Genomic DNA, 110,458 nt, shown 5'->3' with positions numbered 1-110,458 from the left:
CCAAAGCAGGTATGGAACAAGCAGGGGAAGACTTAGCCAGTTGGATTGTCGATGGCTTTATGGGGACCATCACAAAATTGATGGATTTTTTTAAATCTTTGCCTGGTCGCATAAAGGGCTGGATTGGGTCGATTGATTTATCCGTCCTGTTTCATTTGCCAAGTTGGTTTGGGGGCAAAACAACCATTCAACCCATAGCACAATTTGCAGGTCATTCTCATGCCAATCACTTGGGCTTAGAGCAAACAGAGAAAGACCGTTCTCCCATCACACACAATCAAAATGTCACGGTGCATGTCAATGGTGCGCGTGATCCGATTGTCACAGGTCGTGCGGTTGCCCATGCTCTGCAACGGACGCGGGCAAACGCTTTGCATGGCGGGACAGAATAATGCGAGCAATAGAACAAGGGGAGGGAACATGCAAGATCCTTTGATGATGTTAGGTCCACATCAATTTTATGTGGACTGGCTTAATTTCCAATCTTTTGAAGAGGAATTCTCTGCCTCATGGGTTTCTATGGAGCGTTTTGGCAGGTCGCCTAGTTTGCAATTTACCGGCTATGGCAATGACCCCAAAACCATCCATGGCGTTTGGTTTCCAGAAGAGTTTGGGGATCGGGTTGCTATTGATGCCATCACCACAACGATCAAAAGAGCAAAACCGGTCCAGATGCTTCGTTGGATCAATGATACTACCTATAGTGTTCTTCTCCATGGTCCCGTGGTGATCACCAGTATCACGAAAGACCACGACTTTATTAGTCGCTCCGGTCAATCCCAGCGTATTCGCTATTCCATCAGTCTCTTACCCTTTTTTAATGGCGGAAAACCGCAAGGACAAATCCAAGTGGGGCAAACTCTATGAAGATACCAGAAAAGCGTGTTGTTGCAGAGCTGGAGGATATGAGTCTCGATCTTCTCTGCTTTGAACATGCCATGGCTGTGTTAGGGGACCGTTCTCAAGTTGGGTTATTAAACGGCTATTGTGAAGCCACATTGGAAGCCAATCCAGAGATTGCCAAATATGGTCCAATTTTACCGCGAGGCTTAACGGTCATTCTGCCTGAATTCGCACTTCACAATCCCCAAAGTATGGTGAAACGGTTATGGGATTAATGCGCACACACCCTTTTATTGTGGTTAAGGTGGGAGACAAACCTGTGCATGAAGTTTTTTACCAGCGTCTTTTAACGGCAACCATCACCGATCATGCCGGTAATGAAGCCGATACATTTGAAGCAGAGTTTGATGAGTGCGGCAATGATTTAGAGATTCCCTCCAGTAACAGTGCGCTCCATGTCACCTTTGGTTATGAGGACAGCATCCGTGCCTTTATGGGGCGTTTTATTGTCGAATCGGTTGTAAGTTGTGGGGGCAGTGATGGAGAGATTTTGCGCCTTTGTGGCAAAAGCGCCTCTATGCGTGGGGAACTCAAAGAACAGGTGAGCGAACATTTTGACCACAAAACCATTGCTGAGATTGTTGAGACCCTTGCCAAACGTCATGGTTATCAAGCAAAGGTCAGTCCACAATTTACCAAACAAACCTTGCCTTATGTGGTGCGCACCGATCAATCGGCGATTGATTTTTTAACTCGCCTTGCTGATCGGATGCAGGCACGTTTTTTGATAAAAGACAATAAGTTTTTATTTTTAAGCGGCGATAACTTACCAACACTCGACATCTATAAACACGATTGTTCCAACTGGGAATTTACCCTCGAGCCACGCACCCAATATGGCACCATTGAAGCTGCTTATTTTGATCGCACAAAAGGGCAACAATTGTCTGTCAAGCATCAAACAGGTTTTAATGGTCCAGTACGCCGTTTGCGCAGTTGTTATACTTGCAAGGAAGAGGCACTGGCAGCAGCGGCATCAGAATCAGACAGGCTTTGCCGAGCCATGGGCAGTGGTTCTTTGATCCTAGAAGGGCGCCCCGAAATCATGGCGGATCAACCCCTTCTCCTGCAAGGGTTTCGTATGCAAATCAATGGACCATGGAAAGCCGCAACCGTGACACACCGCTATGAAAAGCAAAGCGACTATACCACAGAAATCACCTTTGAGGCACCAAATCAAGGAAAGGAAAACAACAAAGAATAGAAGCTGGGCTGGTCACCCAGCCAACGGGAGAAGTTTTGCGAACACACCCCTCCGATGTCAGAGAACTCAACATCGCAGCCACTTCTTATCACTTAAAGCAATGAGAAGAGGGCTAATATAGATGAAAGAGTGTTAAAAAATGGTGGATATACTTTACAAGGAAGAATTAAAATCTGTTACTCCTATAGAACCAGCTGCTGCTTATGTTGGTGGTAAAATCAAGTTGGCAAAAACCATTATCAAAATCATAGAAGACATTCCCCATCGCACTTATGCTGAACCTTTTGTTGGCTTGGGAGGAATATTCTTCAGGCGGAAATTGATTCCCTTATATGAAGTCATCAATGATCGTTCAGGTGATGTGGTGAATTTTTTTCGGGTGTTGCAACGCCATTATCACCCTTTTATGGATCTGTTGCAGTTCCAGATAAGCAGCCGTGAGGCGTTTCAACGTTTCACTTTACAAGACCCAAATACCTTAACCGATTTAGAGCGGGCTTTGCGGTTTTTATATCTCCAGCGGTTGAGTTTTGCTGGGAAGGTGGCTAAACGAACATTTGGAGTTGATCCTAAGCGTGGAGCACAATTTAACAGTTTCAAACTTGAGGGCTTATTAAAGCTTATATACCGCCGTTTATCGGGTGTGACCATTGAACATTTAGACTGGTCTGAGTTTATCAGGCGCTATGACCGGCCTACCACTTTGTTTTATCTAGATCCCCCTTATTTTGGTGTTGAGGATTACTATGGGAAGGATTTGTTTAAGCGTGAGGATTATCAGACGATGTCTGCGCTGCTTACGCAATTAAAGGGGAAGTTTCTTCTCTCTCTCAATGATGTGCCTGAGATCCGGAAAATCTTTATCCAATTTAAGATAAAAGAGGTGAATACATCTTATACATGTGGTTCAAATAATCCGACTCCGGCAAAGGAACTGATCATTACCAATTGCGATATTTAGAAGAAAGAAAGATTCATTAAAGGGGCTTTAAATGATCTTTGAAAGATCTTTTAAGACCCTTTGAGACCCCCTTAAAAATCATGTGAAACAAAATAAATTGGTACAAAACCTGCTGGCAAGCTACAACAAGCTACAGCTACACTAGTGGCAAGCTACAAGCACGATAAAAGTGCTATGGCGGAGGGGGTGGGATTCGAACCCACGGTACAGTCTCCTGCACGCCGGTTTTCAAGACCGGTGCCTTAAACCGCTCGGCCACCCCTCCAAATTAACTACGTCTTTTTACAAAGTTCTTGCAAAAGGTCAATTATTTTAATGAGTTTCTAAACGTTTTTAATAAAATTATTTGAATGTCAACCATAATAATTTTTAAAGATATAACCCTTTTTTTGGAATTACACTAAATTAGTAATTTCACCCGATTATGTGAATCAATTTACAGAGATGTAAGACAAAATTATAACACTTTTTGATTCCTTAAATCGTGAGATTGTTTGTATGTTTGTTAGAACTTTAGAAAATTTTTAGAAGAAGTTGGCAGAAAAGGATGTGTCCTATAAATGCACATTGGAAAATCCTATTCCCTTAACTTTTATTCGAGGATCCCTCACTTAAAAAACATTAATAAAAGCAATAAGTTACATAAGATACAAAAGTATATGGTGGGCGATGAGAGACTCGAACTCCCGACATCCTCGGTGTAAACGAGGCGCTCTACCAGCTGAGCTAATCGCCCAATGCTAATGATCAGCAACGGAATAGGCACTCTATTAAGGAAAAAATTTTACAAAGGCAAGAATAAAGATTGTGTTTGATGATTTTTTTAAAAAAATGCATAAGCCTGCTTGACATAAACGTATGAACCCCTTACACGACCTTTTATACCAATTCAATTGGTTCGAAAAAAGTGCGCGAGTGTAGCTCAGTTGGTTAGAGTGCTGGCCTGTCACGCCGGAGGTCGCGGGTTCGAGCCCCGTCACTCGCGCCATATTGGATTTACCGTCATATTAGATTTTATTTTGTAATTTTTGCTTTTTTAAATATCTTTATATGCAGAGCATGTGTTCCATAAAGTTATTGGCTTTATGGAATATATGGGTGGTTATTTTTTCCTTTTTATGTGGTTTATAAGAATAAGGCTTGCGTCTTTCTCTGCTCTGCGTTACCTATGCCCATAAGAAAAGCATCGCTTGGTATGTCCTTGAATCGGTCCAGGCGGAATGAACAGGGCAATATTTATCTGTTTGATGGAACAATGTGGAGTGATTGTATTAGTTTCAATCATTTCATGGAAGGTGGAAGAAATTATGACTCAGTTATTGAGCTCTTATTTACCAGTTTTGATCTTTATTATTGTTTCGGCGGTTATTGCAGGGGTTCTTTTGATTATGCCTTATATTGTGGCTTACCGTTCTCCTGATCCCGAAAAATTATCAGCTTATGAATGCGGATTTAATTCGTTTGATGATGCACGAATGAAATTTGATATTCGTTTTTATTTGGTATCAATTTTATTTATTATTTTTGATCTTGAAGTCGCTTTTCTTTTTCCTTGGGCAGTTTCATTTAATTCGATAGGCATGTTCGGTTTTTGGTCGATGATTGTATTTTTAGCACTTTTGACTATCGGATTTATATATGAATGGAAAAAAGGAGCTCTTGAATGGGATTAATATCTAACAATTCTACGATGATTGCTCCAAAACCAAAAGGGGCTATTGATCCAAATACCGGTAAGTTGATAGGTACTGATGACAGCTTCTTTCGTGATATGAATGCTGAATTATCAGATAAAGGTTTTTTAGTTACTTCAGCAGACGCTTTAATCACTTGGGCGCGTACTGGTTCTTTAATGTGGATGAGTTTTGGTTTAGCTTGTTGTGCTATAGAAATGATGCAGTGTTCAATGCCTCACTATGATAATGAGCGTTTTGGATATGCACCGCGTGCATCACCTCGTCAATCAGATGTGATGGTAGTGGCAGGCACCTTAACAAATAAGATGGCACCAGCTTTAAGGAAAGTGTATGATCAAATGCCAGAGCCACGTTATGTGATCTCTATGGGGTCATGTGCAAATGGTGGTGGTTATTATCATTATTCTTATTCAGTTGTACGTGGGTGCGATCGTATTGTCCCTGTAGATATTTATGTTCCAGGATGTCCTCCTACGGCGGAGGCATTATTGTACGGTATATTATTGTTGCAGAAAAAAATCCGTCGTACAGGTTCTATAGAGCGATAGGGGTTCCATTATTATGATGAATGAAGCATTGGTCGAACTTGCATCTTATTTAAAAAGTAAATTAGGAGATAAGCTTGAAGAAACCATTCTTGCATTTGGTGAATTAACGATTATCTCGCGTCTTGATGCAATTACGGATGTGTTAATGTTCGTTCGTGATGATTCTCGCTGTCAATTTATTAATATTACAGATATTAGTGGTGTTGATTATCCCTCTCGTGATAAGCGTTTTGATATATCTTATCAACTTTTATCTCCTCGTGAGAATTTACGTCTGCGTATTAAGGTATGTACTGATGAAAATACTCCCGTTGCTTCTGCTTGCTCGATTTATCCAGGAGCCGAGTGGTATGAGCGTGAGGTGTACGATATGTATGGAATTTTATTTTCAGGACATCCTGATTTAAGGCGGATTTTAACAGATTATGGTTTTGAAGGGCATCCTTTGCGCAAAGATTTTCCAGTAACGGGTTTTGTTGAATGTCGTTATGATAATGAAGCAAAGAGAGTCATTTATGAACCTGTCATTTTACGGCAAGAAATGCGCAATTTTGATTTTCTTTCTCCTTGGGAAGGGGGACAATATATTTTGCCATGCGATAAAAAAACAGAGGTCAATAAATGATATTGGAACTGATGAATTTTTGAAATTAAAATGATAAGAGTTTTTATTAACATTTGATATAGGTTTTTTAAAAAAAGTAAGGGGTTGATTGTGGCTGAGGTTAGTGTTCGGAATTTTAATATCAATTTTGGACCGCAGCATCCTGCAGCGCATGGGGTTTTGCGCATGGTTTTAGAATTGGATGGTGAAGTCGTTGAGCGTGTAGATCCGCATATTGGATTATTGCATCGCGGTACCGAAAAATTAATGGAAACGAAAACTTATCTTCAAGCTGGTCCTTATCTGGATCGTTTAGATTATGTAGCCCCTATGAATCAGGAGCATGCTTTTGTACTTGCTATTGAGAAGTTGTTGGGCGTTGAGGTTCCCAAAAGAGGACAGTTAATACGTGTTTTGTTTTCTGAAATTGGGCGTATTCTGAACCATTTGCTTAATGTCACAACACAAGCCATGGATGTTGGTGCACTAACCCCACCGCTTTGGGGATTTGAGCAACGTGAAAAATTGATGATTTTTTATGAGCGTGCATGTGGAGCACGTCTTCATGCTAATTATTTTCGTCCTGGTGGTGTACGTCAAGATTTACCGGAATCTTTAATTGAGGATATTGGTAATTTTATTGATCCGTTTCTTATTGCTCTTGGCAAACTTGATGCGCTTATAACACCAAATCGAATTTTTAAGCAGCGTAATGTAGATATTGGTGTCGTGAGTATTGATGAAGCTTGGGCGCGTGGTTTTTCTGGTGTCATGATTCGTGGAGCTGGCGTGCCATGGGATTTACGAAAAAGTCAACCTTATGAATGCTATGATGAAATGGAATTTGATATTCCTGTAGGTAAAAACAGTGATTGTTATGATCGCTACCTAATTCGTATGGAAGAAATGCGCCAATCAGCAAGAATTATGCGCCAATGCGTGGATCGCTTGCTTGGTACTGAAAAAAATGGACCAGTCTCGAGTTTAGATCACAAAATTGTACCCCCAAAGCGAAGCGAAATGAAAAGTTCGATGGAAGCGCTTATTCATCATTTTAAACTTTATACCGAAGGGTTTCATACCCCCCCTGGAGAGGTTTATGTTGCTGTGGAAGCTCCCAAGGGTGAGTTTGGCGTGTATCTTGTTTCTGATGGAAGCAATAAACCTTATCGTGTTAAGTTGCGTGCTCCTGGTTTTGCTCATCTTCAAGCTATGGATTTTTTAACCCGAGGGCATATGTTAGCGGATGCTACAGCTATTTTGGGTTCAATTGATATTGTTTTTGGGGAGGTTGATCGCTAATGTCTGTGCGCCGTCTTGCAGATGATATTTATCAACCCACAAAATTTTCTTTTACAAAAGAAAATCAGATATGGGTAAAAAATACTATAAAAAAGTATCCTGTAGGACGAGAGCAGTCCGCGGTAATTCCACTATTAATGCGTGCTCAAGAGCAAGATGGCTGGGTGACACGTGCTGCGATTGAGCATATTGCGCAGATTCTTTCCATAGCTTATATTCGTGTTCTAGAAGTTGCGACCTTTTATACCCAATTTCAACTTAAACCAGTGGGAACAAAGGCACATATTCAAATTTGTGGTACAACGCCTTGTATGTTACGTGGATCTGAGGACTTGATTAAAGTTTGTCAGAAAAAAATTCATCATGAACCTTTTGTTACCAATCCAGAGGGAACATTATCATGGGAGGAGGTGGAATGTCTTGGTGCTTGTGTCAATGCTCCTATGGTAATGATTTTTAAAGATACCTATGAAGATCTGACAGCAGAACGTCTTGAAGAAATTATTGATGCATTTGAAGCTGGAAAAGGTTCTGAAGTAGCGGTTGGTCCGCAAAATAGTCGTAAATCATCAGAGCCAATTAGTGGTTTAACTTCTCTTATTGATAGTGAAGAAAAGAAATCACCGAAGTCTTCAAAAAAAAAGATAAAGAAGGATTAGGCGTATAGTAACGATTTTTTGAGGGGGTATTTTATAATTTTACTCATTACGACAATATTTAATGAAAAGTTAAGTGTTTTTAAAAAATGTTTTAAAGCTGCGTTTAAGGAAAAGCTAAGAATGCTACGGGCAAGAGAAAAAAAGGTGGGGTATGTTGGCTGATAAAGATCGCATTTTCACCAATATTTATGGTTTAAAAGATAAATCGTTAAAAGCTGCAATGTCACGTGGAAATTGGGACGGGACCAAAGCAATTATCGAAAAAGGTCGTGACTGGATCATTGATGAGATAAAGGCATCAGGTTTACGTGGTCGCGGCGGAGCGGGGTTTCCTACTGGAATGAAATGGTCTTTTATGCCTAAACAAAGTGATGGGCGTCCACATTATTTGGTTGTAAATGCTGATGAATCTGAGCCTGGAACTTGTAAAGACCGTGATATTTTACGTCATGATCCCCATACTCTGATTGAGGGATGTGCAATTGCTACTTTTGCTATGGGAGCAAATGTTGCTTTTATTTATATTCGCGGGGAATATATTCGTGAACGTGAAGCACTACAAGCTGCCGTCGATGAATGTTATCATGCTGGCTTACTTGGCAAAAAAACAAAATATGGGCATGCCTGTGATATTATTATTCATCATGGTGCGGGTGCTTATATTTGTGGTGAAGAAACAGCTCTTCTCGAAAGTCTTGAGGGGAAAAAAGGGCAACCTCGGCTTAAACCACCATTCCCCGCAAATATGGGTATTTATGGCTGTCCAACAACAGTCAATAATGTAGAATCTATAGCCGTTGTCCCAACAATTCTGCGTCGTGGAGCTTCGTGGTTTTCATCTATTGGGCGTACAAATAATGTTGGAACGAAATTGTTTATGGTTTCTGGGCATGTGAATGCACCTTGTACATTTGAAGAAGCTCTTGGTGTTTCTTTTCGTGAATTAATTGAAAAACATACCGGCGGTATTCGTGGTGGATGGAATAATCTTTTAGCAGTTATTCCAGGTGGCGCTTCTTGTCCAGTTGTTCGTGGAGAAGAGATGGTAGATGCCATCATGGATTTTGATGGAATGCGTGATGTCGGGTCTTCTTTTGGCACTGGCGGTGTGATTGTTATGGATAAATCAACCGATATTATCAAGGCAATTTGGCGTATAGCGGCTTTTTTCAAGCACGAAAGTTGTGGTCAATGTACGCCATGTCGTGAAGGTACAGGGTGGATGATGCGTCTTTTAGGGCGTATGGTTGAGGGAAAAGCACAAAAGCGCGAGATTGATCTTTTATTTGAAGTTTCTAAACAAGTTGAAGGGCACACGATTTGCGCTCTTGGTGATGCAGCAGCATGGCCGATACAAGGACTGATCCGTAATTTTCGTTCAGAAATTGAGCGTAGAATTGATGATTATACGCGAAATGTCGTTCAAAGAAAAAATATTGCTTTAGAAATGGTTGGGTAGAGTTTTTTATTTTTTTAAGCAGTCAAATGCAAATTTTAAGTGGGTTATCCGCGGGCTGGATGAGTGATGATAAATATCAAAGTTGATGGTAAAGAGATTGAAGTCCCTGATTACTACACGTTGCTTCAGGCAGCGGAGGCGGCTGGTGCTGAAGTACCTCGTTTTTGTTTTCATGAAACTTTATCAATTGCTGGAAATTGTCGCATGTGCTTGGTTGAGGTCAGGGGAGGACCTCCAAAACCTCAAGCTTCTTGTGCTATGGGAGTTCGCGATTTACGATTGGGTCCTAATGGTGAAGCACCAGAAATTTTTACCAATACAGAAATGGTAAAAAAGGCACGTGAAGGTGTGATGGAGTTTCTTCTCATCAATCATCCTTTGGATTGTCCTGTTTGTGATCAGGGAGGGGAATGTGACCTTCAAGATCAAGCAATGCTTTATGGACGTGATTGTTCTCGGTATACAGAAAATAAACGTGCTGTAGAAGATAAATATATTGGACCACTTATAAAAACAGTTATGACACGTTGCATTCATTGTACACGTTGTGTTCGTTTTACAACGGAAGTAGCAGGTATTTCTGAGCTTGGGTTGATAGGTCGTGGTGAAGATGCTGAAATTACAACATATCTCGAAAAAGCAATGACATCTGAATTACAGGGAAATGTTATTGATCTTTGTCCTGTAGGAGCTTTAACTTCGAAACCTTATGCATTTCATGCGCGTCCTTGGGAATTGGTCAAAACAGAATCGATTGATGTTATGGACGCACTTGGGTGTGCGATCCGTATTGATAGCCGTGGTCGTGAAGTTATGCGGATTATTCCACGTACCAATGAAGATGTAAATGAGGAATGGATTTCTGATAAGACGCGTTTTATTTGGGATGGATTACGCATGCAGCGGCTTGATAAACCATATGTGCGCAAAGATGGAAAACTTCAACCTGTAAGTTGGGTAGAAGCTTTTGAAAAGATTAAAACGGTTGTTTCTAAAATTTTACCAGAAAAAATAGGGGCAATAGCAGGTGATCTTGCTTCTATTGAAGAAATGTATGCACTTAAAACATTACTCATATCATTGGGGTCAAAGATTTTTGATTGTCGCCAAAGAGGAATGGCGTTATCTTCTGAATTAGGACGTTCGAGTTATATTTTTAATCCAACAATTGCCGGTATTGAACAAGCTGACGCATTGCTTATTGTGGGATCTAATCCGCGCTACGAAGCTGCAGTTTTAAATGCACGTATTTTAAAACGACAACGAATGGGGCAATTTCCCATTGGGTTAATTGGTGAAAAAGTCGATTTACGTTATCCTTATTCTTATCTTGGAGATGGTACGGAAACATTGAGTGCACTTATTCGTGGAGAGGATACATTTTTAAATGTCTTAAAAGAAGTAAAAAGACCACTTATTTTGATTGGGGAGGGAGCTGTTTCAGGTAAAGAAGGTTTATCTGTTTTAAAAAATCTTGCCAAATTAGCTGATAATGTTGGAGCACTTAGTGAAGAATGGAACGGGTTTGGAGTGCTTCATAATGCAGCTTCAACTGTTGGGGGATTAGACATAGGCTTTATTTCTAAACTGGGGGTTGCTAATATTATTAAAACCTGTGAAGTTTTATTTTTGCTTGGTGCTGATGAAGTAGAGTTAGCCAATACAAAAGCTTTTACAGTTTATATTGGTAGTCATGGTGATAATGGTGCACATGCTGCAGATGTTATTTTGCCGGCATCTGCTTACACTGAAAAATCAGGACTTTATGTAAATACAGAAGGACGTGTTCAAATGACTAATCGGGCTGGTTTTGCCCCTGGTGAAGCAAAAGAAGATTGGGCTATCTTGCGCGCTTTATCGGATGTTTTAGGAAAAAAGCTTCCTTTTGATTCGCTTTCTCAATTAAGGCAGAAGCTCTTTCATGATTATCCGCATCTTTATGCCATTGATGATATCGCACCTTCTAGTATAAGTGATCTCAAAATGCTCAGCTCACAGATAGTTGCTCTAGAGGCACAAACCTTTACTTCTATGGTTAAAGACTTTTATTTGACAAATCCGATAGCACGTGCTTCAGCAGTTATGGCTGAATGTTCATCACTTGCAAAAAGCCGTGCTACACAAGCTGTAGAGTAGGGCAGGAGAAAAGGAATAATGATGTATGATTTCTTTATAACTTGGTTATTGCCTTTACTCATTATCGTTGGGAAAACACTTCTTCTCTTGGTTGTTCTCTTGATATTGGTTGCTTATCTTCTTTATGCAGATAGAAAGATTTGGGCGGCGGTACAATTGCGGCGTGGACCTAATGTTGTTGGCCCATGGGGATTATTGCAATCTTTTGCAGATTTAATCAAATTTGTTGTGAAAGAACCTATTATTCCAGCTGGTGCGAATAAAGGAGTTTTTCTTTTAGCACCTTTTATTTCTGCTACACTTGCTTTATCAACTTGGGCTGTTATCCCTGTTAATGAAGGGTGGGAAATTGCGCATATTAATGTTGGTTTGCTTTATATTCTAGCCATTTCATCTCTTGAAGTTTATGGTGTTATTATGGGAGGGTGGGCGTCAAACTCAAAATATCCTTTTTTAGGGGCTCTTCGTTCGGCAGCACAGATGGTTTCGTACGAGGTTTCCATTGGATTTGTACTTGTAACTGTCATTTTAATAAGTGGATCTCTGGATCTTACAACAATTGTGCAAAAACAAAGTTATGGGCTTGGAACAACTCTTGGTCTTCCTTTTAATAGTTTTCTTGATTGGAATTGGCTCATTCTTTTTCCAATGTTTATTATTTTTTTTATTTCTGCGCTTGCAGAAACAAATCGTCCCCCTTTTGATTTAGTAGAAGCAGAATCTGAACTTGTTGCTGGACACATGGTTGAATATTCTTCAACACCTTATATGCTCTTTTTTCTTGGGGAATATGTTGCTATTGTTTTAATGTGCGCCTTAACAGCTATTTTATTTTTAGGTGGTTGGCTGCCTCCCTTGGATGTTTGGTGGCTTAATTGGATTCCCGGTATTATTTGGTTTGTATTAAAAGTCTGTTTTGTATTTTTTTGGTTTGCTATGGTCAAAGCATTTGTTCCACGTTATCGCTATGATCAACTCATGCGGCTTGGTTGGAAGGTTTTTCTTCCTCTCTCATTGGCAATGGTCGTGATAACTGCGGCTTTTTTAAAGTATACAGATTTTGTTTAAGAGGAGGTTTTACGGTGTCAGTTTTTTTTCAGGCAGCAAAGTCACTCCTTTTATTGGAGTTTGTGAGTGCTTTTTTCTTAGCTATGCGTCAGTTTTTTGCACCAAAACCTACAATTAATTACCCTTATGAGAAGGGTTTTGTATCTCAGCGTTTCCGTGGAGAACATGCACTTCGTCGTTATCCAAATGGTGAAGAACGTTGTATTGCGTGTAAATTATGTGAAGCAATTTGCCCTGCACAAGCTATTACTATTGAAGCGGGGCCGAGGCGTAATGATGGTACGCGTAGAACTGTTCGTTATGATATAGATATGGTTAAGTGTATTTATTGCGGTTTTTGTCAAGAAGCTTGTCCCGTTGAAGCTATTGTAGAAGGCCCAAATTTTGAATTTGCAACAGAAACGCGAGAAGAACTTTATTATGATAAAGAAAAGCTTTTAATGAATGGTGATCGTTGGGAACGGGAAATTGTTCGTAATATATTGATGGATGCACCTTATCGTTAAGTGTATCGTAAAATGAGGTGTCGGATAATTTTTCCGATAAATTGTAATCTGGTATGAAGTTTTGTACCAATTGTATGATTGATTAAGGAGAAGCCTATGCTAACAGATCTAGCGGCGGCATTTTTCTATTTATTTGCTTTTATTATGCTTGGGAGTGCGGTTATCGTTATTACAGCACGCAATCCTGTACATTCCGTTTTGTTTTTAATATTAGCATTTTTTAATGCTGCTGCTTTATTTTTGCTTGCAGGAGCAGAATTTTTGGGGCTTATTCTCCTTGTTGTTTATGTTGGTGCAGTAGCAGTTTTATTTTTATTTGTCGTTATGATGCTTGATGTTGATTTTGCTGAGTTGAAAAGTGGTGCACTTCGCTATGCTCCTATTGGGGCTCTTGTTGGAGGTATTATCGCTGTAGAATTAATTGTTGTTTTTGTAAGTAGTCATTTTTCTTCAGTTTTTAAAACACAGATTACACAACCAATGCCAGATTTATTACAGCGAACAAATACACAGGCTTTAGGCGATATTCTTTATACAGATTATGTTTTCTATTTTCAAATTGCTGGGATCATTCTCTTAATAGCAATGATTGGTGCAATTGTTTTGACGCTTCGTCATAAGTCGGGTGTAAAGCGACAATCTATTGCAGCACAGGTTTCTCGAACAGTAGAAGATGCAATTGAAATCAAACAAGTTGAATCAGGTAAGGGCATTTAAGGGGGGAGGCATGCATATTGATATTACACATTATCTCATTGTTTCTGCTTTGATGTTTACAATCGGTATTGCTGGAATTTTTCTCAACAGAAAGAATGTGATTATTATCTTGATGTCCATTGAGCTTATCTTGCTTTCCGTTAATCTTAATTTTGTTGCGTTTTCGGCATTTCTCCACGATCTTGTTGGTCAGATATTTGCTTTATTCATCTTAACGGTAGCAGCTGCTGAAGCTGCAATTGGTTTGGCAATTCTTGTCGTTTTCTTCCGTAATCGTGGTTCTATTGCGGTTGAAGATGTTAATGTAATGAAAGGCTAACCAGTTATGTATTATACGATTGTTTTTCTTCCGCTTTTGGGCTTTTTAATTGCTTCTATAGGTGGGAAAACTATAGGAGATCGCGCGAGCGAATTGATAACATGTAGCTTTATGGTGGTTGTTGCTGTACTGTCGTGGGTGGTTTTTTTCAATATTGCACTCGGTCATGCTTTAGTGGTTGATGTATTGGTATTACATTGGCTCACCGTTGGTGTTTTAAGCTTTGATTGGGCTCTCCATATTGATACATTAACAGCTATTATGCTGATTGTGGTGAACAGTGTTTCGGCATTAGTGCATATTTACTCAATTGGCTATATGCATCATGATTCTTCAAGGTCCCGTTTTTTTTCTTATCTTTCTCTCTTTACATTTATGATGTTGATGTTAGTGACATCTAATAATTTGCTGCAGATGTTTTTTGGCTGGGAAGGTGTGGGGCTTGCGTCTTATTTGCTCATTGGTTTTTGGTTTCAGCGAGATTCTGCTAATAAAGCTGCAATGAAGGCTTTTGTGGTTAATCGTGTTGGAGATTTTGGTTTTCTCTTAGGAATTTTTAGTGTTTTCGTTTTATTCCAATCTGTTGATTTTGCTTCTATTTTTGCAAAAGCTGCAGACAATAGTTTTGTACAAAATATGACATTTTTAGGTTGGCAGCTTAATGGACAAGCAGCAATTACTGTTACATGTCTTTTGTTATTTATTGGTGCGATGGGAAAATCAGCACAGTTTCTTTTACATACTTGGCTTCCTGATGCAATGGAAGGACCAACCCCTGTATCAGCGCTTATTCATGCTGCAACAATGGTAACAGCTGGTGTCTTTATGGTTGCACGTATGTCACCAATTTTTGAACTTTCTTCAACTGCTTTGACAGTGATTATTGTTGTTGGAGCAACAACAGCATTTTTTGCAGCAACTGTAGGATTGGTGCAAAATGATATTAAACGTGTAATTGCTTATTCCACATGTTCACAACTTGGTTATATGTTTGTTGCTCTTGGTGTTGGAGCTTACGGAGCAGCTGTTTTTCATCTTTTCACCCATGCTTTTTTTAAAGCCTTATTGTTTCTTGGTGCAGGTTCTGTCATTCATGCTGTATCCGATGAACAAGATATGCGAAAAATGGGAGGATTACGCAAACATATAAAGATAACTTATTGGATGATGATGATAGGAACCATTGCCTTAACAGGAGTTGGAATTCCAGGAACAGTTTTTGGTACAGCTGGTTTTTTCTCTAAAGATGCCATTATAGAGTCTGCTTTTGCATCTCATAATATTGCTTCAGGATATGCTTTCTATCTTCTTGTTTTTGCTGCATTACTAACAAGTTTTTACTCATGGCGGCTTATCTTTATGACATTTCATGGTAAACCACGCGCTACAGTTGATGTTATGCATCATGTTCATGAATCTCCTCCGATTATGTTGGTTCCCTTGTTTATTTTATCTCTTGGGGCAATCTTTGCTGGTATGGTTTTTCAACCTTACTTTTTTGGTGATCTGTATGATGTTTTTTGGAAGGGAGCATTATTTACAAGTAGCCACAATCACATTCTTCATGAAGCCCATCATGTATTTAATTGGGTAAAATGGTCTCCATTTATAGCGATGTGTCTTGGATTTATCTTAGCCTATTTATTTTATATTGCTTTTCCTTCTTTTCCCAAAAAGTTGGCTGGAGTTATGCCAGGAGTGTATAACTTTCTTTATCAAAAATGGTATTTTGATCAATTATATCACTTTTTGTTTGTCCGTTTTGCTTTCAGAATAAGTTTCTTTCTCTGGAAAGTGGGGGATGTTAAAATTATTGATGGTCTAGGTCCCAATGGTATTGCAGCACGTGTTGTTGATATTACAAATAGAGTTGTTCGGATGCAGACAGGCTATCTTTATCACTATGCATTTGCGATGCTTATAGGTATTGCATTATTGATCACATGGATGATGATCGGGGGCGTAAACTGATGAGCGATTGGCCTATTCTTTCTACGGTTACATTTTTGCCACTTGTGGGTGTGCTGCTCATTTTATTTATCAAAGATGATAGTGAGGCTGCGCGACATAATATACGCAATGTAGCATTTTTTACGACTGTGTTTGTTTTTATTATTTCCTTAATTATTTGGGCAAGCTTTGACTGTAAAAACACAGATTTTCAAATGATTGAGAAATTCAATTGGTTAGGAGGTGGCATTAACTATCATATGGGGGTTGATGGTATTTCTATTCTTTTTGTTGTTCTCTCGGCTTTTCTTTTGCCGTTTTGTATTTTGGCAAGTTGGGAGAATGTTAAAGATAGATTAAAAGCTTATATGATTGCTTTTCTTCTCCTTGAAGTTGCGATTATTGGTGTTTTTTGTGCTCTTGATGGAATATTGTTCTACGTTTTTTTCGAAGGTAGCCTTATTCCAATGTTTATCATTATAGGTGTGTGGGGGGGGGCACGGCGTGTTTATGCAAGCATAAAGTTTTTCTTATACACTTTACTGGGTTCAGTGCTTATGCTGGTTGCCCTTATGGCTATGTATTGGGAGGCTGGAACACTTGATATACCAACTTTACTTAATTATCAATTTCCTGCACATATGCAAATGTGGTTATGGCTTGCATTTTTTGCTTCTTTTGCCGTCAAAATGCCGATGTGGCCAGTTCACACATGGCTTCCTGATGCTCACGTGGAAGCTCCAACAGCTGGTTCGGTTATTTTAGCTGGTGTCTTACTCAAATTGGGCGGTTACGGTTTTCTTCGTTTTTCTTTACCAATGTTTCCTCTTGCCTCAGCTGATTTTGCACCTTTGATTTTCACCTTATCGCTTATTGCTATTATTTACACATCATTGGTTGCACTTGTTCAAAATGATATAAAAAAGCTTATTGCTTATTCTTCGATAGCACATATGGGATATGTAACAATGGGTATTTTTGCTGCGAATGAACAGGGTATTCAAGGAGCTATTTATCAGATGCTATCCCATGGCATTGTTTCAGCAGCTTTGTTTCTTTGTGTTGGGGTTATCTATGATCGTTTGCATACACGTGAAATTTCCGCTTTTGGTGGTTTAGTGAACAATATGCCCAAATATGCTGTTGTTTTCTTAATCTTCACCATGGCAAATGTTGGTTTACCTGGGAGTTCAGGATTTTTAGGTGAATTTTTAATTTTAATAGGTGTTTTTCAAGTAAATAAATTGGTTGTTATTTTTGCTACAACTGGTGTTATTTTATCGGCTGCCTATGCACTTTATCTTTATCGGCGTGTGATTTTTGGTTCGCTAGATAAAGAGAATCTAAAAGTTCTTATAGATCTCTCTTCAAGAGAGAAACTCATCCTTTATCCAATGATTCTTTTGACAATATTTTTTGGTGTCTATCCAACGCCTATTCTTAAAGCAACGGCGTTTTCCGTAGAAATCCTCATCAATAAACTGCACTAGATAAGGGAAGAATTATCATGCAAAATGAAATGATAGCGCAATTAGTCTTAATTCTTCCAGAGATTTTAATAGCATTAGGAGGGGTTGTATTACTCTTGATCGGTGTTTATTCCTGTGCACGGTCCTCTTTAACTGTAACGGGGCTGGTTATTGCTCTTTTTGTTGCAACTATTGTTATGATTATTGTTTTTCCGAAAAGTGGTTTATTTCAAACCAATACGCTTATTATTGACTCTTTTGGCCGTTATATGAAAATTTTAACGCTTATTGGTGCACTTTTTGCTCTTATTATGTCTGTTGGTTTTAACAGTTCTCAAAACATCGATATATTTGAATTTCCTGTACTTGTTCTTTTTGCAACTCTTGGCATGATGTTGATGATTTCAGCCGGTAATATGCTATCACTTTATATGGGATTAGAATTACAATCTTTAGCTTTATATGTCCTTGCTGCAATCAATCGTGATAATGTAAAATCTTCTGAAGCTGGTATAAAATATTTTGTTTTAGGGGCCTTATCTTCAGGATTATTGCTTTATGGTATTTCTTTGCTTTATGGTTTTACGGGTCAAATTGGTTTTCACGAAATTGCCATTACTTTAAAAGGTGAAAACTTGCAATTGGGCGTTATTTTTGCAATTGTTTTTATTTTAGCTGGTTTGGCTTTCAAAATCTCTGCTGTTCCATTTCACATGTGGACTCCTGATGTTTATGAAGGAGCCCCCACACCAATTACAGCATTTTTTGCTGGTGCTCCTAAAATTGCTGCAATGGCACTCATTATTCGCCTTATGGTTATGACCTTTATTCCTCTCGGTAGTGCTAATGGCTCTATGCCTGCATGGCAGCAAATTTTGGTGTTCATGGCACTTACATCAATGATACTTGGGGCGTTTGCTGCAATTGGTCAGAGTAATATTAAGCGTTTGATGGCTTATTCATCAATTGGTCATATGGGATATGCGCTTGTTGGTTTAGCTGCTGGAAATATGCTTGGGATAAAAAGTGTTATTATTTATATGACGATTTATCTTGGTATGACGATTGGTTCATTTGCTTTTATTCTTGGAATGCGATCAAAGAGTGGAAATGTTGAAAATATTTACGATCTTTCAGGGCTTATAAAGACAAATCCGTTTATGGCTGTTGTGATGACAATACAGCTTTTCTCGTTAGCAAGTATACCGCCTATGGCCGGTTTTTTTGGAAAATGGTATACATTTTCTGCTGCTGTTCATGCTGGTCTGACGCCACTTGCAGTCGTTGGAATGATCGCATCTGTTGTTGGAGCTTTTTATTATCTACGAGTTATTAAAATTATGTGGTTTGATGATGCAAAGACACCTTTTGTTATGTTATCGAAAGAGCTTCAATTTTGTCTTGGCCTTTCTGCATTGTTTATTTTATTTTATACGCTTTTTGGAATTTGGTTTACTGAATTGGCAGAAAAAGCAGCAGCCGCATTGTTTTAGTGAATATGGTTTATATCTTATCGGATTTTGCGCAAAAACAAAGGTACTCCGTTGAATCGTACGAAAGTGTTGCTTCAACAAATCTTATTGCACAACAAAAAGCGCGAAATGGTCATCAAGGTTATCTTTGGATTGTTGCACAAGAACAATTACAGGGAAGAGCGAGAAGGGGAAGGAGTTGGGCTAGTCCAAAAGGGAATCTTTATTCTAGTCTTTTATTAATTAATGGTATTGTTCATAAAACGGCTGCTCAGCTCGGTTTTGTTGCTGGAATAAGTGTAGTAGAGGCAATACAGCAATTTGTAGAAAATGAACAACGAAGGAATGATATTGTCGGTTTAAAATGGCCAAATGATATTTTGCTCAGAGGAGCTAAAAGTTCTGGAATCTTGCTTGAGATTTTTAAATTATCATCAAGGCAGGATGCTTTGGTTATTGGTATAGGAATAAATGTAAAATATCATTATGAACATGCACCCTATCTCACGTCAAGCTTAGAAGATCTTGGTTTGCATATTGAACCAGCACAGTTATTTACAGTTTTGACGGAGTATTTTGCTAAAAATTATCTGCTTTGGAAGCAGCGTGGAGGAAGTAATATAATCCGTGAAAAATGGCTTTCACATTCAGTTCATCTTGGACAATATGTTAAAGTAGTCAATGATGAAAAAATCATTGAGGGTATTTTTGAAGGGCTTGATCGTGATTTTAACTGCATCATACAACAAACAAATGGTCAAAAAGCCATTATAACAGCTGGAGATGTTCATTTTGGTTTGGCAGCTTGCGTTCATACAGGTCGTTATTAATTCATGGAATTTTTTTACCATCAGATTATCTTAATGATTTAGGAGATGTTTATGGTTGCAGCTCATGGAAGTGAATTTGTCTTTTTACCTTTGGGAGGAGTAGGTGAAATAGGGATGAATCTGGCGGCTTACGGGTTTGGACCACAACATCTTCGTGAATGGCTGCTAGTTGATATGGGTGTTAGTTTTGCTGGTCCTGAATTACCAGGAGCTGATCTTGTTCTCCCTGATATTCGTTTTCTGGAAAGTGAAAAACATAATATATGTGGTCTTATTTTGACACATGCTCACGAAGATCATTATGGGGCCGTTCTTGATTTATGGCCAAAGTTACAAGTTCCAATTTACTGTACGCCTTTTACTGCAGGATTATTGGAAATGAAAAAACAAGCAGATTTTGAGTCTCATAAAATTTCACTCAATATTTTTCAAGCTGGTGATTGTTTTCAGGTAGGCTCTTTTGCGCTAGAGGCTATTGCTGTTGCCCATTCAATACCAGAATCTGTATCTTTGGCCATTACAACATCTTTAGGAACTATTATTCATACAGGTGATTGGAAAATTGATCATATACCTTCGCTAGGAGCTGTAACGAATGAAAAACGATTTCGCGCTTTAGGTAATAAAGGCGTTTTGGCATTGCTTTGTGATTCTACAAATGCATGTCGGGATGGCATGACACCATCAGAACAGCAAGTTCAGACAAGTCTTTGTGAAATTCTTTCAAAAGCTGAAGGACGCGTTGCAATTGCAACTTTTTCCTCTAATGTTGGTCGCATTCGTTCCATTGCTCTTGCTGCCCAATCCGTTGAACGCAAGGTTCTTGTGGTTGGACGCTCTCTTAAACGCAGTATTATAGTTGCACAAGAGCTTGGTTATATGGATGATTTAACACCATTTGTGACAGAAGATGATTATGGTTATATTTCACGTAAAGATCTTGTTTTGATCGTCACAGGAAGTCAAGGTGAACCGTGTGCTGCTTTGGCCAAGCTCTCACGTGGTGAAATGAGAAATATTGCGCTTTCTGCTGGTGATACCATTATTTATTCGTCACGAAGTATTCCAGGAAATGAAAAAGCGATTCTTGAGATACAAAATCGTTTTATTGATATGGGAATTAAAGTTATCACCAATGAGGATGCTCTTATTCATGTTTCAGGTCATCCCCGTCGTTTAGAACTTTTACAAATGTATGATTGGATAAAACCACAAATACTTGTACCTGTGCATGGAGAGGCAATACATCTTACTGCTCAAGCGGATTTAGCTCGTCAAGCAGGTATTAAAATTGTGAGGGATATTAGAAATGGTAATATGCTGCGTCTTGCACCAGCGCCTGTAGAAGTTATTGATCAAATTCCTGTTGGCCGTATCTATAAAGATGGTTGTCTTCTTGGAGATGAGTATACGTTAGGAATTCGTGAACGTCGAAAACTAAGCTATGCTGGTTATGTTGCTGTTTCTCTCCATATGAACAGCAAGCATGAATTATTGGATGATATTGGTCTAAGCACATTTGGATTACCTGAGAGTAATGAAGAGGGGGGAAAATTGAAAGATATTCTTTTAGATATTGTAGAAAATACATTTTATAATATCCCACGCGTTAAACGAAAAAACAGTGAACTTGTTCGGGAAGCAATACGGCGTGCAGTAAGAGCAGCTGTTTATGAAGTTTGGCAAAAAAAACCTATTTGTACAGTTTTTTTACATCGATCAAAGTAAAACATTTTAGTATTATGTTATTTTCTTTTTAAGGAAAAAAAGAGAAAGAAATTGTCAAATCATTTTATCGTTTAAACTCAGCTTAATAAGGATAGAGCACATAAATTTTTCAACAATCTGCTCGTTATGTTTGCAAGCGTTTATAATGTCACTATAGATTAAATATATATTCTATTTAAATTGTTCTAGTATGATGGGTCTGATTAGGAGTTAATTATTTCAATGCGTCTTTCTCAATATTTCCTTCCACTTTTAAAAGAAAATCCTAAGGAAGCAGAGATTGTTTCTCATCGATTAATGTTACGTGCAGGTATGATTCGCCAACAAAGCTCAGGAATCTATTCTTGGCTTCCCTTGGGTAAAAAAGTACTTGATAAAGTTTGTAAGATTATTCGTGAAGAGCAGGAGCGAGCTGGTGCTATAGAAATATTAATGCCTACAATTCAGTCTGCAGATCTTTGGCGTGAGAGTGGTCGTTATGATGACTATGGTTTGGAAATGCTCCGCATTAAAGATCGTCAAAAGCGTGATTTACTTTATGGTCCAACAAACGAAGAAATGGTGACGGATATTTTTCGTTCCTACATTCATTCTTATAAAGATCTTCCGCTTAATTTGTACCATATTCAATGGAAGTTTCGTGATGAAATCCGCCCACGTTTTGGAGTGATGCGCTCACGAGAATTTTTAATGAAAGATGCTTATTCTTTTGACCTTGATTATGAAGGCTCTCAAACATCTTATAATCGTATGTTTATTGCCTATTTACGTACTTTTTCTCGTCTTGGTTTAAAAGCAATTCCTATGCGTGCTGATACAGGTCCAATTGGTGGTGAACTTAGTCATGAATTTATTATTTTGGCTGAAACGGGAGAAAGTGCTATATTTTGTGATAAACAATTTCTTGAACTGGCTGTTCCAAACAGTTCTATTGATTTTGGTGATAAATCTATTTTAACTGATATTGTTAAACAGTGGACATCTTTTTATGCAGCGACAGAAGAAATGCATAATGAAGAAGAGTGGGCGAAAGTTTCTGATCATCATCGTCTTTCTGCGCGCGGCATTGAAGTAGGCCATATTTTCCATTTTGGCACGAAATATTCTGCTCCGATGGGAGCAAAAGTTATGGGACAAGATGGGAAAGAGCATATCGTTTCTATGGGATCTTATGGCATTGGACCTTCACGTCTTGTTGCTGCAGCCATTGAAGCTTCTCATGATGAAAATGGTATTATTTGGCCAAAATCGATGGCTCCGTTTGATATGGGTATCATTAATATGAAGCCTGGTGACGAAAAATGTACATATGCGTGTGAAGCGCTTTATCAGGGATTAAGAAATGCTGGTTTTGATCCATTATTAGATGATAGAAATGAGCGTCCTGGATCAAAATTTGCAACAATGGATTTAATTGGCTTGCCAACACAAATCATTGTTGGACCAAACAGCATTGCACAAAATGAAATTGAAATGAAAGATCGAAAAACGAGTGTTAAAAAATCTCTAAAGGTTGAAGATGTACTCAGCCAATTTTCTATAATTAAACAGGCAATGTTATGAAGAAGTTGAAAAGTAAATGGTTTTCCTCTTATGAGTGGATGATTGCTTTTCGTTATATGATTCCCAATAAAAAACATGTTGTTGCATCTGTTATTTCCATCATTTCTCTCATTGGAATTATGTTAGGGGTTTTTGCTCTGGTTGTTGTTATGGCGGTGATGAATGGTTTTCGTACAGAACTTCTCAATCGTATTCTTGGTATGAATGGGCATCTTGTTATTCAAGCTGTTAATTCTGCTTTTCCCGATTATAGTACCCTTATTTCTTCTTTAGAATCTGTGAACGGTATAAAATTTGCTTTGCCTGTTATTGAGGGACAAGCGCTTGTGCAGGGCGAGCTTCAAGGAGGATCTGGGGCTTTAGTTCGTGGTATGCGCAAACAAGATTTAGAGAAGCTTAAAACCATATCCCAAAATATTAAATTAGGTTCGCTTGCACGATTTGATAAAGAAGAAGGTGTCGCAATTGGCAGTGGTTTGGCAACAAAATTAGGGCTAACCATTGGGAGTAATCTTCGTATTATTACACCTGATGGTGATGCGACTCCCTTTGGAGTTACACCACGTGTTAAAGCTTACAAAGTGACTGCTATTTTTGAAATTGGTATGTCTGAATATGATTCAATATTCGTTTTTATGCCTCTTCATGAAGCACAAATGTTTTTTAATTTGGGAGAGAACGTTCAATCTTTAGAATTATTTCTAAATTATCCTGATGCTGTTGATCAAATAAAGCCAATTGTAGAAAAAACTATTGGTCAACAAGTTTATTTAATTGATTGGCGAGAACGCAATCAAGCTTTTTTTTCAGCTCTGCAGATTGAACGAAATGTTATGTTTTTTATTCTTTCTCTTATTGTTCTTGTTGCGGCTTTAAATATTATTTCAGGACTCATTATGCTCGTAAAAGATAAAAGCCATGATATTGCAATTTTACGTACCATGGGTGCTCAACAAAGCGCAATTCTGCGTATATTTATCGTCACTGGTATGATGATTGGATTTATTGGAACAATATTAGGCTTAATCTTTGGTGTTATAGCGACTGCAAATATTAATCATATTCAGGATTTTATCTCTTGGTTATTTAATGTTGATGTTTTTAATCCTCAACTTTATTTTTTAACAAAATTGCCCGCACAAATTGAGTGGGGACAAACAGTTATCGTTGCTATAATGGCTTTATTTTTGTCATTTTTAGCGGCGCTCATTCCGGCATGGCGCGCTGCTAAACTAGATCCTGTACAAGCTTTGAGGTATGAATAATGGCAGCTATTTTAAAGCTTGTAGAGATTGAACAACGTTTTTTTGAAGGGCATAAACCTCTTATTATTTTAGATAAAGCAAATTTTATTCTTAATCGCGGAGAGCTTGTCGCACTTGTCGCCCCATCTGGTGCAGGAAAATCAACACTTCTTCATATTGCTGGTTTATTGGAAAAACCAACGGCTGGTGATGTAATGTTACGAGGTATTTCTTGTGCAAAACGATCTGTTAGTGAGCGAACAGCTATTAGACGCAATGATATCGGTTTTGTCTATCAATTTCATCACTTGCTTCCAGAATTTACAGCTTTAGAAAATGTCATGATACCGCAAATGATCGCAGGTTTTAAAAAATCTATAGCAGAGGATCGTGCGCTGAAGCTATTGACATATCTTCGTGTTTCTCATCGTGCGAACCATCGTCCATCGGAATTATCTGGTGGAGAACAACAGCGCGTTGCTATTGCGCGTGCAGTAGCAAATGGTCCTTCAGTTCTTTTGGCTGATGAACCTACAGGAAATCTTGATCCTGTAACTTCAGCGTATGTCTTTCAAGCGTTGTCGGCGCTGGTTCGTCAATCTGGTCTTTCTGCTCTTATTGCAACACATAATTACGCTTTGGCTAAACAAATGCATCGTCGAATTACACTAAAAGAAAAAAAGATTATTGAACTTCCTTAGGTTAATGTACAGAATTTATTTTACAAATTGAAAATCTTACTTATAGCTCAAGGAGGCTTTTATGGCAGTTTTTGTCGTTGACAAAAATCAACTCGATGTACGTCGTCGCCGATTGGTTTTTCGAGCATGGCATCGTGGTATTCGTGAAATGGATCTCATTTTGGGACATTATGTAGATGCACATATTACTGGAATGAGCGATAAAACGGTTTCTGCGCTTGAGTATATTATGTCTTTTGATGATCGTGATTTATTAACGTGGGTTACAGGAGAAATCACACCACCTTCTGAAGTTGATAATCTGCTTTTTCGTGACATTATAAATTACCATATTTGCATAAATTTAAATTAACTCCGATGTCTATATTAAAAAAAATTATCATTCCGCAAAATACTTCTACTCATATGATCTTTGATGGAATTACTGATGGATTTGAAGCCTTTGCGCTTGCACAATTGCGTTCAGAAATTGCACAAAATAAACCACTTCTTTATGTTCTACGTGATGGAACAAAAATTGCGCATTTACAGCAAGTCTTAAATTTTATTGAACCAAATTTACCTATACTTCAATTTCCTGCATGGGATTGTTTGCCCTATGATCGTGTATCACCTGGAGTTGCTGTTATGGCACGCCGCTTATCGGCTTTGGCAGATATAGCTAATTTACGTCAAAATCCGCACGCTGCAATTATCTTGACAACAGCAAATGCCATTATGCAAAAATTGCCTCCTCGTGAAATGATCGAGACACAAATTATTCGTGCACAAGTTGGCCAGCATAATAATATGGGGCATTTCATTCAATTTTTGGAAGCCAATGGTTTTGAACGTGTTACGGTTGTCCGTGATGTTGGTGAATTTGCAGTGAGAGGAGGAATTCTTGATATCTTTTCTCCTATAGATGTCCAACCTTTGCGCCTTGATTTTTTTGGAGATACCTTAGAGAGTATCCGTACATTTGATCCAGAAACGCAAAGGACAACAAACCAAAAAACTAAAATTTTATTACACGCGACGAGTGAGATTGTTTTTACAGCTGAACGTATCAGCCGCTTTAAAAACAATTATACCCGCACATTTGGAGTATCACAAAAAAACAATATGCTTTATGAAGCAATTTCTCAAGGGCGGCGTTTTGCTGGCATGGAGCACTGGTTACCATTTTTTTATGAAAATCTTGATAGTTTTTTTGACCATTGTAGCAATATACCAGTTGTTTTTGAACATCTTATAGAAGAAGTGTTCATCGAGCGCTATCGCCTTATTGAAGATTATTATAACGCACGCAAAGAGCACGAAAATGATCATGAAGGTTCTACTTCTTATCATCCAATAGAGCCTAGCCTTCTCTATTTAACACCAGAGGGTATTTTAGAAATAGTACAACAATCTGAACAACATATTGATTTTACTCCTTTTCATGTTCCAGAAACTTTTGGACAAACTGTTGTTCACACGCATGTAAAACTAGGATATGATTTTGTAAAAGAGCGCAATGCGCAAGAAAAAAATGTTTTCTCAACTGTTATTGATCATATTGCTTCATTGCGTGCAGCTGGTAAGAAGGTTCTTTTAGCTTGTTGGAGTGAAGGATCTCTCAATCGTTTAGTACAAGTTCTTGAAGAACACGGATTAAAAAAAGTAGATATTGTAGAATCATTACAAACTGTTAAAGCAACTCCACGTGATCATATATTAGCAGCTGTTATAAGAATAGAACACGGCTTTGAAGTGGAAGATTTTGCTGTTATAGCAGAGCAGGATATCTTTGGTGATCGTTTCATAAGATCATCAAAACGACGTAAACACAATACGAATTTTATTGCTGAAATTACAGCCTTAAATTCTGGCGATATGGTTGTGCATATTGACCATGGTATTGGACAATTTATTGGTCTTAAAACTATCACGACAACTGGAACTTTACGAGATTGTCTTGAAATTAAATATGCTGGAGGTGATAGGCTTTTTTTACCTGTCGAAAATATCGAACTTCTTTCACGCTATGGATCAGAGGGAGCAGTTGTAGCGTTAGACAAATTAGGAGGAGTTGCTTGGCAAGCACGTAAAACACGGCTTAAAAAACATTTATTGGAAATGGCTGGCCAATTGATCCATATAGCTGCAAAGCGTGCAATGCGTTCTGCACCTTCTTTAATTCCGCCAATTGGACCATTTGATGAATTTGTTGCATGTTTTCCTTATGACGAAACAGAAGATCAAATGAATGCCATTGATGCTGTATTGGATGATTTGGCATCAGGCAAACCGATGGATCGCTTAATATGTGGTGATGTTGGCTTTGGAAAAACAGAAGTGGCTATTCGAAGTGCGTTTGTTGCGGCATTAAATGGATACCAGGTCGCTGTTGTTGTGCCTACAACTTTGCTTTCACGACAACATTACAAAACTTTTATTTCGCGTTTTCAAGGATTACCTGTTAAAATTGGTCATGCATCAAGGCTTGTAAAAGCTAAAGAACTCGCACAAGTCAAAAAGGGGATTTCAGATGGTACAATTGATATTGCCATTGGAACGCATGCACTTTTAAGTGACGCAGTTAATTTTTTACGGTTAGGACTTCTTATCATTGATGAGGAGCAGCATTTTGGCGTCAAACATAAAGAGCGTTTAAAAGAGCTTAAAAGCGATATTCATGTTCTCACACTTTCAGCAACTCCCATACCGCGTACTTTAGGATTAGCATTATCAGGAGTACGGGAACTTTCATTGATAACTACTCCTCCCATTGATAGAATGGCTGTACGTACTTTTATTTCTCCATTTGATCCACTTGTTATACGCGAAACATTGCTTCGAGAATACTACCGTGGTGGACAAAGTTTTTATGTCTGTCCTCGTATTTCTGATCTTGATTCTGTAGAAGAATACCTTAAAATACATGTACCAGAGCTCAAGTTTGTTATAGCGCATGGACAAATGCCCGCTGGACAGCTTGATGATATTATGAATGCATTTTATGATGGACAATACGATGTTTTATTGTCGACAACTATTATTGAATCAGGTCTTGATATTCCAACAGCTAATACATTAATTGTGCATCGCGCTGAAATGTTCGGTCTTGCCGCTCTTTATCAATTGCGAGGTAGGGTCGGGCGCTCAAAACAACGTGCTTACGCACTCTTTACATATCCTTCCGGTAAAGTTTTAACGCCTGCTGCTGACCGTCGTCTTAAAGTTTTACAATCTCTTGATACATTGGGGGCAGGTTTCCAATTGGCGAGCCATGATATGGATATTCGTGGTTCAGGAAATTTTTTAGGCGAAGAACAATCGGGACATATCAAAGAAGTTGGATTTGAACTTTATCAAAAAATGCTTGAAGAAGCCATTGCTGAATTAAAAGATGGAGAACAGAATGAGGATAGACAATGGTCACCTCAAATTTCTCTTGCTATAACCGCAATCATACCAGAAAATTTCGTGCCTGACTTACCATTACGCATGGGACTTTATCGTCGTTTAACAGAACTTAATGTTTTAGAACAAATCGATGAATTTGCAGCTGAGTTAATTGATCGTTTTGGTCCTTTACCACTTGAAGTTCAACATCTCCTTAAAGTTTTTTATATCAAAATATTATGTAGAAAAGCACATGTAGAAAAATTGGATGCTGGACCAAAGGGCATTGTTATACAATTTCGCAACAATTATTTTGCAAATAGTGTTGCTCTTGTCCAGTGGGTTGCAAAACAAGGTGCAATGGCAAAAATCAGACCAGACCAAACTATTGCCCTTACTCAAAATTGGTCCACAATTAATGAAAGACTTGTTGGAGCCGCAACGATTATGAAACAGCTTGTAGAAATGGCAGAAAAATCCTCTTTTTAGCTTAAAAATTTTTCTATAGGTTTAAAATTATCATTCATTTTATAGAACAGTTCTACATAATATTTAAAGTTTTCATAAAACTTGATTATAAAAAATTCTTTTCAACTTATTTATTATAATACATATTGATACAAACAAGCAAATATATTAAGCAACACTATTACAAAATAGAGCGTGCTATTTATATGTATTTAAAGTGGAATAATATGGTTTCTTCGGTACAAAGATTACTCACTATGCCCTGTTTATTATTCACTTTAATATTATGTGATGTAAAAAATATTCATGCTGAATTTCTTTTCAATGAGAGTCTTGATGAAAAATATCAACGTTTTAAAGAAAGGAGAATCATTGTTGATAATGAAATTGATTTTATTGAGGAAAAGTTGGATGAATTAAATCTTTTAATAAAACGTATTCCTTATGCAAAACACTATAAAGTTTTTCGTGAACATAATAAGCTTTTGCAGAAACAAAATGATCTTAGTGAAGAACATTTTAGGCTTACTTTGAAATTAAGCAAGTTAGCTGAAGGAAAGCTAAATTTGATATATAGAACGTTCATAGCAAGAGAGTACGAAGAAGGAGAATATGAAGAAAAAATCACTAAAGCAAAAGAGTATCTGAAAAAAACTCAATTATTTAATGAATGGAAAATGAGTGAAGATTTTTGGAACAATGATGAAATAATAAAAAATTATCTGATTTTTGTTATTTCTTGCAGAACTTGGGAAAGTATATTGCATAGTGATATTGCTGCTATTTTACGCAAAGAATTTGATTGGAAAAAGAAAGATTTTATTTGGGCAAAATATGCAGCGAGGACAATAAATCCAAAGTTAGTCAAGGACATTAAAAAACTTTTAATAACAGGACCTGATAATTTAAAAAAAGAATTATATAACAATATAAAGAATGCTGTGGTGCATGGAAATTCTTCTTTGAAAATGATACCTATGGTTTGCAGGACTTTCGAGGGAGTACATAATATAGTTTTTCCAAATAAAAGAAAAAATATTATAAACAGTATGCTTTTTCATATTAGAGAGTGGTTTAATAAAAGATAGCTATATTTGTTTTTATTAAAGATATTATGGAAGAATAAAATTTAATTTTTATAATAGAATATGATAATATAACATGATACCACTATATAATATAGAAAATAATAATGAGAAATTACATTATAAATATCTTCTATATTATATTATTATACAATAAATTCATTTTTATTATAGCTTTCTGTACTTATAATGAATTTTATATAGATGAAATTTAAAAGTATATAAAAGTTTTTATGATCTTTTAAAATTATCCGATAAATTTGTCTTTACAATTTTTTGGATAATAGAACTTCTCATTTTATAAATTGCTCATTATATTTAGAATAATATTATAAATAAGAAAAATTAAAAATCCCTTTTAAATTTCGAGAAGTCGAACTTCAACGATTTATTTGTTCGTTTCCTGGAGAGAAAGAATTTTTTAATTTTGTTATAATTATGTTATAGTCGAACATTTCTAAGTGATTTTGATATTGGCTATCATCAATGGTTCTTATTTTTCAGCATGAATACCAAGACAATGTATTTTGAAAGGCAAGAGAAACCTTTGACTTTCTGCGATTGGTCGATCCATGCCTGAACCATCTGTCTTGGAAACACGCCAACTTCCAACCATAATTTCGAGAAAAATTGCATCAGGAGAGGGAATAAAAGTATTTTTGCTCTTTTGTTTACTGGTTTTCCAACAGATGACAGAATAAAACCATCCCAATATCCTTCCGTTCTGGTATAGATATTATTGAAAAGATGATGATTGGCCTACTCAAAATCGAAAAGTATCGATTAAATCTGTCTTACTATTTTGTCTTTGAAAATTGTGCGACGCGTATTAAAAACAAACCCTATGAGGACAATGGGGCTTCCTTTTGAAAAACTTTCTTTAATAACATGACTTTTATGAACAGCTGGAAAATTATAAGAATGTTGTCAACAATTTGGATTGATTTCAATAAAAATATCAATTAAGCTTTCTAAAAAGTTTCAAAAAGTGCTGTACTATTATGAAATATTCAATTTGAATGGTATCAAAATTATTTAATCCTTTATTAACAGGAAGATCTTGTCCCAATAATGAGGGTTGAGCTTATAAATAATTCGTTCATCAAGATTAACATGCTCAACAATATAAGAGCTACTGCTTAGAATCTTACTCAGTCTATTTTTTCAAAATCATAACATTAATAGCATGTTTGGGTAATATCTGCGTTACATCTGCCAAAAGAAGTAGAAATTTACGATCTTTTGAGAGTGGAAAACGTATTTTAATACCATGATCTCTGATTTTTTGATAGTTTCTATACATTTCACATAACGATCAAAAGGCGGTCTAACTTTCTTTTTAAGGAGCTTTATTGTGAATAAAACATCTTCAACTGTATAGGCTTTCCATTTGAAAAGAGCACCTTTGCATTAAGAAAAAAAAATAAATTCAGTGCGCTTATTATTTAATTCAACTTTTTCTGCCAAGAGGCTATACAGTAAAAAAGCTTTATCACGAGAAGCTTACCATCATTGTTTCGTAAACAAGACCAGAAAAGTGTTCATTAGAAAAAGCACTCTTGCCATTGTTCTAAAACTACGAATAACGAAAAGATTTAAATCATCAAATATTCCAAAGACACCATAAATTAACCTTTTCTTTTTGTTTTGCATTAGGAGATGCATAAGAAAAATATTTAAAATTTTCTAGTAACTTAAAAGCTCCATGCTGCAGTATCTATAGCTAGAATACACTAGTTTAAAAGAAGAGGTATAAATATAAAAAAATTTAAAGTAATAAGATCTATAGAATAACATAGGAGTTTACTTTAATTATATTGCAATATTGATTCGTTTATGTCATCTTAAGTTATTTCATTGCACTAAGGTATTTTATCGATAAATTACGTAAAATATCAATTAAAAGGGGGAAACTGTACAGGAGTGCATAAGAATTTAAATGGCTATTTATAGCTTTTTTTTCTAAATTTGACTTTTCTCTTTATCTTGAAGTAAGAAGCATAGAAGAGGGTGTCATTTCATTGGTTTAATTTAATACACTTGATTGAAATTATATTTAGTATTCCTATTGTTTGGGTTATTATAAAAGCGCGTTGAAAGGATTAACTTAATCATGTCGCATAAAAGTATTTATTCTGTTGTTTCAGGATTAGCTGGAGCTGTTGCTCTTTTTTTCACAATGCATACTTCTGCAGGAGCGCAAACTTTATCTCAAGGCTGGTATAAGGTTTGTAGCAAGCAGCATGATGTTGATGTTTGTAATACAATGAACACTGTTGTATCAAACACTGGGCAGCCTTTAACGGCTTTTAATCTTGTTGAAATTAAAGGGAAACAAAATGAAAAACGTATAGGTATTCAAGTCCCTACAGGTCGTTTTTTGCCAGAAGGTGTTAATATTCAGATAGGAGATAACTTCTCTAAAAAAGTTCCTTATATTATCTGTAATGGGCCAAGTTGTATTGCCAATGATGTCTTAGATGATAAGCTTATTACAGCTATGAAAAGTGGTTCGAAAATGATTGTAACCACAATTAATTTCCGTGGCTCGGCTAATCCTATTGAATTTTCTCTTAATGGATTTACTTCTGCATACACGGGTCCTGGTATGGAAGAAAAAGATTTTCAACAAGAGCAAATAAAGCTGCAACAAGCCATTCAGTCTAAGCAAAAAGAAATTGAAGATCGTATGCGTGCTGAACAAGAAAAAGCTAAGCAAAATTAACCAGCGCACAACATAAAAAAACGTTTTTTGAAGTTTTTTCTATCAAAAACCGCCACAAAGCATTTACGCATTTATGGCGGTTTTTTAATATTTAATTTTTAGAAAGATTTTTGCGCCTCCACCAACCAATACGCTGAGTTTTTGAAGTATCGACAGATGTTGATGATATTACAACGGGATAATTGGCTTTCTCCTCAACCTTGGGCGAAGTTGCCTCAACTGGTTTTTCATTTATAGTTTTTTGTTCTGATGTTTCTTTTATGAGTGTTATTTCTTTAGAAGGTAACTTTTTATGTGTTTTGCGTGTTGATTTACTATTTTTAGATGTTTTTTCCAGTCCTTCATGAGGAGTTTCTTCTTCTTTTTTTATTTTAACTTTATGCCTCAAACGAGCTGTAGATTTTTTTTCCAAAGATTCCGCTACTTCTATATTTTGATCATTTTCAACGGTTTGCTCACTTTGTACTATTTTTGAAGAACGTACTTTACGTTTTTTGGGTTTTACAACTGTATCAATTTTTATGGTTTCATCTTGCTGTATAGCTAAATGTTGTGTGTCATTTTCTGTTTCTACAAATTGAACAGATTTTGTATTTGGAATACGACGTCTACGATACGCTGTTTTAATTTCTTCTAAGGCTTGTTTAGCAAAATCTCCTACTGGTTCTGCGTAAGGAATACGAATTTGATAAAAACCACTCTCCTGATTACGACGACCACCACGACGTCCTCGACGACGTCCCCCCCGACGACGAAAATCATCATTTAGCGTCTCGTCTTTTTTATGAGCCGTAGAAAGAGAATTATCATTCATTTCACTTGAGCGATTTTTACGTCGACGTTTCTGATTTGTTACAACAAGCGGTTTATTTTCAACAGAAGGATCATTTATGAAGATTTCTTCTTCAATTTCTTCTTTACTATTATCTTCAAAAATCGGTTGAGAAACTGTCTCGGCTATTGCACCTTTAGAAATAATAAGATGTTGCGTTCCAATGCTATCATCTGCTTCAATACTAATATTAAGTTTAAAACGTGCTTCTAAATTAACAAGAACATTGCGTTTATGGTTTAATACGTAAAGTGCTGTTGTTACAGGGGTGCGCACAATAATATTATGTTGCGGATTATGCAGAAGATATTCTTCAATAGAACGCATGACATGTAAAGCAATTGAAGATTCAGAGCGAATATTTCCTGTTCCAGCGCAATGTGGGCAGGGGAGTGTTGTACTTTCTAAAACTGATATGCGAATACGTTGACGACTCATTTCCAAAAGGCCGAAGTGTGAAATGTGACCAACTTGGATACGGGCACGATCGCTTTTCAAGCAATCTTTCAACTTTTTTTCGACCAGTTTTACATTACGCTCTTCAAGCATGTCAATAAAATCAATGACAATCAAACCAGCCAGATCACGTAAACGTAATTGACGTGCTATTTCTTCTGCGGCTTCAAGATTGGTCTGTAAAGCTGTTTTTTCAACAGAAAGTTCTTTGGTAGAACGGCCAGAATTGACGTCGATAGCTACAAGCGCTTCTGTTTGATTAATAACAAGATAACCACCAGACTTTAAAGAAACTTGTGGGTGCAACATTTTATCAAGTTGAATTTCAATATTATTACGCGCGAAAATCGGAATAGGATCGCGATAGGGTTGCACAACTTTTGCATGACTTGGCATGAGCATACGCATGAAATCTTTTGCTTCACGATATCCCTGATCTCCAGAAACAAGAATTTCATTGATATTTTTATTGTAAAGATCTCGTATAGAACGCTTTATAAGATTACTTTCTTCATGAACAAGACATGGTGCTGTCGATTTGAGTGTCAAAGTGCGAACGGTATCCCATAATCGGGTGAGATATTCATAATCACGTTTAATCTCGGCTTTAGTTCTATTTGCTCCAGCCGTTCGTAAGATAACGCCCATACCTTTGGGAACCGCTAATTCTTTTACAATTTCTTTAAGACGCTTGCGATCTTGTAAATTGGTAATTTTTCGCGAAATACCACCACCACGCGCTGTGTTGGGCATGAGAACAGAATAACGACCTGCTAGAGATAAATATGTTGTGAGCGCTGCACCTTTATTACCACGTTCTTCTTTGATAACTTGCACCAACAAAATTTGACGTCGTTTAATCACTTCTTGAATTTTATATTGACGTCCTTGTTTCCGTTGATAAGTTGGGAGTTCTTCACGCACATCCTCTGCACCAACCATTTCGATATCATCATAAGAAACATTTGCGCTAAAAGTATCTTCTGCTTCATCAATTGTTATGGCTTCAGAAATTGTGTTATTTTTAATATCTACTGCCATGCTATTTTTACGCTCATCTTTTTTTGTTTTTCTGGAGCGTTTTTTATTTTTGTTTGTTTCTTCAGTAGGAACATCTGCATAATTGTCTCCTATGGCAGCTTTTTCCTCTTCTTCAAGAAGAGCGAGACGATCAGCCATAGGAATTTGATAATAATCGGGATGGATTTCAGAAAATGTCAAAAAACCATGGCGATTTCCACCATATTCGACAAAAGCGGCTTGAAGCGATGGCTCTACACGTGTAATCCGTGCTAGATAAATATTCCCCTTAAGCTGTTTTTTATGTTCTGATTCAAAATCAAGTTCTTCAATTTTGTTGCCGTGAACAACAACAACACGTGTTTCCTCCGGATGAGAGGCATCTATAAGCATTTTGTTTGACATAAGTTAAAATCCTGAGGGCGACATGCGCAACTTTATTCAAATGAAAAGTATAACTATTCGCAAATGTAAGAGGCTGTCTGCCATAAAAGGGAGGTACCAGTAAAACAGAATGGGATGCTACATGTAAACGCATGATTGCATTTATAGCATTTCTTTTCATCATTTCCCTCTGTTTTGTATGACTCATAATTTTTGTAAGTCTCCGGTAAAACAATCTTTAAAAAGTTCGGATATTCGAACCAGCGAATCTTAAATAACGCAATTCTAGCTTTTGTGACATAAAAAATTTTTATCCATAAAAAGCCTAAATGTACAACATGCAACAAATCTTCTAAAGACAACTTAGATATGGACTATAGTCACTATCAGTTAGAAAGCATAATTGTTCTTTTATGTTGATATCATCATTTTGGCAAGTAACAATATAAATACGTACCATTATAATCCATAATAATGTCTTTAATGCCTTAATTGTGTTTTTGGGGGGGCGTTAAAAGTTAAGGAATTCAGCATTTCTTGAAAAAGATAGGGGAAATCTGATATATGATTTTTATACGGTTGAAACCATTATTGCCAATATAGAATATAAGAGTATTTAATTTATGAGAAAAGGGGTTTCTAACAAAAAGCTGAAAACGGCTTATTGTGATATTATCTTTTACATCTCATATTGTTTATTATTTTTTTTAACATTTCAAACAAATATCCAAGCGGCAGCTGCTTTAAAGCTTATTAATGTGCGAACTATTGGTGATAGTGTACATACGCGTATTATTGCGGTTTTTAATGCTGAACCGAAAGTTCGTCTACAGGTTTTGGATAAACCTGCACGTTTGATTATCAATTTACCCACTGTTGATTTTTCAGCGCAAAAGACTTCCTTAAAAGAACAGCATAGATTATCAAGCATGTTATCAGATGTGCGCTATGGTTTTTCTGATATACGGACTTCACGCATTATTTTGACGAGTAAAATTGCTTTTGTTGTTGAAAAAACTCTAATACAAAAATTAGAAAACGGTTTATGGCAACTCCTTATTGATATTCATCAAACGACACAAGAAAAATTTCATAAGATGTTGGAAAAACAACAAAAAGTCGATTTTGATACAAAAGCACAACAAATACCAATACGTAATTTTCGTGTTGTTCTTGACCCTGGTCACGGTGGAATTGATGGTGGTGCCCAAGGTGTTAGTGGAATTTTAGAAAAAGATGTAACACTGGCTTTTGCATATGTTCTGCGAGATGAATTAGAAAAAGATTCTCATATTACCGTTGCTTTAACACGCGATTCTAATGTCTTTCTAAGATTAAGTGAAAGAGTTAAAAAAGCCCAAGAATTTGATGCGGATCTTTTTGTATCTATCCATGCCGATACTATTAATTTACATTCTCTTCGTGGTGCAACAGTTTATACTCTCTCAGACAAGGCATCTGATGCTATTGCAAAATCCTTAGCTGAAAATGAAAATAAAGTGGATCTTCTCGATGGTTTTCCGGCAGATGAAACACTTGAAGTAACAGATATTTTGCTTGATCTTACCCGCCGTGAAACCCATGCATTTTCAGTAAATTTTGCTGATAAGGTTGTTTCAAACTTATCAAAGAATAACATTAATCTGATAAATAACCCTCATCGATATGCTGATTTTCAAGTCTTAAGGGCTCCAGATATACCCTCTGTCTTGATAGAAATCGGTTATTTATCAAATAAAGAAGATGAAGAATTATTAAACAATCCTCAATGGAGAAAAAAAATGGCACTCTCAATTGCTCATTCTATTCGTCAATTCGCTGAATATAAGCAGAAAATTATGCAACCTCTTTAAATTTGTAAGAAAATAGAGTATCAGTACTGAGTTCTGATAGAGTTTAATATAAACAAACCGTTTTTTATCTCAATCTAGCGATAATATCCGTATAAGTGTTAATGAGATAATATATTTTTCTTTAATTAATTCTAAAGAAAGCGATAGATGTTTCGATGATAATTTTTTTTAGATATCTTCTTAGTTTTGTTATGGCCTTTGGTTTTTGTAGCCTACTGAAACAGGAAGCTATAGCAGAAAAACAGATGAATTCACTTCCTGATTATGAAGTTCTTTCGCTTTATGAACCACCTGTGATGACACGCGTCCACGCTGCTGATGGTAGCCTTATGGCAGAGTTTGCAACAAAACATCGCCTCTATTTACCAATTCAGTCAATACCAAAGATTCTTAAAGATGCTTTTATTTCTGCTGAAGATAAAAATTTTTATCATCATTTCGGCTTAGATCCCGAAGGACTTTCTAGAGCTTTAATTAATAATATCCGTAATATTGGTTCTGGAAAACGTCCAGAAGGGGCATCAACCATTACACAACAAGTTGCTAAAAACTTCCTTTTAAGCTCAGAAGCAACTTTAGAACGTAAATTAAAGGAAGCTATTCTGGCAATGCGTATTGAGAAGACCTATTCAAAAGATCATATTCTTGAGCTTTATCTCAATGAAATTTATCTTGGTCGTGGCACTTATGGTATTGCAGCAGCTTCTTTGACTTATTTTAATAAATCCGTCAATGATTTGACTTTAGAACAATGTGCTTACTTGGCTGCTCTTCCCAAAGGTCCGGGAAATTATGATCCATTTAAAAACACACAGCGTGCAATTAATAGACGCAATTGGGTTATAGATCGAATGGTTGCAAATGGATATGTAACACGTGAACAAGGCGAAAAAGCTAAAGAGAAACCTTTGGGAGCAAAAATACGCGGTAGTGATAGCTATGTTTTTGCAGCTGAATATTTTACTGAAGAAGTACGTCGTCGTTTAATGCATCGTTACGGCGCGAAGACGCTTTATGAAGGTGGTCTTTCAATTCGTACAACGCTTGATCCACATTTGCAAGTTCTTGCTCGACAGGCTTTACATAACGGATTAATTAAATTTGATCATGCACAAGGATGGCGTGGATCTTATGCGCATATTGATAAGAAGGATGACTGGGGGGCTGAGTTTGCAAATATTACAGGATTGAATGATGTTCCTGAATGGCGTTTAGCCGTTGTACTTTCTACTAACGCGAATAAAGTAGAGATTGGTTTACAGCCACAGCGTGAAGCTTCAGGTTTATTATCAAAAAAACGAGAAACAGCAGTTTTGTCCGAAACTGATTCAAAATGGGCATTAAATATTATAAAAGAAAATGGTCATCGAAGAGTTGTGCCAAATTTATCACATGTCTTACAAGTTGGAGATGTCATTTTTGTTGAAAAAGTACCAAATACAAACGGCATTTACCGCTTACAACAAATTCCAAAGGTTGAAGGTGCCGTTGTGGCTATGGAACCGCACACAGGGCGTGTTCTTGCAATGGTAGGAGGATTTTCTTTTTCTGCTTCTGAATTTAATCGTGCGACACAAGCGTATCGTCAACCTGGTTCTGCCTTTAAGCCTTTTGTCTATGCAGCAGCACTCGATAATGGATATACACCAGCTTCCGTTGTTTTAGATGGTCCCATAGAAATTCGCCAGTATAATGGTGAAATTTGGCAACCTAAAAATTATGGTGGTACATTTGCAGGACCTTCAACATTGCGTTATGGTATTGAACATTCCCGCAATCTTATGACAATACGGCTTGCCTATGATATGGGAATGCCTCTTGTTGCTGAATATGCAGAGCGTTTTGGTATTGTAGATAAATTGCAACCTTATCTCCCCATGGCCTTAGGAGCTGGCGAGACAACAGTTTTACGAATGGTAACAGCTTATTCAGTGATAGCCAATGGAGGACGTTCTATTCATCCTTCTCTGATAGATAGAATTCAGGATCGTTATGGAAAAACGATTTATCGTCATGATAATCGTCTTTGTGAAAATTGTAGTGCACAGACATGGGATAATCAAAGTGAACCCAAATTGATTGATGAGCGAGATCAAGTTCTTGATCCTATGACAGCTTATCAGATTACATCAATGATGGAAGGGGTTGTCCAACGCGGTACAGCGGCACGTTTACGTTATCTCAATCGACATATTGCCGCTAAAACAGGAACTACCAATGATTCAAAAGATGTGTGGTTTATAGGATTTACCCCTGATCTCGTCGTTGGTGTTTTTATTGGTTACGATCAACCAGCACCGTTGGGATATAATGGGACGGGAAGTTCATTGGCTGCACCTATTTTTGGTGAATTTATGGAAGCAGCTCTGAAAGGGAAACCAGATGTACCATTTAAAATGCCAGAAGGAATGATTTTAATGCCAATTAATCGTAGAACAGGCATGCTCGCGGAAAAAGGAGAGCAAGACGTTATTATAGAAGCATTTAAACCAGGAACTGGGCCTGCGGATATTTATCAAGTTATTGGGAGCACGAATTCTTTTCAAGAAGGTGTTCCTGCAATGACAACTTCTCCACAAGTCAATAAAGCTCTTGAAAGTGGTGCAGGTGGACTGTATTAATTGGCAAATTGTCTTTTGACATAATCTATGAGCGGAATAAAACTATTTTCCTCTATTTTTTTCAGTGTAGTCATTACAGTAAATTAGATAATAAAGTTGTTCTATTATCTTACTAGAGGGTATTGAATTTGTTAAAAATAATTAACAGAAGCATAACAAGAAAGAGTTTTAAAATAAAAATACGGTGTTAAATTATGCGAGCAGAAATAGAAACATTAGTTGATGAAATCCAACAAGCAATTAAGTTGCTAAGGGGGCATCTTTGACTGGGATCAATCACTAAAACGTCTCGAATATCTCAATCAAAAAGCAGAAGATCCCACACTTTGGGATAATGCGCAGCAAGCACAAGATATGATGCGTGAACGTCAACATCTTGATGATTCAATTCATGGTATTCGATTATTTACAAAAACACTTGAAGAGTGCATTGCATTAATTGCAATGGGTGAAGAAGAAAGTGATATCGAAGTTATCACGGATGCAGAGAACACAATACGCTATCTTAAAAGTGAAATAGAAAAAAGGCAAATTGATGTCCTTCTTTCTGGTGAAGCAGATTCCAATGACACTTATTTAGAAGTCCATGCAGGTGCAGGTGGTACCGAAAGTCAAGATTGGGCTTCTATGTTGTTACGTATGTATACGCGCTGGGCTGAACAACATAAAATGAAGGTTGAAATATTAGAAATTCACGAAGGGGAAGAAGCTGGAATAAAATCAGCAACTCTTCTCATTAAAGGACATAACGCCTATGGTATGTTGAAAACAGAATCAGGTGTTCATCGTTTAGTACGTATTTCGCCGTTTGATTCTAATGCAAAGCGCCATACTTCTTTCGCAAGCATTTGGGTTTACCCAGTTATTGATGATAATATTGAAGTAGATGTTTCAGAAGCAGATGTTCGCATCGATACATATCGTGCATCAGGTGCAGGAGGGCAACATGTCAATACAACAGATTCTGCAGTTCGCATCACACATATAAAAACAGGTATTGTTGTTCAATGCCAAACAGAGCGTTCTCAGCATAAAAACCGCGCTACTGCATGGTCTATGTTGCGTGCAAGACTTTATGAAGAAGAGCTCAAAAAGCGAGAAGAAGAAACAAATGCCGTTGAAGCTTCTAAAACAGAAATCGGATGGGGACATCAAATTAGATCTTATGTTCTTCAACCCTATCAGCTTGTCAAAGATTTGCGTACGGGTGTTGAAAACACGGATCCACAATCTGTACTTAATGGTAATTTAGATGCATTTATAGAGGCAGCACTTGCACGGCGCATTTACGGAAAAATCCAAGAAATTGAAGATATTGCTTAATAAAATTAAACTACAGTATTTAATATTTTTCGAGATTATAGTTGTGTTCATTAAGAACCAAATTTACGAAAACCAATAATTAAGATAACTTTTACCTTTGGTAAGGCTTAAATGACAAGCTCTATAAACCATTATCATGTAATAATGCAGCAGCAGCTAGCACCTTATCAGCATGTCCAGATACACTGACTTTGCGCCATTCTTTTGCTATTTTTCCTGTTTTATCAATTAGAAAAGTACTTCGTTCAACACCCATATATTTGCGCCCATACATGCTTTTTTCAACCCAAACACCGTAAGCTTCAAGAGTGGTTTTCTCTTCATCAGAAATAAGAATGATATCAAGCGTATGCTTTGTTTTAAATTTATCATGGCTTTTAATACTATCTGGAGAAATTCCAATAAGAACCACGCCGATTTCATCAAATTTTGGCTTCAATCGTGTAAAATCAATCGCTTCACTCGTGCACCCACTGGTGTCATCCTTTGGGTAAAAATATAAAACAACACATTTTCCTTGTAGGTCAGAAAGACGCATTCTACCTCCACCATCGCGTGGCAAATTAAAATCAGGTGCAAGAGTACCTTTCGTTGGTCTTATCATTATCTTATCTTTCTTTATCTTTTTCACCAAATACAAGTCATTAGAATACATAGCAGAAAGAATTATGCAACTCTCTAGAGTGTTACTATTTTGAGAGATTTTTATTTTTTCTACAAAGCTCGCCATACCCTAAGGATTGAATTGAAAAATGAGATCAAAGCAAAAAGTATGAAATTATAAAGAGATTATACAGGTTTCATCAAAACATGTTTTTTCTTACCAAAGGAAAGTTTAATGCTTCCATTAGCATTGACATCTTCTTCGATAATAAGGCGTGTTTCATCTTCAATGATTTGATCATTAATACGCACACCTCCACCTTGAACATGACGACGAGCCTCACTGTTAGATTTAGCAAGTCCTGCTTGTACTAAAAGAGTTAGTACTCCAACACCTATTTTTAATTCTGTAGTATGAATTTCAACGGTTGGAAGATTTTCTCCAAGTGTTTTTTCTTCAAAAGTTTTTCGCGCAGTTTCAGCTGCTAAATCCGCAAGGCTACGTCCATGCAACATCGCTGTAACTTCTGTTGCAAGAATTTTCTTTACCTCATTAATTTCACTTCCTTGCAATGCAGAGAGTTTAAGAATCTCATCCAATGGCAATGTAGTATAAAGCTTTAAAAATCTTATAGCATCAGCATCTTCTGTATTGCGCCAATATTGCCAAAATTCGTAAGGTGAAAGCATATCCGCATTAAGCCATACAGCCCCATTTAATGACTTACCCATTTTTGCACCAGAAGAAGTTGTGAGCAACGGTGAAGTTAACGCATATAACTGTGCGGTTCCTAAGCGATGTCCTAATTCAATTCCGTTAACAATATTGCCCCATTGATCAGAACCACCCATTTGCATACGTAGTCCATAGCGCTGATGAAGTTTAACAAAATCATAGGCTTGTAGGATCATATAATTAAACTCTAAGAATGACAAGGAATGTTCACGCTCAAGTCTCAGTCTAACAGAATCAAATGACAACATGCGGTTGACAGAAAAATGTTTTCCTACATCACGTAAAAATTCTAAATAGTTTAAATTGCAGAGCCATTCAGCATTGTTAACAATACATGCATCAGTTTTCTTATCACCAAATGTCAAATAGTTAGCAAATACCTTTTTAATACTAGCAATATTTGCAGCAATATCATCTTGTGTTAGAAGACGCCGTGCTTCATCTTTGAAGGAAGGGTCACCAATTAGCCCTGTCCCTCCGCCCATCAAAGCAATGGGGCGATGTCCAGTTTTTTGTAACCAATAAAGCATCATAATTTGCAGAAGACTTCCAGCATGTAAACTTGACGCTGTAGGATCAAATCCAATATAAGCGCTTACAACTTCTTTTGAAAAAAGGTCATCTAGGCCTTTTTCATCTGAAATTTGGTGGATAAAACCACGCTCATGCATAATATGTAAAAAATCAGATTTAAAAGCAGCCACAGATTTATTTCCCATCAAGATATATATTTATACCATAGTTTACTGATACACTTTCTCTATCATAGTTCATGCATACCTCACAAGAGAATGAAAAATACCGATAGTGAAAAATTAATAGCGACGCTATTTTACCTGTATATTTTGGAGGGAGATATCTTTTATCGAGAAAGAAACCTCTCTTCTTATTTTTGACTATCCATAAAAGGCAAAAAGCCGAAGATATTGATTATAGGATTTATTTTTTTACTTTTTATAAATGTTTCACGTCTTAGGTGAGTGAAAGTATTTCAGGTGGTGGTGCAAGCAATTCACCTGTCATATGATTATCTAAATATTGGGCACATCGTTCAATAAGTTCTTGATTGTATCCACTAAAAAAGTGATTGGCACCTTCCAATATTTCTTGCGTAATTGTGATCCCTTTTTGTGTTTTTAATTTATCTACAAGCGTTTGTACATCTTTTGCAGGGGCAACTTTATCAATATTACCATGAATAATAAGCCCCGAAGAAGGACAAGGAGCAAGAAAAGAAAAGTCATAAACATTGGGTTGAGGAGCCACCGATATAAAGCCTTCAATTTCTGGTCTGCGCATTAAAAGTTGCATCCCAATCCAAGCGCCAAATGAATATCCAGCTACCCAGCAATTTTTAGAATCAGGATGCTGTGTTTGCACCCAATCGAGTGCAGCAGCAGCATCTGAAAGTTCTCCTATTCCATAATCAAATTCACCTTGGCTACGACCAATACCACGAAAATTAAAACGCAATGTTGTAAAGCCCCGTTGTTGAAACATATAAAAAAGATCATAAACAATTTTATTGTTCATGGTGCCACCAAATTGGGGATGAGGATGCAAAATAATCGCAATTGGCGCATTTCTTTGTTGTGAGGGCTGATAACGTCCTTCAAGCCGACCTGCGGGACCATTAAAAATAACTTCTGGCATTAAATGCTCCTTACATATGACAAGCTCTCATTGACCTTGACCGACTTTTACCATAGAATCTCTTAAGTAATTACTAGATATTCTCATTTAAGTAAATTTTTCAAGAAAATTGCACTATTTTTTTAAATCAATTCATTAGATAAATGATTGTGATGTAAAATGGTTTTAGAACGTCGATATTTTGATCATAACGCAACAACACCGCTCAAAAAAACAGCGCGGCTAGCGTTAGTAGAATCTTTAGAGATATTTGGTAATCCTTCATCTGTTCATACAGAAGGACGTGCTGCTAAGACTTTATTGCAAAAAGCACGTAGGCAAATCGCTGAAAGTCTTAAAACCAATCCAGATCATATTGTATTTACATCTGGTGCAAGTGAGGCTGCGATGACTTTGTTAACGCCCTTTTATAATATGGGAAGATCTAAGGTGCTGTTTTCTCATCTTTATATTGGTGCTACTGAACATCCATCTGTTGCAGAAGGAGGACGTTTTCCTAAAGAGTTCATCAGTACAATTTCTGTTGATCAAGATGGGCTTATTCAACAAGATAAATTACTCTCTCTCTTAAAGCTTCATGATAAAACAAAAGGGCTTCCTCTTGTTGCTATTCAAGCAGCAAATGGTGAAACAGGTGTTCTTCAACCAATAAAAGAAATAGCTGCTATCGTTCGAGATTTTGGAGGCATTCTGATTGTTGATTTGACGCAATATGTAGCCAAAAGCTTTGTTGATATTCATCAGATAGGAGGGGACTTTTTTATACTCTCAGCGCACAAAATTGGTGGACCAAAAGGAATTGGAGCTTTTGTTTCAAGTGGGAACCTTCTCATGCCATGTCCCCTTATTATAGGAGGAGGACAAGAAAAAGGGTTACGTGGAGGAACAGAAGCATTGCCACTTATTGCCGCTTTTGGAGCAGCAATAGCCGACTGTTACAATCAAGAAGAGATAAAACAGTTAATGTCTTTACGCAATAAATTAGAAGATGGATTACAAAAAATATGTCATGATGTTGAAATTTTTGGCAAAAGAGTCCAGCGTTTATCAAATACAACTTATTTTACTGTAGGAAACCTCAAAGCTGAAACAATGCAAATTGCTTTTGATTTAGCAGGATTTTCTGTGTCAGCAGGTTCTGCTTGTTCTTCAGGAAAAGTAAAGCAAAGTAAAGTATTGGAAGCAATGGGCTACCGTGTTCCAAATGGAGCTATTCGCATTTCTATAGGAAGGTGCACAACATCTCAAGATATCGATGATTTTTTATTGGTTTTTTCTCAGATAGTCACTAATAGTAAAGAATAAGATTTTTATTCAAAAAATTAGAACTATTTTAAAAATAAAATAAGTTTGATTGAAATTTTCCCACTTTACATATAATTTAGAAAGCAAATTACTGCTTTAGTCTTATCATAAACAAGACTTTTAATCATCGGTTCTTGACGCCGAAAGAATGGAGAAAGCTAATGCCGGCAGTGCAGGAAACAATACGCCAGGTACGTGAGATAGATGTTGATCAATATAAATATGGTTTTGAAACCAATATTGAAACAGATAAAGCTCCAAAAGGTTTAAATGAAGATATTATAAAATTTATTTCTGCCAAAAAACAGGAACCTGAATGGATGTTAACATGGCGTTTGCAGGCTTTCCGCCGTTGGTTAACAATGCAAGTGCCTGATTGGGCACGTATTAAATACCCTAAAATTGATTTTCAAGAACTCCATTATTATGCTGCTCCTAAAAATCATACAGGACCAAAATCTTTAGACGAAGTAGATCCTGAGTTATTGGCAACTTATGAAAAACTTGGCATCCCTCTCAAAGAACAAGAAATTTTGGCAGGTGTGAGAAAAAAATCTGATCTCTCTACTTTTGATGAGAGTATTTACGCATCAGGGCAGGTAGCTGTTGATGCGGTCTTTGACTCTGTTTCTGTTGTAACAACATTTAAAAAAGAGTTAGCACGTGCTGGAGTTATTTTTTGCTCTATTTCAGAAGCAATTATCGAACATTCTGCTCTTATTAAGCAATATTTAGGAACAGTTGTGCCAGTAGGAGACAATTATTATGCTGCCTTAAATGCTGCTGTCTTTACAGATGGTTCATTTGTTTATATTCCCAAAGGAGTTCGTTGTCCTATGGAACTTTCAACCTACTTTAGGATTAATGAACGCAATACAGGTCAATTTGAGCGGACATTAATCATAGCAGATGAAGATTCCTATGTTTCTTATCTTGAAGGATGTACAGCTCCCCAGCGTGATGAAAATCAGCTTCATGCTGCTGTCGTTGAGCTTGTAGCTCTCAAAGGTGCAGAAATTAAATATTCTACAGTACAAAATTGGTATCCCGGTGATAAGGATGGTAAGGGAGGCATTTATAATTTTGTAACAAAGCGTGGAGATTGCCGAGGCGATAATTCTAAAATTTTATGGACACAGGTTGAAACTGGTTCAGCAATTACTTGGAAATATCCATCTTGTTTACTCCGTGGTGACAACTCACGTGGGGAATTTTATTCTATTGCGATTGCAAATGGATACCAACAAATTGATTCTGGTACAAAAATGATTCATTTAGGAAAAAATACTTCTAGTCGTATTGTTTCTAAAGGTATTTCTGCTGGTTTTTCAAACAATACTTATCGCGGACAAGTTACAGCGCATCGAAAAGCGCAAAATGCACGTAACTTTACGCAATGTGATAGTTTGTTAATAGGCAATGATTGTGGTGCTCATACAGTACCTTATATTGAAGCAAAAAATGCCACAGCACAATTTGAACATGAAGCAACAACATCAAAAATTTCTGATGAACAGCTTTTTTATGTTATGCAGCGGGGAATTCCTGAAGAAGAAGCTATCGCATTAATTGTGAATGGTTTTGTAAAAGAGGTCATTCAAAAACTTCCGATGGAATTTGCTGTCGAAGCACAAAAACTGATTGGTATTAGTCTTGAGGGTAGTGTTGGGTAATTTTTTATTTATAAAAAATTTAATGCAAAAGGGCTATAACAGTAGCAAAGAATAGGCTCTATGATAATTACAAAAATGGATACGAAGGCAAGGTAAATGCACATTGGTATCCGACAACAAAACAGCCAGAACAGGATTAAATGATGTTAGAAATAAAGAATTTGCGTGCCCGTATTGTTGGGACCGATACAGAAGTTATTTGTGGTTTAAACTTGACTGTTCAAGATGGTGAAGTTGCTGCTATTATGGGACAAAATGGAGCTGGAAAATCGACACTGTCTTATTTGCTTGCAGGTCGTGATGATTATGAAGTCACGGAAGGAGACATTCTTTATAATGGACAATCACTTTTAGAAATGGATCCAGCAGAACGTGCCATATATGGTGTTTTTCTTGCATTTCAATATCCAATGGAAATACCTGGAGTGGCCACAATGGAATTTTTAAAAGTTGCCATGAATTCTCAACGCAAGGCGCGTGGTGAAGAAGAGCTTAAAATTCCTGAATTTATAAAATATGTTAAAGAGGCTTCTTCAAAACTTGAAATCAATATGGACATGCTCAAACGTCCATTAAATGTAGGTTTTTCAGGTGGAGAGAAAAAACGGGCTGAAATTTTACAAATGGCACTTTTTGAACCCAAACTTTGTATTTTAGATGAAACCGATTCTGGTTTAGATATTGATGCGCTAAAAATTGTTGCAGAAGGTGTTAATAAATTGCGGGATTCCATACGTTCATTTTTGGTTATTACCCACTACCAACGTCTCCTCAATTATATTGTCCCTGATACGGTACATGTTCTTTATAAAGGACGTATTATTAAAAGTGGAGATAAATCATTAGCGCTTTATTTAGAACAAAATGGCTATGCTGATATTATCAGTGACGCGGCTTGAGGTCATTGAATATGAATGCACAACAAGAATTGTTAACGGTTGAAAAAGATATACTCAACCACTTCAATCAATGTATAAGCAATTTACCTGGTGATGAAACAGTACAAATAGTTCGCAAAAAAGCTATTGAACTGTTTCAAACTGCACGACTTCCTTCCCGTAAAATTGAAAATTGGCATTACACAAATCTACGCACATTATTGAAATCTATCAGTGATTTTTCAGAAGTCAATGATAAGGAGCAATCCGTTAAAGCATTATTTTCAGAATGCGCTGTTTTTTCTATTAAAAATGGAAAAACAGATAAACAATCAAAAATTGCCTATGTAACAACAAAGCGGCTTGCAGATGCATTAGAAAAAAATTCTGTAAAGATAGATCACATCATTTCTCATGAAGACTTTATCGGACAAATAAATACGGCGTTTGTCACAAATGGTTGGCTTTTTCATATCCCTGAAAATACAAATTTAGATGTTCCTATTGAATTACAAAATATTCAAAGGGGAGGGCAATCTCATATTTTTTCAGAGATAAAAATTGATAAAAACAGTCAAGCTGTATTTGTTGAACGTCAGATTGGCAATGATAAAGAAACTTTCGTCAGTTCGATATTTTCATTACATGTTGCCGCTTATAGTGATGTTACATGGATCATTATTCGTAATCGTGGTTTTAATTCCACGCAGTTTAGCCGATTTTGTGCTGTTCTTGGTCAAGGAGCTAAATTATCACTTTATGTGATTAACATAGGCAGTCAACTTAATCGTCAGGAAATTGATGTTGAGTTGCAGGGAAAAGACTCTGACTTTCAATTGCGAGTCATCAATTTATTATCAGGAGGAACGCATAGTGATCTTACGATGAGTGTGCGTCATGTTGAAGAAAACTCAACTTCAACTGAAATTATACGCAATGTGGTTACAGATAAAGCAGTAGGCGTTTTTCAAGGAATCATACGCGTTGCACAAAAAGCTCAAAAAACAGATGCGCGTATGGCCTGTAATAGTCTTATTCTTTCAGATGACGCAGAATTTTATGCAAAGCCTGAACTAGAAATTTTTGCTGATGATGTTGCATGTGGTCACGGTGCGACAGTTGCTAATATTAATCATGATTATCTTTTTTATCTTATGGCGCGCGGCATCCCTTTTAAAACGGCTCGTGCACTTCTGATTAACGGATTTATTTCTGAGCTCATTGAGGACATTAAGCAAGATAATATCCAAACTGTTTTAAAAAATATCATTGGCAAATGGTTAGAAAAAAATGTTTAAGGTAAAAAATGAAAAGTAACGTAGAAATATTGAATTATAATGTAGAAGACATCCGCCGTGATTTTCCTATTTTACAACATAATGTTTACGGCAAGCGGTTGGCATATCTTGATAGTGGAGCATCAGCTCAAAAACCACAATCTGTACTTGATGCGATGGATAATTTTTATCGATATCGTTATGCAAATGTGCATCGAGGAATATATTTTTTATCAAATGCAGCAACACAATGTTATGAAGATGCTCGTGAAACAGTTCGGGGCTTTTTAAATGCTCAAACAGCGAGAGAAATTGTTTTTACAAAAAGTGCGACAGAAGCTATCAATACCGTTGCTTATGGTTGGGGAATGCCTCAATTGAAGGAAGGTGATGAAATTGTTCTCACTGTTATGGAGCATCACTCAAATATTATTCCTTGGCATTTTATTCGTGAACGTAAAGGCGTTAAGCTTGTTTTCGTGCCCGTTGATGAGGATGGTGTTCTCCATATTGAAGATTTTCAAAAAAGTTTAAATGATAGAACAAAACTTGTTGCTATTACGCATATGTCGAACGTATTGGGAACCATACCTTCTATTAAAGAAGTTATCAAGCTCTCACATCAAAATGCTATTCCTGTTCTTGTTGATGGCTCTCAGGGAGCTGTACATTTAACAGTTGATGTACAAAATCTTGATTGTGACTGGTATGTCTTTACAGGTCATAAGCTTTATGGTCCTACAGGCATTGGCGTCCTTTATGGTAAGGAATCTAGGCTAGAAGAAATGCATCCTTTCCAAGGGGGAGGGGAAATGATTGAGGATGTAACCGTTGATAAGGTTTTTTATAATGCCCCCCCTCATCGCTTTGAAGCGGGGACTCCTCCTATAGTTGAAGCTGTTGGCTTGGCTGCTGCTATTGATTACATGCAAAAAAAAGATAGAAATGCTATTCATACACATGAAAGGGCACTCTTATCTTATGCCCATGAAAGACTTGAAACGGTTAAATCACTGCGTATTTATGGCCGTTCTCCTGATAAAGGTGCGATTATATCTTTTGAAATGGCTGGTATTCACGCCCATGATATTGCTATGTTTGTTGATCGACAAGGTGTTGCGATACGTGCAGGGACCCATTGTGCGCAATCTTTATTACAGCATTTTTGTTTAACATCTGTTTGTCGTGCATCATTAGCTATGTACAGTAATCATGAAGATATTGACCAGTTAGTGGATGCATTAGAAAAAGCAAGGATATTTTTTAATGGCTAAATCAATTGAAGAGCCTCATTCTACAAAAGCTGTTGAAACTGTAAAGAAAAATGAAAAGTCTAACATATCAGCAATTCCAGCTGATGAAATTGATCGTATGACAGATGATATTATTGCTGCTCTCAAAACAGTTTATGACCCAGAAATTCCTGCTGATATTTATGAACTAGGACTGATTTATCGTATTGATATTGAAGATGATCGTTCAGTAAAGATTGAAATGACACTTACGGCACCTGGGTGCCCTGTTGCGGGTGAAATGCCAAGTTGGGTGGAGAATGCTGTAAGTGCAGTTGAAGGTGTTTCGCATGTTGAAGTAGTCATGACATTTGATCCACCATGGACACCTGAATGTATGTCAGAAGAAGCGCAAATTGCTGTTGGGTGGTACTAAATGTTGTTAAGGGATTTAAGATTATCTTCTTGTGGAAGAGATTTGCTGCTGATTTCTCATTTTTAATGAAAATACAGATTTTTTTATTATGTTAAACTCATCCGCCAATTCAAATTCTAAATTTAGCTCTTAGTATTTTAAAGATCAGAAATAGAAATCAGCTTTTTAACTTAAAAAAATCAACAGACTTTAAATAAATCTTATAGGTTTATTTTCCAATAATCCCACATGCTAAACGCGCACCTCCTCCACCAAGTGGTAATGGCTGATCTGAGTGATTATCACCTCCTAAATGAATTATAAGCGAGCGTCCTTTAATGTTCGAAAGTTTTTTAATTCGCGGAGCAAGAACACTCATTGTTGATTGCCCTTTATCATTTACATAAAGTTCAGGTAAATCACCTAAGTGACCACTCATATTATAAGGTCCAAGATGTTTGTTCGTATGAGCAGGGTCATAATGTCCACCTGCAGCACCACCTAATACACCATTTTTCATACCACACGATGGATTTTCATGCACATGAAAACCGTGCAATCCCTGCGGTAAATTGAACAAATTTGGTGTAAAAATTACACCATGTGCGTTTTCTTCAATTTTAATTATACCAATAGCTTTTTGTGTATTGCCTTTTTCTAGCTCATAAATCCTTACTTTAATAGATTTTGCTAATGCAGTAGGATAATAATTAAAATTGGCTAATAATAACAACAATATAAAGATAAGTTTTTTTAGCACAGTTTTTCCACTTTATTAATATCACAATTTAAATTTTGAAGTATATAAATATAATCAGTATTACACTCGATAAACCAAATATGTTAAAAGAAAAAACACTCTCTTAACATATTTGCAAAACACGGAGTTTATGAATTAATAGCTATAATTCTACTATATTTTTTCAAGAGGAGCTTTTAAATAAAAAGCAGATTTTTAAGCAATAAAAGCGTAAAATGTACCAACTAAAATACCTATTATTGATCCTATCATTGCACCAATAATCATTCCAATGAAAAATGCTATACCTATACCCATTGTGATAATTGGACCGAGTCCTGGTAGAGCAATATAACCATAAGTTGCAAGAGTGGTTGCAATTGCCCCTGATATAGTACCATTTAAACTTCCAATAAAAGCAGGCTCTTTAAGAGAATGATAGACTCTTTTTAAAAAATTTTTCTTGCAGCTATGAGAACCAATATTGCTATAATTTTTAAAATCAATCATATTTTTTTCTTTTATTTTGAATGCTAATTGTCCCAGAATAATCAACTGATATAAGAAAATGGTTTTCTTTTAATTTTACTAAAGCGCGCCAAACACCTGTATCATCTAAACGCAATCGTTTAATATTTGCGAAGCCATTTTGCACGAGACAGTTTTTAATTTGCGAAGCAGTAAATGAGTTTTGTCCTGATTTAGTAATGTCCTTTGTGAAGCTATATGCAGAAGTTTGACAATAGGGAGCATAAAAAAGCTTGCTTATTAAAGCCGTAACTATAGATGAGAGACATATAATCATCATAAAAAAAATGCTGAATTTCAAAATCTTACTTAATCTCATCTTGCTGTCATCTGTTGAAACGCTACTTTATTAACTTTCGTATTGCTAACAAGTTCCCAAGACTATAAGTATTTGAAATATTATAGTTAATAAAGAAATGATGAACTAAAATCGTTTTTTATTCTCTTAAAGAACAAGATAGTATCAAGTAAAATATCTTACCACTATGGATTTTATGAGATCATTTATATACTAGCCTTATTTTGTATTTTTATCAGTATACTGGGCTTTTGCTATTTTATAGTACCTATGGAAATGTCTCCTTAACATTCTTTTTAGTTGTGCTCATTGTTTTAACTCTATTAGTGTCACCCATTTTTGCTATATCAATAGAGCTGTGTAGGTAAGTTGGATTAGAATATTTGCATAATTTCTTTGAAGCCGTAACCAGGATAGATCCCTTCTCGCATAAATAAATTACGTAACGGTGGACAATGACGTAATAAGCCAAGTCCCATACTCCGTATAATATGAATCGGCAACATATTAGAAAGTAAAGAAAAGTTGAGAATATGAACAGATCCACTTCGGATTAATATATCAGACCGACGATATTTATTATACTTTGCAACAATTATTTTAGAGTGAAAATCAGATATTTTTTTAGGTAAAATATCAATTAAAGTTTGCACATCACGAAATCCTAAATTTAATCCTTGTGCTCCAATAGGAGGAAAAACATGAGCTGCTTCACCCACTAAAATCGTTCGATGAGCAGCAAAACAATGAGAAATAAGTCCTGAAAGAGGCCAAGCTTGAATCGATGTTTCTAATATTAATGTTCCAAGCATTGATTGCATTTGGCTTTCAATGACTTTTGTAATTTCTTTTTCCCTCATATTTAATAATTCGTCAGCACGAGAGGGATGAACAACCCATACAAGGCTGGATCTTTTCCCTAATAATGGAACCTGTGTAAATGGACCATGTTCTGTATGAAATTCAGTTGATGTATTTTGATGAGAAAACTCATGAGAAAAATTAAGAACAAGTGCTTTTTGTGGATAACTCCACTGTCTGGCACCTATACCCGCAGCTGTTCGTGCTAGAGAGTGGCGCCCATCAGCAGCAACGACAAGCGGCGTTTGAATAACGCTACCATCTGCAAGAGTAACACGTATATGACTGTTTTCCTGTTTGAAAGCTTTTGCTAAAGAAACAAATCTTGTGATATTAGGCATCTGCGTAACAGAATCAACTAAAGCCTTGTTCAACTCCACATTAGGAATATTATACCCAAAAGCCTTTTCACCAATTTCAGCAGAAGAAAAATTCACACTAGGAGCACGCACAATTCTAGAGGTGATATCTATGATTCTAATAAAAGATAAAGCTGCAGCATGTCTTTTAAGAATGTTCCAAATATTAAGTTTTTCAAGTGTACGCACTGCTGGCATCATAAGAGCAGTGGTTCGTAATTCTTCCACATGGGGAGGTGGGCCAATAAGACAAACAGAATAGCCCTGATGTGCAAGACAAAGTGCTGACAACATACCGACTGGACCAGCACCAATGACAGCAATATTTTTATATTCGTTTTGTTCACATGTCACAATGGCCTAGACCTTTTCTCGTTTATAAAATATTTTAACATTTCTAAATCATAAATCTCTTTTTATTGTATGAAGCCTTTCTATTATATTATGTAATCAGTAATGCGATATAAAAAAGTAACTTTTTTGTGATTTTTTTGACGATAAATTATACCATAGGTAAAACAGTGTGTTGATAAATGGATAAAAACTTTAAAGACGAGGGTAAGAAAACTTTGAAACGTAAGCTAACAAAAAAAATCAAAACAAATGCTGAACTCTTGCGCCACAAAAAAGTAACAATGCCACAAGCAAAGGCCTTTTCCGTTCATTTACTAACAGCTTCAGGTTCGTTTTTGGCATTTCTTTCTCTTATATCAGCATCTCAAAAAGAATGGACTGCTATGTTTTGTTGGCTTGGACTTGCACTTCTCGTTGATGGTATAGACGGTCCAATTGCACGCAAACTTGATGTTAAATACGTACTTCCGACATGGTCTGGAGAGCTCTTAGATAATATTATTGATTATGTCACTTATGTTTTAATTCCAGCTTTTGCGCTTTATCAAAGTGGTTTAATGAGTTCAGGATTATCATTTTTATTGAGCGCTATCATTGTTATTTCTTCAGCTATTTATTACGCAGATACTGGAATAAAAACCAAAGAAAACTTTTTTAAAGGATTTCCTGTAGTTTGGAATATGATGGTTTTTATGCTTTTTGTTGTAAAGCCAAAAGAGTGGATTATTTTTACTATTATTGCCTTATCAGCAATTATATCTTTTTTACCAATTTATTTTATCCATCCAGTAAGAGTTATCCGTTTGCGCAAACTTAATTTTCCAATTTTTCTCTTATGGTGTTTTTTTGGTGTTGCTGCATTTTTTTACAAACTGAATGCACCGTCTTGGGTTAAGATAGGAATCTCAATTACAGGAATTTACATTTATTGTATTGGTGCTATCATGCAACTATTCCCCCAGTTAGGGATAAAAAAGCATAAATAAAATAATAAGTTAGATGTTTTAAAACGGGGATAATATGCAAATTGACTTTGGGGCAGGTGATGACATTTCTTTTACAAAGAAAGGGCATGCTGGTATTATAAAATTGACACGCCCTTCAGCATTAAACGCCCTTAATGGACGAATGGTTTTTGCTTTAAAAAAAGCTCTCAGTACATGGGAAACAGATGATGATATTTCTTGCGTCTTAGTTGAAGGAGAGGGACGTGCTTTTTGTGCTGGTGGAGATATTGTAGAAATCTACCATATGAAAAAAAAAGCTTCCTCTTATCAATATTTTAGTGATGAATATCGCTTAAATGCTTATATTAAACATTTTTCCAAACCCTATATTTCTTTTTTGAATGGTATTTGTATGGGAGGAGGGGTAGGTATTTCTCTATACGGTTCACATAGAATTGTTACAGAAAATACATCCTTTGCTATGCCAGAGGGTGCTATTGGATTTTTTCCAGATGTTGGTGCAAGCTTTTTTTTACCCTCTCTTCCCAATCACTTTGGCATTTATCTTGCGTTGACTGGTGCACACATAAAATGGGGTGATTGTTTAAATTTAGGCTTAGCTACACATGCGGTTCCTGAAATTGAATTAGCCTCCATTAGAAAAGCTATTATTGAGCAAGGAGATCCTAAATTAGCTTTAGATGCGCGAGCAATCAGAAAAGACTATGAAACAAGTTATGAAACACGTTGTGTTATCAAAGCGTGTTTTGCTGCCCATACGTTAGAGAAATGCCTTGAACTGCTCTATGAAAAAAGCAAAGAAGGTGTCTTATTTGCTAAAGAATGTTATGATATCTTGCAATCACGTTCTCCAACAAGTTTAAAAGTTATCTGGAAACAAATGAAACAAAATCCATACCAAACTTTGGAAGAATGTATGAAAATGGAAAACCGCATTGCACATCATATGATTAATTCACATGATTTCTATGAAGGTATACGCGCAATGTTAATTGATAAGGATAAAACACCGAAATGGCAGCCAAATAAACTTTCAAATGTAACCGATGCAATGATAGAGACTTATTTCCAACCTGTTGAAAAGGAATTATTATTTTGAAAAATAATCCTCAAAAACAAATTTCAAAAATCACATTAATTTATAATTGTTATTTGCGGTTTTTAGCGCTCATTTGCTTGAGCTTAAGCATTTTTTATTGGGTACGTCTTGTTGGTATATTACCCGGTGCTTTATGGCGTTTTGATCTTATGCCATGGCATTGGCAATTTGCATCCGCTACATTAGCTATTGTTTATCCTATCGCCTTAATTGGCCTCTGGATGTATTCGCTATGGGGGATTGTTTTATGGTGCATTGCAGTATTTACAGAAACATTAACGATTTATTATTCTAATGACCAATCCTTTTTACCACTATCTCATGGAATATTATTTATAATTTTTGTGACACTAAAAATTATACAAAGATTAAAAATTAAAAGACTTATTAGATTTTCGGGTTAGAATAACTAACCCGATCAATCTTAATTTCCTAATTTCCTAGATAAAAGGAACCCACCAAAAATCCCAATTACTTTTTATAGGCATTGAAAACAACCATATTAACGTTGATAACGTACCCCATACTGACATTGCCACCATAATATACCCTCCTTTTAGTTCCATAATATATATTATGCGACAATACGATTACGACCTTTATTTAGTCAGATTTATGCCGCACATTTCTATATTAAAACAACATTATGGCAAAAATTAGACGAAGTACTTTACCTATTTGAATAATATAAAAATTTTATTTTAAGTGATTTTACTTAAAACAAAAATACAATTTGATACAACCAATAAAAAATTACTGTGGTAATTGACAATGTTTCATACGTGCGAGATCACTCAAAACAGCATCACTGTATCATCAATTTACTCTTTATTAGCATAAAACTCTCTCGTTGAATATCAGCGCTAAATTCATCGCACTATCATGTTGTAACAGAGATATTTTTTTCTAAGCGCCCCCACATCCTGACAAGAAAGTTGCTAAAACCACAATACATATTATAAGCTTAAAATATCTATACATAAAAACCTCATTTTAGATATAAAAAAGCCATATTTTGCAAAAAGAATACAAAAGAAAGCCGAGAATTTTAGAGAAGTTCTTAGTCAAGAAAAAATATTGATATTAAACTTTTATGTCTGTTTCAAAGATAAGTCCTTGATATGCAGGCTTAACATATGGTGGAACATAATTTACCACCTTATTGTAATCAAGCGATCTATCCATATGTGTAAGGATTGCTTGTTTTGGCTGTAAGTATTCTATCCATTGTAATGCTTGATCAACGGAAAAGTGGCTTGGGTGTTTTTCAAATTGAAGTGCTTCAATAATGAGAACGTCCAAATCCATAAGTTTTGCTAATGTTTTTTCGGGAAATTTACTCACATCTGTACAGTAGGCAACATTACCAATACGAAAACCTAAAGAATGAATATTACCGTGACATTGTAAAAGTGTATTAACAATTATTGCTCCACCCTGCCCTTGAATGATAAATTGGCTATCTCCATTGATGAGATGTGCTTTTAAAATGGGTGAATAAGAGGAATCTTTTGGTGTTTGAAAACAATATCCAAAGGCATTTTTTAAATGTTTTAGAGTGAATATATCCGCATAGATATCTATTAAACATTTTTGTGCAAGTGCATAACTACGCAAATCATCAATACCGTGAATATGATCTGCATGAGAATGCGTGTAAAGTGCAGCATCAAGATGGTTTACGTGAGCATTGATCATTTGTGATCTAAAATCTGGACCAGTGTCAATAACAACTGTTGTTTTTTTTCCTGATGGTTTAATGCGTTCAATTAACAAAGAGCTTCTATAGCGTTCATTTTTAGGATTGTTGGGATCACAAGCTCCCCAGTCACCATCAGGGCGAGGTACGCCTGGAGAGGGACCACAGCCTAATATTGTGAATCGATATCGATCAAACATAGCCTTTGCCTTATTTCATTTTGCTAAATAAACGAAAAGCATTATTCGTTGTAATCTGAGCAATCTCTTCAATGCTTAAACCAATTGTTTCAGCCAAAATAGCTGCCGTATAACATATAAAAGATGGCTCATTTGTTTTGCCTCGATGAGGAACAGGAGCTAAAAATGGTGCATCTGTTTCCACCAATAGATGCTCATGAGGTACAATTTTTGCTATCTCGCGAATTTCAAGCGCATTTTTAAAAGTCAAAATCCCTGAAAAAGAAATATAACCACCAAGTTCAATGCCAGCACGAGCAAGTTGCATCCCAGATGAATAACAATGAAGGACAAATGGAAAAGCTCCTTCTTTTATTTGCTCACGTAATATTTTTTCCATATCTGAATCGGCATTGCGTGAATGTATAACAAGAGGAAGCTGTGTTTCTCGAGAGGCAATAATATGTTCTTGAAAAACCTTTTTTTGTTCTTCAGGTAAAGAATAATCATAATGATAATCAAGACCAACTTCCCCAAAGGCAACAATTTTAGCATGCTTTGAGAGATGAATAAGCTCTTTAGCTGTAATATTTTGTTCTTCATGGGCATGATTGGGATGCGTGCCAACAGAACAAAATACTTGCTCATAAGTTTGTGCAATTGCTAAAAGTTTATCTAATTTACGGACATGTGTAGAAATTGTTATTATACGTTCAACATCAACCTCTAAAGCCCGCTGGACTACACCATCTAAATCTTGTGAAAAATCTTCAAAATCAAGATGGCAATGTGTATCAATCAGCATGATATGTCTCATCTTTTTTTAAGATATAACGAGGAAAGATTGGTTCTGGTGGCGGAAGATCAAGACCCTCTTGAATTTTTGTATGACTTATATGGTACAATAACCTCTTGTTTTCAGAAATCGCAAGGCTATCGAGAAGCTTGGTTGCTGACTGTGGTATGAAAGGTAAAAGCATAATTCCTATACGCCGCAAAATTTCTACCGTTATATAAAGAACTGTAGCGAATCTTTCTGGACTATTTTTCCGTAAACTCCAAGGTTCTTCGCTAGCAAAATAGCGATTGGCGTCTGCTATCAGTGAAAAAATAGTTGAAAGCGCTAAATGCAACCCATGAGAAGACATGGCTTGGCGTACAAGCTCAAGCGTTTGAAGAGATTGTTCCAAAAGCTGCTTATCTTGAATTAAAAAAGTTCCAGATTGAGGAACTTTTGCTTGGCAATTTTTGGCAATCATAGACAAAGAACGCTGAGCTAAATTACCAAGATCATTAGCAAGATCTGCATTAATGCGATTGACAAAACCATCATGACTATAATTGCCATCTTGTCCAAATGGCACTTCACGAAGCAGAAAATAACGAAACTGATCAAGGCCATAATGGTCAATCATTTCAAAAGGATCAACGACATTTCCAATGGATTTTGACATTTTTGCTCCGCGATTGAGCAAAAAACCATGCGCAAAAATATGTTGAGGCAATTCAATTCCAGCAGACATTAAAAATGCTGGCCAATAAACCGCATGAAAACGAAGAATATCTTTACCAATAATATGCGTATTTGCAGGCCAAAAATCACGTTTTTCTGAATTTTCATCAAAAAAACCAATAGCTGATAAATAATTTGTAAGCGCATCAACCCAAACATACATTATATGCTTTGGATTATTTGGAACAGCAACACCCCAATTAAAATTTGCTCGCGAAATAGAAATATCTTTTAAACCTGATTTAATAAAACTGATGACTTCGTTACGCCGCTCAAGAGGAGCAACAAAATCAGGGTATTTTTCATAATGTTCAAGAAGAGCTTTTTCATAACGTGAAAGCTTAAAGAAATAACTTTCCTCTTCATTCCATTCAACAGGAGAACCTAATTCTTTTTCGTATCGAATGTTATTTTCACCAACTACAGTATCTTTTTCTTCATAATAGGCTTCTTGGCGAACTGAATACCAGCCAGTATAACGGCCAAGATAAATATCGCCATTCGCTTCCATCCTTTTCCAAATTTTTTGGCAGGCTTTATAGTGACGCTCTTCTGTTGTACGAATGAAATCATCGTTAGAACAATTTAAGACCGCGAGCATTTTTTGAAACACAGCACTATTACGATCTGCAAGTTGCTGAGCTGTCATACTCAACGCTGTTGCTGTTTGTTGCATCTTTAAGCCGTGCTCATCCGTGCCAGAGAGAAAAAATACATTTTTCCCATCTAATCGTTGAAAACGAGCCAAAACATCACTTGTAATTGCACTATAAGCATGCCCAATATGTGGAGTGCCATTAGGATAAAAAATTGGAGTTGTTATGTAATATGTGTCACGCATGTCATACTCATTGTGAAACGCAATAAAAAAGATACACTGGCATAACGCCTGTTCATCACATTGTCACGGAAAAAGCTTACCCGTTGTGAATGATTTTATGAACTCTCAAAAGCAAGTTAATAATAAATTGCTTTTTATCAAGATTAAATGATTGCATTTCCCCTATATCTTGATGAATCTTTTGCCACGCTTGCGCACATTTCTTTGAGAAAGCTAACTCTCCTCTTTCAGCAAACATGATAGCTTTTTTTTGAATTTTATCAAGAATTTCATCACAAAATTGTTGAAACTGGAGTGTAGAAGAAAGGGCTGAAAGTGTTTGTGCAAGAGTATGCACAACATCAAGATTACAAACAGACTGTTCTAAAAAAGTCTCAATGGTTTTAATAATTTCAAAGCCACCATGGCACATAAGTAAAGCAGCTTTTCGAGGACTTCCTTTGGATCTCTTAATAATCATTTCAATGGTTTCATCATCGGGCAAATCCCGATTTGAAAAAATATGCGTAATGACTTGTTTCATCTCATTATCATGTAATGGTCGCAAAGAAATCTTTTGGCATCGTGAACGAATGGTTGGGAGTAGTTTTCCCGGAGAATGCGTAATAATAATAAACAAAGTCTTTGCAGGAGGTTCTTCAAGCATTTTAAGAATTGCATTAGCCGCACTTCTATTCATATCTTCGGCAGGATCAATGATAACGATACGCCATCCATTATCTTGCGCAGTTTGGTTTAAAAAATGCATCACATCGCGGATATCATCAATGAGTATACCTGTTTTAAATTTTTGTGTTTTTAAATCAAAACAACGTGAAATGTGTAAAAGGCCAGGATGACAGCCCTGCGTAATTTGGTGCCATGTAATGGAATTATGCTCCGGCTGCAAAAAATTGCCCTTTTGAGAACTTAGAATATTCCAAGCAAAATGAAATGCCAATGTGGCTTTTCCAATTCCATATTTTCCTTCAAATAATAATGCATGATGTAAACGCCCCTCTTCTCGCATTTGCGCCAAAAAATGACGAGTATCCTCATGGCCAAAGATCACATTATTTTGTGAAGGTGATAAAATTGTATCAATATGGTCATATTGCTGTAAAACACTTACATCATTCATGAGCTTGATCCAATAATAAGCTGCTGACAAATCTTTTTATTTTCTGTGCAATAATTTCTACTGTAGCTGTAGCATCAATTACTCGGAATCTATGCGGTTCTTGTTTTGCTAATTGCAAGAAAGCTTGTCGCCTTTGCTCTTGAATCTCTAAATTATCTTTTTCAAAATGATCAATTGTTTCTGCTTTGTTTCTTCGTATTTTTGCACGTTCCATACCATATGTTGCTGGTATATCTAATAAAAATGTTAGATGAGGTTTTATGCCATTGAGAGCAATAGATTCTAAAAGGGTAAGAATAGAAGAATCTACCCTATTGTTGAGTCCTTGATAAACACGCGTAGAATCAACAAAGCGATCACATAAAATGACTTTGCCTTTTTGCATCGCTGGTATAATAATTTTGTTAACATGGTCAGCACGTGCAGCTGTAAATAAGGCCGCTTCAACAAATGGCCCATACTGTTGGGCCTTACCCGACAACAAAATATAGCGTATTACTTCAGCACCTTCTGTTCCTCCCGGTTCTCGTGTTGTAATAACCTCGTAACCTTTGCTAGAAAGATACTGAGCGAGTAAGGAAATTTGCGTTGTTTTTCCTGCACCCTCCCCTCCTTCAAATGTAATAAAATAACCTGACACGTATAAACCTCAACCCTTATTGTGAGCACACACTACAAATATTTTCGTAACCAGCCAATTGTTATCTCATAGAGTACGTTTTTTACTTTTACAAAGAAGCTTCCTTTCTGAACTTTGTTTCCAGCAAAAACTGTTTTTTCGAGAAGAATCTTTTTATCTTCTAAAATCTGAAGAACACCTATCGGTTGTCCTAAAATGATGGGAGCTTTTAATGGGCCATGATATTTAATTTTCGCTTTAATATTTATTTTTTTTTCATTCGAAAGCATAAGATTTATAGGCTCTTTAACAATAACAGCAACAGAATTTTGCTTTCCACCATAAACAGAAGCATAGCCAATAGTTTGTCCTTGTGTGAAGATCGTTTTAAGAACAAAAGCTCTCATTCCCCATTGAAGGATGCGTTCTATTTCTGTTGTATGTCCTTTACCATTTTGCAAACCATTTATTGCTAAAAAAAGACGCCGATGATTTTGATAAACAGAAACAACCATTGAAAAACCTTCATCTTTACTATAGCCAAAAGCAAATCCTTCTACACCAATTTCTTTAAAAATAAGAGGATTTTTGTTCCGTTGAAAAATATGATTCCAAGTAAAATGAGGCTCGCTGTAAAGCGTATAATAATCGGGATATTCATGAACAATATGACGCGCTAATATGATCATATCGCGCAATGTTATAAATTGTCCTTCTTCAGGAAGCCCCGTTGCATTAACAAAATGACTATGTGATAATCCGAGTATTTTGGCTCTCTGATTCATCAGTTTTGCGAAATTAGCCTCACTTCCCGCTATGCCTTCAGCAAGGATAATAGCTGCATCATTCCCATTAACAATAATTAAACCACGCAAAAGATCAGAAATACTAATTTCTGTCTTTACTTTAGCAAACATAGTCGTTGTACCAGAAGGAGCTCCACCTTTGCGCCAAGCATTTTCACTAACCTTGAATTTTTGTGTACTGCTTAACACACCTTCTTTTAATTGATGAAATATGACTTCAGCGGTCATCAATTTTGTTAACGAAGCCGGGAAAAAAGGAATATCACTTTGTTTTTCAAAAAGTATTGTATCTGTGTTATTATCAAGTAACAGCAATTGCGATGCAGAATTTTGAAAGTTCTGCGCTCTCCCCCACTCGTCTAATATCAACATCCAAACTAAGGTGAATACAACCCTTAAGACCGTGTGCATAACCGCTCCTCCCATATTTGAAGAAACAGCATAAAGAATCTTCTTATACAAGAAAAGACTTGTTTTTTTCCGACTAAGAATCACATCGTGAAATTAAAATAGGTTTCTATTTTGCTTCAGTATTATCACAAAAACCAATACACTTTCTTGTTCATTTTTCATATTTTAATATTAAGTAGAGCATTACCTTATTTCAGAATAAGAAATAATTTCATTTTTTTGTTTGTAATGAAGAGCTTATTATAATGACAAATCCTGATCATCTATAATCTTAACTTATAGATGATCAGAAACAAATATTACTTTTTTAAATAACTGTAATCAGTTAACTGTTATTTTTTTAGTTAACTTATTAATTAAAGCAACTTGCTCAAATACCGTCGGCTTATTAAGCAAAACTGGACCGTTTTCTGGCAATGTTACTGAAAGATTTTTATAAGACCGTTTTTGTGCAATAACGGCCTCTCCTGACTGTTCCTGACTATTTGTAACAAATTTCTTTAGTACGATATCTTCTTTTTCTTTCGAAATATCTGCCAAGGTGAGTGAGGATGACGTGTTATTCCCTGACGTGTAAGAAGCCATTAAATAGGCAGCATCATAATAACCAACAGGTGCTTCAGAAATATATTCCACTTTAACATTTGCTACACCTGCATTTGCATAACCAAGTATTTCCGCAGCTTGTTTTGATAAATCAATGATTCTATCTTTCATAAAAGGACCACGATCATTTACTCTAACAATGAGTGAAGAACCATTTTTTAGATTCGTAACACGAGCATAACTTGGTAAAGGCATTGTGGGGTGTGCAGCGGTCAAAAGATTCATATCATAAACCTCACCGTTTGCGGTTAAACGTCCATGAAAATCTGAACCATACCATGATGCTTCTCCAATACGTTGATAGGTTGGATCATTTCGGGGATAATACCACTTCCCTTTTATTTGGTAAGGTTTACCGACAATAGCTCGTCCCTTTTTTTTCTTTTCTCTTAATTGATTTTGCTCACTTGGATTTTTTTTAGGAAGAACAGCAGTTTGCGCGTCATCAATCGCTTTCTTGTTATAAAAACTTTTTATGATAAAGTGTGCGGTTTGGCTTGCGCAGCAAGACACCAATAACTGGGATACAACGACTACAGAAAGAAATTGAAATGTTGAATTAAAAATAGAAGTAAATTTCTTTTTGCTATTTAAAAGCATTTGCCAGCCCGCTTATTTTTAATTGAGTATTTACTGCAAAAAATCACATCGCACCTTCTGTATACGATAAGGAAATTCACATTTTTAGATGATTCCCCTCACGTATACATAATAGCCTTAAAATTAACCATTTATCAAGAAATTAATATATCGTTAATATTTTTACATTTCCACAAAAATATATCTCTGTCATGGAAAGGGTAAATAAATTAAAAAAATAAAGAAATCAATATTTTATAAATAAAGGATATTTTCTATAATGATTGGCCAGTTATTTTGATTATGAGAAAACAATCATAACCCCATGAGGTCACTTTAATCGAAAATGCTAATAGAAAACGCTTAGCATAAAATCAATAAAAAACTTAAAAAGGTTCGGAGCGTACAGAAAAGTAAATTTAAAGAACCAAAGCAACAAAAATTCCTAAAACTTTTGTAGAAATTCATTGATCTTATTTAGAGTTGGTGAGCGCGCAGGGATTCGAACCCTGGACCTACTGATTAAAAGTCAGTTGCTCTACCAACTGAGCTACGCGCTCCCACAAAAGCTATTCTGCTCTGTAGAAAGTGAGAGGAACATACGGTTGACTTTTCATTTGGTCAACACCTTTTGCAAAAAATATTATTATTCGGTTTAGTTATCAATACTTTTCTGGCCTTTCTCCTTTCTCGATCACTGTGGATACAATCTTTTTTTCTCCATTTTAAGTTCGAATAAAAAGAAAAATTTAGACATAAAATACATTATAACTTTTAAAATACGAAAACATGCATATTATAAAAACGGTAAATATGGTTAATCACAACACCGAAGAAAACAGCGATATGCTCCATTGTTGAGTTTAATACATAGGGCAAAAGAAAAAATATATTAGCTGAAAGATAGGCAGCACATCTTACTAAAAATATATATGAGTGCAACTTTTCTAATGGACAATAAGTGCATATTGGAAAATCTCATTATTATAAGGAAAACAAAGCAAAGATAAATCGGAAAAGTTTAATACAAATTGAAAATATCACTCCTGACAATAAAATTGTCACTCAATATTTTTTTAAATAATTATCGTGGAATAATATGCAATACGCTAGCTTTTCTGACCAAATAAGCAAAATATCGTTTACTTGAGCTCTGTATGGTAAAATTATGAAATAGCTAATTTTTTTCAAGAATCTTTCTTTCAATAGGTGACATAATTTATTTTAGGTTAATACGTCTTATGAAAGAGAGAAAAAATATGTTTTTAAATTTTATTTCTCACGTGTGTTAATATTTGTATATGCAATACAATATAGTAAAAATATTTTTAATATAGATAAAATAAAATTTATAAAATAAATAAGAAATAAATATTTTTATTTTATCTTATAAAATTACAGCATAATTATAAGCACATATATTTTCTTTTCTTCATTTTTTGTTCTTTTGATGGGAATATTGAATGCTAACATGTAAACAATATGAACTACTGTTGTTTATTCATAATCATATGAAAGCAACTGGTATTCCTCCTTCCTTTGATGAAATGAAAATAGCATTAGAGCTTTCTTCAAAATCTGGCATTCATAAGCTCATGATAGCCCTAGAACAACGGGGCTTTATACGTCGTTTGCCAAATCGTGCCCGTGCAGTAGAGGTGATTCGACTTCCTGATAAAATAACATTTAATCTTTCTTTAGCGCGTAAAATTTCTCCCAATATGATAGAGAAAAATAAAAGAAAAATATCAAAAAACTTCAATGATCTTGATAATTTTGAGGAAGAAAAAACAAAAAATGTCACTATTCCTATTATGGGGCGTATTGCAGCAAATATGCCCATTTCCACTATATTGCAACAAACAGGCTCCCTCTCCTTACCACCAGATATGATTAATTTAGGCGAGCATTATGCATTAGAAGTTAGAGATGATTCTATGATCGAAGCTGGTATTTTTGATAAGGATATTATTATTGTCAAACGTCAGAGCACAGCAACATCAGGTGAAATTGTTATTGTATTCATTGATGACAAAGAAGTAACTTTAAAACGTTATCGACGCAAAGGCGCTTTCATTGCATTAGAAGCAGCAAACCCTCATTATGAAACGCGGATATATGGATCTGAACGTATACAGATACAGGGTAAACTGATTGGACTCATTCGCAAATATTAAAAATAAAAAAATAGCTTTATGGTAATTTATATTGCATATGTGTCAAAGATAAAGAGCATTTTTATTTTTAATGAATTAAAAACAGCAAATGAAAATTTAATAATTATAAAGTTGCAGGATTATCATGACAGCACCTCGTATTAGTTTCGTTTCTCTGGGATGTCCAAAAGCATTGGTAGATTCTGAACGAATTATTACAAGACTGCGGTCTGAAGGTTATGAAATTTCACGGAAACATCAAGGTGCTGATGTTGTTGTTGTAAATACTTGTGGTTTTCTTGATTCTGCTCGAAATGAATCATTAACCAATATTGATAAAGCACTCAAAGAAAATGGTAAAGTTATTGTGACTGGTTGTCTTGGTGCGGATCCTGATGTTATTCGCCAAAACCATCCTAATATATTAGCTATTACAGGACCACAGGATTACGAAAGTGTTATAGAAGCTGTTCATACAGCAATTCCTCCTATTCATGATCCATTTATCGATTTAGTTCCTCCACAAGGTATTCGTTTAACACCTCGCCATTATGCTTACTTAAAAATTTCTGAAGGTTGTTCTAATCGATGTAGTTTTTGTATTATCCCTACTCTACGTGGTGATCTTATTTCACGCCCTGTCGATGATGTTCTTCGCGAAGCTGAAAAGCTTGTAAAAGCTGGTGTAAAAGAGCTCCTAGTTATCTCACAAGACACCAGTGCTTATGGTATTGATCTTAAATATCTTGAAAGTCCTTGGAAAGACCGCAGTGTAAAAGCAAAATTTTTTGATCTTTGCCGTGAACTTGGTGATATGGGCATTTGGATACGCATGCATTATGTTTATCCTTATCCTCATGTAGATGAAGTTATTGAGCTTATGGCGGCAAAAAAAATTCTCCCTTACCTGGATATACCTTTTCAACATGCATCACCAACTGTTTTACGCAATATGAAACGTCCTGCTCTTATGGAAAAAACAAATCGTAGAATTGAAAAGTGGAGAGCAATTTGTCCAGATCTCGCTTTACGATCAACATTTATTGTTGGCTTTCCAGGCGAAACAAATGAAGATTTTAATATACTTCTTGAATGGCTAGAAGAAGTAAAAATTGAACGCGCGGGATGTTTTAAATATGAAGGAATCAAAGGTGCTGTCGCCAATGATTTAGGACTAGAAAATATTTCTGAAGAAGTAAAAGAAAGTCGCTGGCATCGCTTTATGGCAAAACAACAACAAATTTCTACACAGCTTTTAAAGAAGAAAATCGGAAAAAGACTCCAAGTTTTGATCGATGAAAGTCAAGGAAAAATTGCTAAAGGCCGTAGCCAATATGATGCTCCAGAAATAGATGGTGTTGTACACATATCATCACGACGACCACTTCGTGTTGGTGAATTTGTTACAGTCAAAATTGAAAAATCAGATGCTTATGACCTTTATGGGATTGCTGTTTAAAGATAAAATTTAAGATTTCACTATGCTCCATAATTCAGCTTTATAATAAGTTTGCAAAATCAAAACTTTTTTTATCGAGCAAATGACTTAAGCGGATATTTGCTAAAGCGCGAATCATGGTATCTTTACGTCCTGGCATTCTTTTTTCAATATCTTTTAGCATTTTTTTCATTGCATTGCGTTGTAAACCATCTTGACTACCACAAAGATTGCAAGGAATAATAGGAAACTGCATTGCTTGTGAAAATTTTTCCATATCTTCCTCAGCAGCATAAACGAGAGGACGCAAAACAAAAAGATCTCCTTCGTTATTTATAAGCTTTCCAGGCATAGCTGCTAATCGACCACCATGGAATAAATTCATAAAAAACGTTTCTAAAACATCATCACGATGATGTCCAAGAACTAATGCAGAACATCCCTCTTCACGTGCTATACGATACAAATTACCGCGCCGCAATCGAGAACAAAGTGAACAATAAGTTTGTGTTTCCACTAATTTATCCGTAACAATAGAATAAGTATCCTCATATTCAATGCGATATGGAATTTGATAAGAATTTAAAAAATCTGGAAGAATGTGTTTTGGAAAACCTGGTTGTCCTTGATCAAGATTACAAGCCAAAATTTCAACAGGTAAAAGACCACGCCATTTTAAGTCTAAAAGAAGTGCAAGCAAACCATAAGAATCCTTGCCACCCGATAAAGCAATAAGCCATTTTTTTCCTGAGGAAAGCATAGAAAAATCATCCAATGCTTGCCGCACATGACGTAAAAGCCGTTTACGTAGTTTATGAAATTCTACAGTCGAAGGAGCATCCCGAAAAATCGGATGACAATCATTAATTCCTCTCAGCAAAGAAGCTGTCTTTTTACCATTCTCTTCCATTGTTTGATATTCGACTGAAATATTATCCATAATAGCATAATCCTGCACAATAAGTAGCTTTCTGCAAGAATAACAGAGACAACAACAGACATCATACAGCTTTAAAAGATACTCAGCGCACCTATAAAATAAGATAAATAAAAAAGAAATGGAGCTACACAAGTCATATTGCTACATATAACAATAAACTTGATATAGCACCATTCATAAAGGCTATTTGTTAACTTTAAAAACTATAAAGCGATGCGCCACTTTTGAGCATATACTAAAACAAAAAAGAGCAACATACCTCCATAGAAAATTTAACGGGAATAAAACTCAACAACCAAATTCGGTTCCATTTGCACAGCATAAGGAACATCCGCAAAAGCAGGAACACGGGAAAACGTTGCTTTCATTTGTTTATGATCTGCTTCAATATATTCAGGGACATCACGTTCTGCTAACTGCACAGATTCTAGGACCAAAACAAGCTGTTTTGATTTTTCACGAACTTCAATAACATCACCTGGTTTACAACGATATGATTGAATATTTGTGCGCCGCCCGTTCACATTAACATGCCCATGATTGATAAATTGGCGAGAAGCAAAGATTGTTGGCACAAATTTAGCGCGATAGACAACAGCATCCAAACGCGATTCCAAAAGTCCGATGAGATTTTCACCAGTATCACCACGCCGGCGAGCAGCTTCTTCATAAGTTTTACGGAATTGCTTTTCCGAAATATCACCGTAAAATCCTTTTAATTTCTGCTTAGCACGTAATTGCACACCATAATCAGAAAGCTTTCCTTTACGGCGTTGTCCATGCTGACCTGGACCATAATCACGACGATTAACAGGAGATTTTGGACGCCCCCAAATATTTTCTCCCATACGGCGGTCAATTTTATATTTCGTTGTTTCGCGTTTACTCATCGCATTTCCTTTAAAAATAAAAGACAAGATCTTAGAAGATCTCAAGGAAACGCGCCCTCCTCTGCCTTTGGATGTAAAGACTGACAGGATACTTTTACATAATGATAGGCAAAACTATCCACGGGACACGTCAATTAATGCCATTTTCTTAAGAAAAAAAGCCACAAGCACTTTTATTGATCTTAAATCCCAAAGTCAACTCCTTTCATGATATTTAAGTAAAATCCTTTTAACAAATGCGCCGTTGAAGAAGTTATATTTTGCGATGTAAATACAGCAAAATCTTTATGTTTTTTTATGCTTTTGGAACGCACTCTTTCTGGTAATAATGACCTTGTGTGTTTGGCGATAGCTTTTGCCGGATCAATCCATTCAACAGGCCATAAAGCTTGTTCACGAAAAAAGCTAAGCAAAAAAGGATAATGCGTACAAGCTAAGACAATAATATCAGTATATTTGCCATTTTTCTCGACAAAGCAGGGAAGAATTTCATGACGTAATTCTTTCAAATCTACAGGCTTTCCACGCAAATAATCTTCAGCAAATCCGGCAAGTTTTTCACTGCCAACAAGCTGAACATGACATTGAGCAGCAAAAGAATTGATTAATTCATGCGTATAAGTACGCTTAACTGTTCCAGGAGTGGCTAATACTGAAATAAAACCAGATTTGGTTTGTTCAGCGGCTAATTTAATTGCAGGAACTGTTCCTACAAAAAGAGTATGGGGGAATTTTTCTCGTAAATCTGTCATCATCAGTGTAGAAACGGTATTGCATGCGATGACACATAAAGCAGGCTTATAAAGCTTTAAAAGATTTGTAAAGACCTTTAAAATTCGATCTTTTAGGATATTTTCTTCCCAATTTCCATAAGGAAATCCCGCATCATCAGCAACATAAATAAATTGCATTTCAGGAATAAGAATGCGTACTTCTCTTAACACTGTTAAACCGCCAATGCCACTATCAAAAAAAAGAATAGGCCGTTTATCCATCAGTTTTTCCATTTGTTTTTAATTTTTTACGTTCACGATCTACGGGTGCCCCACTTCCTCGCGGTAATTGAGGAGAAAAATGATCCAATGAAGAGATAACGCCCCGTAGTAAGCGAATCTCAGATTCACCAAAATGAGCACGTGTAAAAACAGAACGCAGATTTGCAAGCATCACTTCTTTGCGTTCTCGTGGTCTAAAATACCCACGAATATCCAAAGCATCCTCTAATTGAGATAAAAAACCATGAAATGTTTCTTTATTGGCTGGCTCCATCTCTACAGCACGAAAAGCCGTATCGCTCACATTTTCCAAACCTGACTTCATCCATTCGTAAGACATCAGCAAAACCGCTTGCGCAATATTAAGGGAGGCAAAAGCAGGATTAACTGGAAAAGTAATGATTTCATCAACAAGACTGATTTCATCATTTTCTAACCCCCACCTTTCTCTTCCAAATAAAATACCCGTTTTATGTCCAATACCCTCACGCTGACGTAATATTTTTGCTGCCTCAACAGCACTTTTTACGGTTTTAAAGCCGCATCTTTCACGTGCTGTTGTGGCAAAAACATAATGCAAATCAGCAATCGCTTCACGCAATGTATCAAAAACGACAGTACCATTAATGACATGATCTGCTTTACTCGCCGCTGCTCTGGCTTTTTCATTTGGAAATATTTCTCGAGGCTTCACTAATCGAAGTTTAGAAAGTCCAAAGTTTGCCATCGCCCTTGCTACCATACCAATATTCTCGGGCAGTTGTGGTTCGACTAAAATAATAATTGGACCTTCAGTTAAATTTTTACGATTCTTATTGGTTCCAGCCATCAATTCTACCTAATTCTATGTATTACGCTCCTATAGCTGATTTTTGTTGAGCACAATCTTTTAAAGAGAATATTTCAAGAAATAACCTGCTTCGTAACACATTACAGCCAATATTATCTTTTTATTCAAATTGTATGATGAAGATGATTAATAATAAATTGTGCAAGCAAAAAAAACTTTTGTTTTCAGCCCTGAGAGTAATTATGTAAGGCACCTTAACATTAACGATGCATGATTTCATATGCTATAATGCTTACAATGTATAATCTAAGTTGAATTATAAAATTATGCCTTCTAAAAAAGAAATATGCTTTTTATTCCAAAACTTTTTCCTGCAAAACTTATCCATCGTTATAAACGTTTTCTTGCGGATGTTAAATGGGACGACCAACATATTTTCACCGTATCTGTTCCTAATACAGGCTCAATGCTTGGTTTAACAACGCCAAACTCCAATATTTGGCTTTCATATCATAACAATTCCAAACGAAAATACGCATATCAATTAGAAATTGTTGAAGCAAATAATACTTTGGTTGGCATCAATACAACTTTACCTAACAAGCTTGCACTAGAAGCCATTCAAAATGGACTACTACCGGAGTTAAGTGGATATAAAACAATTTTGAAAGAACAATGTTATGGTCTGCAGTCACGGATTGACTTTCTTCTGTGTGATGGCATCCTACCCGACTGTTATTTAGAAGTTAAAAATGTGCATTTTATTCGCCACAAAGGATTAGCAGAATTTCCTGATAGCATAACAAAACGTGGTGCACGTCATCTTGAAGAACTTATAAAAATCGTACAACAAGGAAAACGAGCAGCCATGCTTTATATCATTCAACGAGAGGATTGCACATCTTTCACAATCTGCCATGACCTTGATCCAACCTATGGACGCGAATTTAATTTAGCATTAAAATCAGGGGTAGAATTTTATGCCGTAAAATGCCACGTAAGTGTAGAAGGTATTTTTCCGATTCACCAAGTGAAAATAGAAAACAGAAAAAGCAATGACTGACTATATTGAATATAATAAAATACCCTTAAAATTTAATGGACAAATCCGTATTTTTGATGAGTATGCTTTTGCTAAAATGCGCAACGTTGGTTGTATTGCTGCAGAATGTCTTGATGCACTTACAGATGTTATTAAGCCTGGTGTTACAACCCAAGAAATTGATGACTTTGTTTTTATTTTTGGTGCCCAAAAAGGAGCTCTTCCTGCAGACTTAAATTATCATGGATATGGTCATTCATGCTGTACATCTATCAATCATGTTGTATGCCATGGTGTTCCCAATAAAAGAACCTTGCAAGAAGGCGATATTGTTAATGTTGATGTGACCTTTATTCTCGATGGCTGGCATGGAGATTCAAGTCGCATGTATCCTGTTGGGAAAATTAAACGTGCTGCAGAACGTCTGTTAAAAGTAACTTATGAGAGTCTTATGAGAGGGATTGCTGTAGTCAGGCCTGGTGCGACTACAGGTGATATTGGTGCAGCTATTCAACATTATGCAGAAGCTGAACGATGCTCAATTGTAAGAGATTTTTGTGGACATGGAATTGGTCAGCTTTTTCATGATGCGCCCAATATTCTCCATTATGGAAATCCTGGAGAAGGAATAGAACTAAAAAAAGGCATGATGTTTACAATTGAACCAATGATCAACCTTGGGAAGCCACAGGTTAAGATTTTATCTGATGGCTGGACTGCTGTTACACGGGATCGCTCTCTTACCGCACAATACGAACATACAATTGGTGTCACAAATGAGGGATATGAAATTTTTACACAATCTCCTAAAGATATTTTTTATATTCCAAGCTCAAGTGTGTAAATAAATATAGAAATGTCATGGCTAAAAAAATAAATAAAAAGGGAGATATCAAAAATGATCACTTTATCCAAAATGATCATTTTGCATTGACATCAACTTCACCACTTAATCCAATATCAGAAATAAAAACGAAAAGGCTGCAAAAGAATTCACAGATTAAGCATTACCAAGGACATCGTGAACGTCTTCGTAAGCGCTATTTAAAGTCCAAAGGCAATGCAATTGAAGATTATGAATACCTTGAATTATTACTTTTCCGCACTATCCCCAGAGCAAATACAAAACCGATAGCTAAAAACTTACTAGCGCGTTTTGGTTCATTAGCAGATGTATTGGGTGCTGATATTCATCGACTGCAAGAGATTCAAGGATGTGGACCAGCAACTGCAATTGATTTAAAAATTATTTCAGATGTTGCTGGACGTCTTGCTCGTGCAGAGTTGTTTAAACGTGATATTTTCTCATCATGGGATAAAGTATTAGCTTACTGTAAAGCCGTTATGGCTCATGAAACACGCGAACAATTTCGTATTTTATTTCTTGACAAAAAAAATGGCTTGCTTGCTGATGAAGTGCAACAAACTGGAACCATCGATCACACCCCTGTCTATCCGCGTGAAGTTATCTCTCGCGCTTTGGAATTATCCGCATCAAGCCTTATCATAGTACATAATCACCCTTCTGGTGATGCAAAACCTTCTAAAGCAGATATAACAATGACACATATGTTAAAAGATGCAGCAAACGCACTCGGCATCACTATCCATGATCACCTTATTATTGCACGAAACGAATATACGAGCTTTAAAGCATTAAGACTCATATAAAAATCTTATTAAATTAAAAAAAATATATCTAATTACTCACAACGAATCAATTTCATAAATCAATATCCAATATCGCCATTGAGAAATTATAAGATAATTCATCCTCATCTTCATCTCGATAGATAATACCTAAAAACTCATTCCCAATATAAAGCTCACAAGAATCATCCTTTTTAGGTCGCGCTTTTACTTGCAATGCTGAATTTTGGAATATGTTTTTAAAATAACTATCAAGTTTTTTTATTTCATCAGCATTCACTATGCTCTCCTGTTTTTGAGACTCTCAAATCAAATTCTGAAAGGCAATAAGGCACTCCTAAGATTCTGTAAAGATAGTAAACTTAGTTTCAATTTTTACTTATATTATCATCCAAAATAACGCTATCTCAACATATTTAATAAAGCACCTTTACTAAAAAGATCCATCATCGCCAAATATAACCGTATAGATTGAAAAGTAAAAAAAAAGTTAGCAGAACCTAAGTTTTAAACAATTTTTATTTTATCTCCAATGTCAGCATCTGCGCTTACAAGCATATTCTGATAAAATATAGAATAAAAACTTATATTTTTTTCTCTTAAAAGTAGAATTTTATCGAATAAAGGCATTCCCCTTTTGTATATTCTACTTTATTTACTGAATAGCTCGATATAGAATAATGAAAAAAGAATTTTTAACTATTTATATAGTACACAAAATCGAGCTGTAAGAAAAAATACTTCTATACAGATACAATTATGAAACTTATTATTATACCTCTTCATAAATTTTCAGACCACAATAACCAAATTTTTGAAGAGGCTTTTCATCTTATCCAAGATAGGAAATATTGAATGTTTTATGAGCTCTAAAACTTATGAATAATTTTCAACGATAGGATAACGAGAAAGAAAATCAATAACACCTTTTTTATAAACCTTATCTCCCACAGCCAGCATATGATCTCGACCAGGAATTGTTAATGCTTCACCACAGGGTAATAAAGCTGCTAATGGTTCTGCTTCACCACTAATTTCATCTAATGAACCAACGGCAACAAGTGCAGGTTGTTTAATTTTGTAAATTTCAGAAGCTGTTAACTCCTGTTTTGACGTGACAATGCAAGCTGCCAAAGCACGTCTATCGCTTTTAGTGTGATTGGCAAATTTGCGAAACATCAAACCACGCGAATTGGTAATGGTAGAAATATCTTCTGCTAAAAGTGCCTCTGCAACAGGTTCCCAATTTCCTGCTCCTGTTACCATACCAATACCTAAACCACCAAAAATAATGCTGTGTACATATGTTGGATATAAAAGGGCCATAAATGCGCTAATGCGGGCTCCCATGGAATATCCCATAACATGTGCTTTAGATAAGCCCAAATGCAGCAATAATCTCATTGCATCCCCAGCCATAGCTTGAGGTGTATAAAAGCAAGAATCATAACTTTTCACTGAATCTCCATGTCCGCGATTATCAAGAGCAATAACACGATATCCAGCTTCCGTAAGGGTACGAAACCAACCCGTCGCACACCAATTCACACGTGCTGAAGATCCAAAACCATGAATCAATAAAACAGGCTCTCCCTGCCCATCTTCTCGATAGGCAAACCGCAAACCATCATATTCAAAAAAACGAATATCTTCTGCTGTCATTTTGTATCACTTTCGCATTTTCCACAAATTGCAGGATGAAGAATACGCTGTCCTTTCTTTATTTTTTTTTCATAAACTTCACCGGCATTAACTTCTATTGCAAAAGCTGCAGGTACTCTCGATGAAATAATATCTGTCGAAAATGGTGATGTCTTTTCGACAATCGATACGATAATTCCCTGATCATTCAAAAAAATCATATCCAAGGGTAAAGGTGTATTTGCCATCCACATAAACATTTTCTGCTCATCTTTTACTTTATTGCTTACCTGATTTCTAAAAAGCATTGCACGATCACGTGGAAAATCAGTACGATACATTAAACCGGCTGCAGCCTGAGATGACGTAAAAGCAACTTCAACCTTGTAAGAGATCATACCTTGCTTTGTTTGTATTTCTAAAGGAACAGGATGAACAGGGATCTCCATGGGTTTCTTTGCTATGGTTACACTTATTTCTAATATAAAAAACAATGCCAAAACAATGATAATCCCTCTTCTAAAAGGCCTTAACATTTTTATTTATCTCCATGACAGACAAATTTTTAGTTTCGTTATATGAAAGATAAAAAAGTTATCTTCTTATTATCTTCAATATAATATTGAACATCTGCTTTATAATAAACAACTTTATAGATAAATATCCGCTTGGATAGGTTACTTTAAACCACTTTCGCTTACAGCCACACAAAACTCTCTCTTTTAAAGAGAAAGAAGCGACAAGACAACAAAAGCGCAATTCAGTGCGTAGCAAACGGAATTCCTATATCCGGATAAATTTCTGCTGTCATCAAGCCCTTTTCGCTCTTACCAAAACGCACAAGAACGACTTGCCCAGAACGAAGCTCTGCTAGACCGAAACGGCGCAATGTTTCCATATGAATAAAAATATCCTCTGTTCCTTGCCCACGACTCAGAAAACCAAAGCCCTTATCGCGATTAAACCATTTAACAATTGCGCGCTCCAAACCACTTTCTGGAGTAACAACGACATGCGTACGGGCCGGAACTTCCGATGGATGAACTGCTGAAGAACAGTCTATAGATTTTACTTGAACACACTTTAAGCCTCGTTCAGTTTTTTCCACAGCACAGATAACTTTAGCACCCTCCAAAGCTGTTTGAAAACCATCCCTACGCATTACCGTAACATGCAACAATATATCGGGAAAATGAGGTAAATCAGGTACAATAAATCCATATCCCTTACTGCCATCAAACCACTTAATGACTCCACTAATTTCAATAATCTCACTACAAGCAGCTACACTATCCTCAGCTAGAGAATAATCTTTTGATGCATCCTTACTTGTCATAATAAAACGTGATCCTGTAGCTCTAAATTTACGATATTGATTCTCTACCTTCAATTAAACATTGCTCTTGCCTCAACGCGCAAGCCCCAAGATAAGATTTCCCCATATTGTCGTACCTCCTCATGTTAATATCAACACGAATATTGACAAAAATATTTGAACCTATACTCCACATATCTTACAATAAGCACTCAACAAATCATATAAAATAGGTTTTTCACACAATGATATTTTCATTAATGTGTAACTTGCATGATGAAGAAGTTCAAGATAAGGTACAAAAATCATAACCAAGTTAAGGAAAGTGCATAATGCAATTGAAGAGAATCCTCATTATGCTCGCTGTTATCATAGCACTTATAGCGAATGTCTATGCGAGTGAACCTATCAAAATTGGTGTTTACCTTCCGTTAAGTGGTCAAAATGCATTTGGAGGTCAGCTTGAAATTAAGGGTATAGAGTTGGCACATAAAAAAATTCCTGAAATATTAGGGCGTAAAGTAGAACTTATTATTATTGATAATAAATCTGATAAAGTAGAAGCTGCGAATGCTGTTATGCGTTTAACTGCCAGTGAAAAAGTACATGGAATCATCGGTAGTTATGGCTCTTCACTCTCGTTGGCTGGTGGAGAAATATCGGAAAAAGCAAAGACTCCAAGTATTGCCACATCCTCAACAAACCCACTTGTTACACAAGGTAAAAAATATTACTTTCGCACTTGCTTTATTGATTCCTATCAAGGTATAGGCATTGCAACTTATGTAAATCAAACTTTACATGCCCAAAAAGCGGCTATTCTTAAAGATATATCAAACGATTATGCAATTGGTCTTGCCAGTTATTTTACGCGTGCTTTCAAAAAATTGGGTGGTGAAGTTATTTCAAATTTAAACTACAATTCCGGAGATCAGGATTTTTCAGCTGTTCTTACACAGATTATAGCACAAAAACCTGATATCTTATTTATTCCATCCTATTTTTCTGAAGGTGCTATCATCATGAAACAAGCACGTGAATTAGGTGCAAAGTTTAAAATCATGGGTGGAGATGCTATGGATAATCCAGAAACTATTACAATTGCAGGAAAAGCTGCAGAAGGTTTTTTACATACAACCCTACCCTACAGTGAAAACATGCCAAATATGTCAACTGCTGCACAGGAATTTACAAATGAGTGGAGAGCCGCCTACCCTGATAAAGAGCCAAATATCAATTCTGTTTTGGGATACACGAGTTATATGATGTTTATGAAAGCTATTGAAAATGCTGGCAGTGCTGATCGTGAAAAAATCACCATGGCACTTAGCCAGTTAAAAGATTTTAAAACACCTTTTGGGGATATGTCTATGGATGAAAATCATAATCCTAAAATGCCTATTGGTATAATTGAAATAAAGGACGGGAAACGTAACTATTTAGATGAGGTAAAACCTGCTTTTTAAAAGTGAACGTTTTATTAATCAAAATACAAGAATTTGTTGAGGATTCTTTTCTCAACTAAATATCGAAGAATTTCTTATTTTATCCTATATAAATGAACAAATGTGGAAGGATGAGAGATGAGCACTGAAATGTTCATCCAGTATTTTTTTAATGCACTGGCATTGGGATCTCTTTATGGGCTTATCGCTATTGGTTACACCATGGTCTATGGTATATTGAGACTCATTAATTTTGCTCACGGTGATATCTTTATGTTGGGGGCATATTTCGTTTTCTTTTCCACCATTAGTTTTATGCCTGCGTGGGCAGCACTTCTTCTTTTGTTACTTGCCATTCTCATTTATTATTGGGTGTTTATAGGATTTAAAAAACGCCCTTCAATTTATTGGATTGCCATTTTTCTAACTCTTGCCTTAGGGGTTATTTATTATTTAAAAATTTCTTCTCAAGATTTTACACCAATTTGGATTTTAGCCCTTTGTTTTGCAATTTTTATCACAAGTGCAGTAGGCATTACTGTTGATCAATTTGCCTATAAACCTTTGCGTCACGCTCCGCGTATCTCAGCACTTATCGGAGCAATAGGCATTTCATTTTTTATTGAAAATCTGGCAACCGTACTCTTTAGTGGTGTTCCAAAAGGTGTAAAACAACCAGATTTTCTTGTAATACCATTCCTATGGCACTTAGGATCAGAAGCAGACAAAATTATTAGAATTGCTCCCATGTCTCTCATTGTTCCTATTGTTTCATTTATTCTTATTATTTTACTGCTGTGGATTATCCATAAAACAAAACCTGGTCTTGCTATGCGTGCAATCTCTCATGATATTGAAACAACACGTTTGATGGGCGTTTCTGTCAATAAAGTCATTGCATTTACATTTGGAATAGGTTCAGCACTTGCTGCTATCGCGGGCATTATGTGGTCTCTGCGTTATCCTCAAATTCATCCTTATATGGGCGTTCTTCCTGGGCTTAAAGCATTTATCGCCGCTGTTATTGGAGGTATTGGTTCAATTCCAGGAGCAATGTTGGGTGGATTATTGCTTGGATTTATTGAAATTATGATTATTGCATTTTTCCCTGCTTTATCTGGATATCGAGATGCCTTCGCTTTTATTTTATTAATTCTGATTTTATTGATAATGCCCACGGGCTTAATGGGTAAAAAAAGTCAGGAGAAAATCTGATGACAAAATCAGCGACAACTTTTTTATCGTGTATCAGTCTTTTAGTTCTTATCAGTTTTTTGTTTTATGCTAATAACCATTTTAATGACTACACGCTTCGTATCATCAATCTTATTGCTATTAATGCGATATTGGCAATTTCGCTCAATTTGATTTACGGTTTTACGGGGATGTTTTCTCTCGGACATGCTGGTTTCATGGCCATTGGTGCTTATGTATGCGCAATTTTACTCCTTTCTCCTGAACAAAAAGAAATGATGTGGATTCTTGATCCTATAGCTGAGCCGTTGCATCATCTGCAGTTGCATTTTTTTCTCGCTGTTATTGTAAGTGGTTTGTGTGCTGCAGTTGTAGGTTTATTAATTGCTCTCCCTATCTTACGTCTTGGCGGTGATTATCTTGGAATTGCAACATTAGGATTTGCAGAAATTATCCGTATTTTTATTACAAATGCGACATCCTTAACAAATGGCTCTTTAGGAATTAAAGGAATTCCTCAAGAGACAACATTATGGTGGAACTATGGTTGGTTAGCATTTACAGTTCTCTTTGTTACTCTTTTACTGCGAAGCAATACTGGTAACGTACTGCGAGCAATTCGTGATGATGAAATCGCCGCAAAAACAATGGGAATTAATGCTTTTTTTTACCGTAGTTTTTCCTTTACTGTCGGTGCATTTTTTGCAGGTGTCGGAGGAGCATTGATGGCTGCTCTTATTTCAACAATCGATCCTAAAATGTTCAACTTTCTACTTACTTTTAATATTTTGATGATTGTTGTTGCCGGTGGCCTTGGCTCAATTACGGGAAGTATTATTGGGAGCATTATTATTACAGTTATGCTTGAATGGCTTCGCATTATTGAAAGTCCATTTGACTTAGGTTTTATGCATATTCCAGAGACACCAGGGCTCCGGATGGTTATCTTTTCTCTTTTATTGCTCGTTATCATCTTATTTTGGAGAAAAGGTTTGTTGGGACAACGTGAATTTTCATGGAATGGAATTTATTACTTTTTAACACGCAAAAAGCTCTTTAATACTGAAGGAAAGCTATGAACGACACTATCCTTTCACTCAATGATATTGTGATGCGTTTTGGCGGTTTAGTTGCTGTTAATAATGTTAATATGGCAATTAAGCGAGGAACAATTACTGGATTAATTGGTCCAAATGGCGCTGGAAAAACAACTGTTTTTAATATGATTTCTGGCTTTTATGCACCTACAAGTGGAACCATTCTTTTTGATGAACATAAGGTTTCTGGAGCTCCTCCTTATATTATCTGTCAACGCCATATTGCTCGAACATTTCAAAATATTCGCCTTTTTTCAGGATTAACAGTCTTACAAAATGTTATGGTGGGAGCACATGTTAGACAAAAGCATCCATGGTTTTCTTCAGCTCTATTTTTTCCAAAAGCAATAAAAGAAAAAAAAGAAATTCATAAAAATTCAATGGAACTTCTTGAAAAACTCCAACTTGATCACCTTGCCAATCAACCAGCAACATCTCTGCCCTATGGTGTGCAACGACGTTTAGAAATTGCGCGCGCGTTAGCTACAAAACCTAAATTACTTCTTCTTGATGAACCGGTTGCTGGTATGAATCCACAGGAGAGTGAAGATCTTAGAAAATTCATAGCAAAAGTTCAAAAAGACTTTGATCTTACAATTCTGCTTATTGAACATGATATGAAAGTTGTTATGGGACTTTGCCAATATATTTTGGTTATGGAGCATGGCTGTTGTATTGCCAATGGCACACCGGATGAAATTCGTAACAACCCTAAAGTTATTGAAGCTTATCTTGGCGGAGATGTTTATGGATATTCTTAAAATTAAAAATCTTCACGTTCATTATGGTGCCATTAAAGCTATCCAAAATCTTTCTATGTCTATAAAAAAAGGCAGTATAGTCACTTTGATAGGTGCCAATGGAGCAGGAAAAAGCAGTATTGTACGCTCTATTACAGGACTGAATCGATCTGTTTATGGAGAAATTACTTATAAAGATGAATCAATTATTAAAAAGTCACCTGAACAAATTTTGCGATTAGGAATTGCTCTTAGTCCTGAAGGCCGACGTATTATGCCCCATTTTACGGTTTTAGAAAATCTCCATCTAGGTGCTTATATCCGTCATGATAAATCAGGGATTGCTCGCGATATCGATTGGATATTTGAGCTTTTCCCGCGTTTGCGTGAAAGAGCAAAACAGTTGGGTGGAACAATGTCAGGCGGTGAGCAACAAATGCTTGCTGTTGGCCGTGCACTCATGAGCAATCCAGATATGATAATACTAGATGAACCCTCTCTAGGGTTAGCGCCACTTCTTGTAAAGGAGCTTTTTTCAATTATCCAAAAAATTAATGATATGGGAAAAACTGTTCTTCTCATTGAACAAAATGCATTTGCAGCGCTTTCCATTGCGCACTACGCTTATATTCTAGAAGTAGGACATGTTTTATTTCATGGTGAAGGCAAAGCTATGCTTTCAGATCCGCGTGTTAAAGAAGCATATCTTGGTGGATAAATACTATCAGTATAAAAGACAATGGGTTTTTCAAAAGCATTTCTCTTAAATATTATAGAGAAATGCTTTTTTATAATTATATCCACCACTTTTCAGGAAAAAATGTTCCAGCTGCTTGTTCTATAACATATGCTATTTGAAAAATAATTTCTTCAGCAAAAGGTTTTCCAATCAACTGTAATCCTAATGGTAAACCATTTGATGAAAGACCAGCAGGAACAGAAATGCTTGGTAAACCAGCCATATTAACTGGTACAGTAAAAATATCATTGAGATACATCGCTACAGCATCATTTTTAATTTTTTCATCAGCAATACCGAAAGCTGCTGTTGGAGTTGCTGGTGTGAGGATAGCATCAACGCCAGAAGCAAAACATTCATCAAAATCACGCTTCACGAGTGTTCGTACTTTCTGTGCTTTAAGATAATAGGCATCATAATAGCCCGATGAAAGCACATAAGTACCAACCAAAATACGTCGTTTAACTTCATCACCAAAACCCGCTGCACGAGTATTTTCATACATTTCAATGACATCTTTTCCTGGTATGCGCAAACCAAAACGCACTCCATCATAACGCGCTAAATTAGAAGACGCTTCTGCAGGAGCGACAATATAATAAGCAGGCAAAGCATATTTTGTATGGGGTAATGAAATATCGCATATTTCAGCACCTGCTTCTTTTAACCAACTCATACCTTTTTGCCAAAGCTCAATAATTTCTGAGGACATTCCTTCCATATGATATTCTTTAGGAATACCAATTCTCATTCCTTTGATTGATTGACCAAGATAATTTTCATAATCTGGAACAGGTAAATTCACGGAAGTAGAATCTTTTTCATCAAAAGAAGCCATTGATTGAAGTAAAATAGCACAATCGCGAACATCACGCCCAATAGGCCCTGCTTGATCAAGTGATGAGGCAAAAGCTATGATCCCCCACCGTGAACAACGTCCATAAGTTGGTTTAATCCCGACCGTCCCAGTGAAGGCTGCAGGCTGGCGTATTGAACCGCCTGTATCTGTTGCTGTTGCACCAGCACAAAGCCCTGCTGCAACAGCGGCAGCAGAACCGCCTGAAGAACCACCCGGTACAAGCTTTTCATGGGAACCTTTTTTTCTCCATGGACTCATAACTGGACCATAATAGGATGTTTCATTGGAAGAGCCCATGGCAAACTCATCCATATTCAGCTTCCCTAACATAATGGCTCCATCTTGCCATAAATTAGCAGTCACTGTTGATTCATAGTGCGGTTTAAAATTATCAAGAATATGGGAACAAGCCTGCGTATGAACACCATATGTTGCAAAAAGATCTTTAATTCCTAATGGAATTCCTTCTAAAATTCCCCCCTGCCCTTTTGCCAAACGGCTCTCTGATTCAACAGCCATTTTTCTTGCTTGTTCTGCTGTTATTTCTACATAAACATTCAAAGTTGGATTAGCCAATTCAATTGCTTTTAAATAAGATTCTGTCAATTCTGTTGCTGTGAATTCTTTTTTTATGAGAGCATTACGGGCTTGTGCAATTGTGAGTATTGTTAAATCGGTCATATTGGTTCTCAAGTTTTTTTTTAATATAAAAATTACTCAACGACTTTTGAGACAAGAAAAAAATTTTCTTCCGTAACGGGTGCATTTGCTACGATATCTGTTGCTTTATTACCATCTGTGACATTATCTTCACGCATTCGTAAAGTCATTGGTATCACGGATGTTAAGGGTTCAACATTTCTGACATCGACTTCATTTAATTGTTCCGCAAAACCTAAAATGACATTGAGTTCTTTTGTCATGCGTTGTACTTCATCGTCATGGACAGCAATACGCGCTAAATGTGCCACCCGCTTGACTGTTTCTTGATCAACAGACATACTGTACCTTTCTGCTTTTTGATATTGACTTATTGGCTATACAAGGCTGCGTTTGCAAGCGCAAGAATATTGATAAGGCAAAGAGAATATAACTATGAACACGAAATACTAAAAAGACTTAAATATCAATCCCATGGTTGTTATTAATATTAATGAAATTATGACACATCTCTTACCTGGGCAAACAATAGCAGGTTTAGATTTTGGCACAAAAACGATTGGAATTGCAATTTCTGATATGGGCTTAACTTTTTCAAATCCGCGCCCTGTACTACAGCGAAAAAAATTTATGGAAGATGCCCATACACTGATAAAAATTTTTGATCGTGAGAATGTAGGAGCAATTATCATTGGCTTACCTCTTAACATGGATGGAAGCAGCGGTCCTCGTGCTCAAGCAATCAAGACTTTTGTAAGTAATATGAAAGCACATACAAAAATTCCTTTTATTTTTTGGGATGAACGCTTATCAACCATTGCCGCAGAACGCTCTCTTTTAGAAATGGACATATCACGCGCTAAAAGAGTAAACCGTATTGATTCGGCTGCTGCTGCTTTCATATTGCAAGGTGCTCTCGACAGAATTCAAAGTCTTCATCATATAGATGGATAAAGAACATTGAGTAAATGCCCCGCATTATATCGCGCAATAAGCATCCCATAAGAAGATCTCCATTGTCCACCAAGGCGGCTTTCCATATAGGCATTTGCCACATGTTCTATATCTATACAACGTAATGATGCAGCTGCAGCTGCATAAGCCACTTGTTCAACAAAAAATCTCCCAGCTCCCTCATTTGCTGAGGCCATTTCAACAGCAGATTTAATGATCTCAATTGCCCGTGGACCTGCTGGCCCAATATCAAGAGCAATTTTTTCTAACAGTTTATGGAATAATCCTGGCGCTTTTTCAGCGATGAGAATTGCATCCTTAACCAATTGATTAGCTGAAATGTTTCTCACAATTCGTGCAGGACTATTACACAACATTTGTGACAATGGATTGTCCTCTATAAAGCTCTCAATTCCAAGCTGTGCAATAATTTCGCCAATAATAGGCACGACTAATTGGCTTACATGATAAGTAATAATAGGAGTCATAATTCTTGCAAAAGCAGCTTCAGAGCGATCATTTGCTGCATTGTCAAAGGCTCGTGCTAAACGTAAAACCAATGCTTGTGCTGCAGCTATATCCAGAGCAATATCTGCAAAAATGCGTTCTGTTAGTGGTGGCAAAGGCTGATCTAGTCTTTTTTGCCGAAAAAAATCTATGCCAAATTGAAGTGCAGCCCGCAAAACACCTGCCGATACAACAGATTGATCAAAACGCATCATCGTTTCTATATCTTTTATGACTTTAGGTCCATCTCCAATATTTCCTAACAGCCAACAATAACTCCCTTGAAAATCAACCACACCTTCTGGCGTTACAAATTCTCCGGAACGTTGCAACAAATGACGAATTTTAATGGAGCCATTTAATGCACCATTTTCTTGTATACGTGGGATTAAAAAGCAACTCAAGTAGCCATCTAATTCAGCACTCACAAGATATCCATCCGCTACAGGATTAATAACATTGGTTTTTACAATATTTAAACGATAAAGATCACGCCCCATTTTTTCATCAAAAGAAATTTTCTTAACACTAGGGAAATTAAAAGCGTATTTTTCTCCTTGTTTAACATCATCAAAAGCACAAGTAAGTGAAGCTGCTTTTTTGCTGTGAATAGGCTTTGAGGATAGATCATATTGGCGTGATAAGAGTACATTTTGCCATTTTCTGAAAAGCTCAATATCACTAATGAAGACTGCAATAGCCGCACTTGTTATAATAACCTCATTTAAATGTCCTGTTTCCAATCCAGCAGATAGAGCTAAGCGAATAGCACGCGCTTGATAGCGTACCCTACTTTCTGAGGTAGAGTTTTCCCAAAGCGAAGTGACCAAACCTACTTGTCTAGAATATTGTTGAAGAGCCTGATAAGAAGAATGTATCTCTAGCTTTTCCGCCTGCTGTCCCCATTCATCATTATAGCGCAAGACTGGTCGATAACGATTCGCTAAACAGGAAAATTCCCATGCTTCATGGCTTGCCACAAAATCTCCTATTTCTTCAAAACTTGCTAATAAAAATTTAGGCAAAGTAGAAGCAATACGAAACATCAGCGTATCACTGAGAAACGCATTTTTTCGACGGGTATTTTGCACAGACACAGCATTCATAAGCTTATTCCATTATTCAAATCATTCACATCATAGACTATTTGTCTTCTTGCAGTTAAAAAACATTTATCATATTCAAACAAATGCTTGTTTAACCTGTTTAAAGAGAGATAAAATAGAATGCTATGACTCAAAATATTTTTTTTCCGCTTTTCCCCCACCAACATCTTTTAGGTATTAAAGATTTGAGTGTACAAGACCTGTCTACATTGCTTGACCGTGCAGATACAAATATTTCTTTTTTAAAAAAAATTGATAAAGTAAAATCGGTCTTATATGGGCGGACTCAAATTAATCTCTTCTTTGAAGCTTCTACGCGAACACAATCTTCTTTTGAATTAGCTGGCAAACGATTGGGAGCCAACGTGGTGAATATGGCTATTGGCAATTCATCTGTAAAAAAAGGAGAAACATTAATTGATACTGCGACAACCCTTAATGCCATGAAACCAGATATACTCGTCGTTCGCCATAGTAGCGCTGGAGCTGCTGCTTTGTTAGCACAAAAAGTTGATTGTTGTGTTATTAACGCAGGCGATGGTGCCCATGAACATCCAACACAGGCTCTCTTAGATGCTCTGACCATTAAAAGAGCAAAAGGTCGGATTGCAGGGTTAACGGTTGCAATTTGTGGTGATATTTTACACTCACGTGTCGCGCGTTCTAATATTCTTAGTCTCAATGCTTTTGGAGCTCGTGTTCGTGTTATTGCTCCTTCTACACTATTACCCAAAGAAATTGCCAATATGAGTGTTGAAGTTTTTAACACAATGAAAAAAGGCCTTCAGAATGTTGATGTTATCATGATGCTGCGCTTACAACATGAACGTATGACGGGTTCCTTTATTCCCTCCATTCGGGAATATTTTCATTATTTTGGCTTACATAAAGAAAATTTAGCTTATGCTAAAGATGATTGCATTATTCTACATCCTGGTCCAATAAACCGTGGCATAGAAATAGCATCTGACATAGCAGATGGGCCACAGAGTATGATTCATACACAAGTAGAAATGGGAATCGCTGTGCGTATGGCTGTTATGGAGGCTTTATTGCATTCACGCCTGCAACCAAGTGGAGAAAAAAGATGATAAAGCCAATTGTCTTTCAAAATGCTCGTATTATTGATCCTTCACGCACAATTGATGAAATTGGCACTGTTATTGTTGAAAATGGACGCATTACAGTGGCTGGAAACGAAGCCTTAAATCAAGGAGCTCCTGAAGGGGCAGAAATTATCAATGCACAAAACAAAGCAATTCTCCCTGGACTTGTTGATGCTCGCGTCTTTGTTGGAGAACCAGGAAATGAAAACAGAGAAACACTTGCCACAGCAAGTCAAGCAGCAGCAGCAGGTGGTATTACTTCTTTCCTTATGATGCCAGACACCAATCCAGTTATTGATAATGTAGCGCTTGTTAAATTCATTACGCGTACAGCAGAGGAAGTATCATTGGTTAATATCTATCCTGTTGCGGCAATAACTCAAGGTTTTAATGGACAAGAAATAACTGAATTTGGCCTGCTAAAAGATGCAGGGGCAATTGCTTTTAGTGAAGGGAAAAAAACACTTCAAAGTTCATCTGTTATGCGTCGAGCAATGACTTATGCGCGCGATTTTGATATTCCATTGATGCATGAAACACAAGATAAAGAACTTACAGGTAAAGGTGTTATGAATGAAGGATTGCTCGCTAGTTGGCTAGGGCTTTGTGGCATTCCTCGCGAAGCAGAAGTCATTCCACTCGAAAGAGATTTACGTTTAGCAGCTTTAACACAAACACGCTATCATGCCGCACAAATATCAACGGCACTCTCTGTTGATGCACTTCGCTTAAGCAAACAGCAGAATACAAAAATTTCAGCTGGTGTATCCATTCACCATTTATCTCTTAACGAAAATGATATTGGTGAATATCGTACTTCTTGCCGCTTCATACCTCCATTGCGTACAGAAGAAGATCGTATAGCACTGATTGAAGCAATAAAAGATGGAACAGTAGATGTTGTTGTCTCTTCTCATGACCCTCAACAAGCTGATACAAAACACTTACCATTTGATGAAGCTTCTTCAGGTGCCATTGGTATGGAAACTCTGTTAAGTGCAGCTTTACGCCTTTATCATGATGAAACTATACCTCTTTTACGATTAGTCGAACTTTTATCAACGGCACCTGCAAAACTCTTTGGTCTGAATGCAGGAACATTGAAAAAAGGTGCTCATGCTGATCTTATTTTGGTTGATCTTGAAGAGCCATGGGTGGTTTCTACAGAGAGATTGTATTCGCGTTCGAAAAATACACCTTTTGAGAATGCACGCTTCCAAGGACGCATTCTCCAAACCTTTATTAAGGGACAATCAATTTTTAAACTTCATGAGATTGTTGATGAATAAAATAGAAACGTTTTTTCAGTTTACTCCATGGTTTATCTTTCTGATATCCTATCTCATTGGTTCTATTCCCTTTGGTCTTATTTTTACACGATTGGCCAAACTTGGCGATGTGAGAAAAATCGGTTCTGGAAATATTGGAGCTACAAATGTTCTACGAACAGGAAATAAAAAAGTTGCTGCCCTCACACTTTTTTGCGATATGTTGAAAGGGACGGTTGTTGTTCTTGTTATAAAGTTTTTAAGTGGACCGATAGAAAATAGTACTATTATTTCTTTGGCTGGTTTTTTTGTCTTCTTGGGACATCTTTTTCCCATATGGTTGCAATTTAAAGGTGGGAAAGGCGTTGCTACCTATCTTGGTGTTTGTTTAGGAGTCTATTGGCCAGCAGCAATTGTTTTCATTGTTGTGTGGACAGGAATTTTTTTCCTCACCCGTTATTCTTCATTATCTGCACTTATCACGGTTGTGATAACTCCAATATTTGTTTTTTATCTTTCTGATCCCCATTTCTATTGTATGCTGATGGTAATGAGCATTTTTGTATATATAAAACATTATGCAAACATCGCTAGATTGTTAACTGGAAAAGAAAGCAAGATTGGTACGAAAAACGGGGATGAATAAAGGAATTCTACTCACTGATCGTCAACGTTTAAATTGGTTGCGGTTGTTACGCAGTGAAAATATCGGAGCAGTAAGTTTTCGTAATCTTATTGATCATTATAAAACAGCAGAAAATGCTCTCGCAGCACTACCTAAGCTTAGTAGAAAAGGTGGATTTTCTACATCTATTCGCATAACAACAATAGAAGATGCTGAAAAAGAAATGGAAGCAGCTGAAAAATTAGGTATTCGGTTTATCGGTGTAGGAGAACCAGATTATCCAGCCCTTCTTAAAGTAATGGAAGCATCACCGCCTCTTATTGCCATAAAAGGCAATGTTTCAGTTTTTCATAAACCTTCTGTTGGGATTGTAGGCTCTCGAAATGCTTCAGCGGCGGGCAAAAAACTCGCGGCTCAATTTGCTCATTTTCTTGGAAAAGCTAACTTTACAACAATTTCTGGACTTGCTCGTGGAATTGACAGCATTGTGCATCAAGCAAGCCTATTAACAGGTACAGTTGCTGTGATGGCTGGCGGGATTGATCATATCTATCCTCCTGAAAATAAAAAGCTACACGAGGATATTGTTGCTAATGGTGGAGCAATTATTAGTGAAATGCCAATTACTTGGAAACCACGCGCTATCGATTTCCCTAGAAGAAATCGTATTATTGCAGGTCTCTCACTTGGCCTGTTAGTTGTAGAGGCGGCACTGCGATCAGGATCCTTAATTACCGCACGTCAAGCTGCGGAAATGGGACGATTGACCTTCGCTATTCCTGGCTCTCCACTTGATCCAAGATCTGTTGGTACAAATAATCTCATCAAGGATGGGGCTCAACTCACCACCCATCCTTCTGATATCATAGAAACGCTTACACCATTAACATCATCATCTCAAAATTCTCAACTCAATTTTTTTGAGGAAGAAGAAGCAGTCTCCCTACAATTTGAAAAAAACAAATTTTATGAATCTGATGAAAAAGAAAACAATCCCTCTTTTCTTGGAAACGATGCAGAACGCGCAGCTATTCTTTCCGCCCTTTCAACAACACCAATTGACTTAGACACACTGAGCACCCACTCAGGTGTCTCACTCCAAAACCTTTACCTGTTACTGGTAGAGCTTGAGCTTGCTGGAAAGCTTATTCGACACTCTGGCGGTTATGTGTCATTGTCGAATTTTGATCTTCCCCAAGAGTCTCAGCACTATTAATAATGCTTTGCCCTTCTTTGGCTACCATATCCAAAAGCAGTGCTAAAAGTGGGCTGTGTGCTTGACGCGCCATTTGATTCATTTGTTTTGACATATCTGTAATATATTGGATAACTTTTAAATGATTTATAAACATAATCCTCTATCCTTGAGCATTTCCCCTCCTACTTCTCAACAGATGTTATCTTAGTATTCTGCCGTATATTTTTGTATTAACAGTGGAAAAATAAATCGTGCAATTCCATATAGAGTGTATTTTAATAATAACAATTACAAGTTGTACAATATTAATGTTTTTTATATGACAAATGTTTTTTTATGTGCTCTTTATCAATTGCCATTGGCTATTCATATGAAACGCAGCTATAAAAAGCTTTTATTTCAACATTCAGGTAAAATTATGAATATTGTTATCGTTGAATCTCCAGCAAAAGCAAAAACAATTAATAAATATCTCGGATCTCAATACAAAGTGGTCGCGTCATTTGGACATGTTCGTGATTTGTCTGCAAAAGATGGTTCTGTTCTGCCTGATCAAGATTTTTCTATGAAATGGGATATAAATTCTGCTGCTGCTAAACGTTTAAATGAAATAGCGAAAGCCGTTAAAGAAGCCGATAGTTTGATCTTAGCAACTGACCCTGATAGAGAAGGAGAAGCTATTTCATGGCATATCCTGGATATTCTTCGTCAAAAAAAAGTTTTAAAAGATAAACCTGTTAAACGGGTAGTATTTAATGCCATCACCAAAAAATCTGTACTTGATGCCATGAACAAGCCACGTGATATTGATACATCACTTGTAGATGCCTATCTTGCACGTCGCGCTCTTGATTATCTTGTTGGTTTTACACTCTCACCTGTTTTGTGGCGTAAACTCCCCGGTGCACGGTCTGCTGGTCGCGTTCAATCTGTTGCTTTGCGTATTATTTGTGATCGTGAATCAGAAATAGAACATTTTATCAAGGAAGATTATTGGTCTGTGACAACAGAATTAAAAACCATCCGCAATGATAGCTTCCAAGCAAGATTAACAATGTTTAATCAAAGGAAAATTAGCAAACTTGATATTCAATCTCAAGAAGAAGCAGATCAAATTCGTCTTATGTTGGAGGAAGCAAAATATCACACAATCAGTGTTGAAGCAAAGCCCACAAAAAGAAATCCTTCTCCTCCATTTACAACATCCACTTTACAGCAAGCTGCTTCTTCAAAATTAGGATTTTCAGCTTCTCGTACTATGCAAATTGCTCAAAAGCTTTATGAAGGCGTTGAAATTAATGGTGAGATGGCAGGGCTTATTACCTATATGCGTACCGATGGAGTACAAATAGCGGCTGAAGCTGTTGATTTAGCACGAAAAGTCATTCATGAATCTTTTGGTAGTGATTATATTCCAGAAAAACCACGTTTTTATTCGACAAAAGCAAAGAATGCACAAGAAGCACACGAGGCTATCCGTCCCACAGATTTTCAACGCACTCCCAATCAAGTGCAAAATTTTCTCGACAGCGATCAGGCAAAGCTCTATGAGCTGATATGGAAACGCGCTATTGCCAGCCAAATGTGTTCTGCTGAAATTGAACGTACAATCATTGAAATCGAAGCACAGCAAGGAGAAAATCGTGCAAATTTACGTGCAACAGGTTCTGTTATTCGTTTTGATGGCTTTATTTCTGTCTATACTGATCAAAGAGAAGAGGAAAACAGTGAGGAAAATGAAACAACACGTTTGCCACAAATAAATGCTGGTGAAGTGCTTAAAAAAGAAAAAGTTGAATCTATACAACATACCACAGAGCCACCTCCTCGTTATTCTGAAGCTTCCTTAATTAAAAAGCTTGAAGAGTTAGGAATCGGTCGTCCTTCAACTTATGCGTCGACTTTGGCGACACTTTGTGATCGTGGATATATTATCATTGATAAAAAAAAGCTTATTCCTGATGCTAAAGGACGTATCGTTACAGCTTTTCTTGAAAATTTTTTTAATCGTTATGTAGAATATGGTTTTACAGCAGATCTTGAAGAAAAATTGGATCTTATATCGGATGGAAAACTTTCTTGGAAAGATGTCATGCGTGATTTTTGGGATGGATTTAATGCGTCTATTACCAATATCAAAGAACTTCGTATAACCAATGTCCTTGATGTTTTAAACGTAACATTAGCGCCTCTCGCCTTTCCTATCCGTGAAGATGGAAGTGATGTTCGATCCTGTCCACTTTGTACAAATGGCGAATTATCCTTAAAGCTAGGTCGTTATGGTGCCTTTGTTGGCTGCTCCAATTATCCTGAATGCAAATATACGCGCCAACTTGGGACAGACACTGGAGAAGAAAAGGAAATCATATATAATGATGAGCCTGTTATACTTGGTATGGATCCTAAAACAGGAAAAGATATTTCTCTTCGTAATGGTCGTTTTGGTCCTTATATTCAACTTGGTGAAAACAAAGAAATCAAGCGTGCCGGACTCCCCAAAGAATGGCAAACAGAAAATATCACTCTTGATAAAGCCTTGGCTTTACTATCCCTGCCCCGTGAAATTGGCACGCATCCTGAAACAGGAAAAATGATTACAGCAACCATCGGACGCTATGGCCCCTACCTTACACATGATGGTAAGTCTGCTCCTCTTCTTCATGTGGATGAAGTTTTTGATATTGGTATCAATCGTGCTGTTACAGTATTGGCTGAAAAAAAAGAAAACAAAACAACGCGAGGTAGATCAGCCTCTGCAGCACTGGCAACATTAGGAGAGCACCCTGATGGAGGAACTGTCACTGTACGCAATGGACGTTACGGTCCGTATGTTAATTGGAACAAAATTAATGTAACATTGCCAAAAGATAAAGAACCAATTAGTGTGACGCTTTCAGAAGCGTTAGAACTGATCGCAACGAAAACATCTGTGAAAAAAGTAGCTGCTAAAGCTTCCGTTAAAAAAGTAACCATCAAACGAGTTCCTTCCAAAAGAAAAGAGACATAAATTTTGGCTAAAGGCGAAAAAAAAACGAAATATTTTCAATCATTCAATATGGAACGCTTACCTAACAAAGCAGAAATTCTTTCCTTTATGAATGAAAATCCTGACCAATCAAATAAACGAGAAATCATCAAAGCTTTTAACTTAAAAGGTGATTCTCATATTTGGTTAAGGGGTATATTACGTGAGTTGAAGGATGAAAAACTCATATCAAAACAGCGAAAAAAAGCAATAAACAAAGGAAAATTACCACCCGTTGCTTTGGCAAAAATTAGTGGACGCGATGAAGACGGTAGTTTGATTGCACAACCTCTTAAATGGGAAGATGGTCAAAAACCAAATATTGAAATACATTCTTTTCATCGCCTAAAAAGAGAAAGTATTGGTGTTGGAGATCATGTTCTTGTAAAAATTTTTCGAAATAAAGTGTCTCAAAGCTCTCCTTATACAGGGCAGATTATCCGTAAAATTGATGTAACCCCAAAGAGTATATTTGGTGTTGTACGAAAATTAAAAAATAACCAGTGGCACCTTGATCCTATAGAGCGCAAAACGAAAGAATTCATTATTGATATTTCTGAAACAGCTTCAAAAATGAAGATAAAAACAGGTGATCTTGTTGAAGTTGAAATTAAAAAAAATACAGGTTATGGACTAAAAAGTGCACAAATAAAAAATATTTTAGGACATATTGAGAGTGAAAAAACACTCTCAATGATTGCTCTTCTTTCAAAAGGAATTCCTTATATTTTTTCTGGAGATGTTCTTGAGCAAGTAAAACATATCAAACCTGCCAACAGAGAAAATCGTGAAGATTGGCGGCAATTGCCGTTTGTTACAATTGATCCACTAGATGCAAAAGACCATGATGATGCTGTTTATGCAAGAAGAGATGAAGATCCTGCAAATCCTTGTGGTTGGATTATCGTGGTCGCAATTGCAGATGTTTCTTACTATGTTAAAACAGGAAGTGCTTTAGATAAGGAAGCATTAAAACGAGGCAATTCTGTTTATTTTCCTGATCGTGTTGTACCTATGCTACCAGAACGCCTTTCTAATGACTTATGTTCTCTGCGTGAAGGAAAAGAAAGACCAGCTTTAGCCGTTCGTATGATTTTTGATGCAAACGGAAACAAACAAAAACATAGTTTTCATCGTGTTATGGTGCGTGTAAGAGCTAAGCTTTCCTATCAGGAAATGCAACTAGCAATTGAGGGAAATATAAATAAAAAGACTGCACCCTTTTTCGAAAGTGTTTTGCAACCATTATGGAAAGCATATCAATGCCTTAACATTGCGCGGAAATGTCGACAACCACTAGAATTAGAAATAGCAGAAAAAAAGATTATACTTGATCAAAATGGACATATCAAAGATGTTGTGAATGAACCACACCTAGACGCTCATCGTTTGATTGAAGAGTTCATGATACAAGCTAATATTGCAGCTTCTGAAACATTAAAAGAGCATCATCAACCTCTCATTTATCGTATCCACGATAAACCTTCTCTTGCCAAACAAGAAATACTGCGCAATTTTCTGCAAAGTTTGGGGATATCACTCTCTCGAGGTGTAGAGCTTACATCTGCACGCCTTAATAGTATTTTAGCAAAAGTCATAAATACCCAACAACAAGAATTGGTCAATCAAGTTGTTTTGCGCGTACAATCTCAAGCAGAATATAATCCCCAAAACATTGGTCATTTTGGTTTAAATTTACGTAACTATACACATTTTACATCACCAATCCGTCGTTATGCTGATCTTATTATTCATCGCGCACTCATTAAAGCTCTAAAACTAGGAAAAGATAAATTAACACAGACACAAGAACAAAATCTTTCTGAGATTGCTACAGAAATTTCCTTATATGAACGCCGTGCAATGATAGCTGAAAGAGAAACTATTGATCGGCTTGTCGCACATTATTTAACCAATAAAATCGGCCGTACTTTTACAGGTCGTGTTTCTGGAGTCACTAAAGCAGGACTTTTTATCTCACTTGACACATTGAATACAGATGGTTTTGTGCACATTTCTACACTTAAAAATGATTATTATTATTTCGATGAAATACAACATACTCTTGTGGGAAAACATAGCCATAAAGGCTATCAACTAAGTGATATCGTAGAGGTAAAACTTATAACTGTACAACCTTTTGCTGGTGCTTTATGCTTTGAGCTCTTAACAGAACCTCGACCAATAGCCTTTTCATCGAAATCCTACCATAAAAGCAAATTTATAACAAAAAAACAAAAAACATGCTTTTTATAAAAGAAAGAATCTTCATTAAAAATATTATTATAATTTTATTTTAAAAGGCTCTAAAAACGTATAAAATAAATTTTAGATTTACTTTTTATTCCATAAAATTATAAATATTAATGATAAAAGTAGCTCTACCAATGAGCTATCATTATATTATTTTATATGTACAATTATTTTAATTTATCATATAAGATTATTCTTATTTTTTAATAATAATCTATAAAAATATGGAAAAATTTTTCGTATTTAATTTTTAAGAAAAACGACAAAGGATAGGTTTGTATTTTTTTCCTTTCCAATTAACTTTGCGTCAGCTGAATAAATAAAGGCAAAATTAAGCCATCTTCATGATAAGAAGATTGAATTTTCACAGTAATTCTTTGCGCACAATCGTTGCAGTAATTACAACCATTGGCATAGTTGGAATAACATTGGGAATGGGAACACAACTTGTTTCACTTCTCATGACAGAGAAAGGTATTTCAAATAGTACTATCGGTATAGAGGAACAATTGGTGGAATTGCGACTATTATTGCAGCCATCTTTACTGCTCGAATCGCTCTCTATTTAGTTATTACTCAAACAATGTTAATCATGATGATTATAGGATATTTGAGTTTTTTTAGGGTTTTATTTTTTTGATATCTTATGAATTTGGTTCATTTTAAGATTTATATTACATTTCACTATGACAGTTCTGTTTATTCTGTCAGAGTTTTAGATCAACAGTTGTGCTCCATCTAAAAAGCGTGGTTTCATTCTTTCTATTTATGCTACTATATTGGGATTAGGATTTGCGATAGGTCCTACACTCTTAGCAAAAGTAAGAACACAAGGATTTACACCTTTTGCTATAGGATGCATTCTTATCGTGCTTGCTTCTATAACGATTTTTGCTGCTTGGAAATTAAGTCCAGAATTTAAAGAGAATCAACATACACTATTTTTCCCTTATCTTTTTTGCGTCCCAAGTTCCATGATGGCAGTTCTTGTTTACGGTGCTGTTCCAATGGGAGCATTAACGCTTATAATGCCTTTTAGTTTATCCATTGGATATAATAAAATGAAGCTGCACAGTTTATGGCAACACTCGCATTGGGGAATATTTCTCTCTTAATCCCTATCAGCATTATAAATGATTATGTAAAAGATCGACATTATCTTCTGATGGGCTATCTCTTACTCCTTGGAACTGTATCAGCCGGTCTTTATACAATTGGACTTGCACATCTAGAGGCACATTTTAAAGGACAAGAACTTGCTCATGCTAATTCTGCTTTTATCTTTTGTTATGGAATCGGTATACTCCTTGGGCCAACTCTTATCGGTCAGAGTATGGATACCTTTAAATTCTTTGATTTTTCAGCAGCTATGACTTGTTTTTTTTTGGCTTATATGTGATTTTGATATTTGTACAACTTATGAGAAAATTAATCAGCTCTTGACTTTTTTGATAACATCCGTAGTGTTGCCGCAAAATTTAATTACATTAAAAATAAATTTCAGATAGCAAGACAATATTTTCAGTACAAATAGGAAACTTAAATTATGGCTAAGGCAGCAACTATTAAGATCAAGCTTTTGTCAACTGCAGATACTGGTTTTTTCTATGTAACGAAGAAAAACAGTCGTACAATGACAGATAAAATGAGCAAACGTAAATATGATCCAGTTGTAAAAAAACACGTTGAATTTAAAGAAACAAAAATTAAATAATAAGTTACAGCATTTAACGGATAGTTTTTTCAATCCGTAAAATACAGTCTTTTGTTTTGTAGGAAAAAATAACCTATCTATAGTCTATATATTTTTTATAGATATTAGGTAATTTGTTTTTTGATTTTTATCTGTATTACGACCTTAACTCTTATCATGATAGTATATTTGATCTGTAGCAAAAATAATATGCATATAATGAAAATTTTCCATGAGAATGAGAGAGTGTTTTTATTAAGAATTTTTACAAAGATTATAAGCGTTTTTCACTAAATTAAATATGATATAGTTGTATTCCCTTTAATTTCATGAAAAAAAAATCTTTCTGTTTAAATCAAACAAGTTTTAATCTAAAGGTTGTTGGTTTTAGTATTTTCATTGCGATTGCCATTCTAACAGTTTACTTTAAATACACTCAAACGCTTCCTCAAAAAGAAGATTTTTCTTCTAAAAAAGTGATAAAAGGGTATGCATCGATTATTGATGGTGATTCAATCATGATTTCTTCTGTGATGATTCGTCTTATAGGAATTGATGCTCCTGAGCTCCAGCAATTTTGTGGTAAAAATAAAACACGCACTCCATGTGGGCTTGAAGCAAAACAATATTTAAAAGAACTCATAGCAAATCAACCCGTTACATGTTATTGGCATAAAAAAGATAAATATCGCCGCATTCTTGCAACATGTAAAACAAAAGAGATCAGTAATATTAATGCAATGCTTGTACGTAATGGCTGGGCCGTAAACTATTATGATTATCCTGCAGAAGAACAAGAAGCAAAAAAGAATAAGATTGGAATGTGGCAATCACATTTTCAACGTCCAAGAGAATGGCGAAAAGCACATCCTCGAACAGAATAAGAATAATATTCTTTAATTTCTTTTGCCCATGAAACAACCACGTTGTAGAAAAATTATCGAACTTGAAAAGAAAATCTATTCCTGCCGTGTTTGTCACCAACAACCATTTTATCTTCCTCCTCTTCCTCATGAAGCAAAACCCGTAGTTTATTTATCCGATACAGCTTCGATTGCAATCGCAGGACAAGCACCGGGATTGCGTGTTCATGAAACTTCTATCCCTTTTAATGACCGTTCTGGTGAAAGATTGCGTGATTGGTTAAATGTCACAAAAGAGGAATTTTATAACAGATCCCTCTTTGCTATTGTTCCTATGGGATTTTGTTTTCCAGGCTATGATAAAAATAAATCTGATTTACCACCAAGGCGTGAATGTCGAGAAATATGGCATGAAAAAATATTTCAAGCGATGCCACAAATAAAACTTGTACTTGCAATTGGAAGTTATGCACAAAAGTGGCATATTACGGAATTAAAACATAAAACTGTTTCAGCAACCGTCAAAGACTGGAGAAATATTCTTTCCATACATCAACCTAGAGGTTATAATGTCATGCCTTTGCCTCATCCGTCATGGCGGAATACTTTTTGGTTACAGAAAAATCCATGGTTTAATGATGAGCTTGTTGTATATCTGCGTAATTTAGTGCGTAAATTTTTATAAACTGGATATTGAGAAAAATATGGATCGTCTTGATCGAAAAATTTTACATCTTTTACAAGAAAATGCCACACTTTCTGTTGCTGATATTGCTAAAAAAGTTGGGCTTTCAACCACTCCGTGCTGGCGTAGAATCCAAAAACTTGAAGAAGATGGTGTTATTCAGCGTCGTGTTGCCGTTCTTTCTCCAGAAAAAGTCAATGCTCACCTTACTGTTTTTGTTTCTATTCGTACAAATACACATAGCCATGAATGGTTTAAGCGTTTTTCAAAAATTGTTCAAGAGTTTCGCGAAGTCATTGAATTTTATCGAATGAGTGGAGATATTGATTATTTATTACGTGTTGTCGTTCCTAATATTGAAGCTTATGATCTTTTTTATAAGAAATTAATTGCTAAAATTGATATCCGTGATGTCTCATCTTCTTTCGCAATGGAACAAATTAAATATACAACAGAACTTCCACTTAATTACATAAAATTGCAAGACAAAACGAGCGAACAAAACTTCTAAAAACTTTTTAACGTCCTATTATCGCTTTAAGCAATTAGGTTTTCTTGATCAAAAATTGTCATTTGTGCATGTGTTAAAACAGCAGCCTTGACAATACCAGCTGCAAGGGCTGCTCCAGTTCCTTCACCAAGATGCATTTTCAGATCTAAAATCGGTTCTTTATCAATTTTTCTTAAAAGTCTACGATGAGACTCTTCAGATGAAACATGTCCAATAAGAATATGATCAAGCGCTCTTGGATGCATTTTATAAAGAATTGCAGCAGCTGCTGTTGCCACAAAACCATCTAAAATAACCGGCACCTTTTCCATTCTTGCCGCCAAAATGGCACCAACCATAGCAGCAATTTCTCGTCCTCCAAGGCGGCGCATTATTTCAAAGGGATCATGAAAATGATCTTTATGTAAAGAAATTGCTGTCTTAACGGCTGCTGTTTTACGTTGAAAAAATTCTTTCTCCGATCCCATACCACTTCCTGTCCATTCCGCAACATCACCACCAAACAACGCTAAACACAAAGCTGAAGCTATTGTTGTATTTCCAATTCCCATTTCACCTATACATAAAAGATCTGTTCCACCTGCTATAGATTCCATCCCAAATGCCATTGTAGCAGCTGCACTACGCTCATCCATTGCAGCATCTTTGGTAATATTCATTGTAGGATAATCTAAAGCTAAATCAAAAATCTTCAGTCCAAGATCATAGGCTATGCAAATTTGATTAATAGCAGCTCCACCCGTTGCAAAATTTTCCACCATCTTTTGTGTCATAGATTGCGGAAATGGTGTAACATTTTCCTCTGTAACACCATGATTACCAGCAAAAATAGCAACTAAAGGTCTTTTTACGATAGGTTTTTCTTCACCTCTCCATCCTGCATACCAAACTGCAATATCTCCCAATTTCCCTAAAGCTCCTTGAGCTTTTATTAACTTTTTTTGCCGTTTTTTAGCCAAAGTTATAGAAAATGCATCAGCAGAAGGTAAATTTGTGAGTAAAGCACGAAAATCATCAAATGGACTAACAGTCATGAAGATACCTTTTACAATCTATAATGTTTCATGAGAATCTCGTCATATATACAAGATATGAATAATTTCTGGGTTTTTAAAAGAAGTGTTTTTAAAACATTAAATATTATTCGCTAAATTGTTTTTGCACTCTAATTTTTTAACAAAATGGTTATGCTAGATCACTGGCTGATTATGAAATATTATCAATATGCTATTTCGTATTTTTATACTATAATCTTAAGAGATTATTCATATTGAATAATATATGATGAGCATATTATTTAACATGTCGTATCCTCTTAATAAAGATGATAGCTTACTGAAATTCGCGATCTGGATTTTTTAAGCTTCATAAAAAAAGAAGTCTTTTCAGGAATTTAAACTTTAACATAAGTTAATCTGTAAACTGTTGTTAAATGAGAACAGAAAAAGCTTCTTTTAAAACTTGTACTCCTGCTTCATTTTTTGTTGCATCATTTGATAATATTTGCCGCCATCGACGTGCCCCTTCCCTGCTATGAAATAAACCAATCATATGGCGTGTCACATGAGAAAGCCGCCCTCCTGATGCGATATGTCGAGCAGCATAATCACACATGATTTCAATAAGATCATCATCATTTAGATTATTTTGTGTTTCACCATATATTTCAAAATCAACATGCTTTAACAAAGTTGGATCATGATAAATTTGTCGCCCAACCATGGTAGCATCACAGAAAGTTAAATGTTTTTTGATTTCTAAAATAGATTTAATCCCACCATTTATTCCAATGAATTTATGAGGATATTTATGTTTTAACTTATAAACCCTTTCATAATTCAAGGGGGGAATATTGCGATTTTCTTTCGGACTCAAGCCTTGTAACCATGCTTTGCGTGCATGTACCCAGAGTGCATCACATCCAGCATTCCAAACTTGATGCGCTAAAAGATCTAAAGCCGACTCTTCATCCTGCTCGTCCACAGCAACACGACATTTGACAGTTACAGGCACACGCACTACTTTTTTCATTGCTTCCACGGCACTTGCCACAATATCAGGATGTAACATCAGATAAGCACCAAAAACACCTGCTTGCACACGACTTGATGGACAACCAACATTGAGATTTATTTCGTCATAACCAAATTCTTCAACAAGTCGTGCTGCTTCAGCCAATTTTTGAGGATCCGCTCCTCCTAATTGTAAAGCAATTGGATGTTCTTTATGATCCAAAGCCAAAATTTGTTCGCGAGCACCATGAATAACAGCATCAGCTACAATCATTTCGGTATAAAGGAGTGCCTTTTTTGTTAAAAGACGATACAAAAATCTACAATGCCGATCTGTCCAACCTAACATTGGTGCTACTGCGAATTTTACTGATGATGGAGGATCATATAATATCATAAGAAAATTACTTTTTCATCTTTATTTAAGTGCTTCTCATTTTTATAATCAAAGTCTCTATTTTTTTCTAAATATACAGAAAACTTTATTCTCTTATACCGGCACTTAAAAACGTAGAAACATATTTTCTCATTGTTTCTCAATTAATCTAAAATTTATTAAAATCATATCAAAAGAAACATAAGACAATACTTCTAACATAATGATTTTCATATATTATATCCATGTAGCTGATGTTATAAGATAAAAAATAGCATCAAAAACACCTTTGAACGGCCTTCCTTGTCATTCATATGACCTTTTTGAATTATATCTATGTTATTTTGTACAATCTTTAAGATATTTTGAGACTGAATAAGCGAAAATATTAAACGAGTCACATTATGATAGCTTGTTTTCCTTTAACATTTTGTAATTACTCCACAAACAAATGCTACTTAAAACACTTTGGTCTCCTCATCCCGACAAAGAAATGCTTCTACTCTATATACTCTCTAATCATAGAGAGTCGTCAAAATTGTTTTTCCCTGTTAACCATTCTATGTATTTTATTTTGAAGAATTTACAAAAAAATTTTGTTCTAAATCTTTTACTTAGCTTTAAGCATTTTATATTTAAGTAATGCAAAAGAGAATAAAAATCAGATAGATAAGAATTCTCCTTTTAACATGCATAGATGTTTCTTATATCACTGCACCATCTGAATACTAAAGAAAAATATTTAAAGAACGAGAAATAAACTTTATAATGAATTGATATTATTACAAATCCTTTTTGTTCTCTTTTTGATTTTGCATATAATAAGAAAGAGCATCAATCTCTTTCTTATTAAATAAAAGCCCAAGTTTTGAACGGCGCCATAACACATCTTCACATGTTTTTGCCCATTCCTTTTCTATTAACCATTTAACTTCAACTTCGTAGAGTCCATGTCCAAAATCTTTTCCTTTTTCTGCTTTAGCATTTGCAAATATCACCAGCGCTTCTGAACCATAAGACCGTGCAAGTCTGCGATACGTAAAAGCATCTAAATCAGGAATCAAAAGAGCAATTTTATCTTCAAGTATATCTAACCTATTATATGGGAAATCACCTCCAGGAAGCGTTGAATTTTTTGTCCATGATGCTCCTTTTGTTCCCAATGCTTTTTCAATAAATTTCATGGCGTCTTCAGCCAGCTTGCGATAAGTTGTAATTTTACCACCATAAAGATTCAGAATGCGTGGTAAATTTTCCGCTCCCATTTCTTTCAGAACATAATCCCGCGTAATTTCTTGTGCTTTTGAAGCACCATCATTATAAAGTGGACGAATACCAGAATAAGTCCAAACAATATTCTCAGGTAATATGGGTTGTATGAAATATTCACTTGCTGCTGTACAAATATAATCAATCTCTGTATCTGTAATATGAACATTGGCAGGATCACCCTGATAGTCGCAATCTGTGGTTCCAAGCAATGTAAACTCTTCTTGATACGGAATAGAAAAGAGAATACGTCCATCACCGTTCTGAAAAATATAAGCACGATCATGGGTATAAAGCTTGTGAACCAGAATATGAGACCCCCTGACAAGTCGTACGGGGGGATTCTCTTTATAGTCTAATACATCTGCCAAAATACGATTAATCCAAGGCCCCGTCATATTCGCAACATAAGAAGCCGTGACGCAATATTCTTTGCCGCTTAACTTATTTCGAAGATTTATAAGCCATTTTTTTTCTTCTTTCTTTAAAGAAAGAACTTCTGTCCTTACCTTTATATCGGCCCCATACTTTTCTGCATCACGAGCATTAGCAATAACCAAACGTGCATCATCTACTATTGCATCAGAATATTCAAAACCTTTATGATACTCTTCCTTAAGTATAGAAGAAAAGTTTTTTAAAAAATTAACTGTTTTGCTACGCCATAATTTCTGATTCCAGCCCCCTAAATAATCATAAATGAAAAGACCCAAACGCAACATCCAAGCAGGACGCAACTCTTTATGATAGGGAAGAAGAAAACGTAAAGGACGCACAATATGGGGAGCCATACGCCAAATAACCTCACGTTCTTTTAACGCTTCGCGAACCAATCTAAACTCATAGTGCTCAAGATAACGAAGGCCTCCATGAATAAGTTTTGTCGATGCACTTGAAGTTCCCGAGGCAAGATCATTCATTTCTGCCAGTCCTACTTGAAATCCCCGTCCAGCTCCATCTCTCGCCAGCCCACACCCATTTATTCCTCCACCAATGATAAACAAATCATAATGCTTTGTGGTTTTCATAATTTTACTTTTCATTATTTAATTTAATTTGCGCTACTGTGCTCAATAAAGCAACCGCAAAAAGTCAATACAAAGGCACTTTATTGATTTATAAACGTGCTTTTTTCCACAAAAAAATATCTCGAATATTATCACAAATGAAAACAACATTTGATAAAATAGAGAAAAAAATTGATGTTTTCCCTGTAACCTATTAGATATAGGCGGTAGTTAAATGCTTTATTGCATATAAGTATTAGTTTCCATATAATTTACCCAATATGACAATAGAAATATGAAGGCATATAAATGACCCATCAGTCCCAACAACACTCAAAATCAACGTTTATTATAAAATTTTTATCAACAATTATGCTGGGCATTTTAACCTTTTTATCTTCTTTATCAAATGCACAGTCAGACACTAAAACAGAAAATTATTTAAGTGTAGAAAAACTTAAAACACAACTTCTAGAAGATCCTACTTTTTTATCTAAACTCAAAAAAAAGATTACAATACCTATTGATGATTACAATATTCAAAAAATTGTAAGAGATTATTTACTTACTCATCCAGAAATTATGATTGAAATGCAGCTTACTCTCCAAGAAAAGCTGGAAAAGAAAAGTGAACACAATGCAAAAAAACAAGCCTCAATCATTCATCTTTTAAAAAAGGAAATTTTCCATTCCCCTCATGATACTGTTTTGGGAAATCCAAATGGCAAAAAAGTACTCGTTGATTTTTTTGATTACAATTGCGGATATTGTAAAATGTCATATTCTTATATAGAAAACTTGATAAAAGAGAACCAAGATCTGCGTGTTATTCTTAAAGACTTACCAGTTTTGGGATCTGATTCTATGGCAGCTCACACTGTTGCTTATGCTTTTCGAAAACAACTTCCAGAAAAATATTCTCAATTTTATAAAGAACTTTTGACAAGTAAGAGTCGTGCGAATGAAGCTAAAGCGATAAAAATAGCAGTTTTGTTAGGAGCAGATGAAAAAAAATTGCGTAATGCAATAAAAGACCCTCATCTTCAAAATTCTTTTAAAGAGAATATTGAGATTGCTTCTCAACTCAGTATTACAGGAACGCCTTCTTATATCATTGGTGATAAAGTGCTCATTGGAGCCGTAAGCCAAGCTATATTAAAAGAAACCATAGAAAACATACAGTAAATATCTTTTTTATACCGTCAACTGTATGTAAGAATATCGTCAATGAAATAATTTTATGCTTTCTCTTTTTTGACAATAAGCTTATAAATGCGAATGCGCGTCAGCAGATACTGATTTTAGATTGAAAGTATGATTCTAAACACAGTAGATAGCTAAAAGAGTTCTCAAAGTGTCATCCGCAGTCTAGAGATATAGTCATAAAAATTAAATAATAACGATCTTCATTGATCAAGGAGTTAGAAATAAAATGACAACAAAAAAAATAGACGCGGCAAAACATACCGCAATTGATACGAAAATTATCCGTGACCTTGCTGAAATTTTAAATGATACAAACTTAACGAATATTGAACTTGAACAGGGTGGACTTCGTATTTGTGTATCACGTCAAAATACCTCAATTACTCCTGAACAAACAATTTATGCTCCCATTTCCCCTACTGTTTCTATACCTTCTTCCCCTGCCCCCGCAACTGTAACTTCTATACAAGAAGATAAATCAAAAGACGCAATAACATCTCCAATGGTTGGGACAGCTTATCTTGCACCCTCGCCGGGTGCACAGCCTTTTGTAGATGTCGGGCAAAATGTTTTGGAAGGACAAACTTTACTTATCATTGAAGCAATGAAAACAATGAATCAAATTCCATCACCACGCTCAGGCAAGGTGAGCACCATTCTTGTTAAAGATGGCCAACCCGTTGAGTTTGGTGAACCACTTATTGTTATTGAATAAGGCAAGAGGTAGTTATGATTCAAAAAATCCTCATCGCTAATCGAGGAGAAATTGCTCTTCGTGTTCTGCGGGCTTGTAAAGAACTAGGTATAAAAACGGTAGCTGTTCACTCCACTGCTGATGCTAATGCAATGCATGTTCGTCTGGCTGATGAAAGTGTTTGTATCGGTCCTCCCCCAGCGCGCGATTCTTATTTAAGTGTTCATCAAATTATTGCTGCATGTGAGATTACAGGAGCTGATGCTGTTCATCCAGGCTATGGTTTTCTTTCTGAAAACGCAAAATTTGCAGATGTTTTAGAAGCCCATAATATTACATTTATTGGTCCAACGGCTGCGCATATCCGAATTATGGGCGATAAAATCGAAGCAAAGAAAACCGCTAAAAAACTTGGAATTCCTGTTGTTCCTGGTTCAGATGGCGCTGTCCGTGAAGAAACAGATGCTTTGCGCATTGCTCATGAGATTGGTTATCCAGTTATTATTAAGGCTTCTGCCGGTGGTGGTGGGCGCGGTATGAAAGTCGTTCACTCTGAACAAGAGTTTGCTATAGCTCTCAAAACGACTCGTTCAGAAGCAAAAGCCGCTTTTGGTGACGATGCAGTTTATATCGAAAAATATTTGGAAAAGCCCCGTCATATTGAAATTCAAGTCATAGGTGATGGTGCAGGAAATGCTGTTCATTTGGGAGAACGTGATTGTTCACTTCAACGGCGTCATCAAAAAATATGGGAAGAAGCAATATCGCCTGCACTTAATGAAACTGAACGAAAAAAAATTGGTGATATTGTTGCAAATGCCTGTGCGCAACTTGAATATCGCGGAGCAGGTACCATTGAGTTTCTTTATGAGAATGGTGAATTCTATTTCATTGAAATGAATACACGTTTACAAGTAGAGCATCCTGTAACTGAAGCAATCACAGGCATAGATTTAGTTCATGAACAAATTCATATTGCATCAGGTGACAAACTTTCTGTTGCACAAGAAGATATCTGCTTCTCTGGTCATGCTATTGAATGTCGTATTAATGCCGAAGATCCTCTTACCTTTACACCATCACCGGGAACTATTACACATTTTCATACACCTGGAGGTTTAGGAATCCGTGTTGATTCAGGTGCTTATTCAGGTTATCGAATTCCTCCTTATTATGATAGCATGATTGGGAAGTTAATTGTTCATGGGCGGACCCGTTTAGAATGCATGATGCGTTTACGACGTGCTTTAGATGAATTTGTAGTTGATGGAATAAAAACCACATTGCCTCTTTTTCGAGATCTCATTAACAATCAAGATGTTGCAGATGGTAACTATAATATTCACTGGCTAGAAAAATATCTTTCTAAGCAATCAAATTCTTCAAATTTGTGATCAAGTCACAAATACAAATTTTTATAAAGACTTTTCTATAAAGCATTATACATATAAAGATGACATGCAATATTGTTATAATATGATAAAATTTTTTTAAAACATGCACAAAACTGATAATTTTCTATTTTCCTTTTTGTAAGTTTGTGCTACTCGGTAAGTGATTATGCCCTTATAGCTCAGTTGGTAGAGCACCTGATTTGTAATCAGGGGGTCGGGAGTTCGAGTCTCTCTGGGGGCACCGTTTTATATTTAATTCTCTACTCTTTTCCATTAGTCTAAAACTTACCTTTATCGTCCTTATCATTTTACCCTTACAAATGGGCTCTTTGGCGTTGGTCGGCCCCTTTTTACGCTGCCAATTACGCCGTACATTCACTCTGCAAGCCGCCCATAATCACGCCTTATTGAAAGCTTTACCAATCTTGAAGCCATCAAAACACACGTAAAAGAACCTGCTCATACGATACGAATGCAAGAAACTTTAGCCCGCAGCCTCGATCAAAGTCTCACTACCGGTAAATTTCACCTTTTAAATAGGGCTTTAAGCCATATTTTTGGTGACCTTTTTACCATTTTTATTATCTTTTTTGAAGCTCAAGCAGTACTGCAAAACCAGATTACACTAGGGTAACTTATCGCCTTTCATCTTCTTGCTGGCAATGTTTCTGGTCCTATCTTAAGCCTTGCATCCCTATGGGAAAAAGAAAAAACACCTCTTCAGCTCGCTACGCCCTCTTATCTTGAAGCTAAAGATATCTGCTTTTCTTACGGAGAAAAACCTATTGTCAATCATCTTGATATCTGTTTGCAACCTGGCAAGCCTATTATGTTGCTTGGTCCTTCAGGCTGTGGAAAATCAACTTTAGCCAAGCTCCTTTGCGCTCTTTATTCCCCAACGAGTGGTCAAATATTAATTAATGATCAATCTGTGCAAAATTTTGATATCCGTAGCGTTCGTAAAACAATCGCATATTTTCCCCAAAGTCCTTGCCTTTTTTCCGGAACCATTCTTGAAAATATGTATCTTGCCAAACCAAATGCCTCTGAGAATGAAATAAACGCCGCCCTTCATGCAAGTGCTTGTCATGATTTAATTTTTCAATTGCCTCAAGGACTTCATACCCAAGTAGGCGAGCAAGAGGGCTTTCTATCAGGTGGATCTAGCATTGGCTTGTTTTTTCTCATCGAACCGTAGATCCTTATCTTGGATGAACCCATTTCCTATGTTCAACTCGTCCAAGCACAAAATACAGAACACATTGAAAAAGTCCTCTAAAAGAGGGGCAATTCGTTCATCAAGGAGACCTTCTTATTCAATTGGATCCGCGTGAAGCTTTAAATGAGCGCGCACGTACCCAAGCCGATATCGCTCAACAGACCCTTCAAGGGCAAGTTGCCGCTGCGATTTTAGCTGCCTTGAGTGAAAGAGATCCTTTGGATAAAGATTTTGTGACCAAAGGGCTCGCTTATTTGCAAATCTCTTCCTCTAGCAACAAAACAGCGAAAATGAAGGGAGAAAAGCTCATCCATACGATCCTTCAATCACTACAAGATAAAATAAAAACACTCAAAGCCCAAGCTGATCGTGTTACACGAAGCGGTGCTGTCCAATACGCACAATTAGATAGATTACGAGATGATCAGCAATTAAGCCAAGAAAAGCTTAAAGTTGCTAAAAGCTTGATGGAAACAAAAGTCATCAGCCATTCTCTTTATTTAGAACGTTTACATGACTTTAAAAATGTGGAACATGAAATTTTAGCCAATCAAAGACGCTTGGAAGAAAACAGCGCTGAAATAGAAGCTCTCCGCCCAACAAAGTCAATGCCTTATTTCTGATGAAATCACCCACTATCGGCAGCTTTCTCGTGAGACAGAACTCTCTCTGCGCAGCCAATATCGTCTTGACCACTTATCACTTTACGCCCCTGTGGATGGACGCATAGACAATTTAAATATCCATACTTTGGATGACTTTGTAGAAGCAGGTAAAACGCTCATGCGTATTGTCCCTGACTCAGGTGAGCTCATTGTTGAAGCGTTCTTTGATAATCGAGATATTGTTTTTTTTAGAAAAAGGCCAACATGCTTACATAAAATTTTCTGCTTTTCCACCTAAACGTTATGATGTTATCTACGGTACCGTTATGAATGTAGGTGTAACAACGCGCCATGAGCAAGAAATTAATGGTGTTTATGCTGTTTTAATCAAAATCGACTAAGATCACATCACTTTTAATTACAAAGAGCTTAATTTATCCCTGGCATGACTCTAAAAGCTGATGTCATTATTTCAAAACGGCGTCTCATTTCTTATTTCTTTGAACCTATTACTAAAGTTTTAGAACAAACCCTAAAAGAAAGATAATCTGTATGAATGAAACTTCATCCCCCTCATTCATAGACCCAATAACGGCTTTGGGTGCTATGGTTGTTTTAATGCTTCAATCCCCCCTATACCGCCGCTGGCTAATCTGGGATATTGAACGAAACTTAGACCAGCTTTACAGACAGAGCAATACAAACTCTACCAAAATGAGCGTAGAGAGTTTTGTGCCTTTACCACTTGGGCTTTTTTAGATGAA

At 36.2% G+C, this 110,458-nt stretch carries 100 protein-coding genes, 5 tRNA genes and 2 pseudogenes; 73 read left to right on the top strand and 34 right to left on the bottom strand.

What is annotated here, in order from left to right; translation table 11 throughout:
* The 5 genes from ABD909_RS00980 to ABD909_RS00960 all read left to right on the top strand — a co-directional run.
* The coding region (locus ABD909_RS00980; RefSeq protein WP_345096077.1) for a hypothetical protein at nt 1–392 on the top strand (392 nt) is incomplete at its 5' end.
* A gap of 28 nt (nt 393–420) precedes the next feature.
* The gene (locus ABD909_RS00975; RefSeq protein ID WP_208442478.1) at nt 421–867 is read left to right on the top strand and encodes a phage tail protein; all 447 of its coding nucleotides are present in this window, start codon (nt 421–423) and stop codon (nt 865–867) included.
* Nucleotides 864–1,118: a tail protein X gene (locus tag ABD909_RS00970; protein WP_345096075.1), complete on the top strand. Its 255-nt coding sequence runs from the start codon at nt 864–866 to the stop codon at nt 1,116–1,118. Before ABD909_RS00975 ends, ABD909_RS00970 begins: the two co-directional genes overlap by 4 nt.
* The gene (locus ABD909_RS00965; RefSeq protein WP_345096092.1) at nt 1,118–2,107 is read left to right on the top strand and encodes a phage late control D family protein; all 990 of its coding nucleotides are present in this window, start codon (nt 1,118–1,120) and stop codon (nt 2,105–2,107) included. Before ABD909_RS00970 ends, ABD909_RS00965 begins: the two co-directional genes overlap by 1 nt.
* A gap of 142 nt (nt 2,108–2,249) precedes the next feature.
* Complete coding sequence (locus ABD909_RS00960; RefSeq protein ID WP_345096091.1) at nt 2,250–3,068, top strand: DNA adenine methylase; 819 nt, start codon at nt 2,250–2,252, stop codon at nt 3,066–3,068.
* Nucleotides 3,069–3,243: 175 nt separating this feature from the next.
* Here ABD909_RS00960 and ABD909_RS00955 read toward each other — a convergent pair.
* Nucleotides 3,244–3,333: transfer RNA gene (locus tag ABD909_RS00955), tRNA-Ser, on the bottom strand.
* A 395-nt stretch (nt 3,334–3,728) separates the two neighbouring features.
* A tRNA-Val gene (locus ABD909_RS00950) sits at nt 3,729–3,804 on the bottom strand.
* 175 nt (nt 3,805–3,979) lie between these two features.
* Here ABD909_RS00950 and ABD909_RS00945 point away from each other — a divergent pair.
* From ABD909_RS00945 to ABD909_RS00835, 23 genes are all read left to right on the top strand, one after another.
* Nucleotides 3,980–4,056, top strand: a tRNA-Asp gene (locus ABD909_RS00945).
* A 319-nt stretch (nt 4,057–4,375) separates the two neighbouring features.
* Nucleotides 4,376–4,741: an NADH-quinone oxidoreductase subunit A gene (locus ABD909_RS00940; RefSeq protein ID WP_019218666.1), complete on the top strand. Its 366-nt coding sequence runs from the start codon at nt 4,376–4,378 to the stop codon at nt 4,739–4,741.
* Complete coding sequence (locus ABD909_RS00935) at nt 4,732–5,313, top strand: NuoB/complex I 20 kDa subunit family protein (protein ID WP_345096074.1); 582 nt, start codon at nt 4,732–4,734, stop codon at nt 5,311–5,313. The genes ABD909_RS00940 and ABD909_RS00935 overlap by 10 nt, the downstream gene beginning before the upstream one ends.
* Before the next feature lie 16 nt (nt 5,314–5,329).
* Nucleotides 5,330–5,938 (top strand): NADH-quinone oxidoreductase subunit C, encoded by a 609-nt coding sequence (locus tag ABD909_RS00930; protein ID WP_345096090.1) that lies wholly within the window; start codon nt 5,330–5,332, stop codon nt 5,936–5,938.
* A gap of 90 nt (nt 5,939–6,028) precedes the next feature.
* On the top strand, nt 6,029–7,219 hold the full coding sequence (locus ABD909_RS00925) for an NADH-quinone oxidoreductase subunit D (protein ID WP_345096073.1): 1,191 nt from the start codon (nt 6,029–6,031) through the stop codon (nt 7,217–7,219).
* Nucleotides 7,219–7,878 carry an NADH-quinone oxidoreductase subunit NuoE gene (nuoE, locus tag ABD909_RS00920; protein WP_345096072.1) on the top strand — a complete coding sequence of 220 codons (660 nt, stop codon included), beginning with the start codon at nt 7,219–7,221 and terminating at the stop codon, nt 7,876–7,878. Before ABD909_RS00925 ends, nuoE begins: the two co-directional genes overlap by 1 nt.
* Nucleotides 7,879–8,029: 151 nt before the next feature.
* Nucleotides 8,030–9,337 (top strand): NADH-quinone oxidoreductase subunit NuoF, encoded by a 1,308-nt coding sequence (gene nuoF / locus ABD909_RS00915; RefSeq protein WP_345096071.1) that lies wholly within the window; start codon nt 8,030–8,032, stop codon nt 9,335–9,337.
* A 66-nt stretch (nt 9,338–9,403) separates the two neighbouring features.
* Nucleotides 9,404–11,473 carry an NADH-quinone oxidoreductase subunit NuoG gene (nuoG, locus tag ABD909_RS00910; RefSeq protein WP_345096069.1) on the top strand — a complete coding sequence of 690 codons (2,070 nt, stop codon included), beginning with the start codon at nt 9,404–9,406 and terminating at the stop codon, nt 11,471–11,473.
* Nucleotides 11,474–11,494: 21 nt separating this feature from the next.
* Nucleotides 11,495–12,541: an NADH-quinone oxidoreductase subunit NuoH gene (gene nuoH / locus ABD909_RS00905; RefSeq protein ID WP_345096089.1), complete on the top strand. Its 1,047-nt coding sequence runs from the start codon at nt 11,495–11,497 to the stop codon at nt 12,539–12,541.
* A gap of 14 nt (nt 12,542–12,555) precedes the next feature.
* Nucleotides 12,556–13,047: an NADH-quinone oxidoreductase subunit NuoI gene (nuoI, locus tag ABD909_RS00900; RefSeq protein ID WP_345096067.1), complete on the top strand. Its 492-nt coding sequence runs from the start codon at nt 12,556–12,558 to the stop codon at nt 13,045–13,047.
* Between the two features lie 96 nt (nt 13,048–13,143).
* Nucleotides 13,144–13,764, top strand: coding sequence for an NADH-quinone oxidoreductase subunit J (locus ABD909_RS00895; protein WP_345096065.1), 621 nt, complete (start codon nt 13,144–13,146; stop codon nt 13,762–13,764).
* Nucleotides 13,765–13,774: 10 nt separating this feature from the next.
* Nucleotides 13,775–14,083, top strand: coding sequence for an NADH-quinone oxidoreductase subunit NuoK (gene nuoK, locus ABD909_RS00890; protein WP_004860043.1), 309 nt, complete (start codon nt 13,775–13,777; stop codon nt 14,081–14,083).
* Between the two features lie 6 nt (nt 14,084–14,089).
* Entirely contained in the window at nt 14,090–16,054 is a 1,965-nt protein-coding gene (gene nuoL, locus ABD909_RS00885) for an NADH-quinone oxidoreductase subunit L (RefSeq protein ID WP_345096064.1), read from the top strand.
* The gene (locus ABD909_RS00880; protein ID WP_345096088.1) at nt 16,054–17,523 is read left to right on the top strand and encodes an NADH-quinone oxidoreductase subunit M; all 1,470 of its coding nucleotides are present in this window, start codon (nt 16,054–16,056) and stop codon (nt 17,521–17,523) included. The genes nuoL and ABD909_RS00880 overlap by 1 nt, the downstream gene beginning before the upstream one ends.
* 17 nt (nt 17,524–17,540) lie before the next feature.
* Entirely contained in the window at nt 17,541–18,995 is a 1,455-nt protein-coding gene (gene nuoN, locus ABD909_RS00875; protein WP_345096063.1) for an NADH-quinone oxidoreductase subunit NuoN, read from the top strand.
* On the top strand, nt 18,995–19,804 hold the full coding sequence (locus ABD909_RS00870) for a biotin--[acetyl-CoA-carboxylase] ligase (RefSeq protein ID WP_345096062.1): 810 nt from the start codon (nt 18,995–18,997) through the stop codon (nt 19,802–19,804). Before nuoN ends, ABD909_RS00870 begins: the two co-directional genes overlap by 1 nt.
* 51 nt (nt 19,805–19,855) lie before the next feature.
* Nucleotides 19,856–21,532, top strand: coding sequence for a ribonuclease J (locus ABD909_RS00865; RefSeq protein ID WP_345096060.1), 1,677 nt, complete (start codon nt 19,856–19,858; stop codon nt 21,530–21,532).
* Between the two features lie 222 nt (nt 21,533–21,754).
* A complete protein-coding gene (gene proS, locus ABD909_RS00860) occupies nt 21,755–23,095 on the top strand; it encodes a proline--tRNA ligase (protein WP_345096058.1) in 1,341 nt (446 codons plus the stop codon).
* Nucleotides 23,092–24,360, top strand: a complete 1,269-nt coding sequence (locus ABD909_RS00855; RefSeq protein ID WP_345096057.1) for a lipoprotein-releasing ABC transporter permease subunit — start codon at nt 23,092–23,094, stop codon at nt 24,358–24,360. The genes proS and ABD909_RS00855 overlap by 4 nt, the downstream gene beginning before the upstream one ends.
* Nucleotides 24,360–25,040 carry an ABC transporter ATP-binding protein gene (locus ABD909_RS00850; RefSeq protein WP_345096056.1) on the top strand — a complete coding sequence of 227 codons (681 nt, stop codon included), beginning with the start codon at nt 24,360–24,362 and terminating at the stop codon, nt 25,038–25,040. Before ABD909_RS00855 ends, ABD909_RS00850 begins: the two co-directional genes overlap by 1 nt.
* 61 nt (nt 25,041–25,101) lie before the next feature.
* The gene (locus ABD909_RS00845; RefSeq protein WP_345096055.1) at nt 25,102–25,392 is read left to right on the top strand and encodes an FAD assembly factor SdhE; all 291 of its coding nucleotides are present in this window, start codon (nt 25,102–25,104) and stop codon (nt 25,390–25,392) included.
* Between the two features lie 5 nt (nt 25,393–25,397).
* On the top strand, nt 25,398–28,898 hold the full coding sequence (mfd, locus tag ABD909_RS00840; protein WP_345096054.1) for a transcription-repair coupling factor: 3,501 nt from the start codon (nt 25,398–25,400) through the stop codon (nt 28,896–28,898).
* Between the two features lie 206 nt (nt 28,899–29,104).
* Nucleotides 29,105–29,965, top strand: a complete 861-nt coding sequence (locus tag ABD909_RS00835; protein ID WP_345096053.1) for a hypothetical protein — start codon at nt 29,105–29,107, stop codon at nt 29,963–29,965.
* A gap of 490 nt (nt 29,966–30,455) precedes the next feature.
* Here the strand turns inward: ABD909_RS00835 and ABD909_RS00830 are convergent, their stop codons facing one another.
* The gene (locus tag ABD909_RS00830) at nt 30,456–30,674 is read right to left on the bottom strand and encodes a hypothetical protein (RefSeq protein WP_345096052.1); all 219 of its coding nucleotides are present in this window, start codon (nt 30,672–30,674) and stop codon (nt 30,456–30,458) included.
* Between the two features lie 1,401 nt (nt 30,675–32,075).
* Between ABD909_RS00830 and ABD909_RS00825 the strand changes: the two genes are divergently transcribed.
* A complete protein-coding gene (locus ABD909_RS00825; protein ID WP_345096051.1) occupies nt 32,076–32,687 on the top strand; it encodes an invasion associated locus B family protein in 612 nt (203 codons plus the stop codon).
* A gap of 91 nt (nt 32,688–32,778) precedes the next feature.
* Here the strand turns inward: ABD909_RS00825 and ABD909_RS00820 are convergent, their stop codons facing one another.
* Nucleotides 32,779–35,400, bottom strand: a complete 2,622-nt coding sequence (locus ABD909_RS00820; RefSeq protein ID WP_345096050.1) for an Rne/Rng family ribonuclease — start codon at nt 35,398–35,400, stop codon at nt 32,779–32,781.
* A gap of 602 nt (nt 35,401–36,002) precedes the next feature.
* On the opposite strand from ABD909_RS00820, the gene ABD909_RS00815 reads away from it, so the two are divergent.
* From ABD909_RS00815 to prfB, 3 genes are all read left to right on the top strand, one after another.
* Nucleotides 36,003–37,232: an N-acetylmuramoyl-L-alanine amidase gene (locus ABD909_RS00815; RefSeq protein WP_345096049.1), complete on the top strand. Its 1,230-nt coding sequence runs from the start codon at nt 36,003–36,005 to the stop codon at nt 37,230–37,232.
* A gap of 155 nt (nt 37,233–37,387) precedes the next feature.
* A complete protein-coding gene (locus ABD909_RS00810; RefSeq protein WP_345096048.1) occupies nt 37,388–39,853 on the top strand; it encodes a penicillin-binding protein 1A in 2,466 nt (821 codons plus the stop codon).
* A gap of 194 nt (nt 39,854–40,047) precedes the next feature.
* Nucleotides 40,048–41,176 (top strand): peptide chain release factor 2 gene (prfB, locus tag ABD909_RS00805; RefSeq protein ID WP_345096047.1). Its coding sequence is split into 2 segments (ribosomal slippage): nt 40,048–40,116 and nt 40,118–41,176, totalling 1,128 coding nucleotides; the frame shifts between segments, so codons are not numbered across the junction.
* Nucleotides 41,177–41,297: 121 nt separating this feature from the next.
* Here the strand turns inward: prfB and ABD909_RS00800 are convergent.
* The 3 genes from ABD909_RS00800 to ABD909_RS00790 all read right to left on the bottom strand — a co-directional run bounded on the left by ABD909_RS00800 (nt 41,298) and on the right by ABD909_RS00790 (nt 44,168).
* The gene (locus ABD909_RS00800; protein ID WP_345096046.1) at nt 41,298–41,780 is read right to left on the bottom strand and encodes a peroxiredoxin; all 483 of its coding nucleotides are present in this window, start codon (nt 41,778–41,780) and stop codon (nt 41,298–41,300) included.
* A 185-nt stretch (nt 41,781–41,965) separates the two neighbouring features.
* The gene (tyrS, locus tag ABD909_RS00795; RefSeq protein WP_345096045.1) at nt 41,966–43,219 is read right to left on the bottom strand and encodes a tyrosine--tRNA ligase; all 1,254 of its coding nucleotides are present in this window, start codon (nt 43,217–43,219) and stop codon (nt 41,966–41,968) included.
* A 268-nt stretch (nt 43,220–43,487) separates the two neighbouring features.
* Entirely contained in the window at nt 43,488–44,168 is a 681-nt protein-coding gene (locus tag ABD909_RS00790) for an alpha/beta hydrolase (RefSeq protein WP_345096044.1), read from the bottom strand.
* A gap of 159 nt (nt 44,169–44,327) precedes the next feature.
* Between ABD909_RS00790 and ABD909_RS00785 the strand changes: the two genes are divergently transcribed.
* From ABD909_RS00785 to ABD909_RS00760, 6 genes are all read left to right on the top strand, one after another.
* Nucleotides 44,328–45,473, top strand: coding sequence for a cysteine desulfurase family protein (locus ABD909_RS00785; RefSeq protein ID WP_345096043.1), 1,146 nt, complete (start codon nt 44,328–44,330; stop codon nt 45,471–45,473).
* Between the two features lie 161 nt (nt 45,474–45,634).
* Nucleotides 45,635–47,146, top strand: a complete 1,512-nt coding sequence (sufB, locus tag ABD909_RS00780; protein ID WP_345096041.1) for a Fe-S cluster assembly protein SufB — start codon at nt 45,635–45,637, stop codon at nt 47,144–47,146.
* A 143-nt stretch (nt 47,147–47,289) separates the two neighbouring features.
* Entirely contained in the window at nt 47,290–48,045 is a 756-nt protein-coding gene (sufC, locus tag ABD909_RS00775) for a Fe-S cluster assembly ATPase SufC (RefSeq protein WP_345096086.1), read from the top strand.
* 11 nt (nt 48,046–48,056) lie between these two features.
* The gene (gene sufD / locus ABD909_RS00770; RefSeq protein ID WP_345096039.1) at nt 48,057–49,322 is read left to right on the top strand and encodes a Fe-S cluster assembly protein SufD; all 1,266 of its coding nucleotides are present in this window, start codon (nt 48,057–48,059) and stop codon (nt 49,320–49,322) included.
* A gap of 8 nt (nt 49,323–49,330) precedes the next feature.
* Entirely contained in the window at nt 49,331–50,575 is a 1,245-nt protein-coding gene (locus ABD909_RS00765) for a cysteine desulfurase (RefSeq protein ID WP_345096038.1), read from the top strand.
* Nucleotides 50,568–50,969, top strand: coding sequence for an SUF system Fe-S cluster assembly protein (locus tag ABD909_RS00760; RefSeq protein WP_345096037.1), 402 nt, complete (start codon nt 50,568–50,570; stop codon nt 50,967–50,969). The genes ABD909_RS00765 and ABD909_RS00760 overlap by 8 nt, the downstream gene beginning before the upstream one ends.
* Nucleotides 50,970–51,177: 208 nt before the next feature.
* Here ABD909_RS00760 and sodC read toward each other — a convergent pair whose 3' ends face one another.
* The 4 genes from sodC to ABD909_RS00740 all read right to left on the bottom strand — a co-directional run bounded on the left by sodC (nt 51,178) and on the right by ABD909_RS00740 (nt 54,087).
* Nucleotides 51,178–51,708, bottom strand: coding sequence for a superoxide dismutase [Cu-Zn] SodC (gene sodC, locus ABD909_RS00755; RefSeq protein WP_425547907.1), 531 nt, complete (start codon nt 51,706–51,708; stop codon nt 51,178–51,180).
* 195 nt (nt 51,709–51,903) lie between these two features.
* Complete coding sequence (locus ABD909_RS00750) at nt 51,904–52,212, bottom strand: hypothetical protein (RefSeq protein ID WP_345096083.1); 309 nt, start codon at nt 52,210–52,212, stop codon at nt 51,904–51,906.
* On the bottom strand, nt 52,190–52,534 hold the full coding sequence (locus tag ABD909_RS00745) for a hypothetical protein (protein WP_345096036.1): 345 nt from the start codon (nt 52,532–52,534) through the stop codon (nt 52,190–52,192). The genes ABD909_RS00750 and ABD909_RS00745 overlap by 23 nt, the downstream gene beginning before the upstream one ends.
* A gap of 353 nt (nt 52,535–52,887) precedes the next feature.
* Nucleotides 52,888–54,087, bottom strand: coding sequence for a UbiH/UbiF family hydroxylase (locus ABD909_RS00740; RefSeq protein WP_345096035.1), 1,200 nt, complete (start codon nt 54,085–54,087; stop codon nt 52,888–52,890).
* Nucleotides 54,088–54,266: 179 nt separating this feature from the next.
* On the opposite strand from ABD909_RS00740, the gene pcsA reads away from it, so the two are divergent.
* From pcsA to ABD909_RS00725, 3 genes are read left to right on the top strand one after another with little or no spacing between them, the layout of a single operon-like run.
* Nucleotides 54,267–55,073 carry a phosphatidylcholine synthase gene (gene pcsA, locus ABD909_RS00735; protein WP_345096034.1) on the top strand — a complete coding sequence of 269 codons (807 nt, stop codon included), beginning with the start codon at nt 54,267–54,269 and terminating at the stop codon, nt 55,071–55,073.
* Between the two features lie 34 nt (nt 55,074–55,107).
* Nucleotides 55,108–56,154 (top strand): enoyl-CoA hydratase/isomerase family protein, encoded by a 1,047-nt coding sequence (locus tag ABD909_RS00730; protein ID WP_345096033.1) that lies wholly within the window; start codon nt 55,108–55,110, stop codon nt 56,152–56,154.
* Nucleotides 56,151–56,558 carry a DUF6163 family protein gene (locus ABD909_RS00725; RefSeq protein ID WP_345096031.1) on the top strand — a complete coding sequence of 136 codons (408 nt, stop codon included), beginning with the start codon at nt 56,151–56,153 and terminating at the stop codon, nt 56,556–56,558. Before ABD909_RS00730 ends, ABD909_RS00725 begins: the two co-directional genes overlap by 4 nt.
* A 679-nt stretch (nt 56,559–57,237) precedes the next feature.
* Here the strand turns inward: ABD909_RS00725 and ABD909_RS00720 are convergent.
* The 8 genes from ABD909_RS00720 to ABD909_RS00685 form a co-directional block, all read right to left on the bottom strand.
* Nucleotides 57,238–58,053, bottom strand: coding sequence for an MBL fold metallo-hydrolase (locus ABD909_RS00720; RefSeq protein WP_345096030.1), 816 nt, complete (start codon nt 58,051–58,053; stop codon nt 57,238–57,240).
* A gap of 10 nt (nt 58,054–58,063) precedes the next feature.
* Nucleotides 58,064–58,837, bottom strand: coding sequence for a TatD family hydrolase (locus ABD909_RS00715; RefSeq protein ID WP_345096029.1), 774 nt, complete (start codon nt 58,835–58,837; stop codon nt 58,064–58,066).
* Nucleotides 58,827–60,386 (bottom strand): methionine--tRNA ligase, encoded by a 1,560-nt coding sequence (gene metG / locus ABD909_RS00710; RefSeq protein WP_345096028.1) that lies wholly within the window; start codon nt 60,384–60,386, stop codon nt 58,827–58,829. Before metG ends, ABD909_RS00715 begins: the two co-directional genes overlap by 11 nt.
* Nucleotides 60,387–60,462: 76 nt before the next feature.
* Complete coding sequence (locus tag ABD909_RS00705) at nt 60,463–61,506, bottom strand: DNA polymerase III subunit delta' (RefSeq protein WP_345096027.1); 1,044 nt, start codon at nt 61,504–61,506, stop codon at nt 60,463–60,465.
* On the bottom strand, nt 61,499–62,146 hold the full coding sequence (tmk, locus tag ABD909_RS00700; protein ID WP_345096025.1) for a dTMP kinase: 648 nt from the start codon (nt 62,144–62,146) through the stop codon (nt 61,499–61,501). Before tmk ends, ABD909_RS00705 begins: the two co-directional genes overlap by 8 nt.
* Nucleotides 62,147–62,178: 32 nt before the next feature.
* On the bottom strand, nt 62,179–63,342 hold the full coding sequence (locus ABD909_RS00695) for a D-alanyl-D-alanine carboxypeptidase family protein (RefSeq protein ID WP_345096024.1): 1,164 nt from the start codon (nt 63,340–63,342) through the stop codon (nt 62,179–62,181).
* Between the two features lie 321 nt (nt 63,343–63,663).
* A complete protein-coding gene (locus ABD909_RS00690; RefSeq protein WP_345096023.1) occupies nt 63,664–64,548 on the bottom strand; it encodes a septal ring lytic transglycosylase RlpA family protein in 885 nt (294 codons plus the stop codon).
* A gap of 463 nt (nt 64,549–65,011) precedes the next feature.
* Nucleotides 65,012–65,087: transfer RNA gene (locus ABD909_RS00685), tRNA-Lys, on the bottom strand.
* Between the two features lie 903 nt (nt 65,088–65,990).
* Between ABD909_RS00685 and lexA the strand changes: the two genes are divergently transcribed.
* Nucleotides 65,991–66,704 carry a transcriptional repressor LexA gene (lexA, locus tag ABD909_RS00680; protein WP_345096022.1) on the top strand — a complete coding sequence of 238 codons (714 nt, stop codon included), beginning with the start codon at nt 65,991–65,993 and terminating at the stop codon, nt 66,702–66,704.
* A 124-nt stretch (nt 66,705–66,828) separates the two neighbouring features.
* On the top strand, nt 66,829–68,142 hold the full coding sequence (gene rimO / locus ABD909_RS00675; protein WP_345096021.1) for a 30S ribosomal protein S12 methylthiotransferase RimO: 1,314 nt from the start codon (nt 66,829–66,831) through the stop codon (nt 68,140–68,142).
* 40 nt (nt 68,143–68,182) lie between these two features.
* Here rimO and ttcA read toward each other — a convergent pair whose 3' ends face one another.
* From ttcA to ABD909_RS00655, 4 genes are all read right to left on the bottom strand, one after another.
* Nucleotides 68,183–69,061: a tRNA 2-thiocytidine(32) synthetase TtcA gene (gene ttcA / locus ABD909_RS00670; protein WP_345096020.1), complete on the bottom strand. Its 879-nt coding sequence runs from the start codon at nt 69,059–69,061 to the stop codon at nt 68,183–68,185.
* A 272-nt stretch (nt 69,062–69,333) separates the two neighbouring features.
* A complete protein-coding gene (gene rpsD, locus ABD909_RS00665; protein ID WP_345096019.1) occupies nt 69,334–69,951 on the bottom strand; it encodes a 30S ribosomal protein S4 in 618 nt (205 codons plus the stop codon).
* 182 nt (nt 69,952–70,133) lie between these two features.
* The gene (gene murI / locus ABD909_RS00660; RefSeq protein ID WP_345096018.1) at nt 70,134–70,946 is read right to left on the bottom strand and encodes a glutamate racemase; all 813 of its coding nucleotides are present in this window, start codon (nt 70,944–70,946) and stop codon (nt 70,134–70,136) included.
* Nucleotides 70,939–71,775 carry an RNA methyltransferase gene (locus ABD909_RS00655; protein ID WP_345096017.1) on the bottom strand — a complete coding sequence of 279 codons (837 nt, stop codon included), beginning with the start codon at nt 71,773–71,775 and terminating at the stop codon, nt 70,939–70,941. The genes murI and ABD909_RS00655 overlap by 8 nt, the downstream gene beginning before the upstream one ends.
* 307 nt (nt 71,776–72,082) lie before the next feature.
* Between ABD909_RS00655 and sfsA the strand changes: the two genes are divergently transcribed.
* From sfsA to radC, 3 genes are read left to right on the top strand one after another with little or no spacing between them, the layout of a single operon-like run.
* Complete coding sequence (gene sfsA / locus ABD909_RS00650; RefSeq protein WP_345096016.1) at nt 72,083–72,799, top strand: DNA/RNA nuclease SfsA; 717 nt, start codon at nt 72,083–72,085, stop codon at nt 72,797–72,799.
* On the top strand, nt 72,792–73,622 hold the full coding sequence (map, locus tag ABD909_RS00645; protein ID WP_345096015.1) for a type I methionyl aminopeptidase: 831 nt from the start codon (nt 72,792–72,794) through the stop codon (nt 73,620–73,622). Before sfsA ends, map begins: the two co-directional genes overlap by 8 nt.
* Nucleotides 73,623–73,639: 17 nt before the next feature.
* Nucleotides 73,640–74,449: a RadC family protein gene (gene radC / locus ABD909_RS00640; RefSeq protein WP_345096014.1), complete on the top strand. Its 810-nt coding sequence runs from the start codon at nt 73,640–73,642 to the stop codon at nt 74,447–74,449.
* Between the two features lie 52 nt (nt 74,450–74,501).
* On the opposite strand, the gene ABD909_RS00635 is transcribed toward radC, so the two are convergent.
* The 4 genes from ABD909_RS00635 to ABD909_RS00620 all read right to left on the bottom strand — a co-directional run bounded on the left by ABD909_RS00635 (nt 74,502) and on the right by ABD909_RS00620 (nt 77,405).
* Nucleotides 74,502–74,708: a DUF3126 family protein gene (locus ABD909_RS00635; protein WP_345096013.1), complete on the bottom strand. Its 207-nt coding sequence runs from the start codon at nt 74,706–74,708 to the stop codon at nt 74,502–74,504.
* Between the two features lie 596 nt (nt 74,709–75,304).
* A complete protein-coding gene (locus ABD909_RS00630; protein ID WP_345096012.1) occupies nt 75,305–76,090 on the bottom strand; it encodes an alpha/beta fold hydrolase in 786 nt (261 codons plus the stop codon).
* A complete protein-coding gene (locus ABD909_RS00625) occupies nt 76,087–76,605 on the bottom strand; it encodes a DUF192 domain-containing protein (RefSeq protein ID WP_345096011.1) in 519 nt (172 codons plus the stop codon). The genes ABD909_RS00630 and ABD909_RS00625 overlap by 4 nt, the downstream gene beginning before the upstream one ends.
* 224 nt (nt 76,606–76,829) lie before the next feature.
* The gene (locus ABD909_RS00620) at nt 76,830–77,405 is read right to left on the bottom strand and encodes a cold-shock protein (RefSeq protein WP_345096082.1); all 576 of its coding nucleotides are present in this window, start codon (nt 77,403–77,405) and stop codon (nt 76,830–76,832) included.
* Between the two features lie 311 nt (nt 77,406–77,716).
* On the opposite strand from ABD909_RS00620, the gene ABD909_RS00615 reads away from it, so the two are divergent.
* The 5 genes from ABD909_RS00615 to ABD909_RS00595 all read left to right on the top strand — a co-directional run bounded on the left by ABD909_RS00615 (nt 77,717) and on the right by ABD909_RS00595 (nt 82,578).
* Complete coding sequence (locus ABD909_RS00615) at nt 77,717–78,850, top strand: ABC transporter substrate-binding protein (RefSeq protein ID WP_345096010.1); 1,134 nt, start codon at nt 77,717–77,719, stop codon at nt 78,848–78,850.
* Between the two features lie 117 nt (nt 78,851–78,967).
* Nucleotides 78,968–80,044 carry a branched-chain amino acid ABC transporter permease gene (locus ABD909_RS00610; protein ID WP_345096009.1) on the top strand — a complete coding sequence of 359 codons (1,077 nt, stop codon included), beginning with the start codon at nt 78,968–78,970 and terminating at the stop codon, nt 80,042–80,044.
* Nucleotides 80,044–81,102 carry a branched-chain amino acid ABC transporter permease gene (locus ABD909_RS00605; RefSeq protein ID WP_345096008.1) on the top strand — a complete coding sequence of 353 codons (1,059 nt, stop codon included), beginning with the start codon at nt 80,044–80,046 and terminating at the stop codon, nt 81,100–81,102. Before ABD909_RS00610 ends, ABD909_RS00605 begins: the two co-directional genes overlap by 1 nt.
* Nucleotides 81,099–81,881, top strand: a complete 783-nt coding sequence (locus ABD909_RS00600; protein WP_345096006.1) for an ABC transporter ATP-binding protein — start codon at nt 81,099–81,101, stop codon at nt 81,879–81,881. Before ABD909_RS00605 ends, ABD909_RS00600 begins: the two co-directional genes overlap by 4 nt.
* Nucleotides 81,868–82,578, top strand: a complete 711-nt coding sequence (locus ABD909_RS00595; RefSeq protein WP_345096005.1) for an ABC transporter ATP-binding protein — start codon at nt 81,868–81,870, stop codon at nt 82,576–82,578. Before ABD909_RS00600 ends, ABD909_RS00595 begins: the two co-directional genes overlap by 14 nt.
* A 76-nt stretch (nt 82,579–82,654) precedes the next feature.
* Here ABD909_RS00595 and gatA read toward each other — a convergent pair whose 3' ends face one another.
* Together gatA and gatC are read right to left on the bottom strand one after the other, a co-directional pair.
* Nucleotides 82,655–84,139 carry an Asp-tRNA(Asn)/Glu-tRNA(Gln) amidotransferase subunit GatA gene (gatA, locus tag ABD909_RS00590; protein WP_345096004.1) on the bottom strand — a complete coding sequence of 495 codons (1,485 nt, stop codon included), beginning with the start codon at nt 84,137–84,139 and terminating at the stop codon, nt 82,655–82,657.
* 32 nt (nt 84,140–84,171) lie between these two features.
* A complete protein-coding gene (gene gatC, locus ABD909_RS00585) occupies nt 84,172–84,459 on the bottom strand; it encodes an Asp-tRNA(Asn)/Glu-tRNA(Gln) amidotransferase subunit GatC (RefSeq protein WP_345096003.1) in 288 nt (95 codons plus the stop codon).
* 133 nt (nt 84,460–84,592) lie between these two features.
* On the opposite strand from gatC, the gene ruvX reads away from it, so the two are divergent.
* Nucleotides 84,593–85,072: a Holliday junction resolvase RuvX gene (ruvX, locus tag ABD909_RS00580; RefSeq protein ID WP_345096002.1), complete on the top strand. Its 480-nt coding sequence runs from the start codon at nt 84,593–84,595 to the stop codon at nt 85,070–85,072.
* Here the strand turns inward: ruvX and ABD909_RS00575 are convergent.
* Nucleotides 85,057–86,685, bottom strand: coding sequence for an acyl-CoA dehydrogenase family protein (locus tag ABD909_RS00575; protein WP_345096001.1), 1,629 nt, complete (start codon nt 86,683–86,685; stop codon nt 85,057–85,059). The genes ruvX and ABD909_RS00575 overlap by 16 nt on opposite strands.
* Before the next feature lie 125 nt (nt 86,686–86,810).
* Between ABD909_RS00575 and ABD909_RS00570 the strand changes: the two genes are divergently transcribed.
* From ABD909_RS00570 to dprA, 4 genes are read left to right on the top strand one after another with little or no spacing between them, the layout of a single operon-like run.
* Entirely contained in the window at nt 86,811–87,776 is a 966-nt protein-coding gene (locus ABD909_RS00570) for an aspartate carbamoyltransferase catalytic subunit (RefSeq protein ID WP_345096000.1), read from the top strand.
* A complete protein-coding gene (locus ABD909_RS00565; RefSeq protein WP_345095998.1) occupies nt 87,773–89,080 on the top strand; it encodes a dihydroorotase in 1,308 nt (435 codons plus the stop codon). Before ABD909_RS00570 ends, ABD909_RS00565 begins: the two co-directional genes overlap by 4 nt.
* A complete protein-coding gene (plsY, locus tag ABD909_RS00560; RefSeq protein ID WP_345095997.1) occupies nt 89,073–89,705 on the top strand; it encodes a glycerol-3-phosphate 1-O-acyltransferase PlsY in 633 nt (210 codons plus the stop codon). The genes ABD909_RS00565 and plsY overlap by 8 nt, the downstream gene beginning before the upstream one ends.
* A complete protein-coding gene (dprA, locus tag ABD909_RS00555; protein ID WP_486303674.1) occupies nt 89,680–90,900 on the top strand; it encodes a DNA-processing protein DprA in 1,221 nt (406 codons plus the stop codon). The genes plsY and dprA overlap by 26 nt, the downstream gene beginning before the upstream one ends.
* Here dprA and ABD909_RS00550 read toward each other — a convergent pair.
* Nucleotides 90,830–91,036: a hypothetical protein gene (locus ABD909_RS00550; protein ID WP_345095996.1), complete on the bottom strand. Its 207-nt coding sequence runs from the start codon at nt 91,034–91,036 to the stop codon at nt 90,830–90,832. The genes dprA and ABD909_RS00550 overlap by 71 nt on opposite strands.
* A 264-nt stretch (nt 91,037–91,300) precedes the next feature.
* Between ABD909_RS00550 and topA the strand changes: the two genes are divergently transcribed.
* From topA to ABD909_RS00505, 9 genes and pseudogenes are all read left to right on the top strand, one after another.
* Nucleotides 91,301–93,889, top strand: a complete 2,589-nt coding sequence (gene topA, locus ABD909_RS00545; protein WP_345096080.1) for a type I DNA topoisomerase — start codon at nt 91,301–91,303, stop codon at nt 93,887–93,889.
* A 3-nt stretch (nt 93,890–93,892) separates the two neighbouring features.
* A pseudogene (gene rnr, locus ABD909_RS00540) lies at nt 93,893–96,182 on the top strand (ribonuclease R).
* Nucleotides 96,183–96,504: 322 nt separating this feature from the next.
* Complete coding sequence (locus ABD909_RS00535) at nt 96,505–96,729, top strand: hypothetical protein (protein ID WP_345095994.1); 225 nt, start codon at nt 96,505–96,507, stop codon at nt 96,727–96,729.
* Nucleotides 96,730–96,939: 210 nt separating this feature from the next.
* Complete coding sequence (locus tag ABD909_RS00530; protein WP_345095993.1) at nt 96,940–97,275, top strand: MFS transporter; 336 nt, start codon at nt 96,940–96,942, stop codon at nt 97,273–97,275.
* The gene (locus ABD909_RS00525) at nt 97,239–97,559 is read left to right on the top strand and encodes a hypothetical protein (protein WP_345095991.1); all 321 of its coding nucleotides are present in this window, start codon (nt 97,239–97,241) and stop codon (nt 97,557–97,559) included. The genes ABD909_RS00530 and ABD909_RS00525 overlap by 37 nt, the downstream gene beginning before the upstream one ends.
* A 147-nt stretch (nt 97,560–97,706) precedes the next feature.
* Nucleotides 97,707–97,874, top strand: coding sequence for a 50S ribosomal protein L33 (gene rpmG / locus ABD909_RS00520; protein WP_004864083.1), 168 nt, complete (start codon nt 97,707–97,709; stop codon nt 97,872–97,874).
* A gap of 308 nt (nt 97,875–98,182) precedes the next feature.
* Nucleotides 98,183–98,737 (top strand): thermonuclease family protein, encoded by a 555-nt coding sequence (locus ABD909_RS00515; protein ID WP_345095990.1) that lies wholly within the window; start codon nt 98,183–98,185, stop codon nt 98,735–98,737.
* Nucleotides 98,738–98,765: 28 nt separating this feature from the next.
* A complete protein-coding gene (locus ABD909_RS00510) occupies nt 98,766–99,401 on the top strand; it encodes a uracil-DNA glycosylase family protein (RefSeq protein ID WP_345095989.1) in 636 nt (211 codons plus the stop codon).
* A gap of 19 nt (nt 99,402–99,420) precedes the next feature.
* Nucleotides 99,421–99,912: an Lrp/AsnC family transcriptional regulator gene (locus ABD909_RS00505; protein WP_345095988.1), complete on the top strand. Its 492-nt coding sequence runs from the start codon at nt 99,421–99,423 to the stop codon at nt 99,910–99,912.
* Between the two features lie 26 nt (nt 99,913–99,938).
* Here the strand turns inward: ABD909_RS00505 and cobT are convergent, their stop codons facing one another.
* The 3 genes from cobT to glpD all read right to left on the bottom strand — a co-directional run bounded on the left by cobT (nt 99,939) and on the right by glpD (nt 104,615).
* Nucleotides 99,939–100,946 carry a nicotinate-nucleotide--dimethylbenzimidazole phosphoribosyltransferase gene (gene cobT / locus ABD909_RS00500; protein WP_345095987.1) on the bottom strand — a complete coding sequence of 336 codons (1,008 nt, stop codon included), beginning with the start codon at nt 100,944–100,946 and terminating at the stop codon, nt 99,939–99,941.
* 394 nt (nt 100,947–101,340) lie between these two features.
* Nucleotides 101,341–102,321: a tRNA dihydrouridine(20/20a) synthase DusA gene (dusA, locus tag ABD909_RS00495; protein ID WP_345095986.1), complete on the bottom strand. Its 981-nt coding sequence runs from the start codon at nt 102,319–102,321 to the stop codon at nt 101,341–101,343.
* Between the two features lie 761 nt (nt 102,322–103,082).
* On the bottom strand, nt 103,083–104,615 hold the full coding sequence (glpD, locus tag ABD909_RS00490) for a glycerol-3-phosphate dehydrogenase (protein ID WP_345096079.1): 1,533 nt from the start codon (nt 104,613–104,615) through the stop codon (nt 103,083–103,085).
* Between the two features lie 270 nt (nt 104,616–104,885).
* Between glpD and ABD909_RS00485 the strand changes: the two genes are divergently transcribed.
* The 8 genes and pseudogenes from ABD909_RS00485 to ABD909_RS08570 all read left to right on the top strand — a co-directional run.
* Nucleotides 104,886–105,761 (top strand): DsbA family protein, encoded by an 876-nt coding sequence (locus ABD909_RS00485; RefSeq protein ID WP_345095985.1) that lies wholly within the window; start codon nt 104,886–104,888, stop codon nt 105,759–105,761.
* A 247-nt stretch (nt 105,762–106,008) separates the two neighbouring features.
* Nucleotides 106,009–106,497 carry an acetyl-CoA carboxylase biotin carboxyl carrier protein gene (gene accB / locus ABD909_RS00480; protein ID WP_345095984.1) on the top strand — a complete coding sequence of 163 codons (489 nt, stop codon included), beginning with the start codon at nt 106,009–106,011 and terminating at the stop codon, nt 106,495–106,497.
* Nucleotides 106,498–106,511: 14 nt separating this feature from the next.
* The gene (accC, locus tag ABD909_RS00475) at nt 106,512–107,870 is read left to right on the top strand and encodes an acetyl-CoA carboxylase biotin carboxylase subunit (protein WP_345095983.1); all 1,359 of its coding nucleotides are present in this window, start codon (nt 106,512–106,514) and stop codon (nt 107,868–107,870) included.
* Between the two features lie 168 nt (nt 107,871–108,038).
* Nucleotides 108,039–108,111 (top strand) — tRNA-Thr (locus tag ABD909_RS00470).
* Between the two features lie 588 nt (nt 108,112–108,699).
* A complete protein-coding gene (locus tag ABD909_RS00465) occupies nt 108,700–109,068 on the top strand; it encodes an ATP-binding cassette domain-containing protein (protein WP_345095982.1) in 369 nt (122 codons plus the stop codon).
* Nucleotides 109,069–109,190: 122 nt separating this feature from the next.
* Nucleotides 109,191–109,712 carry a hypothetical protein gene (locus ABD909_RS00460; protein WP_345095981.1) on the top strand — a complete coding sequence of 174 codons (522 nt, stop codon included), beginning with the start codon at nt 109,191–109,193 and terminating at the stop codon, nt 109,710–109,712.
* A gap of 194 nt (nt 109,713–109,906) precedes the next feature.
* Nucleotides 109,907–110,095: a hypothetical protein gene (locus ABD909_RS00450; protein WP_345096093.1), complete on the top strand. Its 189-nt coding sequence runs from the start codon at nt 109,907–109,909 to the stop codon at nt 110,093–110,095.
* Between the two features lie 312 nt (nt 110,096–110,407).
* Nucleotides 110,408–110,458, top strand: a pseudogene (locus ABD909_RS08570) (toxin-activating lysine-acyltransferase); the annotation flags it as partial.

Source organism: Bartonella acomydis (genome assembly GCF_039543025.1).
Classification (GTDB): domain Bacteria; phylum Pseudomonadota; class Alphaproteobacteria; order Rhizobiales; family Rhizobiaceae; genus Bartonella; species Bartonella acomydis.
The sequence above is the reverse complement of the archived record's forward strand: the minus strand, read 5'-3'. Positions and strand labels throughout refer to the sequence as shown.

Bases quoted from the DNA above. Each gene is read 5' to 3' on its own strand.
- ABD909_RS00730 (WP_345096033.1), top strand. From the start codon at position 55,108: ATGCAAATTGACTTTGGGGCAGGTGATGACATTTCTTTTACAAAGAAA.
- topA (WP_345096080.1), top strand. From the start codon at position 91,301: ATGAATATTGTTATCGTTGAATCTCCAGCAAAAGCAAAAACAATTAAT.
- ABD909_RS00820 (WP_345096050.1), bottom strand. From the start codon at position 35,400: ATGTCAAACAAAATGCTTATAGATGCCTCTCATCCGGAGGAAACACGT.
- radC (WP_345096014.1), top strand. From the start codon at position 73,640: ATGGCTAAAAAAATAAATAAAAAGGGAGATATCAAAAATGATCACTTT.
- ABD909_RS00505 (WP_345095988.1), top strand. From the start codon at position 99,421: ATGGATCGTCTTGATCGAAAAATTTTACATCTTTTACAAGAAAATGCC.
- gatC (WP_345096003.1), bottom strand. From the start codon at position 84,459: ATGTCTGTTGATCAAGAAACAGTCAAGCGGGTGGCACATTTAGCGCGT.
- ABD909_RS00810 (WP_345096048.1), top strand. From the start codon at position 37,388: ATGATAATTTTTTTTAGATATCTTCTTAGTTTTGTTATGGCCTTTGGT.
- ABD909_RS00975 (WP_208442478.1), top strand. From the start codon at position 421: ATGCAAGATCCTTTGATGATGTTAGGTCCACATCAATTTTATGTGGAC.
- ABD909_RS00465 (WP_345095982.1), top strand. From the start codon at position 108,700: ATGTTGCTTGGTCCTTCAGGCTGTGGAAAATCAACTTTAGCCAAGCTC.
- nuoF (WP_345096071.1), top strand. From the start codon at position 8,030: ATGTTGGCTGATAAAGATCGCATTTTCACCAATATTTATGGTTTAAAA.
- ABD909_RS00865 (WP_345096060.1), top strand. From the start codon at position 19,856: ATGGTTGCAGCTCATGGAAGTGAATTTGTCTTTTTACCTTTGGGAGGA.
- nuoG (WP_345096069.1), top strand. From the start codon at position 9,404: ATGATAAATATCAAAGTTGATGGTAAAGAGATTGAAGTCCCTGATTAC.
- ABD909_RS00605 (WP_345096008.1), top strand. From the start codon at position 80,044: ATGACAAAATCAGCGACAACTTTTTTATCGTGTATCAGTCTTTTAGTT.
- ABD909_RS00600 (WP_345096006.1), top strand. From the start codon at position 81,099: ATGAACGACACTATCCTTTCACTCAATGATATTGTGATGCGTTTTGGC.
- ABD909_RS00940 (WP_019218666.1), top strand. From the start codon at position 4,376: ATGACTCAGTTATTGAGCTCTTATTTACCAGTTTTGATCTTTATTATT.
- ABD909_RS00655 (WP_345096017.1), bottom strand. From the start codon at position 71,775: ATGGCTGGAACCAATAAGAATCGTAAAAATTTAACTGAAGGTCCAATT.
- ABD909_RS00535 (WP_345095994.1), top strand. From the start codon at position 96,505: ATGATAAGAAGATTGAATTTTCACAGTAATTCTTTGCGCACAATCGTT.
- sufB (WP_345096041.1), top strand. From the start codon at position 45,635: ATGCCGGCAGTGCAGGAAACAATACGCCAGGTACGTGAGATAGATGTT.
- map (WP_345096015.1), top strand. From the start codon at position 72,792: ATGACTGACTATATTGAATATAATAAAATACCCTTAAAATTTAATGGA.
- ABD909_RS00880 (WP_345096088.1), top strand. From the start codon at position 16,054: ATGAGCGATTGGCCTATTCTTTCTACGGTTACATTTTTGCCACTTGTG.
- ttcA (WP_345096020.1), bottom strand. From the start codon at position 69,061: ATGGATAATATTTCAGTCGAATATCAAACAATGGAAGAGAATGGTAAA.
- ABD909_RS00565 (WP_345095998.1), top strand. From the start codon at position 87,773: ATGATAAAGCCAATTGTCTTTCAAAATGCTCGTATTATTGATCCTTCA.
- lexA (WP_345096022.1), top strand. From the start codon at position 65,991: ATGCTAACATGTAAACAATATGAACTACTGTTGTTTATTCATAATCAT.
- ABD909_RS00825 (WP_345096051.1), top strand. From the start codon at position 32,076: ATGTCGCATAAAAGTATTTATTCTGTTGTTTCAGGATTAGCTGGAGCT.
- proS (WP_345096058.1), top strand. From the start codon at position 21,755: ATGCGTCTTTCTCAATATTTCCTTCCACTTTTAAAAGAAAATCCTAAG.
- ABD909_RS00800 (WP_345096046.1), bottom strand. From the start codon at position 41,780: ATGATAAGACCAACGAAAGGTACTCTTGCACCTGATTTTAATTTGCCA.
- nuoH (WP_345096089.1), top strand. From the start codon at position 11,495: ATGTATGATTTCTTTATAACTTGGTTATTGCCTTTACTCATTATCGTT.
- nuoL (WP_345096064.1), top strand. From the start codon at position 14,090: ATGTATTATACGATTGTTTTTCTTCCGCTTTTGGGCTTTTTAATTGCT.
- ABD909_RS00485 (WP_345095985.1), top strand. From the start codon at position 104,886: ATGACCCATCAGTCCCAACAACACTCAAAATCAACGTTTATTATAAAA.
- ABD909_RS00690 (WP_345096023.1), bottom strand. From the start codon at position 64,548: ATGCTTTTAAATAGCAAAAAGAAATTTACTTCTATTTTTAATTCAACA.
- ABD909_RS00785 (WP_345096043.1), top strand. From the start codon at position 44,328: ATGGTTTTAGAACGTCGATATTTTGATCATAACGCAACAACACCGCTC.
- ABD909_RS00515 (WP_345095990.1), top strand. From the start codon at position 98,183: ATGAAAAAAAAATCTTTCTGTTTAAATCAAACAAGTTTTAATCTAAAG.
- ABD909_RS00615 (WP_345096010.1), top strand. From the start codon at position 77,717: ATGCAATTGAAGAGAATCCTCATTATGCTCGCTGTTATCATAGCACTT.
- plsY (WP_345095997.1), top strand. From the start codon at position 89,073: ATGAATAAAATAGAAACGTTTTTTCAGTTTACTCCATGGTTTATCTTT.
- mfd (WP_345096054.1), top strand. From the start codon at position 25,398: ATGTCTATATTAAAAAAAATTATCATTCCGCAAAATACTTCTACTCAT.
- ABD909_RS00760 (WP_345096037.1), top strand. From the start codon at position 50,568: ATGGCTAAATCAATTGAAGAGCCTCATTCTACAAAAGCTGTTGAAACT.
- ABD909_RS00895 (WP_345096065.1), top strand. From the start codon at position 13,144: ATGCTAACAGATCTAGCGGCGGCATTTTTCTATTTATTTGCTTTTATT.
- metG (WP_345096028.1), bottom strand. From the start codon at position 60,386: ATGCGTGACACATATTACATAACAACTCCAATTTTTTATCCTAATGGC.
- cobT (WP_345095987.1), bottom strand. From the start codon at position 100,946: ATGACTGTTAGTCCATTTGATGATTTTCGTGCTTTACTCACAAATTTA.
- sufD (WP_345096039.1), top strand. From the start codon at position 48,057: ATGAATGCACAACAAGAATTGTTAACGGTTGAAAAAGATATACTCAAC.
- nuoE (WP_345096072.1), top strand. From the start codon at position 7,219: ATGTCTGTGCGCCGTCTTGCAGATGATATTTATCAACCCACAAAATTT.
- ABD909_RS00610 (WP_345096009.1), top strand. From the start codon at position 78,968: ATGAGCACTGAAATGTTCATCCAGTATTTTTTTAATGCACTGGCATTG.
- ABD909_RS00510 (WP_345095989.1), top strand. From the start codon at position 98,766: ATGAAACAACCACGTTGTAGAAAAATTATCGAACTTGAAAAGAAAATC.
- accB (WP_345095984.1), top strand. From the start codon at position 106,009: ATGACAACAAAAAAAATAGACGCGGCAAAACATACCGCAATTGATACG.
- accC (WP_345095983.1), top strand. From the start codon at position 106,512: ATGATTCAAAAAATCCTCATCGCTAATCGAGGAGAAATTGCTCTTCGT.
- ABD909_RS00695 (WP_345096024.1), bottom strand. From the start codon at position 63,342: ATGCACACGGTCTTAAGGGTTGTATTCACCTTAGTTTGGATGTTGATA.
- murI (WP_345096018.1), bottom strand. From the start codon at position 70,946: ATGGATAAACGGCCTATTCTTTTTTTTGATAGTGGCATTGGCGGTTTA.
- ABD909_RS00550 (WP_345095996.1), bottom strand. From the start codon at position 91,036: ATGTTTATAAATCATTTAAAAGTTATCCAATATATTACAGATATGTCA.
- ABD909_RS00935 (WP_345096074.1), top strand. From the start codon at position 4,732: ATGGGATTAATATCTAACAATTCTACGATGATTGCTCCAAAACCAAAA.
- nuoN (WP_345096063.1), top strand. From the start codon at position 17,541: ATGCAAAATGAAATGATAGCGCAATTAGTCTTAATTCTTCCAGAGATT.
- ABD909_RS00970 (WP_345096075.1), top strand. From the start codon at position 864: ATGAAGATACCAGAAAAGCGTGTTGTTGCAGAGCTGGAGGATATGAGT.
- ABD909_RS00705 (WP_345096027.1), bottom strand. From the start codon at position 61,506: ATGAATGATGTAAGTGTTTTACAGCAATATGACCATATTGATACAATT.
- ABD909_RS00620 (WP_345096082.1), bottom strand. From the start codon at position 77,405: ATGACAAGTAAGGATGCATCAAAAGATTATTCTCTAGCTGAGGATAGT.
- rpmG (WP_004864083.1), top strand. From the start codon at position 97,707: ATGGCTAAGGCAGCAACTATTAAGATCAAGCTTTTGTCAACTGCAGAT.
- ABD909_RS00630 (WP_345096012.1), bottom strand. From the start codon at position 76,090: ATGACAGCAGAAGATATTCGTTTTTTTGAATATGATGGTTTGCGGTTT.
- ABD909_RS00930 (WP_345096090.1), top strand. From the start codon at position 5,330: ATGAATGAAGCATTGGTCGAACTTGCATCTTATTTAAAAAGTAAATTA.
- ABD909_RS00845 (WP_345096055.1), top strand. From the start codon at position 25,102: ATGGCAGTTTTTGTCGTTGACAAAAATCAACTCGATGTACGTCGTCGC.
- ABD909_RS00765 (WP_345096038.1), top strand. From the start codon at position 49,331: ATGAAAAGTAACGTAGAAATATTGAATTATAATGTAGAAGACATCCGC.
- ABD909_RS00595 (WP_345096005.1), top strand. From the start codon at position 81,868: ATGGATATTCTTAAAATTAAAAATCTTCACGTTCATTATGGTGCCATT.
- dusA (WP_345095986.1), bottom strand. From the start codon at position 102,321: ATGATATTATATGATCCTCCATCATCAGTAAAATTCGCAGTAGCACCA.
- ABD909_RS00965 (WP_345096092.1), top strand. From the start codon at position 1,118: ATGCGCACACACCCTTTTATTGTGGTTAAGGTGGGAGACAAACCTGTG.
- ABD909_RS00850 (WP_345096056.1), top strand. From the start codon at position 24,360: ATGGCAGCTATTTTAAAGCTTGTAGAGATTGAACAACGTTTTTTTGAA.
- ABD909_RS00715 (WP_345096029.1), bottom strand. From the start codon at position 58,837: ATGCTGATTGATACACATTGCCATCTTGATTTTGAAGATTTTTCACAA.
- ABD909_RS00525 (WP_345095991.1), top strand. From the start codon at position 97,239: ATGGCAACACTCGCATTGGGGAATATTTCTCTCTTAATCCCTATCAGC.
- ABD909_RS00790 (WP_345096044.1), bottom strand. From the start codon at position 44,168: ATGCCAGAAGTTATTTTTAATGGTCCCGCAGGTCGGCTTGAAGGACGT.
- rimO (WP_345096021.1), top strand. From the start codon at position 66,829: ATGACAGCACCTCGTATTAGTTTCGTTTCTCTGGGATGTCCAAAAGCA.
- ABD909_RS00570 (WP_345096000.1), top strand. From the start codon at position 86,811: ATGACTCAAAATATTTTTTTTCCGCTTTTCCCCCACCAACATCTTTTA.
- sfsA (WP_345096016.1), top strand. From the start codon at position 72,083: ATGCTTTTTATTCCAAAACTTTTTCCTGCAAAACTTATCCATCGTTAT.
- ABD909_RS00575 (WP_345096001.1), bottom strand. From the start codon at position 86,685: ATGAATGCTGTGTCTGTGCAAAATACCCGTCGAAAAAATGCGTTTCTC.
- gatA (WP_345096004.1), bottom strand. From the start codon at position 84,139: ATGACCGATTTAACAATACTCACAATTGCACAAGCCCGTAATGCTCTC.
- nuoK (WP_004860043.1), top strand. From the start codon at position 13,775: ATGCATATTGATATTACACATTATCTCATTGTTTCTGCTTTGATGTTT.
- ABD909_RS00720 (WP_345096030.1), bottom strand. From the start codon at position 58,053: ATGTTTGATCGATATCGATTCACAATATTAGGCTGTGGTCCCTCTCCA.
- ABD909_RS00815 (WP_345096049.1), top strand. From the start codon at position 36,003: ATGAGAAAAGGGGTTTCTAACAAAAAGCTGAAAACGGCTTATTGTGAT.
- rpsD (WP_345096019.1), bottom strand. From the start codon at position 69,951: ATGAGTAAACGCGAAACAACGAAATATAAAATTGACCGCCGTATGGGA.
- ABD909_RS00855 (WP_345096057.1), top strand. From the start codon at position 23,092: ATGAAGAAGTTGAAAAGTAAATGGTTTTCCTCTTATGAGTGGATGATT.
- ruvX (WP_345096002.1), top strand. From the start codon at position 84,593: ATGGTTGTTATTAATATTAATGAAATTATGACACATCTCTTACCTGGG.
- ABD909_RS00835 (WP_345096053.1), top strand. From the start codon at position 29,105: ATGGTTTCTTCGGTACAAAGATTACTCACTATGCCCTGTTTATTATTC.
- sufC (WP_345096086.1), top strand. From the start codon at position 47,290: ATGTTAGAAATAAAGAATTTGCGTGCCCGTATTGTTGGGACCGATACA.
- ABD909_RS00625 (WP_345096011.1), bottom strand. From the start codon at position 76,605: ATGTTAAGGCCTTTTAGAAGAGGGATTATCATTGTTTTGGCATTGTTT.
- ABD909_RS00745 (WP_345096036.1), bottom strand. From the start codon at position 52,534: ATGAGATTAAGTAAGATTTTGAAATTCAGCATTTTTTTTATGATGATT.
- pcsA (WP_345096034.1), top strand. From the start codon at position 54,267: ATGGATAAAAACTTTAAAGACGAGGGTAAGAAAACTTTGAAACGTAAG.